The organism is Rhodococcus sp. MT28, assembly GCF_058792695.1.
Window position 1 is genome coordinate 1 of record NZ_JBXAFD010000006.1, and the last position, 115,343, is coordinate 115,343.

The following is a 115,343-nucleotide window of genomic DNA, read 5'->3' on the forward strand; positions in this document are numbered from 1 at the left end:
AACCCGGAAGCTAAGCCCTTCAGCGCCGATGGTACTGCACTCGACAGGGTGTGGGAGAGTAGGACACCGCCGAACACACATTAGAGAAGCCCCCCAACCAGTGATGGTTGGGGGGCTTTCTCGTACCCAAAACACCCCCGACTTCGAGCGAACGGTACGTTCGTCGCCTCAGATCGACCGAACGTACCGTTCGCACCATCAGGGGCGGGCACGCCGCCGACTCACCACCGCGTCCGGGATCGAGTGAACGGCACGCTCACCCTCTTGGGCGAGGGGAACGGTACGTTCACTCCATCAGGGCAGGGCAGGGCAGGGCAGGGCAGGGCAGGGCAGGTGAGCGGATGGGCAGATCCGACAGGCGTTATCGCAGAGCTGCCTGTAGCACCTCGCAGAGCACGTCCAGCGTCCTCGAGTACTGCGACTGCGTCGGCGTGCTGTAGCCGACGACGATGCCGTCACCGCCGACTGACGACACGTCGGGATGTCGGAAGACCGAAAGCCCTTCGAGCCCGAGATCGCGCGCCCGGGCCGCTGCAAGAACAGATTGTTCGGTGCCGGAGGGCAGACGGATCACAGCGTGAAGTCCCGCGGAGATCCCCTCGACCCTGACCTGGGGTACTTGCTGCGCAAGTGTCGCAACCAGTTGATCGCGTCGTCGTCGGTACGAGGTGCGCATCTTTCGAATATGGCTGTCGAATCTTCCGGATTCGATGAAGTCCGCCAAGGTCAATTGATCCGTTGAACTTACCCAGCGTTCGTAGGGTCCCTTTGTTGCGAGGACAGGTTCGATCAGCCTGTCCGGCAACACCATCCATCCGATGCGAATTGCCGGCGACAGTGTCTTGCTGACAGTGCCCAGGTACGCAACGTGCTGCGGTGCGATTCCTTGGAGTGCACCGACAGGTTTTCTGTCGTAACGGAATTCGCCGTCGTAGTCGTCCTCGATGATGACGCCGCCCGTAGTCGTGGCCCATTCGAGAGCGGTCGCGCGCCTCGCCGGTGTGAGGGGACCGCCGAGAGGGAACTGATGGGTCGGCGTCAGCAGAACACTTTCAGCAGATGTAGACGCCAATTCGTCTGTGCAAGTGCCTGATTCGTCAACCGATATGGGAACTGTCAGCAGCCCTTCGTCGGCGAGCAACTGCCGGTGCAGGTGAAGGCAGAAAGCGTCGACCGCAATCGTTCCTCCGAGTGCGCGGGCAAGGAGGGAGATCCCGTGACCCGAGCTGGCACTGATCACAATGCAGTTCGGATCGACGCGAACGCCTCTGGTGCGGCTCAGGTATGTGGTGAGGGCGTTTCGGAGTTCGACTCGGCCTCTGGGATCAGTAGTCGCGAACGCGTCGGTCGGCGCGGTGGTCAAAGCACGTCTGGCGGACGAAATCCATGCAGCGCGGGGAAACGCCGACGCGTCGGGCGATCCAGGGAGAAGGCTGTAGGTCCAGCGTCGTCGAGTCGGTGATGGCTCGACCTCGCGGGTGTGTGTGCTGGCGAGCGTGGCGACCAGGGTCCCGGAACCAGGCCGTGTGACAAGCCACCCAGCTGCGGCGAGTTCGGCATAGCAGTCCGCAACGGTGTTTCGGGCAACTCCGAGGTCGAGCGCGAGGGTGCGGGAAGGTGGGAGTCTGGTGCCGGGCTTCAACAGTCCACTGTCGATCGCGTCGCGAAGGGTCTGAAGCAGTGCAGCGCGAACCCCGATTCCCTGTGGCAGCTCGATATGTAGATCGAACCCAAGATTGGCCCACGAATTCACCACCGGATTGAACCATGTTTCCGGGTCTTTCCGGGATTACCGTTTGAGTTATGACTACAGCAACAGGACAAAGACTGGATATCGCAAAGCTGGCGCCCGAGGTCTACAAGGCGATGATTGCGTTGGATGCCGCTGCACGCAAGGGGCTGGAGCCGACGCTCGTCGAGCTGGTCCTCACGCGTGCGTCGCAGCTGAATCATTGCGCATGGTGCCTGGACATGCACACTCGCGACGCACGAAAGGTCGGCGTGACGGAGCAGAAGCTCTACCTACTGAACGCGTGGGAAGAAGCGCGAGGGATGTACTCCGATCGTGAACGTGCCGCGCTCGCCTTGACCGAGGCCGTGACAGTCCTCACCGACGGTTTCGTTCCGGACGAGGTGTACAGCGAGGCTGCCGGCGAATTCTCGGACGTGGAACTGGCTCAGCTCATCAGCGTCATTTTGACGATCAATGCGTGGAATCGCATTGCGGTTACCACGAGGAAGGCGCCTCCGGTCCGAGACTGATCCGAGGCCGTGCTCCGCTCTCCGGCAGGGCAGGGTTCCGCCGTCGGAGATCTGGATAATCGACGCAAAGAGGACCAAAAGATTGGTTCAGGGTGTGAACAAAACCAACAGATTCTTTGAATGTGAGGCAAATCACACAATGTGAGTGGAGATTGTTCTGGGGCATCTACAAGTTGCCCGAATCCCGACAAAGCAGTCTCGGTTGGAAGTTTCCGGCGAAGGGGTCCGCATAGCGGGCCCCTTCTTTTGCGCGCGAGCTGAAAACGCCCCTTCCTGTGAGTTTCCCCAGAATGTCCAAGTTACCGACTGGCTAGCGTTGGCGAAATGTCGGGAACGTCGCGGTTGGATGAGCAGATTTTGGGGGGATCGCGATTGTTGTGCGGTTGGACAAAGGTTCAGTCACCTTCATGGCTAACTCGTCATCCGAATGTCCAAGCTGCGCCCTGGGTGCTCGACGATTGGGTGATCATTCTTGAAACATGCACTACATTGCCATTCAGTAACTGGCTGATTGCCAAAAGTGATCGGCTGATCCTCTCGGAAGTGAGCGCTGGGTGGCGTGGTATTGGGAATCCAGGCAACCGTCCCGCTACCGAAATGTCTTGAAAGGGAAGCTTTGATGACTGTGTCTGGTTCACGGCGTAGGCCGCTTGTTCTCCGGCTCTCGCTAACTGCAGCTATTGCCGTAGCGGTCGCCGGTAGTAGCGTTGCTTTTGCTTCGCCAGCTGTGTCCGCGCCGATGCCGGTGCGAACCGCGGCCGCTCCGGCGTTCACCGCCGGGTTGTGTGAGGGCACCGAGTACACGCCCTCGGAGCAGATGCTCGACATCTCCGGCATTCGGCTGGATCACTACAACGACGGCAACATCGTGCCGATGTACGGCACCACCGATCGGGGTACCTCGGCCGCGGTGGATGCTCCGGTCTGCGGTGTCCGCGACGTCGACGGAATTGCGAAGTCGGAATGGATGTACTGCACGGACTTCGATCTCGATCCGTGTGCCGGTGTCGACGAGAACGGTTTGCCGGTTGACAAGCACAACGACGAGATGGGTGCGACGGTGCCGTCTTCGGGCAATCCCGATCTGTCAGCCGACGATCTCGCTGTCATCAGTTGGTTGCTGCAGAATCCCGCCAAACTCGACGGTGTCGTTTCGGGAAATAGCAGCGAGGATGCACGTTCGGCGCGGCAGACGCTTGTGTGGTGTGTCTCGGACTACGACAATCCGCTGATGGCCGATTTCAAAAGCCTGTGCGACAGGAACATCGGAGACGACGAGCGAGCTCGCATCGTCGAGATCATGAACGTCACGCAGACGCTCGACCTCGTTCGCAAGACACCCGCGACGGGGACTCTGAAGGCCGGCGAGACTGCCGTTTTCACCCTGAATACGAATATGTACCGGAAGCCGATCACTGTTCAGTCCTCGGCGGGCACCGAACTGACCGTCTGTGGTGACAACGCCAAGGCGACGTTGACTGCAAATCAACTGACGGTCGACGGCCGCGGCGACGCACCGACTGCTGTTGATCTTTGCCTCACCGCTGCGGCCGGCGGGGACTACTCGGTGACTGCAAGCGTCATTCCGGATTCGGTCGAGAACCTGCACTGGAACACGGCAGGCGCACAGTGCCAGATCTTCGCGTCGTTCGACACCGTTCGGCCGGCTTCGATGAATGCATCTGCCAGCGTCGGATATGCAGCAGCACCCACGACGACACCGGCAACGAGCACACCGGCAACAACCACACCGGCAACGACCACACCGGCCACCACGACGCCTGCAACCCCGGTCGTTCCGATCGTGCCGATTGTTCCGATCGTGCCCATCGTGCCGGTTGTGCCGATCGTGCCTGTAGTTCCGGGTGCACCTGTTCCGTCGCAGCCGGTTGCAACTCCCGCAACTCCGGCGCCGTCGGCTCCGAAGCCGGCCACTGGCCCCCGCCCGGTTGCCATCGACGGTGGTGCTGCTGAACAGAATTCAGGCCGCAACGTCGCCGTCGCAGTGACGGGCCTCGGGCTTGTCGGAATGGCTGCTGCCGGAGCAGTTGCTCTCCGCCGCAAGCGATCCTGACACCAGGCACGTGTAGTAGACGTCGGCACCGATCACGCTTCGTGTGATCGGTGCCGACATTGATCAGACGCAGGGGGCGTCAATTCGCACGAGGTGCCGGGGGCGCCTCATCCCGCAGGAGACAGTTCGATGACCATGTACGAGTCGGATCCCAATCCATCCAATCCATACGACGATCCCAACCACGATCAGCCCGCGAGTCCAGGCAAAGGGCGTCGTGTCGCGTTCATTCTGGCTCTCATCGCGGTGTTGGTCGCCGGTGCTTCCATGGCCTTCGTCGGCCTGCGATCCTCCGATGACGATGCTGCGATCCCGCCGAGTCCGGGAGTTGTCATGTCGCACTCCGCGAATCCGGCAACGCCTACGGATGCGTTGATGACTCCCAACACCCTTTCGCTCGACCCGGTCGGTGTTCAGGCGCCGATCGTGGACGCCACCGTGCCGGAAGGAGTTCTCACTCCGCCGGAGAACGTCAAGAACGTCGGAATCTGGCTCGACGGTGCATCTCTCGATTCCGCCACCGGCACGACCTTGATTGCCGGACACGTCAATCTGACCGGCCAGGGTAACGGCGCGCTGTTCGACCTGGGCACGATCGAGCCGGGTGAAGTGATCCGTACATCCGACGCGACGGGTAAGAGCACGTCGTGGAAGGTGACTGCGGTGACGACGCGCCCGAAGGCCGATGGTGTGGAGGAAAGCGTGCTGGCCGGCCCGGAGGGCCCTCGTAAGTTGGCAGTCGTAACCTGCGGCGGCGAACTGCAATTCGAGGACGGTGTGGGCAACTACGCCGACAACGTCTACCTGTACGCGGATCTGATGGTCTGAGACACAGGAATGATTCCGACGGTCCCCGATCCCTCTTCGTAGAGATCGGGGACCGCCTGTTGGATAGTGTCGCAGGTATGGATCTTCACTTGTCTGGAAAGCGTGCGATCGTTGCCGGTGGTAGCAAGGGGATCGGTCTGGCAATCGCCAGAGGTCTGGCCGCTGAAGGGGTCGACATCGCGATACTCGCGCGCACTGAGCGAACCGTCGTAAGCGTTGCACGAGATTTGGTTTCGGAGTTCGGAATTCGTGCGATCGGAGTCGTGACGGATACGCGAGACGACGACGCGGTTCAGGCGTCGGTGCGGCAAGTGGTAATGGAGTTCGGCGGTGTCGACATTCTGGTCAATTCGGCAGCGACGCCGTTCAGCGCCGGAAAGCCGACGGATTTCGAGGCGACCACCGACGACGTCGTGCGAGACGAAGTCGAAGTGAAAGTGCTGGGGTACCTGCGAACTGCGCGCGCTGTGGCGCCGTATCTGATTGATCAGGGTTGGGGTCGGATCATCAACATCAGCGGTTTGGGTGCCAGACAGGCCACTTCGATCGCCCACACGATCCGCAACGTCAGTGTGTCTGCACTGACCAAGAATCTTGCGGACGAGCTGGGCCCCAAGGGAATCAACGTCACCGTCGTCCATCCGGGCGTGACGAGGACCGAGAGGTTGACCGCACGGATTACGCGCGAGTCGGAAGAATCCGGCCGCTCGCAGGCAGAGGTGGAGCGTGGTATCGCGACGAACTCGATACATCGGATCATCGATGCCGAAGAAGTAGCCGACGTCGTGACCTTCCTGGCATCGCCGCGAAGCATCGCGATCACCGGTGACGCAGTGGCAGCGGGTGGAGGAGTGCCAGGGCCGGTCTACTACTGAAATTGTGCGTACTGCTACCTGCCGGCGGTGGTGACGATCGTGTGAACGCGTCCGCCGCCGAGTCTCTTGCTTTCGTACATCGCCGAATCGGCGACTTTCTGCATGTCCGTGAACGCTGCTGCGCGGTCTTCTCCGGCGACGAATTTGTGGGTACGCACGGCGATTCCGATGCTCGAAGTCGACGGTATCTCGTCGGAATTCGAGTGCATTGCCGGTCCGATCGAGTTGAGCATCGGTCCGATGGCTGGCACGGAAAGTCTTTGAACGAGGATGAATTCGTCGCCGCCGACCCGCGCGACGACAGCATCAGCGTGTGCCCAGGCGGATAACCGCTGCGATACCCGGAGAATGATGCGATCGCCGACGTCGTGGCCGTGCACGTCGTTGATCGTCTTGAACCGGTCGATGTCGATCGCGATCACGAGTAGTGCCGCAGATTCTTGACGCTGGAACCCCTCGAGTACCTTCTCGACGTGGCGGTCGAGGCCACGACGGTTCAAGAGGCCGGTGAGAGGATCGAGGTCGGAACTGGAAGCATCCATGCTGAGCATCGTCAGCACGATCTGCGAGATGAATGCGCAGACCACCAACGCGGTGATGACGACCAGTACTTTCGAAACACCAAGGGCTGGATCGCGATCCGGCCCGAACAGAATTGGCTGCGCAGCCACCGCGATCACAAGAAGCGAGAAAGCTATGTGCGCGATCTGCAACTTCGGGTTGTGGAAGTAGGCGATGTAGATGCCGACCAGAGCAAAAATGACACAGGTGAGCAATCGTGCGAGCTGGGAGGAATCTCCAACGACGGAGATCGTGACCGCGATGTCGCAGAAGACCACGAAACCGAACGAGCGACGCTTTGTGGGGCCGAAGACCCACCATGAGACTCCGACTACGAAGCACGAGATCACGACAGCAGTATTGAAGAACAGCGCAATCGTGCTTGTCGGACCGGCAGGGCTGAATCTGTTCAGTAGTGCGCACACTCCCAGTCCGATGACAATGATGCCAAGTAATAGCCGGGTGGCGGTCGTGAGGCCGTTGTCGCGGAGATAGCGAGTGAAGCGGTCGTATTGATCGGGAAGAATCAACCACTCGCGGGTCAGCGTCCTCATCGACTTCATCTGCGATGTCATGAGTGCATCAGTCCTCGAAGGCTGGAGCGTGCGCCATTCATCGCGAACTGATTCCTCTTCTGTCTGGCACCTTGCAATGCTAACTGGATCGATGCCGCATCGGACCGAGATGTTCGGATCGGCGACCCGGATGTCTGCGTTGCGCCAGCGTGGAGTATAAATACATCTTGTGTCTATGTTGTATTCCGCTTCCGAAACCGTCTTCCGCGAAGTCAAGGAGCTGATCCTTTCCGGCGAGCTCGCCGGCGGGGAGCTGATCAGTGAGGGTGACATCGCTGCACGGACCAATGTGAGCCGAACGCCGGTGCGTGAGGCGTTTCTGCGTCTCGAGTCGGAAGGTTGGATGCGCCTCTATCCGAAGAAGGGGGCGCTGATCGTCCCGGTCGCGGATGGGGAAGCGGAACACGTAGTCAGTGCCAGACAGCTCGTCGAGACTCAGAGCGTTCGAGTGGTGTCGGTCCGACCGCACGCACGGGAAGCGCTTGTCGCAGCGTTGCGCGCGAATCTGATCGAGCAACGTGAGATTGCTGATCGCGGGGACGTGGCCGCGTTCAGCGCAATCGATGCCGACTTCCACAAGATGATCGTTGCCGCCGGTGGGAACCCTTTGCTCGACTCGTTCTACGCGAGTCTGCGCGACAGGCAACGACGGATGACAGCCCGGTCGATCTCACGCGACCCCGGCCAACTCTCGCGCATCCTTGCCGATCACACCGCGCTTACCGACCTCGTCGACACAGGCGATGCCGACGGATACAACACTGCCGTCCTCACACACATGCGCCAGGTCCACGGCCTCGGCTTCGAAGGAACTCTGTGATGAGCACCCAAACGATCGGCGCTGGGACCGCGGCCGAAACTCGTCTCGAGGGTGAACGCATCTCCGGCGGAAAGTGGCTGTGGCTGACCGTTGCCGCCAGTATGTTCGCCGCTGCCTGGGGCGGAAACGAATTCACCCCACTGCTGGTGATGTACCGACTCGACCACGGCTATTCGCCGGTGATGGTCGATTTCTTCCTCTTCGCCTACGTCGTCGGAATTGTGCCGGCCCTGCTGCTCGGCGGCCCGCTGTCCGATCGATTGGGTCGACGCCCGATCATGCTCCCCTCGCCGATCATCGCGATCGCCGGTTCGACGCTGCTCGCTTTCGGGGCGGACTCCGCCGCTGCTCTCATCCTGGGAAGAATCCTCTGTGGCATCGCCTTGGGGATCGGTATGGCCGTCGGCGGCTCCTGGGTCAAGGAGTTGTCCACGCAACCTTGGGATCCGACGGCGTCGGAAGGCGCAGGTGCTCGGCGAGCAGCGATGAGTCTGACCGCGGGCTTCGCCTTGGGAGCGGGTGCTGCGGGAATCTTGGCGCAGTGGGCGCCCATGCCGAGTGTGTTGGCGTACGTGCTGCACATCGCGATCACCGTCCTCGCCGCCATGGCGCTGTGGCGTGCGCCCGAAACACGACCGGCACAGGCGAAATCCGACCGTCGCAGGTTGATCGACGACCTCAAGATCCCCTCGGCAGGTCACCGCAGATTCCTCTACGTCGTTGTTCCGTTGGCGCCGTGGGTGTTCGGTGCCGCCAGTGTCGCGTATGCAGTTATTCCGGCGCTCATGACCGGGCACAGTGGCGATGCGCCCGTGGCCTTTTCGGCTCTGCTGTGCATGGTCGCGCTGACATGCGGATTCGCGATTCAGTCGTTGGGGCGCAAAATCGACACCGACCGCAGTGCTCGTGGCGCCGTTGTGGCTCTGGTGTTTCTGGTGGTCGGTATGGCCGGTGCTGCTCTGGTTGCGTCGACGCTGACCGTGGCGATCGCGATCGTGGCTGCAGCGATCCTCGGTTGCGGGTACGGCATGGCACTGGTGTCCGGGTTGCTGGAGATCCAGCGAATCGCGGGGCCGGACGATCTGGCAGGATTGACCGCGGTGTTCTACTCGATCACCTACATCGGGTTCGCGGTGCCTGCGTTGCTGGCGATGCTGTCGGAAAGCATTCCGGCACTGAGCTACACGGTGACTCTGCTGTTCGGATCAGCCGCCGCCGCTGCCTGCTTGATTCTGATTCTCTTCAAGTCGCGTTCACACCTGCCGAGCGCGTGAAGCCGGTCCGCCGACCCCTGCGAGAGTCGGCGGACCGGGGCGAAATCACGCGTCTACAGTTGCGGAACCGTTTTCCGAACTGTGGACCGAATTGTGTACCGAACCGGCCGGAACCGATGCGGTCTTGTTCAGGCCGTTGAGCAAACCGGTGATATCGACGCCTGAGCTTTCGAGAGTTTCGATGACACCGGCAATCACCTGGGGACTGATGCCCAGGATCGAGCCGATCGAACCCTGCGCCCCGTCGCTGCCGCCGACGATGGAGATCCGATCGATGTCGCCGACCGGCTTCGCTGCTGCTGCGGTGGCGTCGACCAGTGCTGCCAGAACGTCAGGCAGAGTGAGCAACTGCGCGGCCTGCGGGGTGTAGGAATTGAGCGCCTCGGCGATCTGACGCTTACCGGCAGCCTCGGCTTCGAGCTTGGCGCGCAAACCATCCGCTTCGGCCTGCTGTTCGGCGCGAACGGCGTCGGCCGCTACCTTGCGGCCGTCAGCTTCGGCTTCCAGACGTGCTCGAAGGCCGTCGGCATCAGCCTGCTGCTCGGAGCGAACAGCGTCGGCGACGAGCTTTCGTGCATCGGCCTGAGCCCCGCCGGCCTGCCTTGCTGACTCGGCCTGTGCCTGGGCGCGGAGGATCGCGGCCTGTCGCTCACCCTCTGCGCGTGCGATGGAGGCTTGGCGTTCGGCCTCGGCCGGTGCAATGACATCTGCCTGCAATGCCGCTTCCGATTGCTGGGCGCGACGACGCTCGACCTCGGTGCGAGCTTCGACGCGGGCCGCCTCGGCCTGCTCACGTGCGATGCCGACGGCCTTCTCGGCCGTTGCCTGCGCGAGTGGTCCGGCCTGGTCGGCTTCGGCGTTCTCGGCTTCGGTCTGTGCTCGAAGGCGAGCGAGTTCGACGTCGCGCTTCTGATTTGCACTCGCGATCGCAGTGTCGGCCTCGGCCTGTGCGACGGAGCCTGCCTGTCGCGCCTTTGCCGACTGGATCTGCGAATCACGCTCTGCTTCAGCAGTTCCGATCGCGGCATCACGTTTGACCTCGGCGATGCGGCGCTGACCGAGCGATTCGAGGTAGCCGTTGAAGTCGGAGATTCCCGCGATCTTGATGACATCGACTTCCATGCCGATGCGTGCGAGGTCGCCGCCTGCCTCCTCGACCACGCTGCGTGCGAGCGAATCGCGGTTGGAGTTCAGATCCTCGACCGTCATGGTCGCGGTGATTCCGCGCAGGCTGCCGGCGAGGATTTCGTTGATCTGCTGCTGGAGTTCGTCCAGGTCGGAGGTCAGGAATCGTTGCACCGCTGTCTGAACCGCTTCGTCGGCGGAACCGATTCGTACCAGGCCGACTGCCTCGACGTTGACCGGAACACCGTCGTTGGAGAGCGCATTCTTGAGATTGATGCTGACGTTGAACGGCTCGAGCGACATGATGTCGACGCGTTCGATTCCCGGAATCTTGAACCGGGCTCCGCCGCGGACGACTTTCGGCTTGCCTCGTCCGGTGAAAACCGCCACTTCGTTCGGCGGGACCTTGACGTAGTTCTTCACGTAGATCGCGGGGAGAACGATGAAGATGATTACTGCGACTACAACCGCAATGATGATGATTGGCAGCATGTATCGAGTCCTTAGATCGCGTCGTCAACCGTGACGACGTGAAGGTATTGATCGTCTACATCGGCGATGTAGACGGTGGTGCCGGTGGTGAGCGCCATCGGCTGTGCACTGACGGCCTTGGCCTGCACGCGATTGCCTTCGGCGTCGACGAACGAGACTTCTCCCCAACCTTCGGCTGCAATGGTGAGAGTGACGGTGCCCAACAGCCCGGAGTACGAAGCTCGTCCGATGTGCGAATTATCTTGTTGTTCAAGGAGATAGGGGAGAAGTAGGCCGCGCGTGACGACAACGAGAACGGCGGTGAGTGCGAGTGCTGCAATCGCCGCTACCAATGTCGGAGCGTCCGCGAGAGTGGCAGCTACGCCGCCGGCGCCGAAGCCGAAAAGTGCTGTGGCCAAGGTTGTCAGGCTCAGAAATGGCAGCCCGTCTGCGTGGCCGCCGCCCAGATCTGCAACCTCGCCGACGGCAAAGGCTCCGACCAGGGCCACGACCCCGATCACGAAACATATTGTGAATACAACGAACATCGATCCCCCGATCTACCTGTCGAGGAAGCGTGCCCTGAGAATTGTGTTGTCGGGGTCGTCCCTCGGCCCACCTCTATAGTAAAGGTAAGACAAAGATAATCGGCGCATTCGGAATGTTTCGGCGTGGTGATATCGCGGTGAGAGAGCGTCAGAGACGAGGCAGGGAGCGCTGATTCAGCCATGCATCCCACAGTGGGCGCAATGGAGTGTCGGTGAAACGTGAAGCGAGATCGGTGAATTGCTCGGTACTGACCGTGCTGTGCCGATGCTTCGTGGTCCACTGACGGATCAGTTCGAAGAACTTCTCGTCTCCGAGAACGCCGCGCAGGGCGTGCAGAGTCAATGCGCCCCGCTTGTAGATTCGATCGTCGAACATCAGGGCAGGACCGGGATTGGCGACGATCAAGTCCTGAGATTTACGCCCGAGCCCTTGATAGGCGTTTGTCGCGAGTTGGTTCGAGGACGGGCCACCGGAATTCTCGGACCAGATCCACTCCGCGTAACAGGCAAAGCCTTCGTGCAGCCAGATGTCGCACCACTGCCCGAGAGTGAGGCTGTTGCCGAACCATTGATGGGCAAGCTCGTGTGCGACAAGACGTTCGGAACCGCGCCTGCCTGTGCAGTGGTTGGCTCCGAAGATCGAGAGTCCCTGCGCTTCGATGGGGATTTCGAGTTCGTCGTCGGTGACCACAGCGGTGTAGTCGGCAAAGGGATACGGTCCGAACAGCTTTCCGAAGACCTCCAACATCTGGGGTTGGCGCCCGAAGTCGACGTCGAACGCTGCTCGCAGCCGAGGTGGGTGAACGGCGAAGACCGGTACCGGCCCGGCGCTCACTTGTCGGTGCTCGTACTGACCGATCTGAATGGTTGCCAGGTAGGTTGCCATCGGTTCGGTCTGCTCGTAGACCCACGTCGTCTGACTCGCACGGGTCTGCTTGCGGATCAGCTTGCCGTTGGCGAGGGCATAGAACGGGGAATCGGTGGTGATCGAGATTCGGTACGACGCTTTGGAAATCGGATGGTCGTCGCACGGGAACCAGGACGCCGCGCCGTTGGGCTGACTTGCGACCAAAGTTCCTTCGTCGAGTTCCTCCCAGCCGACTTCGCCCCACAGGCTCTTGATCGGCTCGGGGTTGCCGCTGTACGCGATGGTGACCGACAGGGCACCGCCCGCGGGGATCTTGGTAGACGGCGTGAGGATCAGCTTGTTGTTCAAGTGCGCGTACTTGGTGCCGCGGGCACCGTTGACGGACACCTTGGACACCTGCAGGTTCTGTGCGAGGTCGAAGCTGAACTTGGATCGGCTCTCGGTGGTGACAGCGGTGATGACTGCCTTGCCGGCGAGACGGTTACTGAAGACCTTGTACGTCAGTTCCAGTTCGTACCGAGACACGCGGTACCCGCGGTTGCCGTTGTGTGGCAGGTACGGATCGAGCGGCTCTTCGAGCATTCTGTTCGGCTTCACGACGCCACCCACGGTGCAATCGGATTGCCCTGCCAGCGGGTGGAGGGCGGAACGGTGTCACCTCGCATCACCAGAGATGCAGGCCCTACCGTCGCTCCCGCGCCGATGCCGGCTGCGGGTAGCGCGACACAGTGCGGTCCCAGCGTTGCTCCTGCTCCCAAAGTGACGGTGTCCATGGACATGATCCGATCATGGAAGAGATGAGTTTGCACGACGCACCCCCGTTCCACTGTCGCTCCGTCGCCCAAAGTCACAAGATCTGCCTCGGGTAGCCAGTACGACTCACACCAAACGCCCTTACCGATCTTGGCCCCGAGTCCACGCAAGAAGATGTTCAGTACGGCAGTACCAGTCGCCGCGCGAGCGAACCACGGCGCCGCGACGGTCTCGACGAAGGCGTCGGCTACCTCGTTTCGCCAGACGAACGAACTCCACAGCGGATGCTCGACCTTGGCGATGCGTCCGACGACGATCCACTTGGCGGCGATGGTGATCGCGCCCGCCACTGCTCCGGCGACGAGCAGAATTACGCCGCTCAGCAGAGCCGCGAACCAGAATCCGACTGCGCCGACCAGTGCTTCGAGTGCAAACAGAACACCGAGACCGATGCCGAACGTGACCATGACGGGGATCAGTCGGCAGGTTTCGACCACTCCGCGGGCGATCTTGAGGCGCATGGGCGGATTGAACGTGCGGGCGGCGTCGGTGTCCCCGGCAGCCCTTCTCAGACGTACCGGTGGACTACCCAGCCACGATGATCCGGACTTGGCCTTGGACGGGGTGGCCGACAGAACCGCCACGAGACCGTTCTTGGGGACGCGTCGACCGGGGGCGGTCATACCGGAGTTGCCGAGGAACGCACGCTTGCCGATCTTGGCCTGTTCGATGTGCATCCAGCCGCCGCCGAGGCCGTAGCTCGCAACCATGGTGTCGTCGGCGAGGAATGCGCCGTCGGCGACCGTCGTGAACTTGGGAAGGAGGAGCACGGTGGATGCTTCGACGTTCTTGCCGATCTTGGCGCCGAGGAGGCGGAGCCATCCCGGCGTCAGCAGGCTCGCGTAGAGCGGGAAGAGGAAGGTTCTGGCCGAGTCGAGCAGGCGTTCGGTCGCCCACACCTGCCAGCCGATGCGGCTGCGGACAGGGTGGTAGCCGGGGGTCAGCCCGATCGAGAGAAGACGAACGGCCACCAGTGTGACGACTGCGAAGACGAGCAAACTCAGGATGGTCGCGACGGGAAGCATGATCAGCGATTGGAGCACTGCACTCGCGAGCGTGTCGGTGTCGCGGATCCACCAACCGATCAAGGCGATTCCGGCCATCAGCGCGAAGATCGGCATACCGGCCAGGAAGACCGAGGTGACGCCGTATACCGGCACCCAGCCGGGTGCGCGCTTCGGATGTTCGGCCGGCCAAGGATGATTCGCTTTCCCGACCTTGGTGGCGGGGGAGCCGGCCCACTGCTGGTTTGCCTTCACTCGGCCGAACACCGCAGATCCGGGTTCGACGACGGCGTCCCGACCGATACGCGCGCCGGGCAGAAGCGTCGAGCGTGAACCGACGGAGGCGCCGTCACCGATCTTGATCTCGCCGATGTGAATGACGTCGCCGTCGATCCAGTGGCCGGAGAGGTCGACTTCGGGTTCGACGGAGCAGCCGTCACCGAGTTCGAGCATGCCGGTGATGGGAGGAAGTGTGTGGAGATCGACGCCGCTGCCGATGTCGGCGCCGAGGGCGCGGGCGTAGTAGAGCATCCACGGTGCGCCCGAAAGGTTGGCTGCGCCACTGGCTTCGGTGAGTCGGAGCGCTATCCACAGACGCAGGTGTTCACTACCACCTCGCGGGTACGTTCCTGGCTCCAACTTGCGTAGGAGCAGGCGCGCCCCGACGACGGCGATGGTCATACGGCCGATCGGCGTGATGAACACGATGAACGCCAACAGGATCCACCACCACGAGACCGTGGGCGCCCAGCTGACGTCGACGAACCAGCCGAGGACGTTGTTCGCGATCGCCAGCCACGTCACCCACTGCAGTCCGGTGAGCGTCGTGAGCGGAACGGTGACGGCGATCTGCGCGAGCTGAGTCTTCAAGGGTGTCGGAGCGACGATGCGCGGCTCCACAGTTTCGGTGGGTGCCAATTCGTCGAGATATTCGGCGAGCGATCCCAACCGTGGGTGGTCGTAGAGCTGTGCGACGGTCACTTCGGGGAACCGCTCGCGCAGGGCGGTTACCAGCTGAGCCGCAGAGAGGGATCCGCCGCCCACTTCGAAGAAGTCGTCGTCGAGTCCGGTGATCTGCGCGCCCAGGATCGAACCCCACAGACCGGCAACCCAGGCAGCGGTGCCGTCGAGGCCCAACGCGGCCCCCGCATCTTCACCGGCGCCGGGCAACGGCCACGGCAGCGCATTGCGGTCGACCTTGCCTGACGTACGCGTCGGAAGTTCGTCCATCAACGCCAGACGCGGCACGAGGGCCGCTGGTAGTTGCTCGCTGAGCAGCGCATGAGCGGCCTTGAGATCGAAGTTGGGATCCGTGCTGGCGATGTATCCGACGAGGAGCTGGTTGCCGGCTGCCGTCTTCTTCACGGCGGCCGCAGCGCCGCTCACGCCCGGCAGGTTCTGCAAGGCGTTGTCGACCTCACCGAGTTCGATGCGCCTGCCGCCGAGCTTGACCTGATCGTCCGCGCGGCCCTGGAACATCAGGCCGGTGGTCTCGAGCCGGACCAGGTCGCCGCTTCGGTAGGCGCGTTCCCACCCGAGAGAGGGCATCGACGCGTACTTCTCGGCGTCCTTCGCGGGATCGAGGTAACGGGCGAGGCCGACGCCGCCGATCACCAGCTCGCCCACCTCACCGACCGCGACGGGATTGCTCTGGGCGTCGACGACGGCAAGGTCCCAGCCGTCGAGGGGGAGGCCGATGCTGACGGGACTCTTGCCGTCCATCAGTGCGCCGCAGGCGACGACGGTTGCCTCGGTGGGGCCGTAAGTGTTCCAGACCTCGCGGCCCTCGACGGCCAGGCGCTCTGCCAGTTCGGGTGGGCAGGCTTCGCCGCCGAAGATCAGGAGTCGAACGGCTTCGAGGGCCTCGGCCGGCCACAGAGACGCAAGCGTCGGCACAGTGGAGACGATGCTGACGTCACGCGAGACCAGCCACGGGCCGAGGTCCATGCCGCTGCGAACCAGCGAACGAGGAGCCGGGACGAGGCAGGCGCCGTGGCGCCACGCGAGCCACATCTCCTCGCAGGACGCGTCGAATGCCACGGAGAGTCCCGCGAGGACGCGGTCACCAGGCCCGATGGGCTCGTCCTGGAGGAACATGCGCGCCTCGGCGTCGACGAAGGCAGCGGCATTGAGGTGAGTGACCGCGACGCCCTTGGGGGTGCCCGTGGATCCTGAGGTGAAGATGATCCAGGCGTCGTCCTCGGGTTCGGGTTCGCGAACCGGTGGATGTTCGAGCCGCTTCGGCGCCGTCCCCGGCTGGATTCCGTCGCCGGTGATGATCGCCGCTACCTGCGCCTCGCCGAACACCAACTCGGCGCGCTCTTCCGGATCGTCGGCGTCGACGGGAACGTAGGCGGCGCCCGCCGCGAGGATCGACAGGATCGCGACGTACAGCGAACGCGAACCTGACGGCATCCTGATTCCGACGCGGTCACCTGCGCCGACGCCGGCATCACCGAGCCAGCGCGCACCGAGCTCGATCTCGTCGAGCAACTCCGAGTACGACAGTGTGGTGTCGCCGTCGTCGATGGCGGGTGCTTCCGGGTTGGCCTCGGCTGAGGCCCGCACGATGTCGATGAGCGTGCGCGGCGCAGGTGCATGCGCCGACCGTAGGAATACGGACGGAATCCCGAAAGATTGTTCCGTCTCCGACTGCGACTGGAGTGGCAAACCCGTTGGTCCTGTTCTACTCACGAAACTTAGAGTCCTGCGAACTGTCGAGTTGAAAGTCTCATGACAAGTTTGCGAGTTGGTGAACAGATATGCCTAATGCAACATGCCGAACGTGCCGGTCAGTCCGTACTGGCAGCTTGCGCGTGGCCTTCTGCCGAGTCGGCGAACTCGGGTGTGTCGAACACCTCTCCGCCCAGCGGATCGACGACCTTCGATTCCTCGGAGAAGTCGACGGCGCCGGTATCCGGGTCGATGTTGACCGCATGGGCGGGAACTTCGTGGACCGCGACGAGCATGTGGGCGTCGGAGGGATCCGTCATGATTCCGCTTTGTGACGGGGTCAGCCCGGCGAAGGTCGACGAGATCTTCAGATCGCGGAGCCGCTTTTCGGTGGGTTGCGGAACGTCGGTCGATGCCGAGGCATTTGTAGAAACCCGCAGGTAGCGTGGTGCTGAAGCGACCTCGTATCGGAACGCCTTCAGCATCGACAGACATGCCAGCACCATGATGACCGAGAACGGTACCGCCGTGGCGATGGCAACGGTTTGCAGCGCCGTGAGCGATCCACTGCCACCCACGATGAGGAGAACTGCGGCCGCGGCACCGGAGAGGAACGTCCAGTAGACACGCGTGATCTTGGAGGTCTCCAAGCTGCCACCGGTCGCGAGGATGTCGATGACGATCGAGCCGGAGTCCGCGGACGTGACGAAGAAGAACACGATCACGACGATCGCGAGAACACTCGAAATCGTTCCGAGCGGAAGTCCGTCGAGAAGCGTGAACAATGACGTGTTGGTGTCCACTGCGCCGGATGCGTCGAGCATCGTGCCCTCGTTGCGCTGACGCAGAATGCCGGAGTTACCGAAGATCGTGAACCACAACGAACCGACCAGCGTCGGGGCCAGCAGCACACCGAAGACGAATTCGCGGATGGTGCGGCCGCGTGAGATGCGCGCGATGAACATGCCGACGAACGGTGCCCAACTCATCCACCAACCCCAGTAGAAGATGGTCCATGCACCCTGCCAGCCGTCTTCGGCGAACGGGGACGTACGCAGCATCAGTTCGGGCAAGGCCTGGACGTATCCGCCGAGGTTCTGCACCCACGACTGCATGAGGAACAGCGTCGGTCCCAGAATCAGGACGAACAGTGCCAGCGCGGCAGCGAGCATCATGTTGATGTTGGAGAGCCACTTGAGGCCCTTCGTGACACCGGAGACGACCGAGAAGGTCGCCATGCCCGTCACGATGACGATGATGGTGATGACCAACCAGTTGTCGGTCTCCACCCAGCCGAGGTAGTCGAGGCCGGCCGAGATCTGCTGGACACCGAAGCCCAGCGACGTCGCGACACCGAACAGCGTGCCGACGATGGCGACGACGTCGATGGCGTGGCCGATCTTTCCTTCGATGCGAGCCCGTCCGAGGAGCGGCTCGAGCAACCAACGGATCGAGAGCGGACGACCCTTGCGGTAGGTCATGTACGCCAGACCGAGGCCGACGACGACGTAGATCGCCCATGCATGAAGGCCCCAGTGGAACAGCGTCAGTTCCATTGCTTGATTGGCTGCGGCGTCCGTGGATCCGGCGATCTGCCCGGCGACGGGTGGGGTCACGTAGTGCGAAAGTGGTTCGGCTACTCCGTAGAACACGAGCCCGATGCCCATGCCGGCGCTGAAGAGCATCGCGAACCACGAGAGCATCCCGAACTCGGGCTGCTCGTCGTCACGTCCCAATCGGATGTTGCCGATGCGGCTGATTCCGCAGTACAGCGCAAAGATCACGAAACCGGTGGCCGAGAGGATGTACCACCAGCCGACGCCGTCGCTGATCACGTTGTTGAGTGTTTCGAAAGCGTCCGCGGCTGTTCCCGCGTAGATCACGGCAAAGGCGATCAGGGCAAAGATCACTATCGACGCGGGGATGAACACGGGTTTCCGTAGTTCACGCCACGCAGTTTTGACCGCAGTCATTCCACTCCTCGAACGTTCAGGCATTCACAGCGCCCATCAGTGCGGCCACGTGTCACGCGTAGGTGGGCGTTTCGCTCACACCATCGCAGGTCAAGACCGGGCTATTGTTTTGAAATTCAACGTAACGTCAAGTTTCGGTCAACTCAACTGGACGAAAGATGCTGCACTGTCGCGAAAGTTCTCACTGGATGCCGTAGTTCCGGTTGTAAATCGTTGGGTAATAGTGGCATTGGGTCATGAGTGGAATGCTGAACGGCGAATTCGATTGGTACGGTGAGTTGAATCGGTCGAGTCGACGCTCACCGATTGACCACATTTGTCAAACTAGGCGAAACAGCCTGTCTGTCAGGTGGTTAACTCCTGGCGTGCTTGCCCGATCGTGGCGGTCAGGTGTCGATACCTAACTGTGATTGTGATGGTCGCAACTATCGGTGTTGCGGGCCCTGTTCGCCCCGCTGGGCGTCGATCAGATCCATCGCATCCTTCAGGCCCAAGCCCGGATGTAGTTCGCGTAGTGCCTTGATTGCGGGAATGCGGTCGTCTGTCGACGCGAGTGCGCTACGGACGTCGTCGGCAGGGATTTCGGTGGGGGCAGTTGTCCCTTCCCACCACACCGACTGAGGTTTGTTCCTGCTTCGCCAGGCTTGGACTGCGTAGTAAGCAGACCCGACCGTCGCGAAAAGCCAGATTGCGAGGAATGTCCAATTCCAAGCTGTGGGTTCTGTGATGACCTTGTCGATGGTGCTTGGGCCGAAGAAAACGAGTAGCCAAACCAGCACGATCGTCTGCCACCATCGCTCGACGCGCCTGCTCGGATTCCACCACTCTGCCATCGACCGATACTCGCACAGGGCTGCTGTTTCGGTGCGACGATGGAGATCATGGAGATTCGTGATGCGGTGGAGCGACTTCGGGCGGATTCCGGGACCTCGATGATCTTCGGAGAACCGCACCAGACCAGCGACGGATCGACGATCATCACGGTTTCGCGTCTACACCGGCGGTGGCGCCGCGACCCGATACCGGTGCCAGTGGGAGTGTTCTCGATCCACGAGGGTGAGCCGTCGTGGTCACCGGCCGTCGATCACACCAGGGCGGCTTTGATGGGGGAGTTCATCGGGTTGGCGGCCGCAGTGATCGCAACTCTGGCCGTTCTACGTCGTCCGCCCTGGCCTGATGTGACGATTCAGAAGGGGTGACCCAGAATTACGCCGATTAGTTGGAACGGCATCGCGAGGAACATCGATCCGACGTAGAGCGGATAGCGAATCGGATCGCCGGCGAGGTAACCCTCGGCGAGCCAGGCCATGACGTCTGCTGATCCCATAGTCGTTACTTCCCTTCGCTGTTGTGGTTCACCGACATTTTCGGTCGTGGGAGTTGTTTTGTTACAAGCGAACTCGAAGGAGGAGTACATGTGAAGGCAGTTTCGACGCAGCAAACGTCGTCAAGCGAGATCCCCGGGGGCGGTGTCCTCTACCAGCTAAGTCTCGATACTTAGCACTGTTCCGTAGTGAAATCTGTGCGTTCTGCACATGTCGGGACAATTCGGTGAGCCCTACAGTCGCTGCATGACAACGACACCTTCTCCTCTCTCAGGCAAGACCGTCGTACTGATCGGCGGCGGAACAGGCATCGGGCTGCGAGTGGCGCAGCTTGCCGTCGACGCCGGCGCGCAGGTAGTTCTCGGTGGCCGAACCGCATCCAAGCTCGAAGCAGCGGCCGCGCAGCTGGGTGAGGCTGCGCACTGGTTCACCGTCGACACCTCCGACGACGACTCGGTGAAAGAGTTCTTCACCAACATCCCCAGCGTCGATGCTCTCTTCACCACGGCTGCCGATTACCAGGTCGGCTCGTTCCGTGAACAGAGCGTCGAGGAAGCGGCGTCGCCGTTCACCTCCAAGTTCTGGGGGCAGTACCGCGTCGTGCACGCTGCGCTCGACAAGCTGACACCCACCGCATCGGTGGTCCTCATGTCCGGCGCTGCCAGTGTGCGGCCACCCGCAGCTGCCGCGGCATACGTTGCAGCCAACGCGGCAATCGAGGGGCTCGGGCGGGGGCTGGCGGTCGAACTGTCGCCGATCCGCGTCAACACTGTCGCTCCCGGAACCATCGACGGGCATCTGTGGGCTCAGCGCCCGGCGGAGGTTCGGGAGGCCGCGTTCACCTGGAGCGCCGAGAACAACGTGCTCGGCCGCGTCGGGAACGAAGACGAGATTGCACAAGCGGTGTTCTATCTCTTCACCAACACGTACACAACGGGTTCCACGCTGTACCCCGACGGCGGATACGCGTTGCGTTAGACCCGTGCCATTTGGCGACTGTGTGAAATGACGACTGTGCGAAATGCATTGTCGTAACACGAAGAAACGCCAATTCGCCCATAGGCGTGACCCCTGCCACATTCGTACCGTCTTCTCCGAGAACACTTCCCAACTATTCGAGGAGTCCGTCATGAAAAACACGTCAGCGACCGCCGCCGGCGGTGAAGTGTCCGACGGTGACGACTACGCGCTCACCCGCGTTCCCGACGAAGCACGATATTCGTGGTTCTCGGTGGCAGTACAGCGATTCGGTCAGGTATCGGCACTCGCACAGTTCTTGCTCGGTGCGACGCTCGGCTACGGTATGACGTTCTGGAATGCCTTCTGGGCATTGACAGTCGGGGCGGTGATTCTCGAGGTCGTCTGTATTTTCATCGGCATCATCGGGGTTCGTGAAGGGCTCAACACATCGGTGGTCGCACGCTGGTGTGGATTCGGGCACGCAGGTTCCGCGGTGATCGGTTTGGTGATCGGGGTCAGCCTGATCGGTTGGTTCGGCATTCAATCTGCTGTCTCTGCATCAGGTTTGCACGGAATCATGCCGTTTCTGCCGCAGTGGGCGTGGGCTTTGGCCTTCGGTCTCCTGATTACCGCGATAGTCCTTCGCGGGTTCGGATCCATGCAACTGATCGCCAACATCACCGTTCCGCTGTTCCTGATCCTGGTCGGTTGGGCCGTCGTCGCCGAACTGCGTAATCACTCGCTGTCAGATCTGATGACATCTGCTCCAGCCGGGCCGGAGCTCAGCTTCCTCGCCGGAACTACCATCGTCGCAGGCGGTTTCATTGCCGGAGCAGTGATCACACCTGACATGACGCGCTTCAACCGCACGGCAGGCGATGTCGTGAAGCAGACGCTCGTCGGAATAACGTTGGGCGAATACGTGATCGGGCTGACCGGTGTTCTTCTTGCCCATGCCGTTCGCAGTTCCGACATCGCCACGATCATTCTCTCGTCGGTCGGTTGGGTCGGCGTTCTGATCATCGTTCTCGGCACCTTCAAGATCAACGACTGGAACCTGTACAGCTCGGGGCTCGGCGTCGTGAACTTCATCGACGTCGTGTTCGGTCGACGGATCAATCGCGCCGTCGTCACCGCTGTGGTCGGCATCACCGGTTCGGTCCTCGCGGCTGCCGGAATCCTCAACTCGTTCACCGACTTCCTGATCCTGTTGGGCGTCGGATTCCCGCCGATCGCCGGGATCATGGTGGCGGAATACTTCATCGTCAAGACATGGCGCAAGGATCTGGAGGAGAGTCGAGCTGCGGGTACCCTCCCGAACTCGGCACCCACTTGGGTACCGGCCACGCTGGTGATCTGGATCGTCTCGGCGCTGATCGGTCATTACAGCACCTTCGGCCTGCCGTCGATCAACGCGGTGGCCTCGGCCTTCGTTCTCTACGTCGTCGCGGGTCGACTCGGCCTGATTCGCGGAGTCGGACGCACCGCCACCGAAGCGCCGCAAGAGACTTCGGGAAAATCTGCGCTCACGCACTAGCACGGCACACACTGTAGAAGGGAGTTCGCGATGCGAATCGGAATCGACGTCGGTGGTACGAACACCGATGCGGTCCTGATGGACGGGACCACCGTCATCGGGCATGTCAAACACTCGACCAGCAAGGACATCACCGGCGGAATCGGCGGAGCTCTGACGGCGCTGCAGCAGCAGTACTCGTTCTCTCCCAGCGCTGTTCAAGCAGTGATGATCGGCACGACGCACTTTCTCAACGCTCTCATCGAGCAACGCGGACTTGCACCGACAGCGGCTCTGCGATTGGGGCTTCCGGCGACCGCGGCGCTTCCGCCGATGGTGGGGTGGCCGCGAGACCTGGTCTCCGCTGTGCAAGGAAGGCGCTACCTCGCTCACGGTGGGCACGAGTTCGACGGTCGTCGTATTTCGTCGCTGGACCCCGACGAGATTCGCCGCCATGCCGCCGATATGGCTCGCAGCGGTACTCGTTCGGTCGCAATATCTTCGGTGTTCTCTCCGGTCAATCTCGAATGCGAAGCGGCCGCCGCGGAGATCGTGCGTGAGGAACTCGGCCCGGACGTCGCAATTTCGCTCTCGCACGAGATCGGTCGAGTGGGTCTACTTCAGCGGGAGAACGCGACCATCATCAATGCTGCGCTGCGCGAGCTCGCCGATCACATCGTCGACGGTCTTGCCCGATCTTTGGTCGAGCACGGCATTGTCGCGCCGCTGTACCTGAGCCAGAACGACGGAACCTTGATGGACATCGAGTACGCGAGGCGTTATCCGGTGGCGACTTTCGCTTCGGGGCCGACCAACTCCATGCGAGGCGCCGCTGTGCTGTCCGGTCTGGCCAGCTGTGCGGTGATCGACATCGGAGGTACCACTACCGACGTGGGCGTATTGACCAACGGTTTCCCGCGAGAAGCCACCACGGAGGTGACGGTCGCCGGGGTACGGACCAATTTCCGTATGCCGGACGTCTTCTCGATCGGTATCGGTGGTGGTTCGCTGGTGGATGCAGACGGACTCACAGTCGGACCCGAATCTGTGGGATACGAATTGGGTTCACGGGCACTCGTATTCGGCGGTGACACGTTGACGGCCACCGACATAGCCGTCGCGGCAGGCTTGGCCGACGTCGGAGATCGCAGTGCGGTGGCGCACCTCGACCGCGGCCTGGTGTCGACGGCACTCGACCGGATCTCGCGCCGAGTCGCCGACGCCGTGGAACAGATGCGGACCACGTCGGATCCACTTCCCGTTGTGGCGGTTGGCGGGGGATCGGTACTGCTGGAGCGTGAACTCCCGGGCCTGGGAACGGTGATTCGTCCTGAGCGCTTCGATGTTGCCAATGCGATCGGCGCTGCGATCGCGCAGGTCAGTGGTGAGGTAGATCGAGTCGAAGCGGTGCGGGACGGGCACCGGCAGGTTTTTGCCGACGATGCTCGCCAGGAGGCGATCGATCGGGCAGTCGCCGCAGGCGCACGGCCCGAGTCGGTGCAGATCGTGGAGTTCGACGAGGTCCCGATTCCGTATCTGCCGGGCAACGCAACACGTATTCGAGTGAAGGCAGTCGGTGACTTGGCACTTCACAGTGGTTTGGTCTCCACCGGTCAGGAGGGCTCACGATGAGTTGGACACTACGAACGGCGGATCTCGACGACCTCGCCAGGGGCGCAGCCTTGTTGGGCACCGGCGGCGGGGGAGATCCGTTCGTCGGCAAGATGTTGGTCACGCAGGCGCTCGGTGAGGCCGGTGAAATCACGATTCTGGATCCGGAGGAGCTCGACGACGACGCGTGGGTGATCCCCGTCGCGCAGATGGGTGCACCGACCGTCGTGGTCGAGAAGATGCCGCGCGGAACCGAACCCGAGCTGGCGCTGATCACATTGGAGAAGCACACGGGGCGAACTGCAGATGCCACGATGCCGATGGAGTGCGGCGGGATCAATTCGATGATTCCGTTGCTGGTGGCAGCGCGGCGCGGACTGCCGGTTGTCGACGCCGACGGGATGGGACGAGCCTTTCCTCAGCTCGAGATGGAAACCTTCTCGGTGTACGGGATTTCGGCGAGTCCGCTCGCCATGGCGAACGAGCACGACGAGGTGGCGATCTTCGACACCGGAAGTGACAACAGCAGATTGGAGGGCCTCGCCCGCGGGGTGACGTCGAGGTTCGGTGGGATGGCGCACATCGCGCAGTACTCGATGACGGGTGCAGATGTGAAGCGGACGGCGATCCCACGGACTCTGTCGTTGGCCATGACCATCGGCCGGTCCATCAGACTTTCACGTGAGCAGCGGGTGGACCCGGTGCGGGCGCTTGTCGACAGTCTCGCCGACACGCTCTACGGATACGGGCGAGTTCTCTTTCACGGCAAGGTGATCGATGTCGACAGGCGAACCGATGAGGGGTTCGCTCGCGGTTCGGTGCGGATCGCCGGCGTCGGAGACGAAGAGCTGGAAGTTCAGTTCCAGAACGAAAATCTGATCGCCGTCCAATCCGGAGTGATGGTGGCGATCGTGCCAGACCTGATCTGCATCGTCGAGGCCGATACCGCCGAACCCATCACCACCGAGGGCTTGCGGTACGGGCAGCGCGTTGCGGTCATCGGGATCGCGACCCCACCCATCATGAGAACCCCGGAGGCACTGGCGGTCTTCGGCCCGGCTAGCTTCGGGCTCGATCGCCCGTTCCTGCCGGTGGAGACACTCGAGCAACCTGTACTGGCAGAATAGCGAGCCGTGAGCAGGCTGCACGCGGTCCGGGAGGCCGACCTCGACGCGATCGCAGCGGGGGCGGTGGTCCTGGGCTGCGGCGGGGGCGGCGATCCACGCTTGTTCGTGGAATTGCTGCGTCCACTGATGACGTCTACTTCGGTGGAGGTCATCGCGCCGGACCAGTTGCCGGAGGAGGCATTGGTGATGCCGGTGGGAATCGTCGGATCGGCCCTGGCTTTGGAGGAGCAATTGCCCTCCGGGCGTGAGTTCGCAGATACTGCAGCAGCTTTGACGCGCTGGACCGGGAAGCGTCCGACCGCGGTGATGACTTTCGAAGGCGGTGGACTCAACGCTCTCTCCGGCATTGCGGCGGCGTTGGCGTTGGGAATTCCCGTGGTCGACGCGGACCTGCTGGGTCGAGCGATGCCGCGGCTCGATCACTTCTCTCTCGCCGCAGCCGGGTTGGAATTGTGCCCGGTCACACTCGCCCAGCCCGGCGGCCTCATTACCGTCGTCGACGGAGTGGATGTGCTCGGCGCCGAGGTAGCAGTGCGGTCGTTGATCGGGAGAACCAGCGGTTGGGGCGCTCTGGCGATCGCGTCGATCGATGCGCGGACGGTGCAGGAGGCGTGCATTCCGGGAACTCTCTCCCGAGCACACGAACTGGGTCAGCACATCGGGGCACTGGGCAGTTGGCAGGAGATCGCGGAAAGCTCCGGGGCCCTGGTAATGGGGACTGGCCGGGTGCGTGCGGTCCGTCGTAGTCGTCCGGACACCGGCGATCGTCGGGGCAGCGTGATTCTCGAACACGATTCTGCGGTGATACGAGTCGAATTCGAGAGTGAGTTCCTGACCGTCGCGTTGGACGGCGAGATGATTGCAACGTGCCCGGACATCGTGACGTTGCTCGACGTGCGGACCGGCGCCTTCGTCTCGTGTGAATCCGTGCACCAGGGGCACGATGTGGCCGTGTTGGTTCTTCCCGGTCCACAGTGGTGGGCGGAAAAAGTGGGCAGATTGAAAGTTGTCGGCCCGCGGGCATTCGGGATCGACCACGACGCAGTGCTGATGGAGGCGCGATGAGCGCGAGTGTTTCGGCGTTGCTGAACAACCCGGCCTTTGTCGGGCTGTATCGACTTGCCGGGGAGGGTGATCCCGTCGTGACGACAGTGGGAGCACTCACCGGGGAATCGGCACAGTCGGCCGAGGCCGTGTCGGGTGCGGCGAGTTCAGGATCAGTTCTGGTGATTCTCGATCGAATCGACATCGGGGAGTGGAGATTCGACGCTCTCCTTCGGCGCACAGCGGCGACCGGCTGCCAGGTGGTCGCTGTGCACAGCGCTGCGGCGGAGGATGCGAATCTCTCGTTGCTTGCCGATCGGCTCGGACTGGTGGTGCTCGGAGTATCCGACCCGTGGCAGTTCAGCGTGGATCTTCGTGATCTTCTCTCGAATTCGCGGGCGGTGATGGCCGACGCAGTACTGCGGGCGACACACGCGGGCCAACGAGCCGGAGGAAGCGTCGAGAATCTTCTGTCGGTGCTACTGAACACCTTTCAGCGTTCATTCTTTCTCCTGGACACGTCCGGACGTCCGATGACCGGCGCCGACCTGTTGTCAGACGCTGATCGAGCAGCTGCCGGTATGTTGTCGGGTCGCGGGGCGCCCACCACGGTCGAATTGGACTCCGGCGCGGTCCTGATTGCGTGCCCGGTGATGTCCGGCGCAGCCCGAGAGCCCTGGCTGGCGGTGCTGCTCCCGGTGCGTCAAAGCGTCGAAGAGGCTTCTCTCTCAGTGGTTCTCGACGTGGCCTCGTTGGCTGCCGGGCACCGACTGGCCGTTGCGCGCATGGTCGACGAGCGTGAAGCGCGCCGGCGTAGCGCGTTGCTCGGTGAACTGATCGACACGTCAGCAGACGCCACACCCGGACTGCTCCGGCGCGCACTCGACGCGGGTTGGATGCTGGACGGATGGCACATCGGCATCAAAGTCCTGGCGGTCGGTGAGGTCGACCTGGTGGCAAGACGCAGCGAGGTTGCAGATGCTCTCGCCGCCGAGGGAATCGACGCCAATGTCGTGGAACAGGCTGACGGCTGGGCGGCGTGGACGACTCTGCCAGGTGAGCCGCGACCGGAGGCGATCACCAGGATCGCCGAGTGCATCCGTGCAGCTCAGGCCAGGTTGGAACCCACGATGGAGACCTGGGTAGGTGTGGGACGCGCACACGACGGCCCGGCCGGAATCGGTTCGTCCCTGTCGGAGGCCGGGGATGCCGCTCGGCTCGCCGGTTCCCGATCTCAAACAGGTCGATTCCTGCACGTGGACCGCCTCGGGCTGGCGCAGTTGCTGCTGGCGTGGACGCGAACCGACACCTTCCAGCCTGCGGCCGCAGCATTGCTCGCACCGCTACGCGATTCCAATGGAGAGTTGCTCGAGACTCTGTCGACGTACCTCGACGAAGAATCGTCTCTGGCTCACACCGCAACCCGAATGGGGTTGCACCGCAACACCGTATCGAGTCGGATCGATAGAATTCAGCGCCTTCTCTCGGTGGATCTCGCAGATCCGGAAACGAGACTCGCGCTCCACCTTGCTTGCCGGACCATCGCGCCCTGACGGAGATCTTCGCGGCTTCGTCTTGACAAGCACGGGAGGTTCCTGCCATCCTCGTTGCCAGGTCACGAGTACCAGTGTTCAGCCCCGGCTTGCTGGTCGGCAACCCTCCTCCGCGGTGGGGTGCTCCGGGTGACGACCCGGCTGCGTTCGAAAACGAATGCGGCAAGCGCGGACTCTTCCGGGGCCATCTCCCGACGAACGAGTCCTTGAACGTGAGGATTGTCTTCGATGACTGCTGTATTGAGTGCCGACACCTGCTGCACCACCGCGATTGCCAAGGTTTCGGGTGCCGACCTGCAGGTTCCATTGGTTCAGGGTGGCGAATGCTCCTACGCCAACTTCGACTACGCCGCGAGTGCGCCGGCATTGGCCCAGGTCACCGACCGTATCGCCGAGTTGCTGCCGACATACGCCAGCGTCCACCGCGGTGCCGGCTACGCGTCCCGGATCTCCACGCTCACCTACGAGAACGCTCGTGAATCCGTTGCTCGTTTCGTGAACTGTGCCGACGATCAGGTTGTCGTCTTCACCCGGAACACCACCGATTCGCTGAACCTGCTTGCGCAGTGCGTCCCCGGCAGCACCGTCGTCCTCGACGTCGAGCATCACGCAAACCTGTTGCCGTGGAACGACGCTCGTATCGTCACCGCCGCAGACACCATCGAAGAAACGATCGAGCGTCTGATCGGTGAACTGTGCACCAAGCCTGCCGCGCTGCTCGCAATCACCGGGGCCTCCAACGTGACCGGTGAGATCCTGCCGATTGCACGTTTGGCTGACATCGCTCACCGTTGCGGCGCACGTATCCTCGTCGACGCTGCTCAGTTGGCTCCCCACCGTCGCATCGACCTGCAGGAATGCGGCGTCGACTACGTAGCGTTCTCGGGCCACAAGCTGTACGCGCCCTTCGGCGCCGGCGTTCTCGTCGGCCGCCGTGACTGGCTCGACGAAGCTCAGCCGTACCTCGCCGGCGGCGGCGCCGTGCGTGAGGTGACCATCGCGTCCACCGAGTGGGCTTGCGCGCCCGCACGCCACGAGGCGGGTTCCCCCAACGTGCTCGGTGCGGCTGCCATCGCGACCGCCTGCGAAACCCTGCACGCCCTGGACTTCGACGTGATCGCCGAGCATGAGAAGGCGCTCACCGCCCAGCTCACTGACGGCTTGTCCGCCATCGAGGGCGTCTCACTCGTGCGACTGTGGAACGACGCTCCTGACGCCGTCGGAATCGTCACCTTCACCGTTGACGGATTCGAAGCGGGCGAGATCGCCGCATTCCTCTCCGCCGAGCACGGCATCGGAGTTCGCGACGGTCGCTTCTGCGCACATCCGGTACTCGCGCGCCTCGGCCTCTCCGGCGGTGCAGTTCGCGCCAGCCTCGGCCTCGGTAGCAGCTCGGACGACGTGACGCGGTTGGTCGACGCCGTGAACATCCTGGTTTCGAATCAGCGTGATTGGAAGTACGCGAAGACGGCAGGTGCGTGGAACCCTGTGCCCGAGACCCGCCCCTTCCTCGGAGCCGCAGACGACAATGCCGGCGCAGCCGAGTGCGTCTGAGCTGAGCTCGGTCCCCGAAAACTCGAACGGACAACTAGCATGGCAGCCATGGCACCAGCGGATTTTCCCGCCACCCCTTCGAGAGTGAGCATCACTCTCGGTCAGTGGTGCCGTCGCCATGTCGATCTGTGCCGCACCTCTTCAGGAATGTGTTCGAGCTGACGATTCGTCTCGCTCATCCCATACTTTTCTGATTTTCGGAGGTCTCACATGTCTTCACTCGCTTCGCATTCTCTGCACGTAGCGGTCGAGTTGACCGGATTCGGTCACCATCCGGCCGCTGAGGGCGCACCCGGCAACCTGCCCATCATCGGCGGCGACTACTGGGTGGACCTCACCGAGGGTGAAAAGGCTCTCGATTTGGCTTCATTCCCTACCAATGTGGTTCGGATTCGCGCTGCGGATCTGCGTGAGGCACAGCTCGAACGCGCACGTATACGCGCTGCCGTCGCCGAAGAAGGACGCGATCCCGACAGCGTCGCAGTGCTGGTCGATCTCGAGATTCTGATCGCGCCGGAGGCTCGCTCCGCTCGTAAGGAGCTTGCGCAGTTGGACAGCGCGTTGACCTCGCCGCGGGTTCCCGTTTCGCTTCATTACGTCGGAACGCCTTCCGGTCTCGGCAGTTTGATCGCCGATATCCGAGCTGCGGAGGTCGCCGACGGCGTTACGTTGCTGCCTCTCGCATTGCCTCGAACGCTCGAGCATCTGGTGGACAGCACCATTCCGTGGCTTCAGGATCGCGGACTTGTCACACCGTCCACCGCAGTCGACGAGGTTCTCGGGCGTTTCGGACTGCCGCCCCGTCAGCGCACGCTTGCATCCTGATCGTCACCGATTGCATCTGCGTACAGGTGGAACAGCGACGGTAATTCGTCGGCACCGTCCACCTGTGCCAGAAGCGTCCAGCACTGCGCAGTGATCGACCGAGCCCTCGTGCCGATCCAGTTGGTGGGCAGTAGTTCCGGCGGCAACAGCGGATCCGGTTCCATGGCTCGCGTGAATTCCGCCGCGAGTTCGATGGTCATCGTGACAGCATCGGTACCCGGACTGTTCTGCAGTTTGTGCAGGCGTGCGGTCGCTACGTCGAGTAGCCGTTCGTATCCGTCAGCGATCTGGTCCAGTGGCCACAACTGCGCGGCAATCTTCACGGGGTCTTCGAGAGTGCCCACTTTCAGATCTCGAGTGGTGAGAGAAGACAGGTGCTGTTCGACGTCGAGTTCGGCGGCCGCATCGCGAATATACGGTTCCCAGGCGTGCGGCGAGACGTACAGACCGCCCTGGACGAGCGCGCCGCCGAGATAAACGACCCTGGTGCGCAGCGCATCTCGCGCTTTCCGTGACGACTCCGGAATTGCGAATCCGGCCAGGTGCCAATACCCGTCCCACGGCGTCACAGTGTCGCGGTCTTGTCGATAGGCCAGCCGAACGAATTCGACGTCGGGTTCCATCTCGCGCAGGGCTTTCGGCGTTGCTCGTAGCGTGGCCTGCCGCCCGCGACCTTCCTGAGTGAACTTCCCCTCGGTGACCAACCGCTTGATGCACAGCCGAACCTGTTGATCAGTTTTGCCGAGGGCGTCGGCGGTGGCATAAAGGGTGCGTCCGTCGACAGTTCCGTCCGTGCGCAGTAGTCCCTCGATCAAGATCCTCGTGGGTACATCGACGTCCCTGTCGGTCATCGCCATGTCCTTTCCTCACTTCTCGACATCTTCGCCCACAACTGTACTATCGAATGCAATACGATCGTTTCAAATTCGTACGTTAGGGCGGGAAGATGGCAGCGGAATCGATGAGCGAGGGCAAGAGTAAGCCTCGTTTACGCAGGTGGATGGTTACTTCCCTGGCGGTGGTCGTTGTTCTGATCGCGACTCTGGTGGGCTGGACGCTGTACCAGAACACCTATGACATCCGTGAGGAAAAAGTGACGATCACCGGGGGATCGGTGCCGCTCCAGGGAGTCCTTGCACTGCCGGAACACGGTGACGGTCCCTTCGGGCTCGTGGTTTTCGTCCACGGAGACGGCCCGGTCGATGCAACACATGAGACGTTCTATCGACCGGTGTGGGAGGCGTTCGCAAAGGCGGGGTACGCGTCACTCTCCTGGGACAAGCCGGGGGTGAATGGGGCACCGGGCAATTGGCTCGACCAGAGCATGGACGATCGCGCGGCAGAAACGGAAGCGGCAATCGAGTGGGCGCGGGGACGTTCGGATATCGATCCGTCTCGGATCGGTCTGTGGGGTGCAAGCCAGGCAGGGTGGGTGATGCCCAAGGTGGTGAACCTCGACCCGGACGTAGCGTTCGTCATTGCCGTGGGTCCCGCGATCAACTGGCTCCAACAAGGCGAATTCAATACCCTAGCCGAACTTTCCGAGAGAAATGCGTCGGCCGACGAGTTCGAGAAAGCGCGGGTCGATCGTGCGAAGAACTTGGATCAGTTGGCCCGTGATGCATCGTTCGACGATCTCGTGGCCTCCGGCGAGGCCGACGGTCTCACCGAAGACCGGTGGAACTTCATCCGAAAGAACTACCTCTCGGATGCGCGAGCCGATCTCGAAACCGTGAAGGTTCCGGTGCTCTTGATCATCGGCGGACAAGACGTCAACGTCGACGTGGCTGATACCGAAAGGGTGTATCGCGAATTGTTGGACACTCCAGGGCAATTGGTGGTCAAGAAGTACCCCGACGCTACGCATTCGATCGTGGACAAGGATCTCGAAGACTCGGAAGTGAGGTCCGCTCTGGTGGCCGTCCTTGCTCCCCGTTCGATCTTCGCTCCCGGCTATCTAGCGGATCAGACTGCATTTTTGGAGGGAATTCATGGCTGACGGAATCACGGTTGTCGCACTGGGTGGTGCCGGTGCCATGGGCTCGGCAGCAGTTCGTCTGGCCGCAACATTGCCGGGAATCGGCAAGGTAGTAGTCGCGGATCGCGATATCGATGCTGCGAAGCGTCTTTCAGTTGAACTGGCGCAGGCGTCAGCGGAAGTCGAGGCGCGCAGCATCGACGTCACGGACGGTCGCACGCTACGTGAATTGCTTGACGGCGCAGACGTGGTCGTCAATACGGTCGGACCGTTCTTCCGTTTCGGCGTCGGCATTCTCCAGGCAGCGATCGAGACCGGGACTCACTATCTCGACATCTGCGACGACTGGGAGCCGGCCGTCGACATGCTGGAATTGGACTGTGCCGCGAGGGGAGCCGGAATCTGTGCGGTAGTCGGCATGGGCGCAAGTCCCGGGATGAGTAACCTCCTGGCCGCGATGGCAGTCTCGCGATTGGACGTGGTCGACGATCTGTATACAGCCTGGCCGGTTGATGTCGAGGGCGAGGACGAGTCGGTGGACACATTGAGTGCAGCCGCCGTTCACTGGATGCAACAGATCAGCGGCCAGGTTCCGGTGGTTCGTGCGGGGCGAATCGTCAACGAAGAACCGTTGCGTTCCATCGCACTCGAACTGCCCGGCGGACGTCGGGGGAACGCTTACGTGGTCGGGCATCCGGAGCCGGTGATGTTTCATCGGACCATCAATCCTGCGGGGCATTCGGCAAATCTGATGGTCATCACACCGGAAACCGTGGCGTTTCTCGACGTTCTCCGCGCCGACATCGACAAGGGGAGAATCGATCTCGACTCGGCCGCCGAAGAATTGGGCAAGCCTTCGCTCGGACGGATGATCCGTGCTGCGCCTCGAATGCTCACGCGCGCCGGCCACGGATCCCTGCCGTTGTTCTTCGCCTCGGCGACAGGAATGTTCGACGGAAGAGCGATGCGCGTCGTGGCCCGGATTGCAGACGATTCACCGGTGTCGGAGTTGCTGTCGGACATGGCCGGTGCAACCGGAATCCCCTTGGCGCTCGGCCTTGCTCAGGTGGTGTCCCGGCTCGCCGACGGAACGATTTCGGATCGGATCGGTGTGCACTCACCCGAGAGCGTCGTCGACCCGGAAGTTCTGTTCACTGCGCTGGCGCGGTTGTTCGATCGAACCGACTGGAGTGAGATCGTCACCGTCGAATCCGAGTTCCGCTAGTCAGTTCGCGGCGTGTGATCCGATGCGACTGCGGATTTCGGTCTCGACGCGATCGGCGTCCTTGGGGCTGAACGAAGGCGATCCGTGGCCGGCGAGAGTGAGTACCACCGCGGTCTCCTTCCACGGGCGTGAAAGATCCAGGCTGTACCACGAGCTGAAATCTGTTGTTCCCCAGATTCGTAGGCGTCCGCTCAGCCATGACATGACTCCGAGGTCGACGGATTCGATCTGCGAGTACGGGACGAACTTGCTGACAAACGGGAAGTAGTAGTGGCGGATCGTGACGCCCTGATCGTCGATCCGGACGGTTCGGTCCTCGTAGATTGTCGATGTTCCTGCACTCACAGTGATAACCCGGTTCCTGCTGGTCGATGCTCTCGATGGCTGCTTGAAAACCAACCATACAGTCTCTATTGGGACAGGCTGCGAGCGCGGGCGTCAAGCGCTGGTGGGCCTTGAGACGACGAGATCGCTCACCGCGATCTGGGCATTGCCGATTGCCGTCTGAACTGGTTCACAACTGCTCGATGCTCGGGCGAGCGCAAGAACTGCGGTGAGCAGGGCAGCGTCGGGTTGTCCTTCGAACGGTCCGCTCTCGACATCGAACTTTCCAGCTCGCAACTGCTTTCGGGCGTTGATTCCCAGTTGTGAAATGACCTCGTCCATCGCGGTCAGGCATTGGGCGAGCGCTCCGATCGACCAGTAGAGATCGGCTGCAACGACGGGTGTCCCCGACGCCACGGTGCCGGCGCGGCGTAATCGGTTGTGGGTGTCGAGGAGTATGTCGGGCAGCCTGTGGTCTGCGCAGTGTTCCATCCCGCCGCCTCCGTAAGGTGTAAAGTTAGGTTATTCAATTACGGTAGGGCAGGACGGTAAGGGATGCAAGTAGTTTTAGACGATTACGTCGCCGGTGCGTCGTTTGCGACCGACTTGGTCAATACCTCGCCCCGCGTGTGGGTGGAGGCAGGTGACGCGTTGGCTGCCCCTCAGGCGCTTCACGATCTACTGGACGAACATGGACTCTCGCCGGATGCGCTCACCAACGGACGTCGGCTTACCAGCGGTGAACTTGCTGAGGTCAAGGAACTCAGAGAGGGGATTCGTTCGATTCTCGATGCTCCGACTTCTGATGAGCTCGTTGATCGCACTCATCGACTCCTGCAGACCGTCCCGCATCACGTCCGACTCGTGCCTGATGCCCGGTCCGACTATCGATGGAATGCGGTACCGGACAGCAGAATCAATCTCACCGGCGAACTTGCGCTGTTGATCGGCTACTCGTTGCTGGGGACTCTGCGCACATTGGGGTACGAACGATTCCGCCCATGCGCCTCGCCGACGTGCAACGGGGTGTTCGTCGATACAAGCCGTGGAGGGCGACGCCGCTACTGCATGCCGGCGTTGTGCGGCAACCGAATCAACGTCGCGAATCACCGTCAACGGCAGCGTCGTACTTAGCGTCTGCGCTTGCCCGGTCGATAGTGACAATCGAACAGAGTACGGCCGACTGTATGGGGAACTTCAACGAGATACAGACCACGTCAATCCCGCACGATTGTCGCCATGGCAACTCCTAGTAGATGGCGGCTCGTATGAAAGCCCGTTCTGTCTCCGCGACAGCAGTTATCAGCGTTGGGGTTTTCACCCTGGCCGGGTGTGGCGGCGCATCCAGTCCCGGAGGTTCGGTCGGTGAGTATGCAAAGGACGGCAGTTTCACGACTGTCATCAACGCCGATCCCGGAAATCTGCACCCTCTGATCACCAACCTTACGTCGACTCAGATCGTGAACGCGTACTCGTACGATTCGTTGATCGACATCGACGCGCAAACACGCACTGTGCGTCCCTATCTGGCGGAGAGCTGGAGTGAAGAAGGGAACACTCTGAAGTTCGTGCTCAAGAAGGGCATCACTTGTGCCGACGGCACTTCCTTCACCGCACAGACCGCGGCCGATGACATCAACTGGGTCATGGATCCTGAAAACGCTTCACCGCTACGCGGATCCACTGTGCCGATGTCGACTTCGGCCTCAGCGGACGGTGACGAACTGACGGTGACTACCGCCGAGCCAGCGCCCTTCCTGCTCTCTCGAATCGGCGCGTTGCGGCTTCCGTGCGCTGCGACGCTCGAAGACCCGGCCAGCATCCGTTCGAGTAGCAACGGAACGGGTCTGTTCAAGGTCACCGAAGTTGTTCCCAACGATCACATCACGATGGAACGACGCGACGGTTACACCTGGAGTCCGAACGGCGAGACCACTTCCGGCACTCTCGGAGTGCCGAAGACAGTGACGATCAAGATTGTCACCGATCCCAGTACGACGGCGAATCTTGTTCTCACCGGCGGAGTGAATGCCGCAGCGGTCACCGGTTCGGACGAGGAACGAGTCTTGGCCGCGGGTCTGGATTCGAAGACCTACACCACGTTGTCCGGCGAGTTCATCTTCAATCATTTCGCGGCCCTACCCACGGCAGACCGTGCTGTACGGCAGGCCCTCGTGCAGGCAGTAGACCTGGACGACTACACCGAGATCACCACCGGCGGTAAAGGAACCCGCGCACGCGCCCTCGCGGTTTCGGAACCCCTTGCCTGCGACTACAACAGTGTCGAAGGGACGATCCCCGATTTCGACGTCGATGCAGCAAAGAAAACGCTGTCCGACGCAGGTTGGAAGGCGGGGGCCGACGGCATCCTGACGAAGGACGGTCGACCGCTTGCCCTCAACGTGATTTTCAACAACTCACGCGATACGAACTCTGCCGCCGCGGAATACGTGGCAACACAGTGGGAAGGACTGGGCGCGAAGGTGAAACTGACCGGCGGCGACTACAGTTTTGTCATCGCCAACACATTCAGCACCACCGATCTGTCGTCGTGGGACGTTTCCATCGGTTTGACGCTGGGGAGTGATACGCCGAGCATCTTTGCCAAGTATTTCACCGGCCCACCGAAGCCTGAAGGAGTGAACTTCGCTTCCCTCGACAACAAGAAGTACATCGAATTATCTACTCAGGCTTCGCTTCTTCCCGGTGACGAGTCCTGCAAGGTCTGGGAACATAGTGAGCGGGCATTGTTCAAGGACGTCGACCTGCTGCCGGTATCCACGACTCCCGCTCACATGTTCTTCAACGGGGCAACGTCGATCTATCCGCCATCGAGCGGAATCCTTCCGGGCTCGGCGATCCGTGTCCTGAAGTAGGACCCTCGACAACCGCTCACTTTCGGGTATTGATCATCCGAAGAGCAAACCGAAATACCACTGCAGCACCCGCACCTGCAGCCAGGCCGGCGACGACATCGGCAAGAAGGACACCGACGCCTATGCCCAGGACGGCAGCGGCGGCGACAGCAAGGGCTACGTCAGCACGAGGAGCGGCGATCGCGGCATCCTTTCCCCGAGTATCGAACGAGCACCCATCTCAACGGAGCATGTCACGAAACTGTCGTCCGCAGGTGTATCAACAGCAAAATGTGTGAAACGCGTCGGCCCCGACGGAGTTGGACTCCGCCGGGGCCGGGCTGTGTGTACAGCGCAGTGTGTATTGCGCGCTGGCTCAGTGTGTCGGAACGGATTCCTTCGAGGAGGTCGGGGACGTATCGGTGTGCTGGCTACCAATCTCCTTGCGGGAGTTGGAGCTGTTGAACCGAGGGAGGAAACCGGCCAGGACGAGTGCGACGACGGCGGATCCCGCAGCGAGGGCCATGACAACGCGGAAAGCGTTCTCCGACGGCAGCGTTGCCCCACCGATGGACATGGTCATCTGGGCGATGACGACACCCGCGATGGCGCTGGCGAATGATGTACCGAGGGAGCGCATCAGGGTGTTGAAGCTGTTGGCTGCACCGGTCTCGGACGGAGGAACAGCCCCCATGATGAGAGCGGGCATCGCGCCGTAAGCCATACCGGTACCGGCGCCGATGATCACGGCGATCACGATCAGTTCCCAAATCGAGTGCATGGCGAAAATGCCGATGCCGTAACCGATTGCGACGACAACGGCGCCGAGCATGAGCGTCACCTTGGGGCCGTGCGAATTGGTGATACGTGAGGACAGCGGAGAGATCAGCATCATGATGATGCCGGAGGGAGCCATGACCAGACCCGCGGTGAGCATCGAACCGCCTAGGCCGTAACCAGTGACTTCAGGCAACTGGACTACCTGGGGAAAGACCATGCTGGCGGCGAACATCGCGAACCCGAACACGATCGATGCGAGGTTGGTGAAGAGCACCTGGCGGCGGATGGATACGCGTAGATCCACCAGCGGCTTGGGGGTGCGTAGTTCCCACCAAGCCCAGAATCCGAATATCAGGATCGCGGCGCCGAACAGGGAAAGCGTGAGCGTGCTCGTCCAACCCCAGTCGCCACCCTTGGAAATGGCCAGTAGTAGAGCGATGAGGGCGGCTGAGAGCGAGATTGCCCCGCCGAAGTCGAACGTGCCACCTGTGCGAACCGTCGATTCGGGGACCAGGACGACAACAAGAACGGCCGCAAGAGCGCCGAGCACGGCTGACGCCCAGAACAAGACGTGCCAGTCGGCGTACTCGGCGATCAAAGCCGCGATCGGAAGACCTAGAGCGCCACCGACTCCCAGCGAAGCGCTCATCATCGCAACAGCGCCGGCGAGCTTCTTGGGTGGAAGCACGTCGCGCATCACACTGATACCCAGCGGAATGACACCGGCAGCAAGGCCTTGCAGGATTCGGCCGGCAACGAGGGGGATCACGCTCGAACTGAGGGCTCCGACTACGGAACCGGTTACCAACAGCGCCATGCTGATCAGGAGCAGACGGCGTTTGCCGAACATGTCGCCCAAGCGGCCCATGGTCGGGACGGCGACGGCGGCGGCGAGCAACGTGGCGGTCACAGCCCACGCGGTATCGGACGCCGGCGCGTTCAGGTACTCGGGCAGATGCGGGATGATCGGGATCACCAGCGTCTGCATGAGCGAGACGACGATGCCGGAAAACGCCAGAACAGCCACCACTGCGGTGGTGGCTGGCGACTTCGTTGTCTGTGGCGGCGTTGTCGGTGGTGGTGAAGTGGTTGACGACATTGCGGTAACTCCATCGGAGGAAGAACGAATAATGGTTTAAGTCAGTTGCTTGAACTAAAGTTAAATCAAGTGACTGACTTAACGGAAGGGTGCGCCTCCGATCGTGACGAATATCTCCGGTGCCGAGCAGCTTCGGATGGTCGAGGATGATGGTGTCCATGACTACGAGGACTGAGGACGCGTCGGCCGATGTCGGCGGCGCCGCAAATTCCGCGCGCTCTGCTGCAACCCGAGACCGCATTCTCGCCGTCGCCGAGCAGTTGTTCGCAGAACATGGAGTCTTCGCGGTTTCGAACCGTCAGGTGAGCGACGCGGCAGGTCAGGGCAACAATGCTGCCGTCGGATATCACTTCGGAACCAAGACCGATCTGGTCCGCGCGATCGTGAACAAGCATTCCCAGCAGGTCGAGAAGAACCGTGGCGAACTGCTGCGTGAGATCGAAGGGTCCACAAATGTTCGTGACTGGATTTCGTGTCTGGTTCGGGCGTCGACCGATCACTACGCCGAAATGGGTGGCCCGACCTGGTATGCGCGGTTCAGCGCGCAGATTCTCACCGACCCGGTCCTGCGGAAAATCGTTTACGACGAGGTGCTGGCCTCGCCTACTCTGCAGGAGACGCTTCGCGGACTTTCAGCCTGTCTGACTGACATGCCGATGAGTGTTCGACGCGCCCGCGCGGACATCGGGCGTAATGCGATCGTGCACATGTTCGCCGAACGCGAGCGCACGCTTGCCGAAGAGGGGCCGGACGCGGTCACGTCATGGGAGGACTTCACGACCGATCTCGTCGACGCGCTGGTCGGACTTTGGACTGCTCCGATCAGCCGCTGACCGGCCGTTTGTCCGCGCTAGCCGCCCGCCCCGGGGCAACCCTGCGGGATGGATCTCGCGTCGGCGGAAGATCCAGGAGCAAGCCGACTCCGGCAAGAATGATGACAAGACCGCCAACGAGCGCGAAGGTAACAGGCTCGTTCAACCACAGCACTCCGATGGCTGATGCCGAAATCGGAACGAGAAGAGTGACGGCCGATGCCGCGACTGGACCCGCCTGACGAATTATCCAGAAGTAGACCAGGTAGCCACCGGCGGTAGCCCCCAGCCCCAGGGCTACCACGGCGATGAGTGGGCCGACGGTTATGGGCCCCGGAGGGGGAGCGACGGCGGACACCGGCACCAAGAGGGCGACCGCGGCAAGTTGTTGGCCGAGGGCCAGCGTCAGGGGTGGAGTGTCCTGGAACGACTTTCGTGCGTAGACACCTCCGACTGCGTACAGCAGCGCCGCGGTCAAAGATGCGCCAATGGCCAGCATTGCGCGACTGTCGATCGCTGACGGAATTCCGCCGACAAGCACCGAGACGCCGACGATGCCGATCGCGACCCCCGAGAGTTTTCGCCAGGTGATCTTTTGTCGAAGCCAGAAAGCGGCGACGAATACGGTGAACATCGGAGTCGTGGCGTTCAGGATCGACGCCGTCGACGAGTTGAGGCCGACGATCGCAGTTGCGACAAGCGTCAGGGGCCCAGCGACGTTGAGGGCAGCCAGCAGTAGGAATGCAGGAAACCGATGACCGACCGCGCGCCAGGTCGATCTGCTGGAAGCAGTTATCAGCGCGAGAACCAACGCTGCAACAATGAAGCGGCCGTGCGTCGTGCCGACGGCGCCGAGAGTTGGTGCTGCCACAGCAACCAGGGGGAACGAGCTTCCCCAGAGCATGCCGACCAACAGCAAAGCTCCAACTACGGCGAATCGGCTGCTGCCGATTGCTTTCCAGTTCTTCATTGCTCCTCTTCGTCGACGACCTCGCGGACATGGCTGGTTGATGCCAGACCTACCCTATACCCCCAGTAGGTATAAGGTTGACTGTGTCGTGATGCTGCAGGTGATCCGAGACTGGTGACGCATTATTCTTTCTCCCGCAATGGTTTATACGGCGAGATGTCAACTGAACGCACCCTTAGGCTCAGTCAAAGATACCTATAGGGGGTATATTGGCGGTTGTATCGGGCTCGCTTTGCGGGCCGCATCCGTCCCGCAAAAGAACAGGAATCCCAATGAGCAGTTGTGGCTGTGGCAACACCCCGAAGTCTGACGCCAAAGGCGATGTCGGCGCTGTCGGTTCGGCGATGCCGACCGGTGTGAAAGACCTACTCACCGCTGGCAGTAGTGAACTTGTCGAATGTCGGGTCATGCCCGGCAGCGTGATCGAGAAGGTGCGTGCCGAAGCGGAAGGCCTGTTCCGTGACTTCGAAGGTAATCGGTACTGGTTCTGCTGCAAGGGATGTGGTCCTCGATTCGACGCAAATCCGAGGAAGTACGCCGACGTGAGTTGAGCCAAGAGTGGTGGTGCAGGCGATGGCTGCACCACCACTTTCGTTGTAGCGCTGTCGGGGTTCAGTCGGACCGTCGACGTCAGACGGTGCGAGCGCACGCGCACTGGGCAGCCGCCAAGGTGCATTCGCCTCGGGTGGTTTCGTACGTCGCCTGTCCGGGCAATTCAACAACCGTCTCCCGAGGCCAAAGTACAAATCCTGCAACGGCTCCCACTGCGGCAAGCGCTGCAAGGATGCTCCAGGTGACCGCAAATCCCGCGCTCGAACCAACCCATCCGGCGATCGGATAGGTGACAAGCCAGGCAAGGTGCGACAGGGAGAACTGGGCTGCGAACACCTCCGGTATACCTGCGGGTTCGACGGAGCGCCGAAGTACTTTTCCGGTCGGAGTGACGATCATGGCCATGCCGGCGCCGACGAGCGCCCACACTGCGGCAGTGAGCATCCACGTGAATACACCGGCCACGGCGAGGGCTGCTGCCGCGCCGGCGCTGACGACCAGGACAACGGAACCTGCTGTCATCACAGTTCGTTCAGCGGTTCTGTCGAGAACGCGTGGAAGAAGAAGCGCGGTCACCAACGTGCCGGTGCCTGACGCGGCAAGCATCCACGCCACGTCGGATTGGGTTCCACCGAGCTCGTCGCGGACGTAGTTGACGGTGTTGACCACCACGATCGATCCGGCTGCTGCCACCACGAGATTGAGTGCCATGATGCCGCGCAGTCGCGGCGTGGTCACGAAGATCCGCACCCCCGACGCGATCCGATCCCACGCTTTGCGGTGAGTACTTCGGCGAGCGTTGGGGATTCGGGTGGCCAGCACGAGCAGTGCCGAGACCGCAAAGCCCACGGAGGTGGCGACGAACAACAGGTTGAATGTCATGAAGGACAGTGCGACTGCGGCAAGAACAGGGCTGAGCAGGCTTTCCATCGTGTAAGCGACCTGCGATGCCGACAGTGCGCGGGTGAAATCGGCCTCGTCGGTCACGATGTCAGGGATGACCGCTTGGAACGTGGGAGTGAACGCTGCCGACGCAGCTTGGAGAACGCCCACCAGCACGTAGATGTGCCAGATCTCGCTGACGAAGGGCAATGCGATCACGACTGCTGCACGAATGGCGTCGAGGGCAACGAGGAAAGCCCGTCTCGGCAACCGGTCTACGTACGCCGCCGCGAGTGGAGCGATCACGACGTACAGGGACATCTTGATCGTCAGCGCGGTGGCCAGCACGGCTCCGGCGCTCGGTCCGGCGAGTTCGTAGGCGAGTAGACCCAGCGCAACCGTCGCCAACCCGGTGCCGAACAGCGCGATGATCTGGGCGCTGAAGAGCAGGCGATAGTCGCGAATCAAGAACAGACGCAGGATGTTCCGTTCCGGTGCGGACTTAGCGATCCGGTTCATTTGGTTTCACTCCCGCGACAAGATTGAAAGCTCCGGTCAGGACATTGAGGGCGACGATTCCGACTACGTCGGCGATCTCGCGATCACCGTAGCCGTGCGCTCGAAGGCCCGTGATGTGTTCGTCTGAAATCGAGGCAGGCTCCCGATAGACGCGAAGCCCGAGGTCGATCATTGCCGCGATGGCGGGATCGGCCGAGGTGCCCGCGCGGGCACGCTCGATCTCGTCCGCCTCGACGCCGTTGGCGTGCGCGGCGGCCACGTGGGCTTCGAGGCAAACAGCGCAACCTTGCTGGACCTGCACAGCGATAGAGATTCGCTCGGTGATCTTGCGGCTCAGTTTCGCTCGCTTCATTGCTCGGCTGAGTTGCAGATAGCCGCCCAGCACAGCGGGCGAATGAGCCATCGCCGCGACCATGTCACCGACCTGTCCGTGACGGTTGACGAGTTCGGCGAGAAGGTCTTTCGATGCACCGACAGCGGTGGTGGGCGTGAGAGAAGCAAGGCGCGACATAACGAGTCCTAAGTGGTTCCGCCGGTGGTGGGTTCGGCTGGTGACAGCCGGCCGAACCCACCACCGGAGTTGGTCAAGAATTGACGGTGGATTGAACGGGTCGAGGATCGTCGACCTTGGTCGACCGCATCACGATCGCGGTGATTGCTGCGCCAACCACTGCGATGGCGGCTGCTCCGAGGAACACGGCGGAGAAACCGTTCGTCAACTCCGTCAGGTCACCGAGTTGATCAGCGCCGAACACTGCTGCGATCGCGGTCATCACCGCGAGGCCGACAGCCGAGCCGACCTGGTAGCTGACGTTGACGATGCCGGAAGCCAATCCGCCCTCTTCCGGGCGCGCAGCCGAAATCGCCGTACCGAGTGAGGGAATGAACGCCAGCGTCATACCTGCCGCAGCCACGAGCGATGCCGGCAGTACGTCGACCCAGAAGTTGCCGGTGGGCCGGATCAACGACATCCAACCCAAACCGATTCCCAGTACCAGCAATCCGGTCACGATCATCGCTTTTGCACCGAAGCGTGCCATGGCCCGTGGTGCCACGACGACCATGCCGAGCATGACGAAGATCGTCATCGGCAGCAGCGCCGCACCGGCCGGGAAGGCGCTGTATCCGAGCACTTGCTGCAGGTACAGGTTCAGGAAGAACCACATCGGTATCCAGGCAGCGCCGAGGACGAGCTGAGCGATGTTCGCGGCACCGAGGTTGGGCGCCTTGAAGATTCCCAGACGCACCAGAGGTTCCCGACGCTTGGACTGGATCAACACGAATGCACCCAACAGAGCGGCCGAAACGGCGAGCGCCAGCCACGTCTGCCCGGATCCCCATCCGACATCAGGTGCTCTGACGATGCCGAAGACTCCGACAGCAAGACCTGCGGTGACAGCGAGTGCGCCGAGGAAGTCGATCGACCCGGTACGTGCCGGTGCGTTCGGCATCAGGAGGGGAGTAGCGATCAGCGCGATGACAGCGATGGGAATGTTGAGGTAAAACACCCAAGGCCAGCTGGTGTATTCGGTGATGACGCCGCCGAGGAACACGCCGGCCGTACCGCCGGCCGGGGCGGCAGCGCCGTAGATGGACAGCGCCTTGGTCATCTCTTTCTGCGTGCTGCCGAACAGCATCATCAGCAAGGTGAGCGCCGACGGCGCGATGAGTGCGGCACCGGCACCCTGAACTGCGCGGCCCGCAAGTTCGACGGCGACGTTACCGGCGGCACCGGCGACAACGGAACCGATCAGCAGGATCAGCCAACCAGCGGAGAACACTCTGCGGGCGCCGAACAGGTCGGACAGGCGGCCGCCGAGGAGGAGTAGCCCGCCGAACGCGATGACGTACGCATTGAAGACCCAGGTCAGGCCTTCTTGGGAAAAGCCGAGATCGCTCTGCATCTGGGGGAGAGCGACGCCGATGATGGAGGTGTCCATGATGACCATGAACTGAGCGGCGGCGATCAACGCCAACGCCCACCACTTACGGGTGGATTTCGGTTGTGTGGACATTCTGAGTTCCTTACCTGTACGGGGTATAGGTGATGCTTGTGTGGTCAAGGGGTGTCGTAAGCGGGCCTGGGTGACATCGGCGCAGCGCTTCGTTGGGGTGCACGGGGAAATGCTGCTCTTGGAACTCATTCGGCCGGCGCTCTGCGTGGATGCGCATCGGATCTCCTTCGAGTGAATTCAGGGTGTTCGAGTAGTTCGTTGCATACCCTAGGGGGGTATGGTACAAATTGCAACAGGTTCGATGTCAAGGAGTGCAGAACCTGACGCAGACGGCAACGAAAGTGCTGCCGACCCAAACTTTGGAGGGCAAGATGTTCAGCGACAACGGCTACACACTGGAATTGGCAACGTCGGAGGCGACCGTCGGCAACCATGTCCCCTTGCAGTTCCGGATCCTGGATCCGGTTGGAACTCCCTTGATCCGGTACACGGACACCCACGACAAGCAGTTGCATCTGATCGTGGTCGGTCTGGACCTGACCGGATTCCAGCACGTGCATCCCGAATTGGACGAGAACGGAAACTGGCATGTGTCAGTCGATTTCGATCATGCGGGAGACTATCGAGTGTTCGCTGATTTCACTCCGGACGGTGGTGACGGAATCACGCTCAGTGCGGATGTGCGCGTCGCCGGACCCTATGATCCTCGGCCGTTGCCCGCTGCTGCTGCCGCCACGACGGTCGACGGCTATACCGTCTCCCTCGAAGGCGCGGCCCATGCCGGCCAGACATCGAAGCTCACGCTCTCGGTCAGTCGTGACGGAATCCCGGTCACGGACTTGCAGCCCTACCTTGCCGCATACGGGCATCTGGTCGCGTTGCGTGCCTCCGACCTCGCCTATCTCCATGTCCATCCGGACGGCTACCCCGGTGACGGTGTCACGCCGGCTGGACCGGCAATCACCTTCTACGCCAACATGCCGAGCGCCGAGGATTACCGGTTGTTTTTGGACTTCAAGCACGGCGGAGTGGTGCGTACGGCGGAATTCACGCTGACGGCCGACAATGCGACCACGCCTGGGGCCGAACACTCGAGCCACGCGCACCACGGGCACTGAAACCGAATGCGTTTCGCAGCAACGGGAAAACGGGCATGGGCAATCGCCATGCATCCATCTGTTCGTGCCGTAGCGAAATGCGTGGCGATGTGCGCAGTGATTGCTCTGCAAGACAACGGAAGTCGAAGAGTCTCCGCACATCGCCCCGGTAACGAGAATTGTTGCGAAGTCACGCGTTGACGAACAGGAGGACATCGAATGTCGGAAGCGACAGAAGTGGGCAATGCGCCAAGCAGTGCGCCAAGCAGTGCTCCAAACAGTGCCCAAGGCAGTGATGCGACCGGCGATGCATGCTGCACGAGTGATTCGCACGGCTACATCACCGCCAAGGGCGACTACCTGGCGCGTCTGCGTCGCATAGAAGGTCAAGCTCGCGGCCTGCAGCGCATGGTCGACGAGGACAAGTACTGTATCGACATCCTGACGCAGGTGTCGGCGATGACCAAGGGCCTCCAGGCGGTGGCCATGGGCCTGCTCGAGGACCACATCGGCCACTGCGTCGTCAAAGCCGCTGTTGCCGGTGGGCCCGAGGCGGACGCGAAGATCAAAGAAGCGAACGACGCGATTGCGCGATTGGTCCGCTCATAGAATTGTGATGAACATTGATACCTTGGTGCGCATGTTCAGTATCGAGATCCGTCGTACATTCGCTGTGAGGCAGGGGCTTCCGGCACCGGTGCGGGACGCGAAGAACTTGCCGCCGCTGATGCCTGCCGACGGATTTCGCGTGACGATGCGAGTGGCGTTCTCGTTCGAGGACGACCAACTCGGAGAACGTGGATGGTTTGTCGACACGGACGCTCTGGACGAGTCCGTCGATCGATGTGCCGAGCAATTGGCGAGCGGTGCCTGGCCGGAGATTTTCGATTTCCGTCCGTCATTCGAGAATGTCGCGAAGTGGGCTTTCAGTGAACTTGCGTCCAGCATTCCTCAGCTGACCTACGTCGAACTCGACAACGAGACGATCGGTGTGGCAACAAGATACGTCAGATCACAATGATCTGACGTATCTCGTTGACGCACCGCGTTCGGTCGACCGGCCTACTGGTAGAGGCGCAACGCAGAACCGATGAAGGTCTTACCGAATGCGAGTCCGGCCTTGTTGAAGTAGAAGCTCAAGACCGTATCTGCAAACGGGACTGCGGACACCGTTTTGGTGATCTGTGACTCGGCGTCCGCCCACTCCGCGCACGCTGCTTCGCCGGTCAAGCCGGATGCCTTGGCAACGGCTGCTTCGTAGGCGGGGTTGTTGATCGAAGAGAAGTTCTTACCTGCTGCCGGAGCAGGACCGGAGAAGAACGGGACGAACCCGCTGGGAACCGAATTGTTGATCTGGATCCACGCGATGTCCCACTGGTTGTTGTCCTTGCCACTGAGCATGACGTCGACAACCTTGGTCTGGTCGGCTCCTGTCACCTCGACGGTCGCACCGAGGTCGGACCATGCCGACTGGGTGAGCTCGGCTGCCGCGCTGCGCGCATCTTCGCCGGCAGCGTAGAAGAGGCGGAGGGTCAGCGGCTTTCCGTCCTTGCTTCGTTTGCCGTCGGAGCCGGCGGTCCAACCTGCAGCGTCCAGTGTTGCCTTTGCTGCGCTGAGGTCGAAGTCCGGAATGTTGCCTGCGACAGAGTCGTACACACAGGCTCGGGGCTCGACGGAGACAAGACTTGTTGCACGGGTGCCCTGGCCGCCAGTGATGACTTCAGCGAGATCGTCGAGATTGACAGCCTGGACGAGAGCTTTTCGAACGGCGGGATCGCTGGTCGGATTGTCCGCAATCTGATTGAAGTACATCTGACCGGCGGGAAGTGGGCGCTGGACCGAGTCGAAATTGGCGGCATCGATGCGATCCTTGTCCGGACCGGCGATCGGAGATGCGCTCAGTTCGCCTGAGAGAAGCTGGTTTGCTGCGGTGCTGACATTGGGTGCCATGACAGCAATGACTGTCTTGGGGACACCCGGTGTGTCGGAGGTGGTGTCGTCGGGCCCCCAGCTGTAACCGTCACGACGCTCGAACGTGTAGTGGTCATTGGCCGAGACTTCGGTGACTTCGAACATGCCGGAGCCCAGCGACTTGTTGTTCGAGGCGGTCGGATCTTCGAGACCGGCATCGCACATGATCGGGAGGCGACTGATGGTGAGGAGGAGGAACGGGGTCGGCGCCGGAGTGGTTACCGTGATGGTGCGGGTGGCGAGATCGGCAGTGGCCGAAGCGCCGATGGGAACTGTGGTGCCGCGTTGTTGTGAACCCTTGGCTGGATCGGCTACGAAGTTGATGTTGTTCGCGACGGTCTGTGCAGTCAGCGTCGACCCGTCGGTACAGGTCACGCCTTCACGAATGGTGAAGGACGCGGAGGTCGGCGTTTCTTCCCACTTCTCGGCCAACCATGGTTTGAATTCACTGGTTTCAGGATCCTGGTAGACCAGGGAGTCGTACGCCAGCTTCGAAATTTCCGCGGTTGCCGCAGAGCCGGACATGATCGGGTTGAGTGCACCCGGATCGCCTTGCAACGCGTACCGGAAGGTTCCGTCAGTCAGAGGCTCACCGCCGCCGGAGCCCGAGGACGTGCCTCCCGAGCTGCAAGCCGACAATACGAGCGCGAGCCCCGCGGTCGCGGCAAGCGTCGAATAGGAGCGGTGTTTCATTGTGCCTCCGTGAAGGAGCCGGGGCCCGGGAGTGAATCGTGAGGGCGCAGTCGAGTGTGACCGCTAAATCTTGGCGTAGGACGTGACGGGCATCTCGGTCGATCCTCACGAAAATCGGGCGGATTTTTGTTCGATTTCACGAAGGTTGGAGTTCTGGTTCAGTTCACGGGGAGTCGAGGTCACTTCGTCGTGGCCACCCGGTCTCCGTGAGCACGGTTGCTGGAACTGACCTCAACGGGGAGGTGGGGCCGAGACCGTGGAGGTCTGCGTCGTCGTCGATTTCGGACCAGAATTCGTCCGCCGAAACATCAAGGCCGAGAACGATCCACGGCGGTCCGGCTTCTTGGAACGCGTACGAGACGGTTCCGGTACGCGGAACTGTCGTATCGAACAGTCGGTCTCCGACGGGATAGCCCTGCTGCTCGCCGACCAAAGTCAAGGTAGTCGGTTCGAAGGATGCATCGCGCAGAATCTTCTCGACTGCGCGGTCGAAGCTCTGCTGGACGCTGAACTCTTCGTCCGAGTTCGAACCGGTGAACTCGGGGAAATGCGCACAACACAAAACGTATGGGCCCGCTGAGCTGCAGTAGAGACGAAACACGGGAAATCCACCGGCCACGACGTGACGTTAGCAGGGCGTCGAAATGGAGAAGTTGCTGTTTCAGCAAAGATGGTTGCGTGAGTTGTGGAGGGTCGTTCATCCTGGGTGCATGAGCCACGAACACCACAATCACCACGAAAACTCCGATACCACCGAGAATCCGTACGCCAAGGCGGACGCACAGTTCTGGAACTCGCTGTACGAGGAACGCCCCGCGCGCTGGAGCGGAAATCCCAACCCACAGTTGATTGCCGAAGCCTCCGACCTGGAACCGGGCACGGCACTCGACGTCGGTTGCGGCGAAGGTGCCGACGCTTTGTGGTTGGCGCGTCGCGGGTGGAAGGTCACCGGCACCGACATCTCGTCGGTTGCGCTCGGTCGCGCTCAGGCTCACGTCGAGGGCGAAGGCGTCGACATCGAATGGCTGGAAGCCGACCTGACGAAGTGGGATCCGCAGGGGCGCTCGTTCGATCTGGTGTCCGCGCAGTTCTTCCACATGCTCGAACCCGCGCGCGGGGAATTGTTCCGTGCTCTCGGAGATCTGGTCGCGCCCGGTGGGCATTTGCTGATCGTGGGCCACTCACCTCACGAGTCGCCGACCGAGCACCATCGGGCCATGCTCCATACACCCGAATACGTGGAGTCGCTGTTCACCGATGGTTGGAAGGTGTTGGTCTCGGAGTCGCGGGAACGTGATCTTCCCGCGAACCCCGAGATGCATCACACGACGGATACCGTTGTGCTGCTTCAGCGATTGAGTGCGAGTACCGACAGCAACTCGTAAGCGACGTGAGCCGCTGCGATACCGGTGATCTCGGCGTGGTCGTACGCCGGCGCTACCTCGACGATGTCGGCGCCGACCACGTTGAGTCCCACCAACCCACGCAGTGTGTTCAACAATTCGCGAGAGGTCATGCCGCCCGCTTCGGGTGTTCCGGTGCCCGGAGCGTGGGCGGGATCGAGTACGTCGATGTCGACGGAGACGTACACCGGGCCACCGTCGAGGCGCCTACGCATGCGCTCGACGATGCTGGCGACGCCGTCGACCTCGTAGTCGTCACTGCGGATCACCTGGAAACCGAGGACGCGGTCGTCTTCGAGGTCTTTCTCGCTGTAGAGCGGTCCACGGATGCCGATGTGCTGCGAGCGCTCCATGTCTATCAGGCCCTCTTCGCTGGCGCGGCGGAAGGGGGTGCCGTGGGTGAAAGGCTGACCGAAGTAGGTGTCCCAGGTGTCGAGATGAGCGTCGAAGTGCAGGACGGCGATCGGGCCGTGATCGCGGGCCAGTGAGCGCAGGATCGGCAGTGCGATGGTGTGGTCGCCGCCGAGCGTGAGCACGGAGGACCCGTCGGCGCGCAGGTCGGTAACGGCGGACTGAACCGTCGTGAGAGCTTCCTGGATGTCGAAGGGGTTGACGCCGATGTCGCCGAAATCGGCTACCTGCTGGTTGGCGAAGGGCGAGACCTTCAGCGCCGGGTTGTACGGACGCAGCAGCTTCGACGCAGCGCGGATGTGGCCCGGACCGAACCGGGCACCGGGGCGGTAGCTGACACCCGAATCGAAGGGGATGCCGAGGATCGTCACGTCGGCGCGCGAGACCTCGTCCAGGCGCGGGAGACGCGCAAAGGTGGTCGGCTCGGCGTAGCGGGGGACGCGCGTGGCGTCGACGGGTCCGATGAACGATCCGGGGTTGTTGGTAGCCATTTGCAGAGGTCCCTGCTCTCGATTCGGCGCACACCGGGCGCCCTTCAGTGATGTAGCTCTCTGAGCAAGTATGGTTTCTTCAGGAGGCTCGGTTGTCAACCCCTGTTTCCTGAAAGGGACACGGCGGTCGTGAAGGAGTGGGTTCAGTGGCCAAGGCGAAGGAAGCGGTCGAGCCGGTCGGACCGCGCATCGGGGCGAGGCTCAAGGCGGCACGTCAATCGAAGCGGTTGACCCTCGACGACCTGGCCGAGGCCTGTGGTGTGACCAAGGGGTATCTCTCGAAACTCGAGCGCGATCACGTCAACGCGTCGGTGGCGACCCTGATAAAGGTGTGCGCGGTGCTCGAGATCCCCGTCGGATCCCTGTTCGAGAATGCGTCCGCCGGTGAAGTAGTCCGCGCCGACGCCATGCCGCAAATCAGCTTCGGTGGCGAAAAGATGACGGAGTACCTGCTCACGCCTACCAACGAGCGTCGAATTCAGGTGCTGCTCGGCGAGCTGGAACCAGGCGGCGGAAGTGGTCGGGAGTTCTACAGTCTGCCGATCGACGTGAACTTCGTGCACGTGCTCGAGGGCGGCTTGCGGGTCTCGTTCGAGGGCGGTCGGACGGATCCGAACGGTGAGGCCGTCGATGCCGAAGACGTCGTACTTGCGGCGGGCGATTCCTTCACATTCACGCCGACGCACAACCATAGTTTTCAGGCCGAAGGCTCGGTTCTGGCGAAGGTTCTGTGGGTCTTGAATCCGGCATTGCCGGAAGGGCCCCGCGCGTCGTCTTCGTGAGACTCGAATCCGTGAATGTTGATTCTTAGGAAACAAGAGTTGACATGATTGGCGGCAGCCGTCACGCTGGTAGTTGTCCCCGTCACACACACCGTCGAAAATTGGCGTCACGGAACTCCTGAAGGAGCGCACCATGCATGTCGATTCAGTTCGAGTTGGCCTGTTCCAAGGTCCGCTCACCACCCCGGACACCTTTGCGTCGGTGGAGTTCAACCTCGCTGCAATCGACACTGCTGCCCGCGAGGCTGCAGCATCCGGTGCGAAGATCCTGCTGACGCCGGAGATGTCCGCAACCGGCTACGACATCGGCGAACTGGTGTCGCTACGCGCGGAACCGGCCGACGGCCCGATCTTCGATTCCGTCGCCGCGATTGCTCGAAGTGCAGGCATCGCAGTCGTCTACGGCTACCCCGAACTCGACGGGGGAGATGTCTACAACAGTGTGCAGGTGGTGGACCGCGACGGCACTTCGCTTGCGCACTACCGCAAGACGCACCTGTTCGGCACGCTCGACCGCGAACATTTCCGGCCTGGTGAGACCCTGGTGGTCGGGTTCGATTTCGAGGGCATCCGCTGCGGGTTGTTGATCTGCTACGACGTGGAATTTCCCGAAGCGGTTCGGGCCCATGCCGACTCCGGTACCGAATGGCTCATCGTGCCGACAGGGTTGATGACTCCGTACGAACACATTGCGCAGCAAGTGGTTCCGGCCCGCGCATACGAGAGTCAGATGTTTGTCACCTACGTCAATCGCTGCGGCGCCGAAACCGAGCTGACCTACTGCGGTCTCTCGTGCGCCATCGCGCCCGACGGTGCCGAGTTGGCGAGGGCCGGGTTCGGCCAGGAATTGCTCTTCGCGGATATCGCCGCCGCCACCGTCTCGCAATCGCGCACCCTCAACACGCATCTCGACGATCGACGCCTCGATCTGTATCCAGATCTTTCTGTCACGACTGTCTCCAAGGAGAACCGTAGATGACCATCCCAGTAGCTCCGGACAGTTCCTCGGAACCCGGCAAGCAGCCGCCCCTCACGATGTTCGGGCCGGATTTTCCGTTCCCGTACGACGACTACGTTTCCAGTCCGGCGGGACTCGGCTCGGTGCCCGATCTGGCACTGGGTACAGAAGTTGCCGTGATCGGTGGCGGACTCTCCGGCATGATCGCGGCCTACGAGTTGCTCAAGATCGGTCTCAAACCGATTGTCTACGAAGCTGATCAGATCGGTGGCCGGATGCGGTCGGTCGAGTTCGACGGGCACCCCGGGGTTGTCGCCGAGATGGGCGCAATGCGTTTCCCACCGTCGTCGACAACGTTGTTCCACTACCTGAACGAACTGGGTCTGCAGACCGAAGAGTTCCCCAATCCCCTTGCCGAGGTCACGCCGAGCACCGTCATCGATCTCAAGGGCGAGAGCCACTACGCGCACACTCTCGAGGATCTGCCGCCGATCTACACCGAGGTGGCGCAGGCCTGGCAGCGCACTCTCGAAGAGCATGCCGATCTGATTCCGTTGCAGCAGGCCATTCGTGACCGCGACACCGCAGAAATCAAGCGGATCTGGAACGACCTCGTGGTGCGCTACGACGACCAGACGTTCTACGGATTCCTCGCCGCGTCGAAGCACTTCAAGTCCTTCCACATGCGGGAAGTGTTCGGACAGGTCGGATTCGGTACGGGCGGTTGGGATACCGACTACCCCAACTCGATCCTCGAAATCCTTCGTGTGGTCATCACGGCCGCCGACGACGACCACCGCGGCATCGTCGGTGGATCGCAGCAGCTGCCGATGCGGTTGTGGAACCGCGCCCCGGCGCACATGGCGCATTGGCCTGCCGGTACTACGGTCGCTTCGCTCAACGACGGTGAGACGCGTCCCCGCGTCACCGAACTCCGGCGTACCGAGCCCGGCAACATCACGGTGACGGACTCCGAAGGTTTCATTCGCACGTATGCGAGTGCCGTTGTGACAGTGCAGAGTTGGATGCTGCTGAACAACATCAGGTGTGACGACGATCTGTTCCCGATCGACCACTGGACTGCGATCGAGCGAACTCACTACATGGGTTCGACCAAGGTGTTCGTTCTCGTCGACCGCCCGTTCTGGAAGGACAAGGACCCCGTGACCGGCCGTGATTCGGTGTCGATGACACTGACCGACCGTATGAGTCGCGGCACCTACCTGCTCGATCAAGGCGAGGGCAAGCCAGGCCTGATCTGCTTGTCGTACACCTGGTCGGACGATTCGCTGAAGCTGCTGGCGCTCGACGCCACCGAGCGCATGAACATCATGCTGCGCTCTCTCGAAGAGATCTACCCCGGCGTTGACTTCCGCAGCCACATCATCTCGAGCCCGGTGACGCTGTCGTGGGAAACCGAGCGCGACTTCATGGGCGCATTCAAGGCGAACCTTCCGGGGCACTACCGCTACCAGGAGCGCCTGTTCTCCCACTTCGTGCAGAATGATCTCGAACCGCGTCATCGGGGAATCTTCCTCGCCGGTGACGACGTGTCGTGGACCGCCGGCTGGGCTGAGGGCGCGATCCAGACCGCGATCAACGCGGTATGGGGCGTCGTCAACCATCTCGGCGGCGCTGCGCCTGCCGAGAATCCCGGACCCGGCGACGTGTTCGAGGAGCTTGCTCCGATCAGGTTGGGCGACTGAGCTCACCGCAACTGCCGAAATGTCGTGCCCGATGGGGGTTGGTACTCCTATCGGGCACGACCTCTTTCCGGTGATCCACGCAACACTGGAAAGTGTTCGGATCCAATAATTTCCAGGAGGGTGTTCAATGGCGAGCACATCATCGGCGACCAAGACCGCAGCTGCAGAATCGAGACCGGCAGGCGGTGATCGATCCGGTGACCCGGCGCTCGAACTGGTCGCCGAATTGGCAGCAGCGGGCCAGCGACTCGTCTTCCGTCAGGGTGACAACCTGAACAGTGACGATCTGACCTGCGTGGTGCTGTGGCCGTCCGGAGAGCCCTCCCTCTCCGATCTGTGCGAGAACTTCGAGTCTCTCGGACTCCGAGTTTCGACGCACCGCCCGCTTCCGACCGTTCTGGGTTCGGCGCATTACTTCACCTTCGAGCCGAGCACCTTCGACGGCAGTGCGCTGGAGAAGATGGCGGACGCCTTCGAAGCCGTCATCGCCGGACAGACCCGGATGGATGCGTTCTCCAGTCTGATCGGACGAGCAGACATCACCTGGCGCGACGCAGAGTTGCTGCGCGCTGCGTGCCGTTTCCTCGCTCAGGCTCGTATCGGGCTGTCCGAGAGCTACATCGTCGGAGTGTTGGCAGCGAAGCCACTCTTCGTACGGCAGGCAATCGAACTCTTCACTGCGCGTTTCGATCCCGCCGTAGCAGGATTGCGGGAGACAGCAGTGGCCACCGCGGCGGCGGCCATCGACGAATCAGTCGACGGTGCAGACACTCTCGACGAGGATCGCGTCTTGCGCGGCGTTCGTTCGTTCCTGCAGGCGACTCTGCGCACCAACTGGTACCTGCGTGGTGAGTCCGGCGACCCGCTGCCGTACGCGTCGTTCAAGATCGACTCGCAGTTGCTCTCCACCCCACAGAAGACCGTTCCCTTCCGCGAGATCTACGTCAGCGCACCCAATGTCGAAGGCGTTCACCTGCGTAGTTCCTCCGTCGCCCGTGGCGGCCTGCGTTGGTCGGATCGATACGAGGACTACCGCACCGAGGCCCTGAGCCTCATGAAGACCCAGAGCGTGAAGAATTCCCCGATCGTTCCTTCGGGTGCCAAGGGCGCGTTCGTGGTTCGGGGCACGTCGTCACCGACTCCGGCGCAGGTGCAGGAGTCGTACAGCACCTTCATTCGCGGCTTGCTGGACGTGGTGGACAACATCGTCGACGGCGCTGCGGTACACCCGGCAGAAGTAATCGAGTACGACGGTGAAGACTCCTATCTCGTCGTGGCAGCAGACAAGGGGACCGCACGGTTCTCGGACGTCGCGAACGGCATCGCCGTCGAGCGTGGTTTCTGGCTCGGCGACGCTTTTGCTTCCGGCGGTTCGGCCGGCTACGACCACAAGGCGATGGGCATCACCGCTCGCGGCGCCTGGGTAGCGGTTCGACGGCACTTCGCCGAGCGCGACCTCGATGTCGACACCGATCCGTTCACCGTCGCGGGTATCGGGGACATGTCCGGCGACGTGTTCGGCAACGGAATGTTGCTCTCGCACAAGATCCGTCTGGTCGCGGCATTCGATCACCGCCACATCTTCATCGACCCGAACCCCGACACCGAGACGAGCTTTGCCGAACGCGCTCGCCTCTTCACCGTGCCGCGCTCGTCCTGGGACGACTTCGATCGCACCGTGATGTCGCCGGGCGGTGGCGTCTGGCCGCGGAGCGCGAAGTCGATCCGCCTTCCGCTCGAGGCGCGTGCGGCCCTCGGAATCACCGAGGAGAACTTGACCCCGCAGGAACTGATCCGAGCGATCCTGTGTGCTCCGGTGGACCTGTTGTGGAACGGCGGCGTCGGTACCTACGTGAAAGCGTCGACCGAAAGCAACGTCGACGCGGCCGATCCGTCCAACGACGCAGTTCGCGTCAGCGCTGACGAGTTGCGTGCAACCGTGGTGGGTGAGGGCGGCAACCTGGGTTTCACCCAGCGTGCCCGCATCGAATATGCCGCTGGCGGAGGACGAATCAACGCCGACTTCATCGACAACGCGGCAGGCGTGGCTACCTCGGACCGTGAGGTCAACATCAAGATCGCACTCGCAGAGTTGGAAGCGACCTCGCGCAATGAACTACTCGCGGCGGCCCAGGACGAGGTGGCCGCATCGGTGCTCGAGGCCAGTGAAGATCAGACCCTCGCGATCAGCCTGGCCGAGCACCGCGCACCGGCCCTGCTCGATCAGCACGAGCGGTTGATCGAGAACCTCGTCTCGGCGGGCGCCATGAAGCGACTGGAAGAATCTCTGCCCGACTCCAAGGCGCTGGCGGTCAGGGCGCGTGCCGGGCAGGGTCTCCTGCGGCCGGAACTTGCTGTGCTGGTGGCGCAGTCGAAGAACGTACTGACGGCGGAATTGGGGGCGTCGACCGTCCCGGACAATCAGATCTTCGCCGATCGTCTCCCGCAGTACTTCCCGCTCTCCGTCGTCGAGGCAGCACCGGACGCGGTCCGCGCACATCGGTTGGGCCGCGACATCATCATCACCTCGGTTGTCGACGAACTGGTCAACCGCGTCGGCCCCGGCGTGCTGTTCCGGCTCGAGGAACACCTCGGAGTCCACAGTCCGGAAGCGGCTCTGGCCTACGCAGTAGTCAGCGAAGTGCTCGGCACCGAGGAACTTCGGCGCGAGATCTTGAACTCGGAGCTGCGCGCCACCGAGCAGTTGCAGGCTCTCGATCGCTTGCAGCAGTTGTTGGAATCCGAGATGAGCTGGGTGTTGCGTCGTCCGGGAGCAGCCGGCCGGTTCACCGTGAACCCGCGCGCCGACATCGATCGGTGGGCAGCCCCGGTGCGGGAACTCACCGACGGTTTGCCGGCCAGCGAGCGCATCGAGGCGTCTTTCGGAGCACTCGCCCTGGCAGACATTGCACTGCAGGAGAATACGACGGCCGCGGCCGCAGCCGCGATCTATCGGGAACTCTCCGACGCTCTCGATCTGGGCGATGTTCTCGGCGGCGTCGACGTCGCCGTCGGTGCCTCGCATTGGGAGGTCATGGGCAGCGCTGCCGTCCATGCCAGGTTGACGGCGCGTTTCGCGGACCTCGTGTCCGGTGCGCTCGGTGAAGGTATTCCGGAGGTCGTCGAGTTGTGGACCGCCGCCAATCCGCAAGCGGTGCGCCGGTTCACGGCTTTGATGTCGAGCGTGAGCCGCAGCGGAGCGCTGGACACCGCCCGTCTCTGCACGGTCGACGCCGAACTCGAACTACTCGTCCGCGGTGCGTCGAGCTTCGCTTCGGTGCACGCGGAGGAGGGTTCAGCGGCCCTCCCAGGCGAGTAGCGATAGCAGCAGTTCGGCTCTGACCCTGGCCTGTCCGAGGTCGCATTGCAGCAGTTCCTCGATGCGTGCGATGCGACCTCGGAGGGTGTGCCGATGAACACCGAGTTCGGCTGCGGCCGATTCCCATTGGCCGTTTGCCTCGAGATAGGCGCGCAAAGACGCGGCCAGTGCGGTTCCGTGTGCCTGGTCGTGTTCGGTCAGCACCGGGATGGTGTCCGCAGCCATTGCGATCAGTGCCTCACGGGCAGGCTCGGATGCCAGAATCGTCGAACCACTCAGAGCGTCGAACTCGAGAATGCGGGCAGTGGCCGTCGTGAGATTGGCCGCGGCGCGGGCCTGGACGAGTGCGCGCGGTGCGTCCAGAAGACGGTGAGGGGTGCTGATTCCGGCACGCACGGCTTTCGCTTCGGTGGGGGAGAGCTGCGCCAGTAGTGTTTTGGCGGTGTCGATTGTGTCGGTTCCGCGGAGGAGGACGGTCAGCGAACCGTCCTCGGATTGCGCGAACAACGGCCGGCCTGCTCGCGCGAGAGCGTTGTCGAGTTCGCGAAGAACTGGGCCGAGTCCGGATCCGCGAACGTGGACGACACGAATGTTGCCGTGCGTGTCGCTTGCCTCGTCCAAGTACGACGGCACACCGTCCTCGGGGATTCGGCCGTCGAGTAAGAGCCCGAAAGCCATGGCGTTGAGTCGAGTTCGCTCGGCCCGTAGTCGAACCGGTTTCTCGAGTTCGAGAGTGAGCAGCGAGACCGCATGCCCGAGCAACACTCTGTCGATATTGCTCAGGGGCCCGGCGCCCGCCATGGCGAGGTAGCCGTGCCAACTGTCGGTGACGCCGACGGGGGACAGTGTCAGCGTCCGTTCGGGTGTGCTCTGCGAGATCGACGCCGGAGCGTTGGGATCGCGGGTGGTGGCCGCGACCGCGCGAACCTCGGTGATCAACGACTTCTGGTTTGCCGGATGCACCGCGGTGATCCGATCACCGACAAACGCCACCGAAGTTTTTGTGGCCGTGGCTAGTTCACGCACGATCGCCGACACGCCACCGCGCAGTGCAACGCGGGTGATGCGCGTCTGTACTTCTGCCGCGCGGAGTACCGATTCGTATTCCTGCTGGCTCAGACGGGTCATCACCGCGCGCGTGACTGCCGCGAACGGGGTCGTGAACGGCACTTCCAGCAGGGGGAGTCCGCGGCTGCGGGCGGCGGCAATCAGGTCTGTGGGCACACTCTCGTGGGAAAGGCCGGTCCCGAAACCCAGAGCCGATACTTCTGCGGCGGCCAGACGGTCGATGTACTCGCTGTAGTCGGTGGCGTCCGCGCCCACCAGTGCCAGCCCGGTGGTGAGCACCAATTCGCCGCCGGAAAGCCACGGGGTGGGGTCCGTCAGCTCTGTGGCCTGCGCAAACGTGACGGGGTGGGTGGCAGCTGCTCGGTCGGTGAGCAGAGCCAGCGAGAGGTGTTTCTGTCGCAAGAGCCACGAGATCGGAACCGTCACCTGATCAAGGCTAGCTGTCGTTGCCGATATGGAGTAGCCCTGGAGCTCCGGGTATCCATTTCGGCAGTGCTTGCGATGCTTCGCGCGTCGCATACTCGAATGCAATACACAACCGAGAGGGTGGTCACATGAGTGCAATCGAATACCGGCTTCCGCAGGAGCGTCGCATCGTCACGGAGTTCCCGGGCCCGCGCTCGGCTGCGCTCGCCGAACGCCGTAAGAAGGTCGTCGGCGCCGGCGTCGCATCCACCCTCCCGGTCTACGTCGCCGACGCAGACGGCGGAGTCATCGTCGACGTCGACGGCAACTCGCTGATCGACCTCGGTGCCGGTATCGCGGTGACCAGCGTCGGCGCCTCCAACCCGGCCGTCGTGTCCGCAGTTCAGGATCAGGTCGCGCACTTCACCCACACCTGTTTCATGGTCGCTCCGTACGAGGGCTACGTCGAGGTCGCCGAGCGTCTCGCCGAACTCACCCCCGGTGACCACGAGAAGCGTTCCGTGCTGTTCAACTCCGGCGCAGAAGCTGTCGAGAACGCAGTCAAGATCGCCCGTCACGCGACCGGTCGCGACGCAGTCGTCGTCTTCGACCACGCGTACCACGGCCGCACCAACCTCACGATGGCACTGACGTCGAAGTCCATGCCGTACAAGAGCGGCTTCGGTCCGTTCGCCCCCGAGGTCTACCGCGTCCCGATGTCCTACCCGTACCGCGAGGGCCTCAATGTCGACGGCTCCAAGATCACCGGTGAGCAGGCCGCACAGCGCGCCATCACGATGATCGAGAAGCAGGTCGGCGCTGCCAACACGGCCGCCATCCTCATCGAGCCCATTCAGGGTGAGGGTGGATTCATCGTTCCCGCAGAAGGATTCCTCCCGACGCTCGTCGCGTGGGCCAAGGAGAACGGCGTCGTCTTCATCGCCGACGAGGTTCAGGCAGGCTTCGCTCGTACCGGCGCCTGGTTCGCCAGCGATCACGAGGGCATCGTGCCCGACCTGGTCACGCTCGCCAAGGGCATCGCAGGCGGCATGCCGCTCGCCGCTGTCACGGGCCGCGCCGAGCTCATCGACGCCGTCCACCCCGGCGGCCTCGGTGGCACCTACGGCGGTAACCCCGTCGCCTGCGCCGCTGCATTGGCGTCCATCGACCAGATGCGTGAGCTCGACCTCTGTGGCCGCGCACGCACCATCGAGTCGACCGTCGTCGGCCGAATGAACGCACTGGCAAAGGAACTCGACGTCATCGGTGACGTTCGCGGTCGCGGCGCGATGCTCGCCATCGAGCTGGTCAAGCCCGGTGGGCAGGAGCCGGACGCCGACATCACCAAGAAGATCGCCGCCGAATGCCTCGCTGCCGGCGTCGTGATCCTCACCTGCGGTACCTACGGCAACGTCATCCGTCTGCTCCCGCCGCTGGTCATCTCCGAAGAGCTGCTCGACGACGCGTTGACCGTCCTCGAGACCGCTATTCGCACTGCAGCACAGGGGAACTGACATGTCCAACGTCTCGGATCTTCTCGACTCGGTACCCAAGGGTCTCTGGCTCGGCGGCAAGCTCGTCCCGGCCGAGAAGACCTTTGCGGTCTACAACCCGGCAACGGGTGAGGAACTCGCCCAGGTAGCCGACGCCACCGCTGCCGACGGTATCCGTGCGCTCGACCTCGCCGCTGCGGCGCAGGAAGACTGGGCGGCCACTCCGGCACGTGTACGCGGCGAGATTCTGCGCACCGCCTTCGAATTGCTGCACGCCCGCGCCGAGGACTTCGCGCTGATGATGACCCTGGAAATGGGTAAGTCGTTGGCAGAGAGCCGCGGTGAGGTCAACTACGGCGGCGAATTCCTGCGCTGGTTCAGCGAGGAAGCAGTACGCATCGGTGGACGTTTCACGCAGGCTCCGGCCGGCAACGGTCGCATCCTGGTCACCAAGGAAGCCGTCGGACCGGTCCTCGCGATCACCCCGTGGAACTTCCCGCTCGCCATGGGCACACGCAAGATCGGACCGGCGCTGGCTGCCGGTTGCACCATCATCGTCAAGCCCGCCGAGGACACGCCGCTGACCATGCAGCTCCTCGGTCAGGTGTTCGCCGATGCCGGTCTGCCCGACGGTGTGCTCTCGATCCTCCCGACGTCCGACGCGGCCTCCATCAGTGGACCGCTGATGGAAGATGCGCGTCTGCGCAAGGTCACCTTCACCGGCTCCACTGGCGTCGGAAAGTTGTTGGTGCGCAATGCTGCTGACAAGCTGCTCCGCACGTCGATGGAACTCGGTGGCAATGCGCCGTTCATCGTCTTCGACGACGCCGACATCGACGCAGCTGTCGACGGCGCAATGCTCGCGAAGATGCGTAACGGCGGCGAGGCCTGCACCGCGGCCAACCGCATCTACGTCGCCAACTCGGTGCGCGAAGAGTTCACCGACAAGTTCACCGCCAAGGTTGCGGCCTTGAAGGTGGGCGCCGGTGACGCCGAGGGCACCAACATCGGACCGCTGATCAACACCAAGCAGCTCGCAACCGTCACCGGACTCGTCGACGACGCGGTGTCCAAGGGCGCTCGCGTTCGCACCGGTGGATCGGCACCCGAAGGCCCCGGCTTCTTCTTCACCCCGACCGTTCTGGATCAGGTGCCCGCCGACGCGCGCCTGCTGAAGGAAGAGATCTTCGGACCCGTTGCGGCAGTGGTCGGTTTCGACACCGAAGACGAAGCGATCGCGGCTGCGAACAACACCGAATACGGCCTCGTGGCGTACTTCTACACCCGCGACATCGACCGTGCGATGCGCGTCTCGGCCAAGCTGGACACCGGCATGGTGGGCGTCAACCGCGGCGCGATCTCCGATGCTGCCGCGCCGTTCGGTGGGGTGAAGGAATCGGGCTTCGGCCGTGAAGGCGGAACCGAGGGTATCGACGAGTATCTCGATACCAAGTACGTAGCGCTCTAACTTGCTGTGCGCCTTTATTAACCGCGGGCGGTTAATAAAGGCGCACAGTTGTCTATTGACCCAACGGAGTCGGGCGGTAGTACTTGCCCTCGTGGTAGAGCAGCGGTGCGGCAGCGGATTCGTCGTCCTCTTCGGCGTGAACCCGCGTGACGAGTCCGATGACCAGCGTGTGATCGCCAACAGGGATCAGCTGGTCGACCTTGACGCGCATCCAGCTGGGGGTGCCGTGCAGCACCGGTTCCCCGGTGTCGAGCACTGCCCACAGAGACTCGTCTGCAAAACGCTGATCGGCACTACGCGCAAAGCGCTGGGCCAGATGCTGCTGATGTTCGCCGAGAAGGTGGATCACCAAGGACTCGGCTGCCTTGAGTGCATTGATGCTCGACGACGTCTCCGCGATGTTGAACGAGACGAGCGGCGGCTCGAGGGAGACGGACGAGAACGAAGTGGCGGTGAAACCCACCGGGCCGGTACCCGAATCGAGGGTCACGACGGTGACACCGGCGGGGTGGCGGCGAAGCGCAGCGCGGTAGTCACCGGCGCAGATGCCGGTGGACAACTCGGGCGTCGCTGCTACTTCGGGGACGTCGGGGGTGGTGTGGCTGGAAACGGCATTCGGCTTGTCAGACAACGGGAACTCTCCGGCTGGAACTCGAGGTGTGCGGTGTGGTCGAGGTGACTGCGCTCGGCATACACAGACAGGCGTCGGTGCGGCACAGATCTACGTGCCGTCGACGCCAGTGGTTGCCGGCCGGGGTCCTGGTTGCAGTGCACATGGTGCGTCCAACTATAGGTGGACGCACGTCTGAGTGGTTTCGGACCGGGTTGGCTGAAGTGCTTCAGTCCATGTCGACGGCGAGGCCGGCGGTGATTCGGAGGAGTTCGGAGTACGTCGTGCGAAAGACCGTGTTGGGGTGCCCGGCGGCTGCCCACAATTCGGGGTACTGCTCGAGGGCTGTATCGATGTAGGTGGGCAGGTTGGTGGGATGCCCGAGCGGAGCGACCCCACCGATCGGCTGGCCCGTTGCCGACTTCGCCATTTCCAGCGGCGCCCGCGTGAGCTTGCCTTCGAGGCGTTCGCCGGTGGCTTTCAGATTGACCTGATGTGCGCCGGAGACCAGCAGTAGGACCGGATCGTCGTCGAGAAGGAACACGAGCGACTTGGTGATCGCGCCTACCTCCACCCCGACGGCCGCCGCTGCCTCGGCCGCGGTGTGCGTGGCTTCGGGCTGCGTGACGATGACGCCGTGGTGACCCCGTGAGATCAGTGTTTCGGCGACGTGCGAGGCGTTGGGGTGGAGGAGGCTCGTCATGAGTTCAGACTAGGACTAGTCGGCGTTCGCCACAGCTGGAGTCGGCGTCGTGTGGGTGGACTTTCGGTTGCGACGGATCGTAAAGCCGAACAGCATGACCGCACCGATCAGTGCGTACAGGAAAAGCGTCAGAGCAGGCTGGCCGACGCCGACGTTGTTGAAGTAGACGATGCTCCGGACGCCTTCGGTGCCGGCGCCGGGTGTGATCCACCGGCCGATGGCGGCGTAGAACGAGGGAATCACGTTGGAGCCGAATGCGCCTCCCGCACTGGGATTGCCGAGAATCACGAAGACGGCGATAGCCAGCGGGACTGCCAGAACGCCGATGGCGGCGCGCAATCCGAGTGTGAACATGGCGGTGCCGAACACCACGGCTGTTCCCAGGATCCAGAGCGGGAACCAGTGGCCGGCGAAGGTTCCGAGTACGTGTGAGGTGATGAGGGCGCCGAGGGCTCCCGAGATGATCGAGTAGATCGCGATCACGCCCGTGTGTGCGCTTGCCTGGCGGAGAGTCTTCGGCGCACCGATGAACAGTCCGATGGCTGCCGCAAGGAGATAGCCGCCGACGACCCAGCCGACCGAGAGGTAGAAGCCGGAGAGGCCGCGGTTGTCGTGGGCTCCGACGGGGATCTCGTCGCGGACGACGAACTGTCGGTCCTGTGTCGCCTCGACCTTCGTGAACACCGCTTCGAGCGACGTCGCGATGGAGCTGCCGCCCGCGCTCGCGGTGATCAGGGTGTCCGGTCCGGCCGGGTTGATGACAAACGCGCCCTGGATCTCTCGGTCGTTGATCATGCGGCGAGCGGTCGCCGTGCTGTCGACCACCTGAGCGTCGAGTGGGCTGCCGTCGATGGCGTTGAGTTTGTCGGCGATCTGCTGATCCATGCCGTCGGGTGTGCCCTGATCGGCGATGACCGCGATTTCGATGTCTCGCGGAGTCGGCTGATGGAAGGCGGCGACGTAGCTGAGGATGAAGCCCATCTGCAGCAGGAGCACGCCGACGAACAACGCGGCCATCACCTTGGGTGCGCCGTACTTCACGAGCAGATTGTCGTGGTGGTGTTCGTCGTGGGTGGAGCTGTTGTCTGGTGCGGCGTGTGCCGGATGCGTAGTGGTCACGAAAGAGTCCTGATCTTGTCGAAAGTAAAGAGCTTGTCAATACCCGAGGTATTGAATACTCTAGGTATCGTGACTGAATCTCGTCAACCGGACTGGACTCCGGTAACCCGCCCCGGACGTGACGTGGTGCGGCAAAGACTGCTCGACGCTGCGGCGGAAGAGTTTGCGGAGCGCGGATTCAGTGCTGCACGTCTCACTGAAGTTGCTCGCCGAGCGGGCTTCACCAAGGGGGCTGTCTACTCCAACTTCGAGTCGAAACAGGATCTGTTCGCCGAACTGTTCGCGCAACGGTCTCTCGAACTGGCCGGCCGGGTGCTCGCCGAGATTGCCGGGATGAACCCGTCCGACGCGGCGGGCAAAGGTGGCGAGGCCATTGCCACGTGGATGGTCGACGACCCGGGGTGGTCGCTTCTCGTCCTCGAATTCGGAGTGCTCGCCGGGCGTGATCCGCAGATCGCTCAGGCGTACTTACGTGAGCGTCGCCACTTGCGCAGCCAACTCGTGGAGTTGATCGGCGAACGTGCCCGTGAATGGGGAGTGGACGATTCCTTTGACGTGCGGACAACCGCAATCTCGTTGATGGCGTTGATATCCGGGCTCGTTCTCGAACACTCCGTGGATCCGGAAGAGGTTGATCAGAGTGTCATGGGTGCCGCCGTGACGGCACTCTTCGCCGGCGCCGTCGCACGGGCAGGATTGTCCGCCGTCTGAGTTGCTCAGTTGACAGGCAACAGATTTGAGAACTACCCTCTGGGTGCAGTACCTCGTTAGGTGAGGCTTCTGCACGAACACAGGCCACTGATCTCACGACGTCGAGAGACGCCCAAGGTTAGGACAGATCTCCCCGGCTTAAGGGGTGATCCAAAGTGGCTTCCCGTTCTTGATCGGGACACGTCGTGCAGTGCCAAAACTCGGACGTGGAGGTGTTTTCGCAGCTTGATGCCGGTTTCTTCCGGCGAAGGCGAGAGTACGTCGATATTCGGTTCTCCTGGCGTGTGCTGTGCGCATGTACTTGTGTGGCGTCATCGGACGCCCCGAACTTTCAGGAGGTGACCATCGTGGACGACCCGCCGAGTCGATATTCGACCCATCCTTCTGTTCTTGCCGACGATGCTCACCCCGGTCTTTTGCTCTTCAGTCACTGACTCTTTGCATCCTCGGCTTCATCTGCGCGGCTTTGCCGCGACCGCTGACGACTTCCATTGTCGCTCAGCGCATTCTGCTGCCCTCATGCACTGGCATGGTCCGGCGTGTTCGGGCAGCCGAGGAGATTCGTCATGTCATTTTCCGTTCTCGCATTGCGGCCACGGCCCACGAGAAACATTGCACAACAAACACATTCAACAGTCCTGGCAAAGGAAAGCGCACAGGAATTGGTCGACTTCTCGGCCTCGGACACGCGCACCGTTCTCGCGGATCTGACCACGACGGCCAACGGCCTTCGTGACGATCAGATCGACGATCTTCGTCGGCAATACGGGCGCAACGATGTCCGCCACGACCGCCCGGCGCCGGCAATCGTGCAGTTCGCGGGAGCCTTCAAGAACCCGTTCATCCTGATCCTGGTATTCCTCGCCCTGATCATGGTCGGGACCGACGTGGTCTGGGCGGACCCCGAGGACGGTCCTTCCTACGAGGGCATCATCACTCTCGGGTTGATGATCTTTGTCAGTGTCTCACTGAGGTTCTGGCAGGAATACCGTTCGAGTCGCGCCGCCGAGGCGCTCAAGGCGATGGTTACGACGACCGTCGCGGCCACCCGCAAGATCAACAACACCGTGGTCACGGCTGAGATTCCGATCGAGCAGTTACTGCCGGGGGATGTAGTCCAGCTTGCCGCCGGCGACATGATCCCGGCCGATGTCCGCATCATCCGGGCCAAGGATCTACAGGTCAATCAGTCCATGCTCAGCGGTGAATCGATGCCGGCCGAGAAGTCGGCGGACCCGTCGTCGGGGATCGACGTCGATCGCCTGCTCGAAGCCGAGAACATCGGGTTCATGGGTACTTCCGTCGTGTCGGGCAGTGGCACCGCCGTTGCGGTACACACCGGCAAGCGGACCTACTTCGGTGCCATGACAGCACAATTGGCGTCCAAGCGACCCGAAACCAGCTTCGATGTCGGGGTGCGCAGTGTCAGCTATCTGCTGATCAAGTTCATGCTGATCATGGTTCCCGCGGTGTTCATCATCAACGGACTGACCAAGGACTGGAGCCAAGCACTACTCTTCGGCGTCGCCACCGCGGTGGGGTTGACTCCGGAAATGTTGCCGCTCATCGTGACGGCGAACCTGGCCAAGGGTGCGCTCCACATGTCGCGCAAGAAGGTGATCGTCAAGCAGATCAACGCGATTCAGAACTTCGGTGCCATGGACGTTCTGTGCACGGACAAGACCGGAACTCTCACCGAGGACCGCATCGTTCTCGGTGAGCATCTCGATACTGCCGGACGTAAGTCCGAGGACGTATTGCGGCTAGCGGCGGTCAATTCCGTGAATCAGACCGGATTGCGCAGTCTTCTCGACGACGCGGTGATCGAGGCCGCCGGTCCCGAAGTGGTCGAGGAGATCTCGTGTCGGCACGGGTTGGTGGACGAGATTCCCTTCGACTTCAAGCGCCGTCGACTCTCCGTGGTGGTCGACCACGGAGACGCCGATCTGATCGTAACCAAAGGTGCAGTGGAAGAGCTCCTTTCGGTCTGTGAATCGGTGGAACTGGACGGGGTGACCCACCAATTGACACCGGGATGGCTGGCCCGAGTCGACCGTCTGGTCGCGGAGCTGAACGGTCAAGGCAAGCGAGTGCTTGCGGTGGCAACCAAGACAGTCGTCGAAGAGCAGCGCCGCGAGTACTCGACGGCCGACGAAGAGGGCATGACCCTGGTCGGTCTGCTGGCCTTCCTCGACCCGCCGAAGGAATCTGCGGCCGGGGCGATCGAAGCCCTCGCGAGCCACGGAGTCGCGGTCAAGGTAGTGACGGGTGACAACGAACTGGTCGCCGAAACCGTCTGCGGCAAAGTCGGTATCGACGTGGGGACCGTGGTCTCCGGCGCAGAGATCGAAGCGTTGAGCGACGACGCCCTCGACGAGTTGGTGCAGCGGACAACCGTCTTCGCGAAGACGGATCCGATGCAGAAGGCACGCATTGTCGAATCGCTGCGCCGGGTCGGCCACACGGTTGGTTTCCTCGGTGACGGTGTCAACGACGCACCCGCACTTCGGGCGGCGGACGTCGGCATCTCCGTCGACACAGCGGCGGACATCGCCCGCGAATCCGCGGACATCATCTTGCTGGAGAAGGACCTCGGCGTACTCGAACAAGGAGTCATCGAAGGGCGTCGTACCTTCGGAAACATCCAGAAGTACATCAAGATGACTGCGTCGTCGAACTTCGGGAACGTCTTCTCGGTGCTCGTCGCCAGTGCCTTGCTGCCGTTCATCCCCATGATTCCCGTAGTTCTGTTGTTGCAGAACCTGATCTACGATCTCTCGATGCTCACGATCCCGTGGGATCGTGTCGACGACGACTTCCTCGCGAAGCCCCGCAAGTGGGAGACCAAGAGCCTTCGCCGGTTCATGGTGTTCATCGGCCCGATCAGTTCGATCTTCGACATCTCGACGTTCGCGCTGATGTGGTTCGTGTTCGCCGCCAACTCTCCCGAGCATGCAGCGCTGTTCCAATCGGGTTGGTTCATCGAGTCATTGATCTCGCAGACGCTGATCGTTCACATGATCCGCACCCGCAAGATCCCGTTCATCCAGTCGCGTGCATCGCTGCCGGTACTGCTCAGCACAGGCGCCGCCTGCGTCTTCGCGCTGGTGTTCCCGTTCACGTCCTGGGGTCATTCCCTCGGGTTGGTTTCACTGCCGTGGAACTACTTCCCGTGGCTGGTCCTCACTCTCGCGGCATACTGCGTCGTCACGCAGGTGGCCAAGGGAATGTTCATCCGTCGATTCGCGACCTGGCTCTAGGAGTTCACCGTGGAAATCCACGTCATCCTTGTGCGGATAGCGCTCGGGCTCGTCCTCGGCGCTGCCGTCGGGATCGAAAGGCAATGGCGCGCAAGGATGGCGGGTCTGCGAACCAACGCGTTGGTGAGCTTGGGTGCGACGCTCTTCGTCATCATGGGCGCGTACGGGTTTCAGGGCCCGGACGCTGATCCGACGCGCGTCGCAGCGCAGATCGTCTCGGGGATCGGTTTCCTCGGTGCTGGAGTGATCATGAAGCAGGGTGCGTCGGTCACCGGCCTGAACACTGCCGCCACTCTGTGGGCCACTGCCGCCGTCGGCGCACTGGCAGGTGGCGGAATGTACTGGGTCGCGGTGTTCGGTGCCGGCGCAATCATGTTGGCGAACACGCTGTTGAGGCCGTTGGGCCGGATGATGGATCACCAGCCTGCCCGAACCGGACGCGAAGAACCACCCGCGGACTACACCTTCGAGGTGACCTGTCACGGCGACGCCGAAGCTCACATCAGAGGTCTTACCGTGCAGTCCATTTCGAGGCCCGAGTTTCAGCTCCGGTCAGTGCAGTCCTTCGACATCCCGGACAGCGACCGCGTGCGGGTGGTGGCCGAACTGGCTGCCGCGGAGCGTGACGACGGACTCCTGGAATCTGCCGTCAGCCGACTTAGCCTTGAACCGTTGGTGACTCACGTTCGGTGGGAGGTGGAACCGTCGAAGTAGATCCAGGCTCGCTGTCAGTCAGCGCTCATGTTCTTGCGGCGCAAGTGAGTTCCCCGGTGCAATGTTCGCGCAGTTGGACGGTGCAGGCTTGCCGTTCAAGCGGTCGTCGACCCAGGCGAGCGCACCGGGGAGCCAGAGCATGGCGCCGAGGAAGTGGCTGATGGTGTCGTACTGGTCGTACTGAATCGCCAGGCCGGCGTCGCAGTACTTGCGTGCGAGGGTGCGGACGTCGCCCGTGATCATCACGCCGTCTCCCGCTCCGACACCGGGGCCTCCGGGTTGGGTGCCCTCGATGGTGCCGTTGGCCGCCTGCGCGATGAACATCGGAATGGTCGGTGTCGCCGCGGTGCCCATGTTGATCTTGTTCACGACATCGACGTACTCGGGAACCGTATTGGGATCGGCGTACTCGGGTTTGACCAGATCCTGCCAGGTCAGTCCGGGATACTGTGCCAGCACATTGCCGATGGACGCGTCTTCGAGTCGAGCCATGACGTCGCGTCCACGGTCGCTGAGATACTTCCCGAAATCGATGTCGTACGAACGCGCAACGCCGACGACTGCCATGCCGACTACGCCGCCCCACCCGATGCTTCCGCTCGCGTAGCGAAGGTTGTTGGCCGGATTGACCAGCACGCCTCCCTGCGCGGCACCGATCAAGTTGTCGTTGATCTCCGGTGCATATGCGGGAGCGAGGATCGAAGCCCAGTTGGTGGCGATCGCTCCGCCGGAGTAACCCATCAGCGCGATCTCTGCGTCGTCGGTGATTCCGGTTTCCGGGACATCGCGGGCGGCACGCAGAGCGTCGAGCGTCATCATCCCGTATTCGGGTCCGGCAGCGAAGTTGGCGGCCGGGCCCTCGGTGTCCGGGACGACGATCGTGTAGCCCAATGCGAAGAGCGGCCCGAACAGCGCGGCTTCGATGCTCGTGAAGGTACCGCCGATGTTGAAGTTGCGTCCGCTGGGAGTCCAGTCGCCGATCGGGGTGTTACCCGCGATGGCTCGCGACGGGCTGTCGTCGGGGTTCAGCGAATCGTAAAAGGACTGGTACGAAACAACTTTGTTCGGTTGGGCGTTGGCCGGGCGCAGGATCGAGGTGACGTTGGCGGACGGCTGTCCCAGGGCGTCGGTTGATCGGTAGAGAACCTGGACTGCCTGTATCGGGGTCGGGATGTTGAGCACGGTGTACGGCACGGTGCGAGTCTCGAGGACCGCGCCTGGAGCGTACGACGAGAGAGGCGCCGCGCCCTCGTAGCTGTAGAAACTGTCATCAGGGGACTGGGCAAGAGCCGGCTGCGCGAGTGCTGCCGGTGCACCGACGCCCGTCAGTGCAACCGCGAGTACTCCGACAACTGTGCGAGATAAGACCCTTGACGACATACTCGTCCTCCACATTGGTGTGCCACGCCCCACCCTGAGATCGCGGTGTGACGACCACCATATATTACTCGCGGGTAATGTGGGGATCGGTCAGATCGGGCGCAGGCTCGAGGTCTCGGCGTAGGAAGATCTCGGAGGACTCGCCTGGGAGTAACAGAACTCCCGCGTCGGTATATCCCATTGCGCGATAGAAGTTCTGGGCTGATTCGTCGGCGAGTGTGGAGGTGAGGACCTGCGAGTGTCCCGCGCGGCTCATGCGTTTTTCCCAATCTGTGACCAAAGCGCGCCCGATGCCTTGGCCGCGGTTCGAAGACAGGACGGTCAGCATGTTCATGAACGGAATCTCGTCCCAGAACAAGCCCCAGCGCAGCCATCCGATTGGATTACCGTTGTCCTCGGCGATGAGTATCCGGCCGCGTTGGACCACTGACGCGAGTTCCTCGGCAGCGACGTGCGAGTCGTGCTCACGTAAGAACGGCAAGTCTGTCTGCGCTGCGACGCGAATGTTCACCACAGAAGTCAGTATCGCCGTTCAGTCGGAGTTGATGGCGTTCGGCTTGGACAGGTAGACGACTCCGGGGATGTGGCTGGGGTCCGGCGGCAATTGGGAGTAGCCCGCTCGGGTGTACAGGCGAATGTTCCGCAGGCTCCTGCTTCCGGTGAACAGCTCGAAACGTGTGATGTGCTCCGGAGCGTTCTGTTCCACGTGCTGCAAGAGGCGTCGGCCGAGGCCGTTGCCCGCCAAGTCCGGTGCCACCATGAGGCGACCGATCTGCCATGCGGTTCCGTCCGCGGTTCCTCGCACGGCCCCGACGAGCCGGCCGCCGCGTCGTGCGGTCCAGACAGTCGACTCCTGAACCCAGGCTCGGACCGTGGGTAGGTCCTCGTGGAGCGGGGGTATGTCCATGCTGTTGTTGGAGATTGCTTCCGAGACCCAGCAACAGCGTTGTAGAACAAGGATTTCCGCGGCGTCCTCGTCCGTTGCGCGCTCTATGACTATCTCGTTCATGGTTTCCCTTACGAATAGGTTCTTCGCACCCGCAGGGCAATTGTTCACCCGCAGGCTGAATTTGGCGCGCGGCTGAGCAATTGGCGCGCGGCTGTGAATGCAGAGAGTTTCAATTCAGGCATAACAAACAAAACGCCCGCAACCAATTGGTCGCGGGCGTTTCGTGAAAAGAACGTCAGACAGTTGCCGGAGTGTTCTCGTCCAACTTCGGATCTTCGTTCGCGATTCGCTTGTTGCGAATGAGGCTGCTGATGAAAGCAGCGCCGATCAAGAAGACACCGACCAGGCCGGTGATGATCTCGTTGATGTGAACGCCGATGGACACCATCAAGATGACGGCCAGAGCGCCGATGGCCCAGTGCGCACCGTGCTCGAGGTAGACGTAATCGGAGAGCGTGCCCTTGCGGACCAGGAAGACCGTGATGGAACGGACGAACATCGCGCCGACGAAGCCGAGGCCGAGGGCGATGATGATCGGGTCTGCTGTGATGGCGAATGCGCCGATGACGCCGTCGAAGGAGAAGGACGCGTCGAGGACCTCGAGGTAGAGGAACAGGAAGAAGCCGGCCTTACCGGTCGCTTTCGCGAGCTGCGTGGGGCCGCCGGACTTGGTGGTTTCTTCCTCTTCGCCTTCTTCCGGCAGATTGAACAGTTCACCCAATCCGTTGACCGCGATGTAGGTGATCATGCCCAGAACGCCCGAGATCATGACGGTGGAGACCTTGTCGTCAGCAGCGAGGAAAGAACCACTGAGAACCAGGACGATGCCGGCCACGACGACGGAGAGCTGATCGAGCTTGCCGATGCGAGCGAGCGGCTTCTCCAGCCAGGACAGCCAGGTGATCTCACGCTCTTCGAAGATGAATCCGAGGAAGAGCATCAGCAGGAACATGCCACCGAAGGCAGCGATCTGCGGGTGAGCGTCGGTGAGGATGGTTTCGTAGCTCGGCTCGCCGTTGGCGAAGTACGCGGCGTCGTCCGCAGGCGGGTTCAGTGCGAGGTCGAGTGCAGCTACGGGTCCGAGACCGGATGCAGCCCAGACGATCACGAGCGGGAACACCAGACGCATACCGAAGACGGCGATGATGACGCCGATGGTGAGGAAGATCTTCTGCCAGAATTCACTCATTCTTTGCAGAACAGTGGCGTTGATGACGGCGTTGTCGAAGGAAAGCGAGATTTCCAGAATCGACAGGATGATGACGAGGAACAGTGCCTCGGGTCCGCCGTAGATGAACGCAACGATCATCGCGAGGATCGAAATTGCGATGGATAAACCGAATATTCGCAGTACCACGGAGCGTGGCCCTTTCTAGTTGGTCAATGCAGAGTGGTTACTGCAAGCGGTCTCTCACCGCATCCGAACGTGAAAACGGGGAGGGTTCCACAGACTACTGCGGAACCTTCCCCGAGTCAGCTCGTCGAGAGCGAAGATCAGACGTTGACGCCGTAATCGCGCGCGATGCCCGCGAGGCCGGACGCGTAGCCCTGGCCGATTGCGCGGAACTTCCACTCTGCACCGTTGCGGTACAGCTCACCGAAGACCATGGCGGTCTCGGTGGAAGCGTCCTCGGAGAGGTCGTAACGAGCGAGCTCGTTGCCGTTCGACTTGTCGACGACGCGGATGTACGCGTTGCGGACCTGGCCGAAGGACTGCGAGCGAGCTTCTGCGTCGTAGATCGAGACGGGGAAGACAACGCTCTCGACCTCGGCGGGAACCGCTGCGAGGTTCACGTCGATCTGCTCGTCGTCGCCTTCGCCTTCGCCGTCCGTGTTGTCACCCTTGTGCTCGATCGAGCCGTCGGGCGAACGGAGGTTGTTGAAGAAGATGAAGTGCTGGTCGGAGAGGACCTTCTTGTTCGAGCCTGCGCCGATTGCGCTGGCGTCGAGGTCGAAAGCAGCTCCGGTGGTGGAACGTGCGTCCCAGCCCAGGCCGACGACCACTGCAGTCAGGTTCGGGGCCTCCTTCGTGAGAGAGACATTGCCGCCTTTGGTCAAGCTGACGCCCATTCAGGGGTCCTTTCAAGAGGAGAGACAAGGCCCACTACGACGCGAAGTCGTCTTGGGAGTGTGTTTACCTCCACCACCCTAACCGCAGTTCCGGTGTGTTCGCCGTAACAGCAGAATTACGAACCGAGAAGCGAAGTGCTGGACCCGTAGGATTCAATCGTGGTGGGAAGATGGTCGGAGCGCTTCAATCGGGGGGCAAGAGTGGGGGAGTCGGTCAGTCGTGCGCGGGAGGCGCAGACGGCCATGGTTTCGGCGTTCCTCGACATGGACAAGCGGCAGACCATCGCGTCGGCAGCAGTCGACGCTTCCGCCGAGCTGTACCCCGAGCGAGGGCTGCGCGCTGCGTGGGAACCCGTTCGGGATCGGTGCTTCCAGGCTGCGTCGGACTACCTCGACACATCCGAGCGCTATGGCAACGATCAGGTACTTCACCAGAACCCGAACGGTGCTCGGGCGGCGTTCGAAAAGTCGGTAGCCGAACTCGTCGAGGCGGCGAAGGGCGTCGACGCCTTCTACAACGGGCATCGTGCGCACCTCGAGCAGGCGACGGTCACGATGTCCGCCATTCCCGTCCTCGGCCAGCAGGCCCGAACCCTGGCGAACGCCGTCCGGGAAAAACTGGCTGCCACCGATCAGCGCTATCGCGAGTACCCGTCGGTGGTGACGGCCTCCGAACACCTCGACGACGCGGTTGCAGCGCTCGACAATGCGCGCTCATCCGGTCGCGCCGACGCAGTCCGCACGCGGGCCGAGAGTGTCCGCGAAGCGGTATCGGCGCTCGAGGAAGCATTGGCAGAAGCCCCGTCGACCCAGCACCGTGCCGAGATGACGATTTCCTCGGTCTCGACCAGGTTGTCGGCAGTGCGCACTCGAGTGGACCGCCTGGATCCGGCGTACTCCGCATTGCTGCGCGAGTTCAACGCCGCGAGTTCCGCTGACCTCGTCGACAACAGCAGTCGCAGCCGAGCGCATATCGATCAGGCCGACATCGATCTCAAGGAAGCGAAGCAGTCGCTGGCTGCGGGAAACCCCGAACATGCACTGGCTTTGATGGCCGAAGCCCGCGTGCACCTCGCCGACGCCGAAGCGTGTGCCGACGCCGTGACGGACCGTCTCGCTACTCTGCGTGCAGTCCGGGCAGATCCGAGCCAAAAGGAACGTGAGGTTCGTTTCCGGCTGAAAGACGCCCAGATGTTCGCTGTTAACCAAGGGTTGGTGGCGGAGTGGGGCTCCGTACTCGATGCTCAACTAGCAAGGATCGAGCGAGCGAGTGCGTCACTGTCGGGAACTCATCCGGACTACTGGTCGTATGTATTACAGCTGGACTCGGTATCGACGTTCATCACCGAAGTTGTCGAGAAGATGCGGGCGCGAGCCGGCAAAAACTGAATGGTCGGGCCGATCGGGGGATCGGAGTTGCTCGACGCGTTGTCACAGGGGGTCGTTTCATGGACTTGATTGCGGTTACAGAGAGAAGAGAAATGCAGCACTTTCAACATCTCGAGGATGACGTGCGGGAGCAACTGTTCCTGCATGCGCCTCGATCGTTCGCGGATTCCGACGAGAGGGATCTGCTCGCGATTGCTCTGGGTGCAACTCTCTACGTTCCTGCCACCCGGGCCGGGTTGGCCGGCATCGTGTCCAAGCGTGCGTCCGAGGGCGTCAGCTCGATGGTGCTCGATCTCGAGGATGCCGTCGCCGATCACGAGGTCGAATCGGCGCGAGCGAACGCGGTCGAAGCTCTCGACAAGATCGCGTCCACCGACGCCGTCGGCATGCTGCTGTTCGTGCGGGTTCGTGAAGTCGCGGACATCCACAAGGTCGCCGCGTCGTTGACCGAGGGGCGCGCCGCGCTCACCGGGTTCGTAATCCCCAAGTTCGGCAGCGAGTCCGGCCCCGTGTTCCTCGACGCCGTCGCGGACGCATCCGAGTTGCTGGGCAAGCATCTCTACGCGATGCCGGTACTCGAATCACCCGCGCTTGTGCACCGCGATACTCGCGATCTCGAGTTGCGCACCATCAGTGGGATTCTCGCGCAACACCGCGATCGAATCCTTGCCGTCCGCATCGGCGCCACCGACATGTGCAGCACCTTCGGCATCCGTCGTGACCGCGATCTGACCATCTACGACGTGCGCGTGGTGGTCGACGTCATCGCCGACATCGTCAACTATCTCGGGCGCGCGGACGGTTCGGGTTTTGTCATCACCGGGCCCGTGTGGGAGTACTTCGCCGATCACGAACGCATGTTCCGGCCGATGCTGCGCGCCACCCCGTTCGAGGAACACGACGCCGTCCGGTTCCGTCAGCATCTCGTCAGCCGCGACCTCGACGGTCTGCTCCGTGAGATCGCGCTGGACCGAGCCAACGGAATCCAGGGCAAGACGGTCATCCACCCGTCGCACGTCGCAGCGGTCAATGCATTGTCCGCCGTCACGCACGAGGAATATCACGATGCCCTCGACATTCTCGGTGCCGACGCCGGGGGAGTTCAGGCGTCCGGCTACCGGAACAAGATGAACGAGATGAAGCCGCACCGCAATTGGGCCCATCAGACTGCGCTCCGAGCTCACGTGTTCGGTGTGACCAACAAGGGAATCACGTTCGTCGAGTTGCTGACGGCGTTGGTCGATCGATGACAGAGGTTGTCCAGTCCCGGGACGTTCCCTGGGCTACAGCAGAATTCGGCTTGGACCTCGTTCACGGTGATTCGTCGCTCGGGCATTCGGTGCCCGATCTGGTGATCCCGGGTCTTCGGCGGAATCCGCGTCGCGCTCACCTGCTGGTGTCCACTGTGCTGGGAAAGCACGTGCCCACCGAGCCGTCCGTGGTCATCGGTGCTGCCGACGACCTCGGCGATCTGGTGCGGACAACCCTCGGTGAGGGTGTCGACGTCGTCGTGCTCGGGTTTGCCGAAACCGCAACAGGTTTGGGTCATTGCGTTGCGGCCCGTCTGCGCGCTCACTGCTACCTGCACTCGACTCGTCGCGACGTACCAGGTGCTACGACGCTCGCCGGGTTCGAGGAGGGGCACTCGCACGCCACGAGCCATCTGATGCAGCCGACGTCCGCCGAACTGTTCGAGAACGACCTGCCTCTGGTCCTCGTCGACGACGAGATCTCCACCGGCGCCACCGCGATCGATGCCATCCGGGCGCTGCACGGGCAATGCCCGCGAAGCCGCTACGTCGTGGCCTCGCTGGTGGACATGAGAACCGAGGAACACCGAGTCGCCGGCGAAGCCGCGGCGGCAGAGTTGAATGTACGAATCGACTACGTCTCTCTCGCTTCGGGTTCGACGGTCCTGCCCGACGGCCTGACCGAGCGCGTCACGGCGCTGGATGCTCCGGATCTCAATCCGATCGGTGACCGCCGTGGCACGCTGGCACGGATCGATCTGCCGTGGCCGGCACATGTCCCCGACGGTGGCAGGCACGGCTTTCTCGATGGCGACACCGCGGCATTCGAGTCAGCCGTCGAGGCAGCGGTGTCCATTCTCAAATCGTCGATCGACGCGTCGCGTGCTGTGATCGTGATCGGTCACGAGGAGTTGATGTACCTGCCACTGCGCATCGCTGCGGGCTTGGAAAGCTCTGGGCGAGCAGTTCGTTACCAGACCACAACTCGCTCACCCGCGTACGTCGTCGACGTGCCGGGATACCCGCTGCGTCGCGGGTTCACCTTTCCGGCGCCCGAACTGGGTGAGAACGACCCTCGATACGTCTACAACGCGCAGTGGCCTGATGCGGCGGTCGACGCCCTTGCGTTGCTGGTCATCGACGAGCCCGCCGACACCGATCGGTTGACGGCGATGGACGGAGTGGTCGAGGTGTTGCGGAACTCCGGCACCGACGTCCTGGTCGCCACCGTTCGCGGGGCCGATCCGTCGGCGCTGCGAGATTCCAGAGCAGGGAGCTCGTCATGAACGAACCATTGGTCGGGCCCGAATTCGGTTCGTACGCGCCGGGCGAAGTGAAGTGGCTGCTCAAGGATCTCTCGCACGTGGATCTCGAAGCGGATGTATCCGTGCGCGAGAAGCGTATTCAGTCGGGTGAGGCGCACTATGCCGAGTCTCTCCCCATCGAGTACCAACCCGATCAGGCATACCGGGATCTTTTCGAGACGGTGCTCGCCGAGAGCGCTCCACGGTTGGCGCGCGCTGTCGGGACCGTGATGGACCTGGTCTTGGCCGAGCGGGGGAGTGACATCACGCTGGTCTCACTCGCCCGGGCCGGAACACCGATCGGGATTCTGATGCGGCGCTGGGCCCAGCAGACCCGCGGGTTGACGTTGCCGCACTATGCGGTGTCCATCGTCCGTGGCAAAGGAATCGATTCCGTCGCACTCGATTATCTTGCGCACCATCACGACTCGGAGAACGTCGTCTTCGTCGACGGCTGGACGGGCAAGGGCGCCATCGCCCGCGAACTCGACGCAGCGTTGACGGAGTACCACGAGGCAGGCGGAGCGAAGTTCGACTCCGATCTGGCTGTTCTCGCCGACCCCGGACACTGCGTGCGAACGTACGGGACCCGTGACGACTTCCTGATCGCGTCGGCGTGCCTCAATTCGACGGTGTCCGGCTTGGTCTCACGAACTGTCCTCAACGACACCCTCATCGGGCCCGGCGATTTCCACGGCGCCAAGTTCTACGCCGACCTCGCCGACGTCGACGTTTCCAACAGGTTGCTCGACGTGGTCTCGGCCGAGTTCGATTCGGTTCGCGGCGACGCAGCGGATTCTCTTGCTGCAGTGCTCGATTCCGATCGGACGCCGACCTGGGCCGGTTGGGAGTCGGTGGAGAAGGTGCAGGCCGAGTACGGGATCTCGACGGTCAACTTCGTCAAACCCGGTGTCGGAGAAACAACCAGGGTGCTGCTGCGCCGGCTTCCCTGGAAGGTTCTGGTGCGCGAACTCGAAGCCCCGGAGCACGCACACATCCGGTTGTTGGCACAGGCCCGTGGGGTCCCGGTCGAGGTCGTCCCGGATCTCGCCTACTCGTGTGTCGGCCTGATCAAGGACATCACGTGAGCCGTGTGGACACCGCTGCGTCCCAGGTCCTGATCGCCACGGATCTGGACCGCACGATGATCTATTCGCAGGCCGCGATCGGCGGCGATCCCAGTGGCTCCGACCTGGATTCGGCACCGAGCCCGCTGTGCGTCGAGTACTACAACGGCGGTCCGCTCTCGCACATGAGCGTCGAATCGATCGAACTGCTGACTGCGCTCAGCTCGCGGGTTCCGGTGATTCCGACAACGACCCGGACCATCGCACAGTTTCAGCGGATCGATCTCCCCGGCGGACCGTGGAAGTACGCGATCACGAGCAACGGCGGAAACATCCTGGTGGACGGCGAAGCCGATCGCGAGTGGCGAAACGAGATCGACCGTTCGACCCGCAAGGCCGGCGCCGAGTTGCCGCAGGTTCAGGCGGAACTGGAATCGCGCATCGACTCGAGTTGGGTCAGCTCCATTCGTGTTGCCGACGATCTGTTTCCGTACCTGGTCGTCGATCTGGCCGTGATGCCGAGTGAATTCGAGACCGAATGGAATCACTGGTGTGTGGCGCGGGGCTGGAACGTCTCTCGTCAAGGCCGGAAGATCTACACGATGCCCGACGCTGTCTCGAAGTCACGCGCGCTGGCAGAGGTGCGCCGCAGACTGGTCGAGTCGGGTGATCTGGATCAGTCCGCCGTCGTGATCTCGGCTGGTGACGGCGCATTGGATGCGGACATGCTCGAATACTCCGATTTCGCGATCAGGCCCAGGCACGGTGAGCTGGAAGAACTGAATTGGCAACGGCCGACCGTTACTGTGACAGAAAGGTCCGGTATCGCAGCGAGCGCGGAGATCTTGCGGTGGTTCTCTTCCGCGCTCGGGTAATACACGCTCTCTATGAAGGGGATTTAGTTGTCTGTATCGCTTGCCAAAGGGCAGAACGGCCCGCTGGACGTCTCGGATGTAGTTGTCTCGGTTCAGCTGGCTGCGGCCGCTGACCTGTCTGCACTCCTCGTGACGAGCAACGGAAAAGTTCGTTCCGACGCCGACTTCGTCTTCTTCAACCAGCCGACCGGACCCGGCGTGCAATTGGTACCCAACCCGGGTGGCATTGCCTCACTCCGAGTCTCACTCGCCGGCGTACCCGCCGATATCGAGCAGGTTCGCGCCGTCATCACGCTCGACGACGCTTCGTCGAACTTCGGGCGCACTGCTGCACCGACCGCTCGGGTCTCCGATGCGGCCGGGAACGTGTTGTACGAGTACGTGATCGACGGCCTCACCACCGAGTCCATCGTCATCGCGCTCGAGGTGTACCGACGCCAGGGTGCATGGAAGGTGCGCGCCGTCGGCCAGGGGTACGCGGGTGGATTTGCCGCGCTGGTCACCGATCACGGTGTGTCCGTCGACGATGCGCCCGCGCCGCCGCCGCCCACTCCGGTCGCGGCTCCGGCGCCGATCACCCCGCCCTCGTCCGTCGCTCCTACACCGCCGGCGTACAACCAGCCGCCGCAGCAGCAGCCTTCGTACAACGCGCCGCCGGTTCCGCCGGCCCCGCCCGCGTACAACCAGCCGCCTGCCTACAACCAGGGACCGACGCCGCCGGCCTACCCGCCGGCGCAGCAGCCTGCGTACAACCAGCAGCCGACGTACAACCAGGCACCCCCGGCGCCTCCCGTGCAGAACCAGCCGCCGGCGCAGCAGCCCGAGGTGAGCCTGGTCAAGGGACGCCCCGTCAGCCTGACCAAGGGACAGAAGGTCACACTCCGCAAGGAGGGCGGCGTCGCGCTCACCATGATCCAGATGGGTCTGGGTTGGGATCCGATCAAGAAGAGCGGCCTGTTCGGAAGCCGTACCGCCGACGTCGACCTCGACGCTTCGGCACTCCTGTACGCCGACGGCAACCTCGTCGACGTCTGCTACTACGGTCAGCTGACGTCCAAGGACGGCTCGGTCCGTCACATGGGTGACAACCTCACCGGCGACGGAGACGGCGACGACGAGGTCATGCTCGTCGATCTGCAGCGGGTCCCGGCTCACGTGACCACCGTGATCTTCACCGTGACCTCGTACCGCGGACACACGTTCGAGCAGGTCTCCAACGCGTTCTGCCGTCTCGTGGACAGCACCACCAACTCCGAGCTCGCTCGATACACGCTCCAGGGCGGCATGGCTTTCACCGGAATGGTGATGGCAAAGGTGTACCGCGTGAACGGTGAATGGAAGCTGCAGGCCATCGGTGAAGGTATCCAGGCCAAGCACGCAGGAGAAGCTGCGCCGCAGCTGGGCCGTTTCCTCACTGCTTGAGTCGAGACTGCATAGTCGAGATGAATCCGGTTCGGCGGTAGGTGATTTCGATCGCCGTCCGTCGAACCGGACATCGTTTCCCCCTCTGTGCGTTAACCTCATGCGGCATGTCGAGCCGTCAGTCGAGCGGCCGTGCGCGAGAGGACTTGGCACAGTAGATGATCATTCGAGGGAAACTTCTCGGTCGGGCGGCGGCTGTCGCAGGCGTTGTGCTGGCGCTCGTGAGCACCGGAATCGCGCAGGCTTCGGTGCCGCAGTCGGAAACGCTGTCAGGTGTATCCGGCACCGGGATCAAGTACGTCGCCCTCGGTGACTCCCGCGCCTCCGGCCCAAGGCTGGAACCGATGTACCCCGACGCCTGTTCGCGTTCGTACGAGAACTTCGCGGGCAAGATCTCTCGGGCACTCGAGGTCGCGGAGTTCACCGACGTCTCTTGCAGCGCGGCACGCGCCGAGAACATCATCGACACTCCACAGCTGATTCCGAACTACTGGCCTGTCCAACTCGATGCCGTTCACCCGGACACCGACCTGATCACCATCTCGATCGGCGGCAACGACTCCAACAGCATCTTCCTCGGCCCCCTGTGCGTCGCTCCGGGGCCAGGAACCGATCGTGGATGCCGGTACGACCCGCTCGCGAATTCCGTCGCCCAATCCGGAATCGACCGGGCTGCCGGAGAATTGGATCGCATCCTGACTGCGGTCACGCAGCGCGCGCCTAACGCTCGCATCTACCTGATCGGAGAGGGCGGCATGATCTCCTCTCGCGGATGCTGGCCGAACATTCCGTTTTCAGACGCCGACGCATCCTGGTTCATGGACTACTTCGCTCGCTACAACACGAAGTTCGACGAGGTCGCCCACGCCCACGGTGTGCGCACTGTCGACATTGCGGCGGCGAGCATCGCCGGCGGACACGACGCATGTGCGAGTGCAGATCAGCGTTGGTTCGAAGGCCTGTTCTCGGAGTCGACGGCGCAGCGCTTGCACTTCACGGACGCCGGGATGACCGCGGTCGCCGATCTAGTGGTGGCGGACCTGCAAGGCTGACCGAGAGAGCCCGGTCATGGCATAGTTCGCTGCTGTGGGTATGACTTTTGTTCCCGGACAGAACGCGCCGCTGCAGGCGCCCGTGGTGACGTTTCGAGCCGAGAGCCAGACGCCGTTCGACGTGTCGGCGCTGGTAGCGGACGCGAACCTGCGGGCATTGACGTCCGCGGACTTCGTGTTCTACAACCAACCATCCACCGCTGGAGTGCAACTCGACGAGAGTGGCATCCGGGTGGAACTCGATCGACTTCACCCCGATGCCGCGGCCGTGTTGTGCATCGTCAGCGTGGATCCGGCAGCGACGGCCGCGGGCGCCTTTCGCACGGCCGGGCTCTCCGCCACCCTGAGCGATCAATCCGGTTCGGTCCTGGCCGAATTCGCGATCCCCACCGCAGGTACCGAGACAGCGGTCATCTGCTGGGAGCTGTACCGAAAGTCCAGTGCCTGGAAGATTCGGGCCGTAGGGCAGGGCTATGCGGGTGGTCTGGCGGAACTGATCTCGGTGCACGGCGTCGAGGTGGACGACGAGCCGGCACAACCCGCTCCGACAGCTGCGCCGGAGTGGGACTCCGCCGTGGAGCCGTTGGAGGTGGGCCGCGGCCTCGAGCGTGCGTGGATGATCTTCGAGGACGCCTCGCGTTCTGCCGCTTCCTTCGTCTCCAGCAGCGAGTACGCGCTTGCCCGTTTGGACGAGGATCTGACCGCAGCCGTCGCAGATCCGTCGTTGCGGAACTCGGCGGCGGGAGTGGCGGCGCGCGATGCCGCACAGAAGCGTCACGACGACCTCGTGTCACTCGCGCGGGACAATCACGCCCGCGACAGCGCTCAGCTTGCGCACGAACTCGGTGTGATCGACGGCGTGCTCCCACGGTCGATGGCGTCGTGGAAGTCGGTGTCGTGGGCGGGTACAACCGATCCGGCCCAGATCACAGCCGTCAGCGACGGAATGCGTCTCGGCGAGCTGTCGGCTCCGGACCGCGGCACACTCACCGTTCCGTACTGCGTCCCGTTGCCATTGCGCCGGCCGATCTGGGTGGACAGCACGTCGAGCAAAGCAGCGCTCGGTCTGATCAGTGCCGTCACCGTGCGTGTCATGGCCGCCGGCCCGATGCCGCTACTCGACGTCGTCGACCTGACCGGCTCGCTCACGCCACTGACCGACCGACTGGCACCGATGCTCGCGGGGCCGGTCATCACCGCTCACACCGAGATCTCGGCGCGCTTGCGGGCACTGGCCGAGGCCGTCGACATGGGCGAACTCGCGCGAATGAGTGGCGTCGCCGACGGGCCGAGTTCCCTGCGCCTGTTGATCCTCAGCGATTTCCCGCACGGATACTCCGCCGAAGACGCACAGACCATCATGTTCCTCGCCGAACGCGGGCCGGCAATCGGTTTGTCCATACTGATTGTCGGAGAGGACGAGTCGAACTTCGCGGAAGAATCCGTCGCCGCACTGTCCGAGGGGTGCCAACATCTTTCGGCGGCAGGGCAGACGGAGGTTCACGATCCGTGGACCCGCACGCAATGGCACTTCACCCCGGACGTGCTCGACCCGATCTCCGAGTCGCGAATTCTGGCAGTGTTCGACCGCACCTAGCGGCCGATGGCGGATTGCCGAGCACACAGGCAGAGTGGTGGTACGACCACGCGCGGTGTGTGGCGGCAATACTCGAGGAGACTCATGGCATTCTGGGATCAGTTGAAGGCTAAGGCTCAGGAGATGAACGGCCAGCTCAAGACAAAGACCAGCCAGTTCCAGAACAAGGAATTCAAGAACGCGAGCATGGCAATGTGCGCGTTGATCGCCGCCGCAGACGGTTCGATCGATCCGTCGGAGCGTCAGAAGACCGCCGCGCTGATCATGAGCAACGAGTCGCTCGCGGTCTTCCCGCCGGACGAGCTTCGTGAGCAGTTCGACTGGTACTGCAGCAAGCTGTCCTCGGACTACGAGTTCGGCAAGGTCGAGGCAACCGCGACCATCGCCAAGCTCAAGTCGAAGCAGGATCAGGCCCGCGCGGTCATCCAGATCGGCATCATCATCGGCGGCGCGGACGGCAACTTCGACGAGCACGAGCGCGGCGTCGTACGCGACATGTGTTTTGCAGTCGGAATCTCTCCGGCCGAGTTCGATCTCTGATCGATTCAGAGCATGAAAGCGGGTGCGGCGCGAAAGCGCTGCACCCGCTTTTCTTTTCAGTACTCGGGATAACCGTCCTCGGGCCCGAGCATGCGCTCGATCCTCGTCCGCGTGATCTTGGCGAGCTCGTCGACGCAGACCTTGCGCTCGACGGACCGTTCGTTGGACATGCGCTGGCCGATGTTCTCGAGCAGGTCGTCGGCGTCGTGGCCGTGCGAACACCACAGATACCGGAAGCCGAAGTTCCGCTCGTAGTCCTCGCCGGCGCGATAGATGGTTGCCATGACGGCGTCGTCCGGAACCCAGATCGAGCATTGCTCGAGGTGGGACGGCACGCTGTTCTTGCGCACGCCTACGGGTGGATGGCATTGCAGGGCGCGTTCGACGTCCTCGTCCGAGAGGTTGAGAATCGCGTCCTCGGCGCGCGAGAGGATCTCCGCGTGATCGGCGAACGGACGTCCGTCGCTGACCCACCCGGCCCACGTCAGCGAGCAGCAGCACTCGAACAATGCGTGAACCGCCTTCTGCCGCGGTAGTTCGTTGAAGCGCTCCAACCCGATCGATTGATGTAGCAGCATGTGACCTCCCGGCCCGTTGTGCTTTCAGGCGCGCTCGACATGCCGCGCGGTAACCAGATGCGCGACCATATCGATAATTCACTGCTTCACCTGGGAAAGGAAGGTTTGCTCCCCGAGTTTTCAGGTTCTTAACGCGGCGTAACGAGCTGACCGACACGGTCTCCACCCGACAAGGTTCGCTGACGAAGCCGACTCAACCGGGCGCCGATGACCACAGGAGATGGCGAGCAATCTGTCCCGAAAAGAGGCCAATCAACGTTGCGTCTGATGCAACTTCACGGAGATCGGTTGGCGATCCCGCCGTCTCCGAAAGGCGACCAGCGGCTTGACAGGGTCGGCTCTCGTTTGAGGCTCTCGGCGTCGGCCCCTGCAATGGGCAGGGAGTGTGTCTCGTTCGCTGGCAGTCGTGGAGGCTCCGCGCGAGTTCGCGGTTGGCTCGATTTTGTATCGGGCCGTAGATGTCATATCAAGAATCTATGAGGTCGAGGGTGGATACGGTGGGCGAGCGGAGGGGGATGTGGATCGTCGCCGCATTGTCGATACTTGCTCTGGCAGCACTCATCTGCGCGGTGGTGACGTTCAGCATTGCTGTGCAGTCGATCTCCGGTGGTATGGGTCCTGCTGTCGAAGCGAGGGTGCTGGACGTGGAGGACGGTGCCACGCTGGGCCGTTGTGTGCATCCGCGCACCTATACGGTGGGATGGGCGCAGGACGAGGTGGACCACATCGAATCGTTCGTCGAGTGCTCCAGCGCGCACGAATACGCTGTGGGGCAGACGGTCAGGTTGTGGCGGGGTTCGAGTGGTCACTTGGTCGGATCGAGTCCGACGCTGATCGTGGCTTTGAGTAGTTCGCTGTCATTGGCGACGGGAGCGTTGGCGGTTTTCTCCGGGCGGAAGGCAGTTCGGGCGTGGCCGGCTCGACGGAAGGGGCGTAGTGATGTGGGGACGTTGAACATGTGAGTCCGTATGGCGGCGGCGGTGGCAGGGAAACCGGAATTTCACGTAACCGTCCTCGCGGCTACGCCATTCGAACGCAAGTAGCTCGGCGATTCGTTTTGTGGGGCGACGCAAGCGCTCGCTGCCTCGGAAGTAGCTCGTAGACGTCACGATCTTCCACGGTTTATCTGCGCCGTTTGGTGTGTGAACGGCGAACTCTCCATGAGGTGCCGTGACTCACTCAGAGGTTTTCGTCCTGGACGAAGGGTATTGATTGTTCGATGTAGTCGGCGTCGGGTGTCGCGTCGACGGCTGCGGGTACGGGGTCGTTTTCCATGGCGGTGGTCCTTACTGTGCGGTGTGTCCTTCTGGCTGTGCGGATTTCAGTGTTGTTTGCGCGTTGTCGCGGCGTAGTGCTGCGGTGCTGTCCTCGAGTTCGAGGACCCGCCTGATGCCGACGAGGTTGATGCCGTCGGCGATGGGGTGTTGCTCACCAGGCTCGCGGCGGGCACCCTCGAAGCTGCAGCGCCGGCCCCGCCGATCATGTTGCCTCGCTACTCGTATCGGGTTCCGGTGATGCGGCCTCGAGCCACTCAACGCTCCCCTCCGTTGCAATTGAAGTGAAGGAACACTGCGCGATTCGAATACTGCACGGCCCGTCGACCTCCCCGGTTGTCACTGATCCGGAGCAACAACGCATTCGAGGAGGCTTCAGATGATTGCTGGGGTGGGATTCGGTGGCTTCCATTGCCGTGGGAATGGCGGATAGCGCTCTCCTAGGTGACTCCATGCGAGCTCAAGCGGAACGCAGTTTTACTGACGCCCTGGTGAACACTTCGGCAGCCATGAAGCTCTTACGTCGACTGCTCAAAGGACTGGAGTTGTGCTGAGTGTGATGGTCACCGACAGACTGGCCAGCTACAGATTGGATGCCCGTATCTCTGTCAGCTGCTGAAACCGCAGGCGTCTATGTCACGCGAGCGATCCCTCGAGCAGATCGACGAGAGCATCGGTATGGGTTAGTTGCGGATGGTGCCCGGCACCCGGCAGCGAGATCAGCTTGATGTTCGGAAGTGACTCGAGCTGCGCAACCGCGGCCGGGTCGATTGGGTCTTTGCTTCCTGTGATGATGCGGACCGGGCCACTGAATCGCCTAAGCGCTTCTTGGAGTTCAGCACGCCACCGCTTCGATCCCGCACGGGCGAGATGCTCGGCCACGCTCTTGGAACTGCTTCGCTCGAGGTCACTGAGACTGGAAACGAGAGAATCCGCGCTCGCTTCTGATCCGGTCAGTTTGCGTGAGAGCCGTGCCGGGTCTGCGTGTCGCAAGTAGGCGCGTACGAGCGGCTTCAGTCTGGCCGAGGAACCCATCGGGGCCTGGAGGAAGAACGGTGCGATCAACGTGAGGGACTTCACCTGCGCCGGGAACCGGTCAGCCGCAACTACTGCAGCAGCCGCACCGATGGAGTGGCCGACGAGGTCAGCAGGTTCACCAGCTACTACCGCCGGCAGCCACTCATCCCAGTCCTGAACGCCGGCCCCGCTACTGAGGCCGAGGCCGGGCAAGTCGACGACCCGCCCCTCGATGCCGGCAGCTACTTCTGCCCACGTGTCCGCGTTCACGGGCATGCCGGGAAGAATCACCCGACTCGATCCTCGTACGCCGAGCTCAAATGTCCTCAGGCCGCCGACGTCGACGAATCGACGGTCGGCGGACATGACGGCACCAAACCGATGCGCTGCCAGGTAGTCGGCCCACCGTTCGAGGGACACCAGCACGTCGGGCATCAGGATCCCGTGTCTGTCGGCGAACTCGACGGCGGACTCTGTCGGATAGCGGTCGGCGGACATGAAGGTGAGGGTCTCGGGATCGGCCTTGGTGATCTGCTGCGGGAGCCGCTTGATGACGCCGATCGGAATCCTGACCCGCGGGACCTTCGCACCGAGATGCCGACCGACGTGTGTGAGCAGGTCCGCTAGCGGTGGGGTGTCGTCGTGGAGAACCCAGTAGGCCATGCCCTCAGCAGCGGGATCGACCGCAGCTGCCGTCATGAAGGCCGCCAGATAGTCGACCGTGACGATCGGGAGAAACGTCGATTCGTTTCCAGGCAACGCTGCTGCGGTGCCGTTCCAAATCTGCTCGACTGTGCTGGCCAGCCCGATGTGCTGGTCGGATTCCCCGGTGGCGCTGTCGCCGATCACGCTGGACGGATTGACAATGGTCCAGGGAACTCCGTGCTTGAGGGCTCGGGCCTGGAAGATTGCGTCGGATTCCACTTTTGACGCTTCGTAGGCGCCAAGGTCCTTGTAAACCGCGGTGCGGTGATCGTCGGGCCATGGAACCGTTGTGGGGTCTTGTCCGCCGACGCGGTAGCCCGACACGTGGATCACGCGCTGCAGGTTGGGGAGGTCCTTGGCGAAGTCGATCAGCTTCTCGACGATGCCGACGTTCGCGCTGCGTGCCTCCTGGGCGGTCATTCCGAATCGGTAGGACCCGGCGCAGTTGTGGATCTCTGTGATGAAAGGGAACGCCGATGGGCCACCCGCGACGATTTCAGGAGCGTCGAAGTCGACGATGGTCGTGCTGATGCTCCGCGTCAGGCCATGCTCTCTGACCCATCGCTCGACACGGGCCCCGGACTCGGCGGTCCGAACTGCCGCCGTGACGTTCGTACCAGCCTCGGCGAGGGTCAGGACGAGGTGCCGACCGACCAGACCTGAGGCCCCGAAGACCAGGGCGTGACGGGAGACGTCGCGTGGAGTCATCGCGTTCCGCCAACGGTCTGGCAGCGCTGGTTGATGAGCTCCGCAACGATGTCAGCGGCCGAAATCAGGGGTTGCGTGTTTTGCGTAGCGCGAGAGACGATGACCGCCCCCTCGATCGTCGACACAACAACGGTCGCCAGGGATCGGGCCTCGTCGGGGACAACGCCGCTGGCCTCGAGAAACGCGGTTGTCAGGGCGATCCACGACTCAAAGGCAGCGGCGCACGCCTGCCGCAGACGCTCGTTCTCCGCGCCCATCTCCAGGGTGACGACAGAGACCGGGCAACCCCGCCGGAAGTTGCTCTCGCTGACGATGGTCGTCAGGGCCTCGATCGCGGCGCGTGCTGCCTCGGCCGCATCGACCCGGGAAATCGCGGCCTCTGCAATCAGCGTCCCGAATGCCTTCGTGGCGAGCTCAATCGCTGCGACGCCCAGGCCTTCCTTCCCGTCGGGGAAGTGGAAGTAGATCGACCCTTTCGGCGCTGCGGCGTGTTCGATCACGGCGTTCAGGCCCGTGCCGCTGTAGCCGCTGGTCTGGATGAGCTCGAGCATGGATTCTGCGAGCCGTGCCCTTGTCAGGTCTCCTTTGGATGCCATGAGCCAACAATAGACCGGTCTACATATTATTTTCAACCGAGAGAATGCGTCTACCAACCAGTCTCGTCGTGATCGACATGCGTGTGACCGCCGACGCCATCATCGGAGTGCCGGCGACCTAGGATCCGGCCAAGGCTTCGGGTCAGGTCCGCTTGCGGGTCGCGATCTCGTCGGAGAGCTGCTGAACGTGGGCGGCGTCCGCGTCCCGGGCAAGGGCGACGTAGTGGTCCATGACGGCCGGCCGGTAGCGCACGGGCAACGTCTGTCCTGGGGCGAGTCGTGTCAGCTCGGTGATCGTGAGGTCTTCGTCTGCGATACCGCGGAACAAGATGCCGTCGGAGGTCTCCACGTCGAACATCAGGACCACGCGTGGATTGCTGTTGACCTCCCGCCAGTCGACGAGAACGCCGAGCGCAAGCACCCCCGTCCGCAGTTCCGCATTGCGCTTGCGTGCATCACTGCTCATGAGCGGGTTCGGGGCGACGCCCGGAAAGTCGGGTCCGACGCCGAGTGATTCCCGACTCAGGTCAGGCCTGAGCTTCGACATCACATCGTCGAGCGTCATCTTTGAATCGTTGCGCTTCTTTTTCCAACCGAACATCCTGACCCCTCCATCACAGCGGCGCCGGAATCTCGGCCTGGAGCTTCGCTCTGATCGCGATTGTATGTCGCGGTCATTCTCGATCTCCGTCGCATCATCCCGTCCACCTGCGGGTCGAAAGGCCTTTCAATCTGCACTCGCGCGTGCGGACAGACTTTTCGCTCACCAGTTGCACGCCAGTCCCTCTTGCCGGTGCAATTTCCGTTGTCAGAAGGCGAAATCCATGAAGGGGACCGAGATTGGCCCCCAGACACGAATGGAAGGTCGCCATGACGAACGACGCCCCTCACCATCGCGCCCGCATTGGTCGCCCGCCACCTCGGCCACCACAGCCCTGGATGCAGCGATGTTCGACAGCAATCGCGAGCGGGCTTGTGAGCGGTTAGTGGGAGTGGGCGTCAACCGACGTGGACGTGTGGCCGGCGGGACTGGTCGGGTTCGGCGCGGCGGAGGACCTCACGGGTCACGGGAGCTGTTTCGCCCTCACCGATGAACAGGAAGCGGAGCAGGTACATGATCGGGTTTCCCTCCGTCCACTCGAAGTAGACGTCGGGAATCACGCCGGTGATGTCTCTCGTCCGCAGGAGAACCGCCGCAATGGTGTTGGGGACGGCAGGGCTGTCGACCCACAGAATCCGGTGCTCACCGCGCTGTCGGCCGTGGACGAGGAGGTCGGTGCTGAATTCGGAGGAGTCTGTGACGTTGACTTCGATGAAGATGATCGACTCCGCCTCCGGGATGTTGCTTTCGGCGCGCTGCTGCGATTCCTTCTGCCGATACTCGTCCTCGTCGAGACGGTCGACGTCGTGCGCCACCATCGCGAGGTAACCCTTCTCGGCTGCCTCGGCGATGAATTGCAGCGCGGTCTCGTCGAATTCGACGGAGGTTGCCCGTAGTTCGAAGGCTCGCGAGATCCGGGAAAGGAAGGACACCACCATGATCGCGGCGATGAAGAACGACGCCACTTTCACACCGTCTGGACGTTCGAAGATGTTCGCGATCGTCGTGTAGACGAACAAAACTGCGACAAAACTGAACCCCACGAACAGCTTTCGCTGACCGTGCTTACGAGCGGACAGTGCAACGGCGACGGTCGCCGACGAGATGAGCACGAGGACGCCGGTTGCGTACGCGGAACTCTGAGCGTCGACACCGGCGTCGAAGTAGATCGTGACAGTGATGGCGATGACGCTGAACACGAGGACCAGCGGACGCACGGCGCGGGCCCACGACGGCGCCATGCCGTAGCGGGGGAGATACCTCGGAACAAGATTGAGCAACCCTGCCATTGCCGACGCACCGGCAAACCAAAGGATCAGGATCGTGCTGAGATCGTAGACGGTTCCGAAGATCTCACCCAGATAGTCGTGGGCGAGAAAGGCAAGCGCGCGACCGTTGGCAGCGCCTCCGGGTTGGAACTCGTTTTCTGGGATCAGGATGGTGGTGACCAGGCTCGACGTCAGCAGGAATCCGCTCATGATCAGCGCCGCCGTGGTGAGCAGGCGCCGCGCACCTTTGATGCGGCCACGTGGATTCTGTTCGGTGTCGTGCGGATCGCCCTTGATCTGCGGCATGACCGCGACGCCGGTTTCGAAGCCGGACAGACCGAGAGCCAACTTCGGGAAGACGATCAGCGCGATCAGGATCATCATCGCCGGGTTTCCGTGCTCGGTGGTCATGGCGCGCGTCCAGTCGGTGACCAACGACGGCGCGGTCGCGATGTGCCACAGACCTACGGAGATGACCACCACGTTCAAGGCGAGATAGACGGCGACCAATCCGACCGCGATACCGATCGCTTCGGTGAATCCGCGGAGGAAGACCGCAGCGAGGAGCGCGAGCAGAACCAGGGTGACGGCGACGGTGTGTCCGGAGAGAAAGGTTGGAGCAAAAGGGTTCTCGACGAGGTGCGCCGTGGCATCGGCAGCCGAGAGCGTCATAGTGATGAGGAAATCGGTGGCCGCGAAGCCGAGAAGCACGAGAACGAAGATCTTGCCGCGCCACTTGGGCAGCAGCTTCTCGAGCATGGCGATCGAACCCTCGCCGTGCGGACTCTCGCGAGCCACTCGCCGGTAGACCGGTAGAGCGCCGAAGAGTGTCAGCAGGATCAATACGACTGTCGCGATGGGAGCCAACGTGCCGGCCGCCAGTGCCGCGATACCGGGTTGGTAACCGAGAGTGGAGAAGTAATCGACACCCGTCAGGCACATCACCTTCCACCACGGGTGGCGCTTCTCCTTCTTCGGCGCCATCCGGTGGGGCCCCAGATGTCCGGCGGGTTCCTCGGTGATGTCCGCGAGCAGCCAGGCCTCGGTGCGTTGTTTCACGGACGGAGCCGTGTTTTCGGCCGGGACCTCGTTGTCGGCTGCGGTCACCACGGCGTCACGGCTTCAGATAAACATCGTTGAGCGTGACAGTCCGCAGGTTTCGGCTCCGGATGATGTCCACCAGTTGCGGATACACGTGGGTCACGGGCAGATAGTTGAGGTGCCCGATCACGATGGCCCCCGGATTGAAGTACTGGTTCGCCATTTGGAGGATGTACTCCTCGGTGATCAACGAAGAATCCGACAGTGATCCGTACCAGAGGGTGGGCACGGTGTAGCCGACGCTCGCGGCCACGGAATCGACTGTCGCGTTGTGCCTTCCATACGGCGGCCGAAAGTACGGCGCCGCGTCCACGCCGTAGGTGTTGCGCAGGAACGTGCCGTTCTTCGTCAGCTCGTCGGCGATCTGCTGCTTCGACACAGACGTCAGATCCGGGTGCGAGTAGGTGTGATTGCCGAGCTGAATTTGTCCGCTCTCGACCAGCGGTCTGAGAAGTCCGGCGTTTTCGGTCCACGAGTTGTATTGCCCGTTGACGAAGTACGTCAAACGGATGCCGGTGTCTTTTGCGAACTGTGTGTAGAGGCGCACGACTTCGGAGCTGGCTCCGTCGTCAACCGTCAGGGCAAACAGGTCCCCACCGCCGGGTAACGCGGTCAACGATCCGCCGGCGGGCAGCGGCACCCGGGCAGACGGCGGTGGAGGCGGCAACAAGGCAGGCGGGAGATCCGGGACAGGGACGGGGTCGGTTGGTTCGTCGGCTGCAGCGATTGCCGTCCCGACCGAACGTGACGAACAAGCGGTTCCCATGGTCACCGCGGCGGTTCCGGTCAGAGTTGCTGCTGCGAGGGCACTGAGGAAGCGTCGGCGGTCCACAGGGCGGAGCCTAGAGCAGATTTGCCCAATTCGGACTTCATTCTCAGCGTTCTTTCAGCGAATGACCAGCCGTGTCCGGTATCGACAGGTTCTACTCAGGAACGGTGGATAGCGTGTCGGCCGTGGAACCGCGACCTCGACACTCGGCAACCAAGCACAGACGTAAGCGTCAACCGCAGCGGTCGACGCTCTCGGTGGGGCGCAAGCTGGCGGCGGCGTCCCTGTCGACGACGATTCTGGTGGGCGTCGGAATCGGCTGGTACGTGCAGTCGGATCTCACGTCGGGGCTGTATCGATCGGACGCGCTCTCCGCCCTCGGTGACGACGCCGGCAGTTCGCTCGACGGGGATACCAACATCTTGTTGATCGGGCTCGACAGTCGTAAAGCGATGGACGGCAGCGACCTGCCGGCTGAGTTCGTCACCGACAAGCTGCATGCGGGGGACAGTGATGTGGGTGGATACAACACGAACACGCTTATCCTGCTCCATGTTCCGGGCGATGGCGGCAAGGCCAGTGCAGTGGCGATCCCACGCGACGACTACGTCGCGGTACCCGGCTACGGAATGGCCAAGATCAAGGAAGCGTACGGAATGGCGAAGGCTGATGCGGACGCCAAACTCATAGCGGACGGTGTGACGGATCCTGCTGCACGAGAGCAACAAGCGCGTGAAGTCGGAAGACGGTCGACACTGACCACCGTGCAGAATCTGCTCAAGGTTCCGATCGATCACTTTGCCGAAGTGAACCTGATGGGCTTCTACGACGTCGTCTCGGCTATCGGCCCCGTTCAGGTGTGCCTCAACAATCCGGTGCAGGATGACTTCTCGGGCGCCAACTTCCCGGCCGGAGTTCAGACTCTCGATCCGTCACAGGCACTTTCGTTTGTCCGTCAACGCCACGGCCTGGACAACGGGGACTTGGATCGCACCCACCGGCAGCAGGCTTTCATCAGCGCGGTGATCGCCAACTTGAAGGGCTCCGGCGTCATCGGAAACATTCCGAAGATGACGGCACTGGCCGACGTGGTGAAGAAGGACGTGGTGATCGATTCTGCCATGGATCCCGTCCGATTCGCTTCTCAGGCAAGCGCTCTCGCAGGTGGGAACATCGACTTCTACACCCTGCCCATCGAGGGATACGAGACCGTCGACGGCCAGGACGTCAACATGGTCGATCCGGCGCGTCTGCGTAGTGAAGTGTCGCGGATCTTCGCGGGAGGTGACTCGGCATCTGCACCTGCGATGGACACTGCTGTCTCGACCGGGAACGAAGTTGTGGACATCCGCAACGGAACCGCGACGGACGGGTTGGGTGCCGCGTTGGCAGCGGCGATGAAAGCGTCGGGAGTCGAAGTCGGAGAGGTGAGCACCGCAGCTGCGACGGCAAAGTCGGTGGTCAGCTATGGAGTCGGCGCCAAAGCCGTCGCAGAGGCGCTGGCCGAGCAGTTGGGCGTGGCCGCAGTGCCTAACGAGCAGGCAGCGGCCGAATCAGTGTCTGTACTGATCGGTGAGGACAATGCGCAGACCGTGTTCTCGGCCGCTCCGGCGCAGTCGGACTCGTCGGTATCCGCCGGCACCGTTCCCGATACGGGAGCGCAGGGATCACCCATCCGGGCCGACGCGAATGGCGGCATTCCCTGTGTGGACTGACTCTCAGGTAATTCGCACCAAACTCACGCTGACTTCTTCGATCTGCGGGTCTACATTGGAGAAGTCGAACTCAGTCGGGTACTTCACCTTTGGGGTACCTGACTGAGATTGCGTAGTTGAAAGGATCACCGACATGGCTACAACAGCAGCGGTACAGAATCCGACACGCTCACGTGCCAGGACCATGTCCTTGTCCGAGTACGTGGCCGAGCATCCGGCGCAGCGCGTTTTCCCACCGACCAGTGAGCGGGCGGCCAGGATGGCGATGCTCATCATGTTCGCCCTGATGGCCGTCACCCTCGTCGTACTGGTACTTGACGAGGCAGGAATCTTCGGATGAAGGCAGCGGTCTTCGGCTGAGCCCGACCTTTAGTTACTCTTGAGTAATGACTGAACAGAAGAGCTGGAATGCGTTCACCGTCGAGCGCGAAGACAACATCGCCCAGGTGACGCTGATCGGGCCGAGCAAGGGCAACGCGATGGGGCCGGATTTCTGGAGTGAACTCCCCGAAATCTTCGCCGACCTCGACGCCGACCCCGAGGTGCGTGCAATCGTCATCGCCGGTTCCGGCAAGCACTTCTCGTTCGGACTGGACCTGCCGGCGATGAGCGGTGAATTCGGTGCCGTCCTCGCGGACAAGGCTCAGGCAGGCCCGCGCACCAAGTTCCACGACATGATCAAGCGCATGCAGTCGGGCATCAATGCCGTGGCAGATTGCCGCAAGCCCGTCGTCGCAGCTGTGCAGGGCTGGTGCATCGGCGGCGGCGTCGACCTGATCACGGCGGCGGACATCCGCTACGCAAGTGCCGATGCCAAGTTCAGCATCCGCGAGGTCAAGGTCGCGATCGTCGCAGACATGGGCAGCCTCGCGCGTCTGCCCGCGATCATCGGCGACGGACACCTGCGTGAGTTGGCTCTGACCGGCAAGGACATCGACGCAGCGCGCGCCGAGAAGATCGGCCTCGTCAACGACGTGTTCGAAGATGCCGACGCGGTACTGGCAGCGGCGCGCGCGACCGCCAAGGAGATTGCGCTCAACCCGCCGCTCGTCGTCCACGGGATCAAGGACGTGCTCGATCACACCCGCAGCGCGAGCGTGAACGACAGCCTTCGCTACGTCGCAGCCTGGAACGCGGCGTTCCTGCCTTCGCAGGATCTGACCGAGGCCATCACCGCCGTCTTCCAGAAGCGCCCGCCAGTCTTCCAGGGTGAGTAGGAACTGCAAGGGTGAGTAGGAACTGCAAGGGCGAGTAAAAACAGCACAAAAATCCCCGCACATCTTCCGATGTGCGGGGATTTTCGTTAGGCCTGAGAACTCGAGCTCAGTGACCGCCGTTGGCAGCGAGACGCTTGATCGAAGCCTCGATCTCGGCCTCTGCCTCGGCGCGGCCGACCCAGTTGGCTGCCTCGACGTGCTTGTTCGGCTCGAGGTCCTTGTAGTGGACGAAGAAGTGCTTGATCGCATCGAGCTCGAACTGTGAGATGTCACCCAGATCCTGGATGTGATCCCAGCGGGGGTCACCGGCCGGAACGCAGAGGACCTTGTCGTCTCCGCCGGCCTCGTCGACCATCTTGAACATCGCGACTGCGCGAGCCTCGACGATGACGCCGGGGAAGACCGACTCGGGGAGCAGGACCATGGCGTCGAGCGGATCGCCGTCCTCACCCAGGGTGTTTTCGATGAAGCCGTAGTCGGCCGGGTAGCCGAAAGCTGTGTAGAGGTAGCGATCGAGTTTGACGCGACCGGTTACGTGGTCGACCTCGTACTTGTTGCGCTGACCCTTGGGGATCTCGATGGTGACGTCGAACTCCACGCCGATTCCTCGCTGTCGTGTCGGTAATGATTCGTCGGAAGGATATCGGGTCAAGGATAAGGTTGCCTGACCACCCAGTAGGCAGAGCACAGACGGAGGGGCGTTGGCGGGCCAAGGAAAGAAGAAGATCGGCTCGTTGGAAGAGAGTCGACGGCGTAACTTCCGCATCCTTCTGGCGGTCGGTGCAGTGGTTGTACTGGCCGTCGCCGGAGTTGTCGTCGTGAAACTCGGTACGTCGAACGACACCGCGGGCAGCGCGACCGTGACTACGTCGCCGCAGCCTGCGCTCGTGACGCCGTCACCTCAGGTGGTGCCCGTCCCGACGGACGCACCGATCCCGAGCGCGGCGGGAATCGCCGCGGCGATCGGCCCGGCTGTGGCCAACCCGGATCTGGGGAAGTTCACCGGAGTTGTCGCTGATGCGCTCACCGGAAACATTCTGTGGAGCGCAGACCCGTCGACGCCGATGACGCCTGCGTCCACGACGAAGGTGCTGACCGCATCGGCGGCACTGCTGAAGTTGCCGCTCGACCACCGGCTGTCCACGACGGTGGTGCCCGGAACGAGCCCCGGGCAGGTCGTTCTGGTCGGCGGTGGTGACCCGACGCTGACGGCGACGCCGAAGGGGCAGAGCGGGTATTACGCCAATGCTGCTCACATCGCGGATCTCGTCGACCAGATCAAGGCTGCCGGTACGCCGGTGACCAGCGTCGTGGTGGACTCGAGCTTGTTCAAGGGCGACAACATGGCCACCGGATGGTTCCCCGCGGACATCGCGGCCGGCTACATCACCCCGATCGAATCGGTGATGATCGAAGGTGGTCGGTACGACGGCACTCAAGACGAGTCGCCGCGTTCGGAAACTCCCGCGTTGGACGCGGGCAAGGTTCTCGCTCAGGCGCTCGGTGTCGATCCCGCCAACGTGAGTCTCGGCGCCGCGCCTGCCGGTGCCAAGCCGATCGCGACCGTGCAGTCGGCACCGCTGAGCGACCGGTTGCTGCAGATGATGGAACATTCCGACAACGTGCTCGCCGAGACCATCGGGCGTGAGGTCGCGATTGCCTCCGGAATCGAAGCCTCGTTCACCGGAGCAGTCGACGCGACCGGCAAGACCCTGCAGGCGGCCGGGTTCGATTACACCGGAGTTTCGTTGCACGATTCCAGCGGGCTGTCCGTCGACGATCTCATTCCTGCTCAGGTACTCGATCGGGTCATGACGGCTGCGGCCGGTGACGGTGATCCGAAACTGCGTCCGCTGCTGGACTACCTTCCGGTGGCCGGCGGAACAGGAAGTTTGTCCGACCGCTACGCGTCCGGAAACCGAACCGGTGCGGGTTGGGTACGGGCCAAGACGGGAACTCTCTCGACGGCCAGCGCGTTGTCAGGGTTCGTGGTCGATCAGAACGGGCGAGTGCTCACCTTCGCACTGATGTCCAATGACCGGCCGCCAGAAGTGAGCCGTCCTGCCCTGGACGCGATTGCCGGAGCATTGAGGAATTGCGGGTGCCAATAGTGGCCGAAAAGACTCCACAAGATGATGAAGCCTCGGCTCCGCTCGGTGGTGCCGTCGACTGGAGTCTTGCCGCCAAAGCCGGGATAAAGCTGGCGCGCGGTGGCCCCGCGATGTCTCGCTACACGGCCGAGACGGCAACCGCAGAACTCGCCGAAGCGTCCGAGCGTGCAGAACTGCCGGTTCGTGAAGTGACCGGTTTGGCCGACGGTCTACCGGTCCCGGCCGCTGACGTGCTTGACCGGGCCGGGTGGATCACGGCGGCCTCGCGGTCGATGGCACATCTCACCGGCGCCGACCCTGACGGCAGTGGCAATCTCATCGTCGGAAAGCCGGCGGGCCTGCAGGCCGGCGCCATGCTGGCGTACCTGTCTTCGGCGATCCTCGGGCAGTACGACCCGTTCACCGGCGAGCACGGCACCCTGCTTCTGGTCACACCGAACATCGTCTCCGTCGAACGGTCCCTTCGGCTGAACCCGAGTGACTTCCGGTTGTGGGTCTGCCTGCACGAGGTCACTCACCGGGTCCAGTTCTCGTCCTCGCCGTGGCTCGCGGAGTACATGAAGGAATCCGTCGAAACGCTTGGTGCGACGGTGGACGAGTCGATGACCGACGTTGTCGGGCGCCTTGCTGCAGAGCTGCGCTCGCGGAAGGAACCCGACTCCAGTGACGGTGCGACGGCGGGCGGCATCATCGGACTGCTGCGCGCCTCGCAGGCGGAACCCCAGCGTGACGCGCTGGATCGGATGCTTGTACTCGGCACTCTCCTGGAAGGGCATGCAGACCACGTGATGGACGCCGTCGGCCCCGCCGTGGTGCCGTCGGTGGCAACGATCCGCGCGGCCTTCGACAAGCGTCGGCAGCGCAAGTCCAACCCCGTGCAGCGGATCATCAAGATGCTTCTCGGCATGGACGCCAAGATGGCGCAGTACGTGCGCGGCAAGGCCTTCGTCGACGCGGTGGTTCTCAAGGTCGGCATGGAGCAGTTCAACACCATCTGGACCGGGCCCGAGACCTTGCCGTTGCTCGACGAGATCGACAATCCCGACGCGTGGGTAAAGCGCGTTCTCGGCTAGATGCTGCTGCCTGAGACGCCTGCCCTCCTGGCGCTGCGACAGGCCGTGCGGGCGTGGACGCTCGCATTCGAGCCACGACGCCGTGTGGTCGTCGCCCTGTCCGGGGGCGCCGATTCATTGGCGTTGACCGCAGCAGCGGTGGCGGAAGCCGATTCGGTCGACGCGTTGATCGTGGACCATCGGCTGCAGCCTGGTTCGGATGCCGTCGCACGCTCGGCCGCAGACCAGGCGCTGGCGCTGGGTTGCCGGACCGCGACGGTGCTGACAGTCGACGTAGCCGAAGGTGGGAGTCTCGAAGCCGCTGCGCGTGAGGCTCGGTATAACGCCCTACGCGACGCAAGGGCTGACCTCCCGGTTCTGCTCGGACACACGCTCGACGATCAGGCCGAGACCGTGCTTCTCGGACTCTCGCGCGGGTCCGGTGGGCGATCGATTCAAGGTATGGCTGCATTCGACGCTCCCTGGGGACGGCCGCTCCTCGGCATCCGGCGATCGGTGACCAGGGCGGCCTGCGTCGACCTGGGAATCACGCCGTGGGAGGACCCGCACAACAACAATCCCGAGTTCACTCGCGTACGTCTGCGGCACGAGGCGTTGCCGCTGCTCGAAGAAATTCTCGGCGGGGGAGTTCCCGAAGCGTTGGCCCGAACCGCGACGCAGTTGCGTGAGGACGGCGAGGCGCTCGACAAGTACGCCGAGGCCCTACTCCTACGTGTTGTCGTCGACGGGGAAGTGGAAGTGGACACACTTGCCGAAGCGCCCACCGCAATCCGTCGACGTGCTCTGCGGGCCTGGCTGCTGCAGGGCGCCGCAAAAGCATTGACGGACAAACAGTTACGGGCGGTCGACGCCCTGGTGACCGACTGGCGGGGGCAAGGCGGCGTCGCGATCGGGGGCGGAACACCGGAGGCGAGGTTGGTGGCGGCCCGGCGACGTGGCAGGCTGATCCTCGGATTCGAAGACCGACGAAGGGTTTGACGCGTGTACGAGGGCGACATCGCATCGGTACTGATCTCCGAAGAACAGATCCGTGCACGAACGGCGGAACTGGCTGAGGACATCGCCAAGCGTTACCCGGCAGGCGCCCCCGAAGGGGATCTCCTGCTGATCGGCGTCCTCAAGGGAGCGGTCTTCTTCATGACCGACTTCGCCCGCGCCCTGCCGATCCCGTCGCAGATGGAATTCATGGCCGTGAGCTCCTACGGATCCTCGACCTCGTCTTCGGGCGTCGTCCGCATCCTCAAGGACCTCGACAAGGACATCGCCGGTCGCCACGTGCTGATCGTCGAGGACATCATCGACTCCGGTCTCACACTGTCGTGGCTGATGCGCAACCTCAAGACACGTAATCCCGCTTCGCTCGAGGTCGTCACCCTGCTCCGTAAGCCGGATGCGGTCAAGATCGACGTCGACGTCCGCGACGTGGGCTTCGACATCCCCAACGAGTTCGTCGTCGGTTACGGCCTCGACTACGCCGAGCGGTACCGCGATCTGCCGTACATAGGCACCCTGGACCCCGAGGTCTACGGCGGCTGAGCCTGCTCGCCGGTAACACCACTGACTCGTCCACCGATAGCGTCGCTGTCGCCTTCGACCGTGGAGGCAGCTTGGACGAGCACGGAGGTATCGGGCCTGATGGGTCTCATGGACGGGTTGATCGGTAACGCTGGAAAGATCGATCCCGCTGCGGCGCACCACGAATACGCGCGTCTGCTCGGACACGGGGAGCAGGTTCATGCGGCGTATCAGTTGGTTCGCGACGCATTTCTGTTCACGAATCGGCGACTCTTGATGGTCGACAAGCAGGGGCTGACGGGTCGCAAGATCGAGTACCACAGTGTGCCGTACCGGTCGATCACCCACTTCGCGGTCGAGACAGCCGGAACCTTCGATCTCGACGCCGAGCTGAAGATATGGATCTCGGGGAACGCGACACCGATCCAGAAACAGTTCACCAAGCAGGTCGACATCTACGAAGTCCAGGCGATCCTGTCGCATTTTGTCGTGTCCTGATGTGCAGCTGAGCTCCCTCGCCAAGACGTACTGTCGGTCCCATATGAAACCGTTGGGTCGGTTGGGATCGACGAGGCGAGGGAGTTTTGGTGACAACTGCCAACAGAGATGCAGAAAGATCGCTCGACGAGGTCGTCTGGGACGCGATCGACGAAGACACGAATCTGCCTGATGCAGCGAAGTATCTCGTTCTTGCAGCACTCGAGGGTGCTGATGCGCTCAGCAAGCAGATTGGCGGTACGGAGCAGCTCAGAACCCGACCCGAAACCGCCAGCGGCCCAGCAGAAGAACCAGTTGGAGCATTCCTTACATCTATCTCGGTCGCCGGCTTCCGCGGCATCGGACCGAAAGCCGTTCTCGATCTGCATCCTGCGCCTGGCATCACGATCGTCAGTGGACGCAACGGGTCGGGTAAGTCGAGTTTTGCGGAAGCTCTTGAATTTGCAGTTACCAGCTCGAGCTACCGGTGGAAAAACAAGGCGAAATTATGGGCTGACAGCTGGCGAAACCTGCACAGCCCGGATCCATGCGAGGTGCGCGTTGGGCTGACCGTCGAGGGTTCCGAACCGACCGTCGTCGCCGTCGACTGGCCGATCGGTGCCACGTTGCACGACAACGAAGCGTGGACCCAGACGGGCAAACAGAAGCGCACTGTCGGTACCGATGAACTCGGATGGAAGTCCGCCGTCGAGCTGCATCGGCCGATCTTGTCTTACGACGAGATCGGAGGGCTGGTCGAGGACAGCCCGTCCACGCTGTACGACGCACTTGCAAAGCTATTGGGACTGGACGAGATCGCGGACGCCGAGAAACGGCTCACCGCCGCGCTGAAGTCTGCCAAGACTGCGCGTCAGTGCGCGAATGAGGAGCTGCGTCAACTCAAGGAAATTGTCGCCGAATCAGCAGACGAGCGTGCACAAACCGCCGTCACTCAGTTGAAGAAGCGGACTCACGATCTCGACGAGGTGCTTGCGCTCGCCACAGGCTCTGGTTCGGCTGTTGCGTCCACCCTGTCTGGTCTGCGCAGGTGCGCGAATCTGGCGGTCCCACAGAAGCCGGCGATCGACATGGTTGTCGCCGATCTTCGGGTTGCGGTCGCCGACACCGTCGAGCACGCTGGCGATGCTTTGTCGGTAGTGGAACAGCGCAGCGATATCCTCGATAGAGTCATTCAATTGCACAGTGAGACAGGCACAATCGAGTGCCCGGTATGTGCGGCGGGGGTGCTCGACGACGCCTGGGCTACGCAATCCCGAACGCGCCTCGCGGAACAGAACAGCAAGCTGGGGAAGTATCGGAAGTCTCGACGCGATCTTGACAACGCATGTCGGGCAGCAAAGGAATTGCTGAACGAGCTGGTGCGTCTGGAAACGGTCGAGGGTCCGGAATTGGAGTCGTTGATCCGGTACCGAGACTCAGTGGCCGCTGCCCAAGGTGCGCCGACCGGGGTAACCGAGCTCGCCGAGCACATCGAGAAGACCTTGCCTGCGGTGATCGACGCTGCGAACGCCGTGCGCGAAGAGGCGGCGGTCGCAATCGCCGAGCAGGAAGACACATGGGCTCCGATCGCGGGTCGTTTGATGACGTGGGTCAACCTCGAGCGTGACGCACGATTGAGTGATGACACCGTCAAAGCCCTGGATGCGGCGAAGAGGTGGGTAGCCGCCCATGCGGCAGAACTGCGGAATCAGAGACTCAAGCCGATCGCGGAGCAGGCGCGCGAGATTTGGTCGGAGCTCAGGCAGGAAAGCAACGTCGACATCGGGTCGATCAGCCTGGAAGGCAGCAATACTCGACGCAGGGCGGTGCTGAAAGGGTCGGTGGACGGAGTACCGACCGAAGCATTGGCGGTGATGAGTCAGGGGGAGTTGCACGCTCTGGCGCTTGCACTGTTCATTCCACGTGCGACCACACCGAACAGTCCGTTCCGCTTCATCGTTCTCGATGATCCGATTCAGGCGATGGACCCGGCCAAGATCGACGGGTTCATCCGAGTTTTGTCGAAGCTGTCGGAGACACGGCAGGTCATCGTGTTCTCCCACGACGACCGATTGGCCACTGCGATACGGCAACTTGCGGTGAATGCGCGACTGGTCGAGGTTGCACGTGAGACCGGATCGCAGGTCTGTGTCGCAGAGACACTGAACCAGGCGACCCGCTATGTGGACGACGTCCGCGCGCTGGTGCTCGACGAGAACGTTCCCGACGAGGTCAAGCGCCGAGTGGCACCAGGTTTGTTCCGGTTGGCCTTGGAATCCGCGGCGCAGCAGGTGTATTACGCGAAGCAACACAAGGCGGGCGAGGGTCGGGTCGACACCGAGAACCGGTGGACGTCGGTGAAAAAGACGCGGGCCAAGATCGCGCTCGCGGTGTACGGCGATGCCGAGAAGCCTTTGTCGCAGTGGCAAATTCTGCGAGAAGGGCGCAAAGCGACGCTCAATATTGCCAACGCCGGCTCGCATGTCGGGGCCGATATGTCGATCACGAGGAGCGAAGTGAATGACCTCAGGAAGACGGTCGACGGGATCCTCGCGGAATGACAACACAGATGCCGCCGGCTGTCGTGCTGCGAAATGCGGAGCTACTGCTCGATGGAAGTGTCGGTGCTGCTGGAAGTTCGGCACGGTTGGCTGCTTTTCTGGCCAGGCAGGCATTGGAGGAACTGGTAGCCGAACGGTGTATCGCGCTGAATGCCGAAGCGCCGCAAGCAAGCATGCGCTCGCGATTGGTGATTCTCCGTTCCCTCGACACAACGAAACGCGCCGACGCCGCAGCAGTGGCATGGAACAGATTGAGCAATGTCTGTCATCACCATGCGTATGAACTTGCGCCGACCGTCGCCGAGGTGCGGCATTTGTGTGGAGTTGTTGCCGTCCTGTTGGAGAGCGGCTGAGTATGTGTGCGTCAGTGGGATGACTCCGTGACTGCCAAGTCCATTGTGAGTTCACGTACCAGTGACAACGGAAGAGGCACCCTAGTTTCCACACCACCCGTTTCTGCATTGTCCGCAGTACGCGTATCTCCCATGACGACGCCGAACCAACGATCTCGATCTTTGACCACTCGATACATACGTTCATCGTGGGTGCCGCCGAGGTATGGCTCGTACACGATCAAAGGTTCGCCCGCCAGTTGCGCGGCCGAGCCGAGTCGATCCAGGCGACCCGTTCGTTGTTCGAGCGTCGCGGGGTTCCAGTCCAAGTCGTGGTGAATGACATGTCGGCAGGCAACGTGCAAATCCACACCCTCAGACATCACGGAACTGGCGATGAGCACATCGGGGAAGAACGGGGAGTTGAATGATGCCATGAGCCTTTGTCGAGTCTTTTGAGCTACTTCACCATTCGCGAGCCGCACATTGGGTGCAACCGTGGTGTGAAGGGGTGAGTGCTCTGCTGGATCGATTTCGTCGTCCGCGGATTCGTCGACTGTGATGTCGCCGGTTCGCGTTGTCAGCAGAATATTCAGAATGCGTTCGCGGTCCTCCGGGGTTCTCTTGGAAAGAAACTCGGCAAATGACTCGATACGCTTTCGTAGTGGAATGCCACCCGGAGGAGCTGTTTCGAGTCCCTTCATCAGTTCTTCGACGGTCATCGAAGGGGAAATGGGCGTGAACCGAACGAGGAAGGAATCCGTGCGAAGAAATCTCACGACTACTTCGCCGAGTTGGTATCGAGATTCTTTATCGAGAAGGTCGGCCCATTCCTCGACAGTATCTCGAATGCGTTTGTTTCCAGAGGAATCGCTACGTAACAGGCGATTGCGCAATCGATTGACGGCTTCGCCGACTGCTGTCGGATCAGTGGCATCGACGAACAGTGCGCCCGCTGCTCGCTCGGTTATGCGCTTCTGTAGTGCTCGTGCGATGTGCAACCGAAGTGCGCGCCCGGTTTCTCGGTAGAAACAGAAGATCAGGACCTTGTGGCCCTCGTCCCATAAACGGAGTGTAAGCTCCACTGTGGCAGCAATTTTCGGGTGGCGCGCGAGGCTCTCTGGATTGTCGGGGAGTTGTTGTTCGATACGATCCAGATACCACTTGACGGGGCCTGTCGTGGGCGCGGTGCGCTTTGCGCCCTCGACATCGTCGATATCTGCCGCCCCATTTGATCGAGTTCTGCGATAGGCCTCGAACGATGATGCTATCCCGTAAGAGAAGAGCGATCGGGTGGAGCCTGTCGAGTCGCCAGACAGCCGTGCGACAGCATCTGCGCGACCTGCAAGCAGGAACGGCAAAGCCGCGGCGCCGTCGATCGGCAACCCGAGATCGCCGGCCCTACTGTCGAGGACCGCCGCACCGGCACGATAGCGACGACGTTCGGTGTCGTTGGACTTCAGATGGCGGATGACCCACGGGCGCAATGCCTCTGCGGCGCAGTCTTTGGCCTTACGCGCATCGATCCCGCTTGTTACAGCGGCACGGGCCGAACGACTCAAACTCTCGATGTCGGCATTGTCGAAGCTCGAAAGCGATTTCAAACTGGAATCCTGTACGGGGTCAATGGCTGTCCAACGCTGCTCGAACCGTTGGGCGGCTGATCGCGCAGTGTCCAATGCATCACCGAGTTCGCTGATCGAGTCTTCGAACGCGACGCGGTCGACGGGGTTCGGCCATCGAATACCGTCGAACCGCCTTAGTACACTGAGTAATTCGTGATGTCCGAGCTGGAACGGGGTTGCAGTCAGGAACAACATGCGCTCGAACATTCCGCCGAGTGGGCCCCGGAGTGCTTCGGCATCTCCTTGGGCCTCTTCGTTCGCGAACAAACCGGATGTGGCGTTGTCGTTCTTGACGTGATGGGCTTCGTCCAACACGAGCAATGGGAGGGTGACATCGAGTTGGCGAAGCCCGTCAGCCCAAGCGCCGCGCATCGCCGTCGTCAAAGCTTTCTTGGCTCCGGACAACCGATCGTCGAAATTGATCGATTGCTTCATTGGTAGCAGTGTGAGTGCATCGCGGAGTGGTTCGAGGATGTCATTGTCGATGGCATCGACAAACGCGGCGGGAACCGGGTCGTCATCCAATGGTGCAGCCCCCGAGTGCTTGTTCCACAAGTCCATCCAGTTGCTCTCGGGCGTTTCGAGAAGGCGCGTAACAAGGGCTTCGTCGCGGAAGCGTTTGTCTGAGAGGAGGAATGATGCATGCCGAGCGATCGCCGGCCGTCGCCTCTGTAATTCAGCTCTTCTGCGGCCCGCACGTCGAAGTAGTGCGAGTCGGACGAACGGATCATTTGTCGTTCTTGTCAAGGCTCCGTGCGTCAGAAAGATGATGTGACGTCGGCGTTCTGGTGGATCATCGAGAAGCTTCAAGAACTCGATTCCGTGTCGAATGGCTCCCGAGACACGAATGTCCGACGCGTCCGGCAAGCACTTTTCGGCGAAGACATTCCACTCTCGAGGCCATTTCTCGGCGACGGATGGTGGCACCATCACCACGACCGGATGCCGGTGGCCGGTTGCTCGAACGACCGATGCTGCGACTGCCAGTGCCACAAATGTTTTCCCCATGCCGACTTCGTCGGCAAGTACCAGACCCGGCTGATTCGCGAATCTACGAAGAATCTCCTCAGCGGTTTTCTGCTGGCGCGTCGAGTCTGCTGTGGGGAGGTTGTCGTTCGAGAGGTCGATGTCCGGGCTCAAAGTCCACATGAGCGCCGTGCCTCCTTGAATGCGTCGGCAACGTATTCGAGCATGTCACTCTCCAATTCATCGGAATTCAGGGATCGTTGTCTGTCCTCGATCTTCGAAAGTGCCTCGGCGAGAACACTCTGTGCGACAGCGCGATCCAAAGATTGGAGAGCGCATTTCCAGTCGACGGTCCCGACCGTCAGTGCGATCTCAGCGAGAAGGAAATGAGTCTCGGCGGGTGCTGCGGTCCCTGTGCCCGACGAACCCCCATCGAGAGCTGTCTGGTCAAGTACGAGGAGCCTACCGATCTCGACTGGCCCGACCACACCGAACAGGCGATTTCGCAATACCTCGAGCGAAGCAGCACGTGTGCCGAGTCGCTCACGCAACGCCCAGAGGGCTGCAGACCGCGCGCGTGTGCGATGCAGCAGTAGACCGCTCGAATCGAATCGGCGTAGGGCGTCGGTTGCATCCGTACCCGCCAGCTTTCGAGCTTCGATTCGCCGGAGTTCATGCTCCACCGCAGCTGGGAGCGGACGGGTCGATCCGAGGGCGTCCAGTAAGAGTTGCACAGGAAGGTCCTCAAGTTCTGCGGGAATCGGCAGCTTGCTCGTGTCGTCGACGTTCGCTACCCATTGGGCTGATACCGGGGTTCCGTCAGCCGTCCAACCGACGTCGAGGAATGAAGGTACTGCGGTTCTGTCTACCGTCACAAAAAGTTGTTCAGGTTGCAATTGCTTCCGCCACAACTCTTGGTCCACAGCGCACTCGAGGCCAAGTGCGTGCACAGACCACGAGTCCGGCTCTTGCTCCGTTCGATCGAACGAAAGCACCAACTGTGCGGAATTCGACGTCAGCTCGATTGTGCACCAAGAGAAGAAGAGCGGAAGTGAAGGAAGGTTGCTGTCGTCGTCATCAGTGTTCACCGTTTCGATGGCATTCAAGTCGACGGATTTCTGTGTACTGACCAGTGCGCGCAAAGCTCGACCTGTGGGCGACGTACGCGGGGCGCCGACCCACACATTGAGTTCTCGGTGGCCATGGGTCGTTGCGAGCCCCCAACCGGCCGTGGTTGCGTTCGATGATCCTATGAGTGCCGCGACCCACTCGTCGTTCTCCAACACAAGTGCCTTGGCATGCAAGGTGCGTTGCTCGGCATCGAGTGGCGCCAGTGCTCGCACTCGATCCACTTGTGAGGCGAGCTCAACCGGTGCCATTACCGCACCCACACGATCAAGGCCGACGACAGCGGTCACGCTTCGCGCAGTCTTCGGCTGGCCGGTGAGTAGCGATCGAACCGAGGTCAATGCCGTCGTGCTCGTTGCGGCATCCCAGAAGGGTGACAGTACGGATGCCCGCAGTGGTTTCTTCGATGTTCGCCACACAGCCTTGTAACCGTCGAGTGGGGAAGAACCGGGAGCTGAAGGCGCGACCGCGAGGTGCACTGCGGTTTCTGTCGGCAAGGCAGGGGAATGTTGCTCGATGCGGCTGGTGATGCGGTTGAGCGTGTCCGTTGCCCGATCCGTCGTCGAACTAGCTGCACCAGGCAACAATTCAAGGTAGCTGCGCAGTTCGCTCACTATGCCGAGAAGGACTGGGCGTGGTATCTGGCAGCCTTGGGTGATGTCGAATGCAAGCGCCGCCTCGATCTTTTCTCGGTAGCCCGCAGGGGTGAGGTTTGCCGAGCCGACGACGATGCGCGCATGGCGTTCCCATATGAGTATTACGACTTTGGCATGTAGTAGGCCATTGCCCGTCGAAACCGGTATCAGGTCCCATCGAAGATTGCGTCTGTCGGTGCGAGTGCCTCGATCGACCAGGACTGAGATGGCCGCGGTTTCATTAAGTCGAAGCTCCTCTTCGAAGGTTGCGGCAATCGAGCTGATCTTGTCCCCCTCGCCGGTTACCGCAGATAGCGCAAGAAATCTGCTAAGGCAATCATCCGTGAAGAACTGAGGGTCGAATGTGAATGTTGTTGCCAGACATGCCACTGCAGATCCGCTGCCTGCTGGCGCGGACCAGTGGTCGAGCATTTTTGTGGTCATACGGCGGTATCTCGTAAGAATCGACGCAATGCGTTTATTCGGATGGGATGAATGAATGGTCCGTCGAGCGATGGCCGGGTTCGTTCCTCGTATCCGGGCCGCACCAACCAGCCGTTCTTGTACGGCTCGAACCATGGCCGCTTGCCCAGTGGCGGCTTCGACGCTTGTATCGCGCCATGATGATTCAGAACCAGTTGGGCCAGATCGGCGGGTGTGTGTTCGTCGGCGAAACCGGTGAAACGCGCATCGAATTCAACTGTACCCGTTGTCGCGGAGAGCGTCTCGAACGCGCGCTTGTGGAGAGCCGGGAGATTTCCTGCTGCGCGGACGAAGGTCGGATCGTGCTTCAACGCGTCGGCTTTCAATGGCGTCGTGCCCAGCGAATACGAAACGTGGCACACCGTACGGAAGCAAGTGTCGAGGTAGCGCGCAAAGTTCTCGTATGCGATGACGGCGTTGATCGTCTCGCGAAGTGCGGGCGACGAAGCGCGAACAATCTCCGAAATCACATCGCTTTCCGTCAGGGTTTCGTCGTCGAGTGAAGGTTCCAGCAAGCGCGCGAGTTCACTGCGTAGCGGGTGGCGTTCTTCGGACAGGCCCCGGAGTAAGCTGCGTTCACCTGCTCCCGGGCCGTCGGGATCTAATGCCTGCGCAAGTGTGCCGACTGTCCTACCAGTAGGAGCAACATCGCAGCGAGATGACTCGAAGCTTCGACGTAGGGCGTTGCGCAGGTCGCGACGTAGTTCGCCACCGTCCGTTCCTGCGGTCTCATCGACGAAGCCAGGAAGGTTGGCTTCGCGTTCCCACATCGACACCAATGCTGTTTGCTGCGACCCCGCCGTCAAGCTCGAAGTAACGATGTCGAGCGTTTTCGCGAGCGGCTTGTACACGCCGTGAAAACCGAACACCGACGGACCTTTGAGGTACGAGTTCGCAGACAGGCGATCTCGGCGCCCGACCACCGCCCGTGCTTTCTGCATCCCGGGGACGCCACGCAGTGCACTTTTAGAACTTCGCGCAAACGCCTCCAGAACTATCCATTCGAATGCGATTTGGGGTGTTGTCACGCCGTCTGCGGCACGTGTGGATTCGAAATCGTCACAGACGATACTGCCGACGGCCATGGCTGTCATCAGGCGAAACCGAGTCATTCGCGCGCGGAAGTCGGGAACCAGTTTGTCAGACAACTTTTCCGAAATGGCGCCGAGACCCATTGGGTCCAGGCTCCCTTCTCCTGCGACCGGAGGATCGAACTCTGAGAACTGGGGGACCGTGAAGCCCGTGAGCGCTGAGGTCATGAGCACACCTCATGACATGTTGGTGCGAGCAGTGTGTCCACGAGATGGTTGTACCAGCACTGCAGTCTTGGCGTGGGGGAACGTTGGCGGCACTGGTCCATCCCAGCCGCATACCGTGTACGCATCCTAATATCTGAGTGACCGGATAGCGTGAGCGCGACGTAACCGAGGAAGGCTCGATGTGGTCGACAATGACAATGTAATTCCGGTGTGGACGCTTGCTACAAAGCAGGCGGAGGTGCCCGCTATTCCGGACGAGGGAACCATGACGCCCGACCGACTGGCGGAGTTGCGGACAGTCCTGGCGGTGTTGGCCGAGACCCCGATCGCAACACTCGAGGCGCATCCGCTTCCGAAGTCGATCGACCTCGATCGAGGGATCTCCCGGATAGTGCGAGTCCACTGGCTACCCATCTGTCGCAGCTGATCAGCCAGACATCCAAAGCTTCGTCGAGTTCAGCGGTCGCGAGTGGCGAGACGTTGTACCGCATGGTTGTCCCGGCAAAAGTCGCCGCGCAAGTTGGCAGTGGGCTGGTGAAACCGATGACGTCCAAGGCGGCGGCGGGTGGCGTGCACAGTGCGCTTATCGGATCTTCGGGGATTGCTGCGCAGGCCTCGTTCGTGCCTGTTGCAGGACAGGCAGCCGCGGTTGGTGCCGCTGGCGGGTCCGCCGCGACGGCAGGTCTTGCAGCAGCCAGTGCGGGTGCACTGACAGTCGCGGCTCCCCTGGTGTTGATGGCAGTCGCGGTTGGTGTCAGCGCCCACGCCGACCACAAGCGTGAACTCGCAATCGAGAACATCACCAAGTTACTTGAGAAGCTCCACGATGACGCGTTGCAAAAGGAACGTAACTCCCTGAACGGATGTCGGGGCGCGATCGACACTGCGACTGCGATTCTGCTCGATCAGGGACGCATCGGCGCGTCAGTTGGACTGGACTCCGCCGTACACGCGATCAGTGTCGGTATGGCGGATGCCGAAGGGCGACTGAAGAAATGGCAGCAGGGACTCGACCCATTGAAGACCGGTCGCGTCGAGCTCGATACTCTGCGAAAAGCGTTCACCGGAATCGACGAGGACGGTGGCGAGTTCCGCGCCCACCTCGAGCTTGCCGCACTCGCTATCGCGCTCAAGAAGCGTGTGATCGTCCTTCAAGCTGTGGAGCACGCTCAGATGGACGAAGCCAACCCTTTCGAGAGCTTCACTCGCGCGTTGAAGAGCGATCAGCAGCGTGTCGCGAAGTTGGAGTCGGGCATCGCGTCACTGCTCATGGGACTTTCCGAGCTGAGGCTTGACCGATCCCACGGTGTTCGTGATTTTGTGTTCAAGTCGAGTGAAGTCGACAAGATGCTGCGGACCGCATACCTGTTGCGGGAGCTGGGAGATGGGGTCGCAATGTCGGACAACGAATCCGACGTGGCGATCGAGATCGCAAGACGGCGTGATGGATCGGTTGTCGTCTTTCCCGCCCTGGCCGCTTAGTCCGAGCTGACTCGCACCGCAAATGAGCACGTAGCAGCCACTGGGTTCGTCGGTGGCTGCTACAGGTCCAGCCTCAGAGCGTCAGCAGCTTCTTCTGGACTTTGCCCATAGCGTTGCGAGGCAAGCTGTCCACCAGACAAACCTGGCGTGGGCGCTTGTGGATCGACAGTGATTCGGCGACGAAGTCCGAAACCACAGCGCAGTCGGCTACGTCGCCGACGATGAACGCGACTATGCGCTGTCCGAGATCGTCGTCCGGCACACCGACGACGGCGGCCTCGCGAACGCCGGGGTATGCCAGAAGTGCCTGTTCCACCTCGCCGGCACCGATGCGGTATCCACCGGACTTGATCATGTCGACCGACTCGCGACCTACGATGCGGTGGAATCCGCTGTCGTCGATCACCGCGATGTCGCCGGTGCGGAACCAGCCGTCTTCGGTCATGGATTCCGCTGTCTTCGAGGGGTTCCCGAGGTACCCGTCGAAGAGAACGGCGCCCGCAACTTCCAGTTGCCCAAGCTGCTCTCCGTCGTGCGCCGACAATTCGCCGTTCTCGCCGCGCAACCTCGTCCTGACTCCCGGAACGGCGTGCCCGACCCAACCCGGGCGACGTTCGCCGTCGTGCGTCGTGCTGACGGTGATGAGGGTTTCACTCATTCCGTAGCGCTCGACGGGAGCCAACCCGGTCAGCGATTTCATCCGCTCGAACAATGGAACCGGAAGTGGTGCACTTCCGGACACGAGCAAGCGCGCGGATCGCAATGCTGCTGCCGCCGAGGGCTCACCGCACACGCGTGACCAGACGGTCGGAACACCGAAGTACAACGAGCCACCCGCTGCGGCATACGAATCCGGAGTTGGTCTGACGGTATGAATCAGCGGCGAACCCACGCGCAAGGCGCCCAACACGCCGAGAATCAACCCGTGGACGTGGAAGAGGGGCAGTCCGTGGACGAGTGTGTCCTCTGGCGTCCAATTCCACACATGAGCGAGCGCGTCGAGATCCGCAGCGATCGATGCTCGCGAGAGGACAACGCCTTTCGGAGCTCCGGTGGTTCCTGAGGTGTACATGATCAGTGCGGTAGCTGCCGCGCTCGGTTCGGGATAGGACGTCGCAGATCGCGCGTGAATATCGATGGGAATCAACGGGATACTCGAATCCGACGGTCCGTCTCCGAGTATCAGTTCGGCCTGGGAATCGGCGATGATGTGCTGACGTTCGAGCGGGCCGGAGTCCGGTGGGATCGGGACCACGGCAACACCGGCGATCAGCGCGCCGGCGACGGCGACCACTGTCTCGAGGCGGGCGGCGGCTTGTACTGCCACTCGCTGTGCACCGTGGATTCGATCGGCGACCGCGGTGGCGGCGGCAAACAAGTCGGCGCGAGAGAGGGTTGCGCCTTCGCCGAAACTGACCGCCGCTCCGTGGTCGTCGAAGATGCGGGGGTCGAGGGAGCGCAGAAGTGTGGATTCGCTGTTCATCGCGAGTTCCCTTTCTTTGAGCGAAGATTCAGACGGACCAGGGAACAACGAACATCAGCCAGGCGAGAATCGGCGTCACCACCATGATGGTCATGCCCCACCGCATCGTCAGCCCGAACACCACGTCGCGTTCTTCCGGAGCGGCGTTCGCGACCACCAGCGCGCCATTGGTCGAGAACGGACTGCAATCGACCAGAGACGAGGAGATTGCCAGCGCGATGACCAGACCGGTTGCATTGACCTGACCGGTCATGAGGAATGGAATTGCCAAAGGGATGAGTGCGCCGAGGATTCCCGTGGTGGATGCAAACGCCGACACGATCGCGCCGATCAGACAGATCAAGAACGCCGCGAGAAGTGGAATCCCCACGTGTGCAACAGAATCCCCGAGCCACTGGACGGTGTTCTGGTTCTGCAGAAGAGCGACGTACGTGACGATTCCGCCGATGAGGAGCACGGTGCCCCAGCTGATCTTGTCGACGGCGCCGCGGGCGGAGGCCGGGAAGATCAGGGTGAGAAGTACCGCGACGGTCAGTGCGGTGAATCCGACGTCGAGGTCGAACACCAAGGCGCCGAGTGCAAGCGACGCCAGTCCGAGCAGGGTGAGTCGCCGCTCGAGATTGAGCGCTCCCTCGTGCGGAGCGGCCCCACCCGAGGACTTGCCGCCACCCTTCGAGCTGTCGCTGGAACCCGAACCGGTGATGGTGTCGCCACCGCCAGACGCATTGCCGACTGCGTTGACGAGCACGCGTTCGGAGGCGCCGCGCGCAATCAACGCGCGTCCGCCGAACGAGACGTACGCGATGGCAGCAACAACGGCCGCGGCCGCGAAGGTCGAGACGAACAGCAAGGCCGGGCTCGACGGGAGGCCGTTCTGACGCATGACGTCGTTGGTGATCACGCCGAAGATTCCGATAGGGGAGAAGCTGCCCGCCGTTGCGCCCTGGACGACCATGAAGCCCATCAGCATGGGGTGGATCCGGTAGCGGGTGGCGAAGCCCATTGCCACCGGCGCGATGATGGCGACGGCAGCGGGACTGACCGCGCCCATGGCGGTCACGGCTGCGCACACCGCGAACATCGCCCACGGCACGAGGGCCACTCGTCCTCTGACCGCGCGGACTGCCGCGTGAATGATCCAGTCGACCGTGCCGTTGTTTCTGGCCAGCGCGAACAGGTAGGTGACGCCGACCAGGATGACGAAGAGGCTGGCCGGGAAGCCGTCGAGGATCTCGCTGGTATCGACGGTGAAGACCAGTGTTCCGACGACGAAGGCAGCCACCAGGGCGAGCGCACCCATGTTCACCGACCTCACGGTGGATATGACGAACACCAGGACAAGTACTGACAGGGCTATGACATTTGCCATCGAACTCTCAATCCGTTCGCGACCAGCTTGTGGTCTGCATCACTTGGAATTGGCCTAGCCTCTCTGCCACTGCTCCATTTGTCAAGTACACTCCGAGGCATGAATTCGACGTCATCGCCCGGCTCGCGCTCGGGCCTGCCCGGACGATTGAAGCGTCCGCGTCTGTATGAGCAGTTGGCCGAGCACATTTCGAATTTCATCGAGGCTCAAGGCCTTTCGCCCGGCGATCGGCTTCCTCCCGAACGCAGCCTGGCTGCCGAACTCGGCGTGAGTCGCGCGTCGCTGGCTCAAGCGCTCGTTGCCCTCGAGATCCGAGGCCGAGTCGAAATCCAGCACGGTAACGGTGCAGTGATTCGTGAAGCTCCGACGCCCGACGCGGGCCGCTCTGCGGACTCGGGAGTGCGGCTACAGGACCGAACCGTCGACGAACTGACTGCCGCCAGGGAGGCGATCATGGCCGGCCTGGCTCGGGCGGCGGCGTCGAATCCCAACGCTGCGCTTCGGGTCGCGATGCTGACCGACGACGGGACCGAGAGAAACTTCGCCGAGACATGGCGCTGCGTCAGGCACCTGGCCGGTGGCGGCTTACTGGCTGATCTCGACGAGACCATCGCCCAGCAGGCGGACGTGCCCGAATCCTCGGCTCGACTGTCTGCGCGACTCGATCATCTCGCTCACCGCATCATCGACGGTGACCAATCGGGCGCCGCTGACGCTGTTGCGGGAATCCTCTCCGACACGGCCTGACGAATAACGACGGACAAGCGTCGGAAAAACGCACGATAACCACTATGAGCATGTTCGCTCACAGGAAACTGTGCTGCGACGTAGCCCGGGAACCTGATCGGCAATGCGCACGTTGAACACAGTGACGACCGTTCCAACCAAGCGGCACGGCCGCTGGCGGGCATCGATGGGGCCGATCGCGGTAACCTGCAGGTGTCCGGTTGGCAGCCGGAAGGCGACCTGGCAGACCCGCACTCTCGAAAGGACCGGCCACATCGGCCGACCTGTATGAACCGTAAGACTGTGTTCCGTAACGTGCTACTCGTAGCCGTCGTGCTGTTGGTGATCTATGCCTTCAGCTACTTCAGCAACGACACCCGCGACTTCAAGACCGTCGACACCTCGGTCGCGATCTCCCAACTCGACGCCAAGAACGTTGAGTCGGCGCAGATCGACGACCGTGAGCAGCAGGTGCGTCTGTGGCTCAAGAACGGCAACGACGCCACCGACGGTAAGACGCAGATCCTGGCGAAGTACCCCGCGAGTGCGTCGGAGCAGATCTTCGACAAGGTCGAAGGCGCCGGTGCGGACAAGTTCAACACGACGGTCACTCAGGAGAGCTGGCTGACGTCGATCCTTCTGTTCGTGCTGCCGATGATCATTCTGTTCGGCATCTTCTTCTTCGTCATGAACCGGATGCAGGGCGGCGGTGGTCGCGGCGGAGTCATGGGATTCGGTAAGTCGAAGGCCAAGCAGCTCACCAAGGACATGCCGAAAACCACGTTCGCCGACGTCGCCGGTGCGGACGAGGCTGTCGAAGAGCTGTACGAGATCAAGGACTTCCTGCAGAACCCGGCTCGCTACCAGGCGCTCGGCGCCAAGATTCCGCGCGGTGTGCTGCTGTACGGCCCTCCCGGAACCGGTAAGACGCTGCTCGCTCGCGCTGTCGCAGGCGAAGCCGGCGTCCCGTTCTTCACCATCTCCGGTTCTGACTTCGTCGAGATGTTCGTCGGTGTCGGTGCTTCGCGTGTTCGCGACATGTTCGAGCAGGCCAAGCAGAACAGCCCCTGCATCATCTTCGT

General features: G+C 62.3%; 100 protein-coding genes, 1 rRNA gene and 2 riboswitches (1 of these 103 running past the window's edge). Of the genes, 59 read left to right on the top strand and 42 right to left on the bottom strand.

What is annotated here, in order from left to right; all coding sequences use genetic code 11:
* Window positions 1-75, top strand: a 5S ribosomal RNA gene (gene rrf / locus AC1Q6C_RS22515); the annotation flags it as partial.
* A 286-nt stretch (window positions 76-361) separates the two neighbouring features.
* On the opposite strand, the gene pdxR is transcribed toward rrf, so the two are convergent.
* Window positions 362-1,756: a MocR-like pyridoxine biosynthesis transcription factor PdxR gene (gene pdxR / locus AC1Q6C_RS22520; protein WP_007727183.1), complete on the bottom strand. Its 1,395-nt coding sequence runs from the start codon at window positions 1,754-1,756 to the stop codon at window positions 362-364.
* Between the two features lie 47 nt (window positions 1,757-1,803).
* On the opposite strand from pdxR, the gene AC1Q6C_RS22525 reads away from it, so the two are divergent.
* The 4 genes from AC1Q6C_RS22525 to AC1Q6C_RS22540 all read left to right on the top strand — a co-directional run bounded on the left by AC1Q6C_RS22525 (window position 1,804) and on the right by AC1Q6C_RS22540 (window position 6,039).
* Entirely contained in the window at window positions 1,804-2,262 is a 459-nt protein-coding gene (locus AC1Q6C_RS22525; protein WP_007727180.1) for a carboxymuconolactone decarboxylase family protein, read from the top strand.
* 619 nt (window positions 2,263-2,881) lie between these two features.
* Window positions 2,882-4,336 (top strand): hypothetical protein, encoded by a 1,455-nt coding sequence (locus tag AC1Q6C_RS22530; RefSeq protein ID WP_238565165.1) that lies wholly within the window; start codon window positions 2,882-2,884, stop codon window positions 4,334-4,336.
* 129 nt (window positions 4,337-4,465) lie between these two features.
* Window positions 4,466-5,164 carry a class F sortase gene (locus AC1Q6C_RS22535; RefSeq protein WP_007727173.1) on the top strand — a complete coding sequence of 233 codons (699 nt, stop codon included), beginning with the start codon at window positions 4,466-4,468 and terminating at the stop codon, window positions 5,162-5,164.
* Between the two features lie 77 nt (window positions 5,165-5,241).
* The gene (locus tag AC1Q6C_RS22540) at window positions 5,242-6,039 is read left to right on the top strand and encodes an SDR family NAD(P)-dependent oxidoreductase (protein WP_054187853.1); all 798 of its coding nucleotides are present in this window, start codon (window positions 5,242-5,244) and stop codon (window positions 6,037-6,039) included.
* A 14-nt stretch (window positions 6,040-6,053) separates the two neighbouring features.
* Here the strand turns inward: AC1Q6C_RS22540 and AC1Q6C_RS22545 are convergent, their stop codons facing one another.
* The gene (locus AC1Q6C_RS22545; protein WP_125050252.1) at window positions 6,054-7,175 is read right to left on the bottom strand and encodes a GGDEF domain-containing protein; all 1,122 of its coding nucleotides are present in this window, start codon (window positions 7,173-7,175) and stop codon (window positions 6,054-6,056) included.
* A gap of 175 nt (window positions 7,176-7,350) precedes the next feature.
* Between AC1Q6C_RS22545 and AC1Q6C_RS22550 the strand changes: the two genes are divergently transcribed.
* Together AC1Q6C_RS22550 and AC1Q6C_RS22555 are read left to right on the top strand one after the other, a co-directional pair.
* The gene (locus AC1Q6C_RS22550) at window positions 7,351-7,995 is read left to right on the top strand and encodes a GntR family transcriptional regulator (RefSeq protein ID WP_007727164.1); all 645 of its coding nucleotides are present in this window, start codon (window positions 7,351-7,353) and stop codon (window positions 7,993-7,995) included.
* Entirely contained in the window at window positions 7,995-9,269 is a 1,275-nt protein-coding gene (locus AC1Q6C_RS22555; protein ID WP_070161580.1) for an MFS transporter, read from the top strand. The genes AC1Q6C_RS22550 and AC1Q6C_RS22555 overlap by 1 nt, the downstream gene beginning before the upstream one ends.
* 45 nt (window positions 9,270-9,314) lie before the next feature.
* Here AC1Q6C_RS22555 and AC1Q6C_RS22560 read toward each other — a convergent pair whose 3' ends face one another.
* From AC1Q6C_RS22560 to AC1Q6C_RS22585, 6 genes are all read right to left on the bottom strand, one after another.
* Window positions 9,315-10,886 (bottom strand): flotillin family protein, encoded by a 1,572-nt coding sequence (locus AC1Q6C_RS22560; protein ID WP_003941083.1) that lies wholly within the window; start codon window positions 10,884-10,886, stop codon window positions 9,315-9,317.
* 11 nt (window positions 10,887-10,897) lie between these two features.
* The gene (locus tag AC1Q6C_RS22565; RefSeq protein ID WP_492666821.1) at window positions 10,898-11,413 is read right to left on the bottom strand and encodes a hypothetical protein; all 516 of its coding nucleotides are present in this window, start codon (window positions 11,411-11,413) and stop codon (window positions 10,898-10,900) included.
* A gap of 148 nt (window positions 11,414-11,561) precedes the next feature.
* Complete coding sequence (locus AC1Q6C_RS22570) at window positions 11,562-12,863, bottom strand: M1 family metallopeptidase (protein WP_462376017.1); 1,302 nt, start codon at window positions 12,861-12,863, stop codon at window positions 11,562-11,564.
* Window positions 12,864-12,874: 11 nt separating this feature from the next.
* Window positions 12,875-16,768 carry a Pls/PosA family non-ribosomal peptide synthetase gene (locus tag AC1Q6C_RS22575; RefSeq protein ID WP_492666862.1) on the bottom strand — a complete coding sequence of 1,298 codons (3,894 nt, stop codon included), beginning with the start codon at window positions 16,766-16,768 and terminating at the stop codon, window positions 12,875-12,877.
* A 122-nt stretch (window positions 16,769-16,890) separates the two neighbouring features.
* A complete protein-coding gene (locus AC1Q6C_RS22580) occupies window positions 16,891-18,744 on the bottom strand; it encodes a BCCT family transporter (protein ID WP_007727149.1) in 1,854 nt (617 codons plus the stop codon).
* 425 nt (window positions 18,745-19,169) lie between these two features.
* Window positions 19,170-19,577, bottom strand: coding sequence for a hypothetical protein (locus AC1Q6C_RS22585; protein WP_054828023.1), 408 nt, complete (start codon window positions 19,575-19,577; stop codon window positions 19,170-19,172).
* A 39-nt stretch (window positions 19,578-19,616) separates the two neighbouring features.
* Between AC1Q6C_RS22585 and AC1Q6C_RS22590 the strand changes: the two genes are divergently transcribed.
* On the top strand, window positions 19,617-19,943 hold the full coding sequence (locus AC1Q6C_RS22590) for a hypothetical protein (RefSeq protein ID WP_054828022.1): 327 nt from the start codon (window positions 19,617-19,619) through the stop codon (window positions 19,941-19,943).
* On the opposite strand, the gene AC1Q6C_RS22595 is transcribed toward AC1Q6C_RS22590, so the two are convergent.
* Window positions 19,931-20,071, bottom strand: coding sequence for a hypothetical protein (locus AC1Q6C_RS22595; RefSeq protein WP_003941170.1), 141 nt, complete (start codon window positions 20,069-20,071; stop codon window positions 19,931-19,933). The genes AC1Q6C_RS22590 and AC1Q6C_RS22595 overlap by 13 nt on opposite strands.
* Window positions 20,072-20,315: 244 nt before the next feature.
* On the opposite strand from AC1Q6C_RS22595, the gene AC1Q6C_RS22600 reads away from it, so the two are divergent.
* The 8 genes from AC1Q6C_RS22600 (at window position 20,316) to AC1Q6C_RS22635 (ending at window position 30,259) form a co-directional block, all read left to right on the top strand.
* A complete protein-coding gene (locus tag AC1Q6C_RS22600) occupies window positions 20,316-21,047 on the top strand; it encodes an SDR family oxidoreductase (protein WP_054828021.1) in 732 nt (243 codons plus the stop codon).
* 151 nt (window positions 21,048-21,198) lie between these two features.
* Window positions 21,199-22,566, top strand: a complete 1,368-nt coding sequence (locus AC1Q6C_RS22605; RefSeq protein ID WP_054187860.1) for a purine-cytosine permease family protein — start codon at window positions 21,199-21,201, stop codon at window positions 22,564-22,566.
* A 30-nt stretch (window positions 22,567-22,596) separates the two neighbouring features.
* Window positions 22,597-24,177 carry a hydantoinase/oxoprolinase N-terminal domain-containing protein gene (locus AC1Q6C_RS22610; protein ID WP_054187861.1) on the top strand — a complete coding sequence of 527 codons (1,581 nt, stop codon included), beginning with the start codon at window positions 22,597-22,599 and terminating at the stop codon, window positions 24,175-24,177.
* On the top strand, window positions 24,174-25,283 hold the full coding sequence (locus AC1Q6C_RS22615; RefSeq protein WP_007727138.1) for an S-methyl thiohydantoin desulfurase family protein: 1,110 nt from the start codon (window positions 24,174-24,176) through the stop codon (window positions 25,281-25,283). The genes AC1Q6C_RS22610 and AC1Q6C_RS22615 overlap by 4 nt, the downstream gene beginning before the upstream one ends.
* Window positions 25,284-25,289: 6 nt before the next feature.
* Window positions 25,290-26,348: a DUF917 domain-containing protein gene (locus AC1Q6C_RS22620; protein ID WP_214927053.1), complete on the top strand. Its 1,059-nt coding sequence runs from the start codon at window positions 25,290-25,292 to the stop codon at window positions 26,346-26,348.
* Window positions 26,345-27,880, top strand: a complete 1,536-nt coding sequence (locus AC1Q6C_RS22625) for a PucR family transcriptional regulator (protein WP_050655921.1) — start codon at window positions 26,345-26,347, stop codon at window positions 27,878-27,880. The genes AC1Q6C_RS22620 and AC1Q6C_RS22625 overlap by 4 nt, the downstream gene beginning before the upstream one ends.
* 60 nt (window positions 27,881-27,940) lie before the next feature.
* A riboswitch (SAM riboswitch) is annotated at window positions 27,941-28,055 on the top strand.
* Between the two features lie 53 nt (window positions 28,056-28,108).
* Window positions 28,109-29,434 carry an aminotransferase class V-fold PLP-dependent enzyme gene (locus AC1Q6C_RS22630; protein WP_230359460.1) on the top strand — a complete coding sequence of 442 codons (1,326 nt, stop codon included), beginning with the start codon at window positions 28,109-28,111 and terminating at the stop codon, window positions 29,432-29,434.
* Between the two features lie 210 nt (window positions 29,435-29,644).
* Complete coding sequence (locus tag AC1Q6C_RS22635) at window positions 29,645-30,259, top strand: LLM class oxidoreductase (protein ID WP_042922755.1); 615 nt, start codon at window positions 29,645-29,647, stop codon at window positions 30,257-30,259.
* Here the strand turns inward: AC1Q6C_RS22635 and AC1Q6C_RS22640 are convergent.
* Window positions 30,238-31,116, bottom strand: coding sequence for a DNA-binding transcriptional regulator (locus AC1Q6C_RS22640; protein ID WP_054827727.1), 879 nt, complete (start codon window positions 31,114-31,116; stop codon window positions 30,238-30,240). The two genes, AC1Q6C_RS22635 and AC1Q6C_RS22640, sit on opposite strands and share 22 nt — an antisense overlap.
* A 143-nt stretch (window positions 31,117-31,259) precedes the next feature.
* Here AC1Q6C_RS22640 and AC1Q6C_RS22645 point away from each other — a divergent pair, with 143 nt between their 5' ends.
* Window positions 31,260-32,258, top strand: coding sequence for an alpha/beta hydrolase family protein (locus tag AC1Q6C_RS22645; RefSeq protein WP_042450570.1), 999 nt, complete (start codon window positions 31,260-31,262; stop codon window positions 32,256-32,258).
* Window positions 32,251-33,462, top strand: a complete 1,212-nt coding sequence (locus tag AC1Q6C_RS22650; protein WP_054187867.1) for a saccharopine dehydrogenase family protein — start codon at window positions 32,251-32,253, stop codon at window positions 33,460-33,462. Before AC1Q6C_RS22645 ends, AC1Q6C_RS22650 begins: the two co-directional genes overlap by 8 nt.
* On the opposite strand, the gene AC1Q6C_RS22655 is transcribed toward AC1Q6C_RS22650, so the two are convergent.
* Complete coding sequence (locus AC1Q6C_RS22655; RefSeq protein ID WP_042922749.1) at window positions 33,463-33,807, bottom strand: PH domain-containing protein; 345 nt, start codon at window positions 33,805-33,807, stop codon at window positions 33,463-33,465.
* A gap of 93 nt (window positions 33,808-33,900) precedes the next feature.
* Complete coding sequence (locus AC1Q6C_RS22660) at window positions 33,901-34,278, bottom strand: hypothetical protein (protein ID WP_230359462.1); 378 nt, start codon at window positions 34,276-34,278, stop codon at window positions 33,901-33,903.
* Window positions 34,279-34,341: 63 nt separating this feature from the next.
* Between AC1Q6C_RS22660 and AC1Q6C_RS22665 the strand changes: the two genes are divergently transcribed.
* A complete protein-coding gene (locus AC1Q6C_RS22665) occupies window positions 34,342-34,920 on the top strand; it encodes a CGNR zinc finger domain-containing protein (protein ID WP_042450527.1) in 579 nt (192 codons plus the stop codon).
* A 134-nt stretch (window positions 34,921-35,054) separates the two neighbouring features.
* A complete protein-coding gene (locus tag AC1Q6C_RS22670; protein ID WP_492666822.1) occupies window positions 35,055-36,662 on the top strand; it encodes an ABC transporter substrate-binding protein in 1,608 nt (535 codons plus the stop codon).
* Between the two features lie 355 nt (window positions 36,663-37,017).
* Here AC1Q6C_RS22670 and AC1Q6C_RS22675 read toward each other — a convergent pair whose 3' ends face one another.
* Complete coding sequence (locus AC1Q6C_RS22675; RefSeq protein WP_058227979.1) at window positions 37,018-38,520, bottom strand: MFS transporter; 1,503 nt, start codon at window positions 38,518-38,520, stop codon at window positions 37,018-37,020.
* A gap of 158 nt (window positions 38,521-38,678) precedes the next feature.
* On the opposite strand from AC1Q6C_RS22675, the gene AC1Q6C_RS22680 reads away from it, so the two are divergent.
* Entirely contained in the window at window positions 38,679-39,353 is a 675-nt protein-coding gene (locus tag AC1Q6C_RS22680; RefSeq protein WP_042450572.1) for a TetR/AcrR family transcriptional regulator, read from the top strand.
* Here the strand turns inward: AC1Q6C_RS22680 and AC1Q6C_RS22685 are convergent.
* On the bottom strand, window positions 39,343-40,302 hold the full coding sequence (locus AC1Q6C_RS22685; protein WP_209921989.1) for a DMT family transporter: 960 nt from the start codon (window positions 40,300-40,302) through the stop codon (window positions 39,343-39,345). The genes AC1Q6C_RS22680 and AC1Q6C_RS22685 overlap by 11 nt on opposite strands.
* 272 nt (window positions 40,303-40,574) lie before the next feature.
* On the opposite strand from AC1Q6C_RS22685, the gene AC1Q6C_RS22690 reads away from it, so the two are divergent.
* Window positions 40,575-40,853: a YHS domain-containing protein gene (locus AC1Q6C_RS22690; RefSeq protein WP_041814605.1), complete on the top strand. Its 279-nt coding sequence runs from the start codon at window positions 40,575-40,577 to the stop codon at window positions 40,851-40,853.
* A 79-nt stretch (window positions 40,854-40,932) separates the two neighbouring features.
* On the opposite strand, the gene AC1Q6C_RS22695 is transcribed toward AC1Q6C_RS22690, so the two are convergent.
* The 3 genes from AC1Q6C_RS22695 to AC1Q6C_RS22705 all read right to left on the bottom strand — a co-directional run bounded on the left by AC1Q6C_RS22695 (window position 40,933) and on the right by AC1Q6C_RS22705 (window position 44,270).
* Complete coding sequence (locus AC1Q6C_RS22695) at window positions 40,933-42,255, bottom strand: MFS transporter (RefSeq protein ID WP_020906028.1); 1,323 nt, start codon at window positions 42,253-42,255, stop codon at window positions 40,933-40,935.
* Window positions 42,239-42,766 (bottom strand): carboxymuconolactone decarboxylase family protein, encoded by a 528-nt coding sequence (locus AC1Q6C_RS22700; RefSeq protein WP_020906029.1) that lies wholly within the window; start codon window positions 42,764-42,766, stop codon window positions 42,239-42,241. Before AC1Q6C_RS22700 ends, AC1Q6C_RS22695 begins: the two co-directional genes overlap by 17 nt.
* Window positions 42,767-42,839: 73 nt before the next feature.
* Window positions 42,840-44,270, bottom strand: a complete 1,431-nt coding sequence (locus tag AC1Q6C_RS22705; RefSeq protein ID WP_041814608.1) for an MFS transporter — start codon at window positions 44,268-44,270, stop codon at window positions 42,840-42,842.
* Window positions 44,271-44,521: 251 nt separating this feature from the next.
* On the opposite strand from AC1Q6C_RS22705, the gene AC1Q6C_RS22710 reads away from it, so the two are divergent.
* From AC1Q6C_RS22710 to AC1Q6C_RS22720, 3 genes are all read left to right on the top strand, one after another.
* Entirely contained in the window at window positions 44,522-45,328 is an 807-nt protein-coding gene (locus AC1Q6C_RS22710; protein WP_007727104.1) for a DUF8832 domain-containing protein, read from the top strand.
* Window positions 45,329-45,526: 198 nt separating this feature from the next.
* Window positions 45,527-45,916, top strand: coding sequence for a metal-sensitive transcriptional regulator (locus tag AC1Q6C_RS22715; protein ID WP_007727102.1), 390 nt, complete (start codon window positions 45,527-45,529; stop codon window positions 45,914-45,916).
* 7 nt (window positions 45,917-45,923) lie between these two features.
* Window positions 45,924-46,328, top strand: coding sequence for a 6-carboxytetrahydropterin synthase (locus tag AC1Q6C_RS22720; protein ID WP_054187872.1), 405 nt, complete (start codon window positions 45,924-45,926; stop codon window positions 46,326-46,328).
* Window positions 46,329-46,369: 41 nt separating this feature from the next.
* On the opposite strand, the gene AC1Q6C_RS22725 is transcribed toward AC1Q6C_RS22720, so the two are convergent.
* Window positions 46,370-47,971 (bottom strand): ABC transporter substrate-binding protein, encoded by a 1,602-nt coding sequence (locus AC1Q6C_RS22725; protein WP_003941166.1) that lies wholly within the window; start codon window positions 47,969-47,971, stop codon window positions 46,370-46,372.
* Window positions 47,972-48,134: 163 nt separating this feature from the next.
* A complete protein-coding gene (locus AC1Q6C_RS22730; RefSeq protein WP_230359464.1) occupies window positions 48,135-48,590 on the bottom strand; it encodes a hypothetical protein in 456 nt (151 codons plus the stop codon).
* A 91-nt stretch (window positions 48,591-48,681) separates the two neighbouring features.
* Here AC1Q6C_RS22730 and AC1Q6C_RS22735 point away from each other — a divergent pair, with 91 nt between their 5' ends.
* Window positions 48,682-49,356 carry a class I SAM-dependent methyltransferase gene (locus tag AC1Q6C_RS22735; RefSeq protein ID WP_007727092.1) on the top strand — a complete coding sequence of 225 codons (675 nt, stop codon included), beginning with the start codon at window positions 48,682-48,684 and terminating at the stop codon, window positions 49,354-49,356.
* Here AC1Q6C_RS22735 and speB read toward each other — a convergent pair.
* Complete coding sequence (speB, locus tag AC1Q6C_RS22740) at window positions 49,320-50,276, bottom strand: agmatinase (RefSeq protein WP_219469211.1); 957 nt, start codon at window positions 50,274-50,276, stop codon at window positions 49,320-49,322. The two genes, AC1Q6C_RS22735 and speB, sit on opposite strands and share 37 nt — an antisense overlap.
* 146 nt (window positions 50,277-50,422) lie before the next feature.
* Here speB and AC1Q6C_RS22745 point away from each other — a divergent pair, with 146 nt between their 5' ends.
* From AC1Q6C_RS22745 to AC1Q6C_RS22760, 4 genes are all read left to right on the top strand, one after another.
* Window positions 50,423-51,058 carry a helix-turn-helix domain-containing protein gene (locus AC1Q6C_RS22745; RefSeq protein ID WP_007727089.1) on the top strand — a complete coding sequence of 212 codons (636 nt, stop codon included), beginning with the start codon at window positions 50,423-50,425 and terminating at the stop codon, window positions 51,056-51,058.
* 133 nt (window positions 51,059-51,191) lie between these two features.
* Window positions 51,192-52,037, top strand: coding sequence for a carbon-nitrogen hydrolase family protein (locus AC1Q6C_RS22750; RefSeq protein ID WP_007727087.1), 846 nt, complete (start codon window positions 51,192-51,194; stop codon window positions 52,035-52,037).
* On the top strand, window positions 52,034-53,722 hold the full coding sequence (locus AC1Q6C_RS22755) for a flavin monoamine oxidase family protein (RefSeq protein WP_007727084.1): 1,689 nt from the start codon (window positions 52,034-52,036) through the stop codon (window positions 53,720-53,722). The genes AC1Q6C_RS22750 and AC1Q6C_RS22755 overlap by 4 nt, the downstream gene beginning before the upstream one ends.
* Window positions 53,723-53,849: 127 nt before the next feature.
* Entirely contained in the window at window positions 53,850-57,041 is a 3,192-nt protein-coding gene (locus AC1Q6C_RS22760) for an NAD-glutamate dehydrogenase domain-containing protein (protein ID WP_230359465.1), read from the top strand.
* Here AC1Q6C_RS22760 and AC1Q6C_RS22765 read toward each other — a convergent pair.
* Entirely contained in the window at window positions 57,018-58,535 is a 1,518-nt protein-coding gene (locus AC1Q6C_RS22765; protein WP_065351873.1) for a PucR family transcriptional regulator, read from the bottom strand. The genes AC1Q6C_RS22760 and AC1Q6C_RS22765 overlap by 24 nt on opposite strands.
* 128 nt (window positions 58,536-58,663) lie before the next feature.
* On the opposite strand from AC1Q6C_RS22765, the gene gabT reads away from it, so the two are divergent.
* On the top strand, window positions 58,664-60,028 hold the full coding sequence (gene gabT, locus AC1Q6C_RS22770) for a 4-aminobutyrate--2-oxoglutarate transaminase (protein ID WP_007727077.1): 1,365 nt from the start codon (window positions 58,664-58,666) through the stop codon (window positions 60,026-60,028).
* A 1-nt stretch (window position 60,029) separates the two neighbouring features.
* A complete protein-coding gene (locus tag AC1Q6C_RS22775; protein WP_042922728.1) occupies window positions 60,030-61,475 on the top strand; it encodes an NAD-dependent succinate-semialdehyde dehydrogenase in 1,446 nt (481 codons plus the stop codon).
* A gap of 52 nt (window positions 61,476-61,527) precedes the next feature.
* On the opposite strand, the gene dszD is transcribed toward AC1Q6C_RS22775, so the two are convergent.
* The 3 genes from dszD to AC1Q6C_RS22790 form a co-directional block, all read right to left on the bottom strand.
* On the bottom strand, window positions 61,528-62,106 hold the full coding sequence (gene dszD / locus AC1Q6C_RS22780) for an NADH:FMN oxidoreductase DszD (protein ID WP_003941189.1): 579 nt from the start codon (window positions 62,104-62,106) through the stop codon (window positions 61,528-61,530).
* 208 nt (window positions 62,107-62,314) lie between these two features.
* On the bottom strand, window positions 62,315-62,788 hold the full coding sequence (locus AC1Q6C_RS22785) for a YbaK/EbsC family protein (RefSeq protein ID WP_019746727.1): 474 nt from the start codon (window positions 62,786-62,788) through the stop codon (window positions 62,315-62,317).
* Window positions 62,789-62,803: 15 nt separating this feature from the next.
* Window positions 62,804-63,907, bottom strand: a complete 1,104-nt coding sequence (locus AC1Q6C_RS22790) for a hypothetical protein (RefSeq protein ID WP_492666823.1) — start codon at window positions 63,905-63,907, stop codon at window positions 62,804-62,806.
* 126 nt (window positions 63,908-64,033) lie between these two features.
* Here AC1Q6C_RS22790 and AC1Q6C_RS22795 point away from each other — a divergent pair, with 126 nt between their 5' ends.
* From AC1Q6C_RS22795 to AC1Q6C_RS22805, 3 genes are all read left to right on the top strand, one after another.
* Window positions 64,034-64,618 carry a TetR/AcrR family transcriptional regulator gene (locus AC1Q6C_RS22795; RefSeq protein ID WP_037129354.1) on the top strand — a complete coding sequence of 195 codons (585 nt, stop codon included), beginning with the start codon at window positions 64,034-64,036 and terminating at the stop codon, window positions 64,616-64,618.
* Window positions 64,619-64,663: 45 nt separating this feature from the next.
* A riboswitch (M-box (ykoK) riboswitch) is annotated at window positions 64,664-64,837 on the top strand.
* 347 nt (window positions 64,838-65,184) lie between these two features.
* Window positions 65,185-67,878 carry a magnesium-translocating P-type ATPase gene (mgtA, locus tag AC1Q6C_RS22800; RefSeq protein ID WP_492666824.1) on the top strand — a complete coding sequence of 898 codons (2,694 nt, stop codon included), beginning with the start codon at window positions 65,185-65,187 and terminating at the stop codon, window positions 67,876-67,878.
* Between the two features lie 9 nt (window positions 67,879-67,887).
* Window positions 67,888-68,592: an MgtC/SapB family protein gene (locus AC1Q6C_RS22805; RefSeq protein WP_003941187.1), complete on the top strand. Its 705-nt coding sequence runs from the start codon at window positions 67,888-67,890 to the stop codon at window positions 68,590-68,592.
* Between the two features lie 18 nt (window positions 68,593-68,610).
* Here the strand turns inward: AC1Q6C_RS22805 and AC1Q6C_RS22810 are convergent, their stop codons facing one another.
* From AC1Q6C_RS22810 to AC1Q6C_RS22830, 5 genes are all read right to left on the bottom strand, one after another.
* Complete coding sequence (locus AC1Q6C_RS22810; RefSeq protein ID WP_230359467.1) at window positions 68,611-69,972, bottom strand: lipase family protein; 1,362 nt, start codon at window positions 69,970-69,972, stop codon at window positions 68,611-68,613.
* A 64-nt stretch (window positions 69,973-70,036) separates the two neighbouring features.
* The gene (locus AC1Q6C_RS22815; RefSeq protein WP_230359468.1) at window positions 70,037-70,486 is read right to left on the bottom strand and encodes a GNAT family N-acetyltransferase; all 450 of its coding nucleotides are present in this window, start codon (window positions 70,484-70,486) and stop codon (window positions 70,037-70,039) included.
* 18 nt (window positions 70,487-70,504) lie between these two features.
* A complete protein-coding gene (locus AC1Q6C_RS22820) occupies window positions 70,505-70,981 on the bottom strand; it encodes a GNAT family N-acetyltransferase (RefSeq protein ID WP_042922718.1) in 477 nt (158 codons plus the stop codon).
* A gap of 175 nt (window positions 70,982-71,156) precedes the next feature.
* Complete coding sequence (locus AC1Q6C_RS22825; RefSeq protein ID WP_125050268.1) at window positions 71,157-72,278, bottom strand: DUF475 domain-containing protein; 1,122 nt, start codon at window positions 72,276-72,278, stop codon at window positions 71,157-71,159.
* Window positions 72,279-72,415: 137 nt separating this feature from the next.
* Window positions 72,416-72,991: a TerD family protein gene (locus tag AC1Q6C_RS22830; RefSeq protein WP_003941199.1), complete on the bottom strand. Its 576-nt coding sequence runs from the start codon at window positions 72,989-72,991 to the stop codon at window positions 72,416-72,418.
* Between the two features lie 243 nt (window positions 72,992-73,234).
* Here AC1Q6C_RS22830 and AC1Q6C_RS22835 point away from each other — a divergent pair, with 243 nt between their 5' ends.
* The 9 genes from AC1Q6C_RS22835 to AC1Q6C_RS22875 all read left to right on the top strand — a co-directional run bounded on the left by AC1Q6C_RS22835 (window position 73,235) and on the right by AC1Q6C_RS22875 (window position 83,487).
* Window positions 73,235-74,380 carry a hypothetical protein gene (locus AC1Q6C_RS22835; protein WP_007727045.1) on the top strand — a complete coding sequence of 382 codons (1,146 nt, stop codon included), beginning with the start codon at window positions 73,235-73,237 and terminating at the stop codon, window positions 74,378-74,380.
* A gap of 92 nt (window positions 74,381-74,472) precedes the next feature.
* Window positions 74,473-75,630: an HpcH/HpaI aldolase/citrate lyase family protein gene (locus tag AC1Q6C_RS22840; RefSeq protein ID WP_164490546.1), complete on the top strand. Its 1,158-nt coding sequence runs from the start codon at window positions 74,473-74,475 to the stop codon at window positions 75,628-75,630.
* Window positions 75,627-76,916: a phosphoribosyltransferase family protein gene (locus AC1Q6C_RS22845; RefSeq protein ID WP_054827720.1), complete on the top strand. Its 1,290-nt coding sequence runs from the start codon at window positions 75,627-75,629 to the stop codon at window positions 76,914-76,916. The genes AC1Q6C_RS22840 and AC1Q6C_RS22845 overlap by 4 nt, the downstream gene beginning before the upstream one ends.
* A complete protein-coding gene (locus AC1Q6C_RS22850) occupies window positions 76,913-78,022 on the top strand; it encodes a cysteine protease StiP family protein (RefSeq protein ID WP_003941082.1) in 1,110 nt (369 codons plus the stop codon). The genes AC1Q6C_RS22845 and AC1Q6C_RS22850 overlap by 4 nt, the downstream gene beginning before the upstream one ends.
* On the top strand, window positions 78,019-78,876 hold the full coding sequence (locus AC1Q6C_RS22855) for an HAD family hydrolase (protein ID WP_082661496.1): 858 nt from the start codon (window positions 78,019-78,021) through the stop codon (window positions 78,874-78,876). Before AC1Q6C_RS22850 ends, AC1Q6C_RS22855 begins: the two co-directional genes overlap by 4 nt.
* Before the next feature lie 27 nt (window positions 78,877-78,903).
* The gene (locus AC1Q6C_RS22860) at window positions 78,904-80,298 is read left to right on the top strand and encodes a TerD family protein (RefSeq protein ID WP_039972770.1); all 1,395 of its coding nucleotides are present in this window, start codon (window positions 78,904-78,906) and stop codon (window positions 80,296-80,298) included.
* 158 nt (window positions 80,299-80,456) lie between these two features.
* Window positions 80,457-81,350, top strand: a complete 894-nt coding sequence (locus AC1Q6C_RS22865; protein WP_230359469.1) for an SGNH/GDSL hydrolase family protein — start codon at window positions 80,457-80,459, stop codon at window positions 81,348-81,350.
* A 40-nt stretch (window positions 81,351-81,390) separates the two neighbouring features.
* The gene (locus AC1Q6C_RS22870; RefSeq protein WP_230359470.1) at window positions 81,391-82,947 is read left to right on the top strand and encodes a TerD family protein; all 1,557 of its coding nucleotides are present in this window, start codon (window positions 81,391-81,393) and stop codon (window positions 82,945-82,947) included.
* Window positions 82,948-83,031: 84 nt separating this feature from the next.
* Window positions 83,032-83,487 carry a tellurite resistance TerB family protein gene (locus AC1Q6C_RS22875; RefSeq protein ID WP_003941110.1) on the top strand — a complete coding sequence of 152 codons (456 nt, stop codon included), beginning with the start codon at window positions 83,032-83,034 and terminating at the stop codon, window positions 83,485-83,487.
* 56 nt (window positions 83,488-83,543) lie between these two features.
* Here the strand turns inward: AC1Q6C_RS22875 and AC1Q6C_RS22880 are convergent, their stop codons facing one another.
* Window positions 83,544-84,065 (bottom strand): 2-oxo-4-hydroxy-4-carboxy-5-ureidoimidazoline decarboxylase, encoded by a 522-nt coding sequence (locus tag AC1Q6C_RS22880; RefSeq protein WP_054781899.1) that lies wholly within the window; start codon window positions 84,063-84,065, stop codon window positions 83,544-83,546.
* Window positions 84,066-84,562: 497 nt separating this feature from the next.
* On the opposite strand from AC1Q6C_RS22880, the gene AC1Q6C_RS22885 reads away from it, so the two are divergent.
* The gene (locus AC1Q6C_RS22885) at window positions 84,563-85,027 is read left to right on the top strand and encodes a hypothetical protein (RefSeq protein WP_136472130.1); all 465 of its coding nucleotides are present in this window, start codon (window positions 84,563-84,565) and stop codon (window positions 85,025-85,027) included.
* A gap of 948 nt (window positions 85,028-85,975) precedes the next feature.
* Here the strand turns inward: AC1Q6C_RS22885 and AC1Q6C_RS22890 are convergent.
* From AC1Q6C_RS22890 to AC1Q6C_RS22910, 5 genes are all read right to left on the bottom strand, one after another.
* Window positions 85,976-87,769 carry an alpha/beta fold hydrolase gene (locus tag AC1Q6C_RS22890; RefSeq protein WP_007727030.1) on the bottom strand — a complete coding sequence of 598 codons (1,794 nt, stop codon included), beginning with the start codon at window positions 87,767-87,769 and terminating at the stop codon, window positions 85,976-85,978.
* Window positions 87,766-88,365: a TetR/AcrR family transcriptional regulator gene (locus AC1Q6C_RS22895; protein WP_039972767.1), complete on the bottom strand. Its 600-nt coding sequence runs from the start codon at window positions 88,363-88,365 to the stop codon at window positions 87,766-87,768. The genes AC1Q6C_RS22890 and AC1Q6C_RS22895 overlap by 4 nt, the downstream gene beginning before the upstream one ends.
* 142 nt (window positions 88,366-88,507) lie before the next feature.
* On the bottom strand, window positions 88,508-88,930 hold the full coding sequence (locus AC1Q6C_RS22900; protein ID WP_228232423.1) for a hypothetical protein: 423 nt from the start codon (window positions 88,928-88,930) through the stop codon (window positions 88,508-88,510).
* Window positions 88,931-89,364: 434 nt separating this feature from the next.
* A complete protein-coding gene (locus AC1Q6C_RS22905; protein WP_007727027.1) occupies window positions 89,365-91,344 on the bottom strand; it encodes an amino acid permease in 1,980 nt (659 codons plus the stop codon).
* Between the two features lie 4 nt (window positions 91,345-91,348).
* Window positions 91,349-92,167, bottom strand: a complete 819-nt coding sequence (locus AC1Q6C_RS22910; protein WP_007727026.1) for a polysaccharide deacetylase family protein — start codon at window positions 92,165-92,167, stop codon at window positions 91,349-91,351.
* Window positions 92,168-92,289: 122 nt separating this feature from the next.
* Between AC1Q6C_RS22910 and AC1Q6C_RS22915 the strand changes: the two genes are divergently transcribed.
* The 3 genes from AC1Q6C_RS22915 (at window position 92,290) to AC1Q6C_RS22925 (ending at window position 95,036) form a co-directional block, all read left to right on the top strand.
* The gene (locus AC1Q6C_RS22915) at window positions 92,290-93,819 is read left to right on the top strand and encodes an LCP family protein (RefSeq protein ID WP_230359471.1); all 1,530 of its coding nucleotides are present in this window, start codon (window positions 92,290-92,292) and stop codon (window positions 93,817-93,819) included.
* A 133-nt stretch (window positions 93,820-93,952) separates the two neighbouring features.
* A complete protein-coding gene (locus tag AC1Q6C_RS22920) occupies window positions 93,953-94,159 on the top strand; it encodes a hypothetical protein (RefSeq protein ID WP_124568973.1) in 207 nt (68 codons plus the stop codon).
* Window positions 94,160-94,205: 46 nt separating this feature from the next.
* Window positions 94,206-95,036 carry a crotonase/enoyl-CoA hydratase family protein gene (locus tag AC1Q6C_RS22925; RefSeq protein ID WP_007727023.1) on the top strand — a complete coding sequence of 277 codons (831 nt, stop codon included), beginning with the start codon at window positions 94,206-94,208 and terminating at the stop codon, window positions 95,034-95,036.
* Between the two features lie 106 nt (window positions 95,037-95,142).
* Here the strand turns inward: AC1Q6C_RS22925 and AC1Q6C_RS22930 are convergent, their stop codons facing one another.
* Entirely contained in the window at window positions 95,143-95,634 is a 492-nt protein-coding gene (locus tag AC1Q6C_RS22930) for an inorganic diphosphatase (protein ID WP_003941181.1), read from the bottom strand.
* A gap of 103 nt (window positions 95,635-95,737) precedes the next feature.
* Here AC1Q6C_RS22930 and dacB point away from each other — a divergent pair, with 103 nt between their 5' ends.
* From dacB to hpt, 4 genes are read left to right on the top strand one after another with little or no spacing between them, the layout of a single operon-like run.
* Complete coding sequence (gene dacB / locus AC1Q6C_RS22935; RefSeq protein ID WP_118606860.1) at window positions 95,738-97,147, top strand: D-alanyl-D-alanine carboxypeptidase/D-alanyl-D-alanine endopeptidase; 1,410 nt, start codon at window positions 95,738-95,740, stop codon at window positions 97,145-97,147.
* Complete coding sequence (locus AC1Q6C_RS22940; RefSeq protein ID WP_047269664.1) at window positions 97,147-98,220, top strand: zinc-dependent metalloprotease; 1,074 nt, start codon at window positions 97,147-97,149, stop codon at window positions 98,218-98,220. Before dacB ends, AC1Q6C_RS22940 begins: the two co-directional genes overlap by 1 nt.
* Window positions 98,221-99,198: a tRNA lysidine(34) synthetase TilS gene (gene tilS, locus AC1Q6C_RS22945; protein WP_064111394.1), complete on the top strand. Its 978-nt coding sequence runs from the start codon at window positions 98,221-98,223 to the stop codon at window positions 99,196-99,198.
* Window positions 99,199-99,201: 3 nt separating this feature from the next.
* A complete protein-coding gene (gene hpt / locus AC1Q6C_RS22950; RefSeq protein WP_003941159.1) occupies window positions 99,202-99,756 on the top strand; it encodes a hypoxanthine phosphoribosyltransferase in 555 nt (184 codons plus the stop codon).
* Here the strand turns inward: hpt and AC1Q6C_RS22955 are convergent.
* The gene (locus AC1Q6C_RS22955) at window positions 99,744-99,866 is read right to left on the bottom strand and encodes a hypothetical protein (protein ID WP_256261790.1); all 123 of its coding nucleotides are present in this window, start codon (window positions 99,864-99,866) and stop codon (window positions 99,744-99,746) included. The two genes, hpt and AC1Q6C_RS22955, sit on opposite strands and share 13 nt — an antisense overlap.
* Here AC1Q6C_RS22955 and AC1Q6C_RS22960 point away from each other — a divergent pair.
* The 3 genes from AC1Q6C_RS22960 to AC1Q6C_RS22970 all read left to right on the top strand — a co-directional run bounded on the left by AC1Q6C_RS22960 (window position 99,856) and on the right by AC1Q6C_RS22970 (window position 103,126).
* Window positions 99,856-100,233 (top strand): PH domain-containing protein, encoded by a 378-nt coding sequence (locus AC1Q6C_RS22960; protein WP_030534814.1) that lies wholly within the window; start codon window positions 99,856-99,858, stop codon window positions 100,231-100,233. The two genes, AC1Q6C_RS22955 and AC1Q6C_RS22960, sit on opposite strands and share 11 nt — an antisense overlap.
* A gap of 89 nt (window positions 100,234-100,322) precedes the next feature.
* Window positions 100,323-102,773 (top strand): AAA family ATPase, encoded by a 2,451-nt coding sequence (locus AC1Q6C_RS22965; protein WP_492666825.1) that lies wholly within the window; start codon window positions 100,323-100,325, stop codon window positions 102,771-102,773.
* Window positions 102,770-103,126 carry a hypothetical protein gene (locus tag AC1Q6C_RS22970; protein ID WP_230359472.1) on the top strand — a complete coding sequence of 119 codons (357 nt, stop codon included), beginning with the start codon at window positions 102,770-102,772 and terminating at the stop codon, window positions 103,124-103,126. The genes AC1Q6C_RS22965 and AC1Q6C_RS22970 overlap by 4 nt, the downstream gene beginning before the upstream one ends.
* Window positions 103,127-103,137: 11 nt before the next feature.
* Here the strand turns inward: AC1Q6C_RS22970 and AC1Q6C_RS22975 are convergent, their stop codons facing one another.
* The 3 genes from AC1Q6C_RS22975 to AC1Q6C_RS22985 are packed head-to-tail and all read right to left on the bottom strand — an operon-like array spanning window position 103,138 to window position 109,201.
* Window positions 103,138-105,879, bottom strand: a complete 2,742-nt coding sequence (locus AC1Q6C_RS22975) for a DEAD/DEAH box helicase (protein WP_063315070.1) — start codon at window positions 105,877-105,879, stop codon at window positions 103,138-103,140.
* Window positions 105,867-107,903, bottom strand: coding sequence for a phospholipase D-like domain-containing protein (locus AC1Q6C_RS22980; RefSeq protein WP_492666826.1), 2,037 nt, complete (start codon window positions 107,901-107,903; stop codon window positions 105,867-105,869). The genes AC1Q6C_RS22975 and AC1Q6C_RS22980 overlap by 13 nt, the downstream gene beginning before the upstream one ends.
* A complete protein-coding gene (locus AC1Q6C_RS22985) occupies window positions 107,900-109,201 on the bottom strand; it encodes a hypothetical protein (RefSeq protein ID WP_156511694.1) in 1,302 nt (433 codons plus the stop codon). The genes AC1Q6C_RS22980 and AC1Q6C_RS22985 overlap by 4 nt, the downstream gene beginning before the upstream one ends.
* Window positions 109,202-109,382: 181 nt before the next feature.
* Between AC1Q6C_RS22985 and AC1Q6C_RS22990 the strand changes: the two genes are divergently transcribed.
* Together AC1Q6C_RS22990 and AC1Q6C_RS22995 are read left to right on the top strand one after the other, a co-directional pair.
* Entirely contained in the window at window positions 109,383-109,628 is a 246-nt protein-coding gene (locus tag AC1Q6C_RS22990; RefSeq protein ID WP_492666827.1) for a hypothetical protein, read from the top strand.
* A 116-nt stretch (window positions 109,629-109,744) separates the two neighbouring features.
* Window positions 109,745-110,683 (top strand): hypothetical protein, encoded by a 939-nt coding sequence (locus AC1Q6C_RS22995; RefSeq protein WP_492666828.1) that lies wholly within the window; start codon window positions 109,745-109,747, stop codon window positions 110,681-110,683.
* Window positions 110,684-110,756: 73 nt separating this feature from the next.
* Here AC1Q6C_RS22995 and AC1Q6C_RS23000 read toward each other — a convergent pair whose 3' ends face one another.
* Both AC1Q6C_RS23000 and AC1Q6C_RS23005 read right to left on the bottom strand, forming a co-directional pair.
* Window positions 110,757-112,166, bottom strand: coding sequence for an acyl-CoA synthetase (locus tag AC1Q6C_RS23000; RefSeq protein ID WP_492666829.1), 1,410 nt, complete (start codon window positions 112,164-112,166; stop codon window positions 110,757-110,759).
* Between the two features lie 28 nt (window positions 112,167-112,194).
* Window positions 112,195-113,535 (bottom strand): SLC13 family permease, encoded by a 1,341-nt coding sequence (locus AC1Q6C_RS23005; RefSeq protein ID WP_064111369.1) that lies wholly within the window; start codon window positions 113,533-113,535, stop codon window positions 112,195-112,197.
* 99 nt (window positions 113,536-113,634) lie between these two features.
* On the opposite strand from AC1Q6C_RS23005, the gene AC1Q6C_RS23010 reads away from it, so the two are divergent.
* Window positions 113,635-114,282: a FadR/GntR family transcriptional regulator gene (locus tag AC1Q6C_RS23010; protein WP_492666830.1), complete on the top strand. Its 648-nt coding sequence runs from the start codon at window positions 113,635-113,637 to the stop codon at window positions 114,280-114,282.
* A 267-nt stretch (window positions 114,283-114,549) separates the two neighbouring features.
* Window positions 114,550-115,343: the 5' portion of an ATP-dependent zinc metalloprotease FtsH gene (gene ftsH, locus AC1Q6C_RS23015; protein ID WP_230359473.1), read on the top strand. The gene runs 1,771 nt beyond the window's last position; only the first 794 of its 2,565 coding nucleotides appear in the window; it begins with the start codon at window positions 114,550-114,552; its stop codon lies beyond the right edge, outside the window.

Coding starts and splice junctions, on each gene's coding strand:
- AC1Q6C_RS22525 (WP_007727180.1), top strand. CDS start 1,804: ATGACTACAGCAACAGGACAAAGACTGGATATCGCAAAGCTGGCGCCC.
- AC1Q6C_RS22530 (WP_238565165.1), top strand. CDS start 2,882: ATGACTGTGTCTGGTTCACGGCGTAGGCCGCTTGTTCTCCGGCTCTCG.
- AC1Q6C_RS22535 (WP_007727173.1), top strand. CDS start 4,466: ATGACCATGTACGAGTCGGATCCCAATCCATCCAATCCATACGACGAT.
- AC1Q6C_RS22540 (WP_054187853.1), top strand. CDS start 5,242: ATGGATCTTCACTTGTCTGGAAAGCGTGCGATCGTTGCCGGTGGTAGC.
- AC1Q6C_RS22545 (WP_125050252.1), bottom strand. CDS start 7,175: ATGACATCGCAGATGAAGTCGATGAGGACGCTGACCCGCGAGTGGTTG.
- AC1Q6C_RS22550 (WP_007727164.1), top strand. CDS start 7,351: ATGTTGTATTCCGCTTCCGAAACCGTCTTCCGCGAAGTCAAGGAGCTG.
- AC1Q6C_RS22555 (WP_070161580.1), top strand. CDS start 7,995: ATGAGCACCCAAACGATCGGCGCTGGGACCGCGGCCGAAACTCGTCTC.
- AC1Q6C_RS22560 (WP_003941083.1), bottom strand. CDS start 10,886: ATGCTGCCAATCATCATCATTGCGGTTGTAGTCGCAGTAATCATCTTC.
- AC1Q6C_RS22565 (WP_492666821.1), bottom strand. CDS start 11,413: ATGTTCGTTGTATTCACAATATGTTTCGTGATCGGGGTCGTGGCCCTG.
- AC1Q6C_RS22570 (WP_462376017.1), bottom strand. CDS start 12,863: ATGCTCGAAGAGCCGCTCGATCCGTACCTGCCACACAACGGCAACCGC.
- AC1Q6C_RS22580 (WP_007727149.1), bottom strand. CDS start 18,744: ATGACTGCGGTCAAAACTGCGTGGCGTGAACTACGGAAACCCGTGTTC.
- AC1Q6C_RS22585 (WP_054828023.1), bottom strand. CDS start 19,577: ATGGCAGAGTGGTGGAATCCGAGCAGGCGCGTCGAGCGATGGTGGCAG.
- AC1Q6C_RS22590 (WP_054828022.1), top strand. CDS start 19,617: ATGGAGATCATGGAGATTCGTGATGCGGTGGAGCGACTTCGGGCGGAT.
- AC1Q6C_RS22595 (WP_003941170.1), bottom strand. CDS start 20,071: ATGGGATCAGCAGACGTCATGGCCTGGCTCGCCGAGGGTTACCTCGCC.
- AC1Q6C_RS22600 (WP_054828021.1), top strand. CDS start 20,316: ATGACAACGACACCTTCTCCTCTCTCAGGCAAGACCGTCGTACTGATC.
- AC1Q6C_RS22605 (WP_054187860.1), top strand. CDS start 21,199: ATGAAAAACACGTCAGCGACCGCCGCCGGCGGTGAAGTGTCCGACGGT.
- AC1Q6C_RS22610 (WP_054187861.1), top strand. CDS start 22,597: ATGCGAATCGGAATCGACGTCGGTGGTACGAACACCGATGCGGTCCTG.
- AC1Q6C_RS22615 (WP_007727138.1), top strand. CDS start 24,174: ATGAGTTGGACACTACGAACGGCGGATCTCGACGACCTCGCCAGGGGC.
- AC1Q6C_RS22625 (WP_050655921.1), top strand. CDS start 26,345: ATGAGCGCGAGTGTTTCGGCGTTGCTGAACAACCCGGCCTTTGTCGGG.
- AC1Q6C_RS22630 (WP_230359460.1), top strand. CDS start 28,109: ATGACTGCTGTATTGAGTGCCGACACCTGCTGCACCACCGCGATTGCC.
- AC1Q6C_RS22635 (WP_042922755.1), top strand. CDS start 29,645: ATGTCTTCACTCGCTTCGCATTCTCTGCACGTAGCGGTCGAGTTGACC.
- AC1Q6C_RS22640 (WP_054827727.1), bottom strand. CDS start 31,116: ATGGCGATGACCGACAGGGACGTCGATGTACCCACGAGGATCTTGATC.
- AC1Q6C_RS22645 (WP_042450570.1), top strand. CDS start 31,260: ATGGTTACTTCCCTGGCGGTGGTCGTTGTTCTGATCGCGACTCTGGTG.
- AC1Q6C_RS22650 (WP_054187867.1), top strand. CDS start 32,251: ATGGCTGACGGAATCACGGTTGTCGCACTGGGTGGTGCCGGTGCCATG.
- AC1Q6C_RS22660 (WP_230359462.1), bottom strand. CDS start 34,278: ATGGAACACTGCGCAGACCACAGGCTGCCCGACATACTCCTCGACACC.
- AC1Q6C_RS22665 (WP_042450527.1), top strand. CDS start 34,342: ATGCAAGTAGTTTTAGACGATTACGTCGCCGGTGCGTCGTTTGCGACC.
- AC1Q6C_RS22670 (WP_492666822.1), top strand. CDS start 35,055: ATGAAAGCCCGTTCTGTCTCCGCGACAGCAGTTATCAGCGTTGGGGTT.
- AC1Q6C_RS22675 (WP_058227979.1), bottom strand. CDS start 38,520: ATGTCGTCAACCACTTCACCACCACCGACAACGCCGCCACAGACAACG.
- AC1Q6C_RS22680 (WP_042450572.1), top strand. CDS start 38,679: ATGACTACGAGGACTGAGGACGCGTCGGCCGATGTCGGCGGCGCCGCA.
- AC1Q6C_RS22685 (WP_209921989.1), bottom strand. CDS start 40,302: ATGAAGAACTGGAAAGCAATCGGCAGCAGCCGATTCGCCGTAGTTGGA.
- AC1Q6C_RS22690 (WP_041814605.1), top strand. CDS start 40,575: ATGAGCAGTTGTGGCTGTGGCAACACCCCGAAGTCTGACGCCAAAGGC.
- AC1Q6C_RS22695 (WP_020906028.1), bottom strand. CDS start 42,255: ATGAACCGGATCGCTAAGTCCGCACCGGAACGGAACATCCTGCGTCTG.
- AC1Q6C_RS22700 (WP_020906029.1), bottom strand. CDS start 42,766: ATGTCGCGCCTTGCTTCTCTCACGCCCACCACCGCTGTCGGTGCATCG.
- AC1Q6C_RS22705 (WP_041814608.1), bottom strand. CDS start 44,270: ATGTCCACACAACCGAAATCCACCCGTAAGTGGTGGGCGTTGGCGTTG.
- AC1Q6C_RS22715 (WP_007727102.1), top strand. CDS start 45,527: ATGTCGGAAGCGACAGAAGTGGGCAATGCGCCAAGCAGTGCGCCAAGC.
- AC1Q6C_RS22720 (WP_054187872.1), top strand. CDS start 45,924: ATGAACATTGATACCTTGGTGCGCATGTTCAGTATCGAGATCCGTCGT.
- AC1Q6C_RS22725 (WP_003941166.1), bottom strand. CDS start 47,971: ATGAAACACCGCTCCTATTCGACGCTTGCCGCGACCGCGGGGCTCGCG.
- AC1Q6C_RS22735 (WP_007727092.1), top strand. CDS start 48,682: ATGAGCCACGAACACCACAATCACCACGAAAACTCCGATACCACCGAG.
- speB (WP_219469211.1), bottom strand. CDS start 50,276: ATGGCTACCAACAACCCCGGATCGTTCATCGGACCCGTCGACGCCACG.
- AC1Q6C_RS22750 (WP_007727087.1), top strand. CDS start 51,192: ATGCATGTCGATTCAGTTCGAGTTGGCCTGTTCCAAGGTCCGCTCACC.
- AC1Q6C_RS22755 (WP_007727084.1), top strand. CDS start 52,034: ATGACCATCCCAGTAGCTCCGGACAGTTCCTCGGAACCCGGCAAGCAG.
- AC1Q6C_RS22760 (WP_230359465.1), top strand. CDS start 53,850: ATGGCGAGCACATCATCGGCGACCAAGACCGCAGCTGCAGAATCGAGA.
- gabT (WP_007727077.1), top strand. CDS start 58,664: ATGAGTGCAATCGAATACCGGCTTCCGCAGGAGCGTCGCATCGTCACG.
- AC1Q6C_RS22775 (WP_042922728.1), top strand. CDS start 60,030: ATGTCCAACGTCTCGGATCTTCTCGACTCGGTACCCAAGGGTCTCTGG.
- AC1Q6C_RS22785 (WP_019746727.1), bottom strand. CDS start 62,788: ATGACGAGCCTCCTCCACCCCAACGCCTCGCACGTCGCCGAAACACTG.
- mgtA (WP_492666824.1), top strand. CDS start 65,185: ATGTCATTTTCCGTTCTCGCATTGCGGCCACGGCCCACGAGAAACATT.
- AC1Q6C_RS22810 (WP_230359467.1), bottom strand. CDS start 69,972: ATGTCGTCAAGGGTCTTATCTCGCACAGTTGTCGGAGTACTCGCGGTT.
- AC1Q6C_RS22820 (WP_042922718.1), bottom strand. CDS start 70,981: ATGAACGAGATAGTCATAGAGCGCGCAACGGACGAGGACGCCGCGGAA.
- AC1Q6C_RS22830 (WP_003941199.1), bottom strand. CDS start 72,991: ATGGGCGTCAGCTTGACCAAAGGCGGCAATGTCTCTCTCACGAAGGAG.
- AC1Q6C_RS22835 (WP_007727045.1), top strand. CDS start 73,235: ATGGTTTCGGCGTTCCTCGACATGGACAAGCGGCAGACCATCGCGTCG.
- AC1Q6C_RS22840 (WP_164490546.1), top strand. CDS start 74,473: ATGCAGCACTTTCAACATCTCGAGGATGACGTGCGGGAGCAACTGTTC.
- AC1Q6C_RS22845 (WP_054827720.1), top strand. CDS start 75,627: ATGACAGAGGTTGTCCAGTCCCGGGACGTTCCCTGGGCTACAGCAGAA.
- AC1Q6C_RS22850 (WP_003941082.1), top strand. CDS start 76,913: ATGAACGAACCATTGGTCGGGCCCGAATTCGGTTCGTACGCGCCGGGC.
- AC1Q6C_RS22865 (WP_230359469.1), top strand. CDS start 80,457: ATGATCATTCGAGGGAAACTTCTCGGTCGGGCGGCGGCTGTCGCAGGC.
- AC1Q6C_RS22870 (WP_230359470.1), top strand. CDS start 81,391: ATGACTTTTGTTCCCGGACAGAACGCGCCGCTGCAGGCGCCCGTGGTG.
- AC1Q6C_RS22875 (WP_003941110.1), top strand. CDS start 83,032: ATGGCATTCTGGGATCAGTTGAAGGCTAAGGCTCAGGAGATGAACGGC.
- AC1Q6C_RS22880 (WP_054781899.1), bottom strand. CDS start 84,065: ATGCTGCTACATCAATCGATCGGGTTGGAGCGCTTCAACGAACTACCG.
- AC1Q6C_RS22890 (WP_007727030.1), bottom strand. CDS start 87,769: ATGACTCCACGCGACGTCTCCCGTCACGCCCTGGTCTTCGGGGCCTCA.
- AC1Q6C_RS22895 (WP_039972767.1), bottom strand. CDS start 88,365: ATGGCATCCAAAGGAGACCTGACAAGGGCACGGCTCGCAGAATCCATG.
- AC1Q6C_RS22900 (WP_228232423.1), bottom strand. CDS start 88,930: ATGACGCTCGACGATGTGATGTCGAAGCTCAGGCCTGACCTGAGTCGG.
- AC1Q6C_RS22920 (WP_124568973.1), top strand. CDS start 93,953: ATGGCTACAACAGCAGCGGTACAGAATCCGACACGCTCACGTGCCAGG.
- AC1Q6C_RS22925 (WP_007727023.1), top strand. CDS start 94,206: ATGACTGAACAGAAGAGCTGGAATGCGTTCACCGTCGAGCGCGAAGAC.
- tilS (WP_064111394.1), top strand. CDS start 98,221: ATGCTGCTGCCTGAGACGCCTGCCCTCCTGGCGCTGCGACAGGCCGTG.
- AC1Q6C_RS22960 (WP_030534814.1), top strand. CDS start 99,856: ATGGGTCTCATGGACGGGTTGATCGGTAACGCTGGAAAGATCGATCCC.
- AC1Q6C_RS22955 (WP_256261790.1), bottom strand. CDS start 99,866: ATGAGACCCATCAGGCCCGATACCTCCGTGCTCGTCCAAGCTGCCTCC.
- AC1Q6C_RS22970 (WP_230359472.1), top strand. CDS start 102,770: ATGACAACACAGATGCCGCCGGCTGTCGTGCTGCGAAATGCGGAGCTA.
- AC1Q6C_RS22975 (WP_063315070.1), bottom strand. CDS start 105,879: ATGTGGACTTTGAGCCCGGACATCGACCTCTCGAACGACAACCTCCCC.
- AC1Q6C_RS22980 (WP_492666826.1), bottom strand. CDS start 107,903: ATGACCACAAAAATGCTCGACCACTGGTCCGCGCCAGCAGGCAGCGGA.
- AC1Q6C_RS22985 (WP_156511694.1), bottom strand. CDS start 109,201: ATGACCTCAGCGCTCACGGGCTTCACGGTCCCCCAGTTCTCAGAGTTC.
- AC1Q6C_RS22995 (WP_492666828.1), top strand. CDS start 109,745: ATGACGTCCAAGGCGGCGGCGGGTGGCGTGCACAGTGCGCTTATCGGA.
- AC1Q6C_RS23000 (WP_492666829.1), bottom strand. CDS start 112,166: ATGAACAGCGAATCCACACTTCTGCGCTCCCTCGACCCCCGCATCTTC.
- AC1Q6C_RS23005 (WP_064111369.1), bottom strand. CDS start 113,535: ATGGCAAATGTCATAGCCCTGTCAGTACTTGTCCTGGTGTTCGTCATA.
- AC1Q6C_RS23010 (WP_492666830.1), top strand. CDS start 113,635: ATGAATTCGACGTCATCGCCCGGCTCGCGCTCGGGCCTGCCCGGACGA.